The 113,830-nt window shown below is 63.2% G+C and carries 103 protein-coding genes and 3 pseudogenes (2 of these 106 cut by a window edge); 37 read left to right on the forward strand and 69 right to left on the reverse strand.

Translation table 11 applies throughout. The annotated features are described in order from the left end of the window. Positions 1 to 655, forward strand: the 3' portion of a protein-coding gene (locus NKI61_RS00275) for an O-succinylhomoserine sulfhydrylase (RefSeq protein ID WP_023669633.1). It extends 536 nt beyond the left edge of the window; only the last 655 of its 1,191 coding nucleotides appear in the window; its start codon lies off the left edge, out of view; it ends in the stop codon at positions 653 to 655. An 11-nt stretch (positions 656 to 666) separates the two neighbouring features. Here the strand turns inward: NKI61_RS00275 and NKI61_RS00280 are convergent, their stop codons facing one another. After that, positions 667 to 1,818, reverse strand: a complete 1,152-nt coding sequence (locus NKI61_RS00280; protein WP_352838637.1) for a ceramide glucosyltransferase — start codon at positions 1,816 to 1,818, stop codon at positions 667 to 669. Positions 1,819 to 2,039: 221 nt separating this feature from the next. Between NKI61_RS00280 and apaG the strand changes: the two genes are divergently transcribed. Further along, a complete protein-coding gene (gene apaG / locus NKI61_RS00285) occupies positions 2,040 to 2,432 on the forward strand; it encodes a Co2+/Mg2+ efflux facilitator ApaG/CorD (RefSeq protein ID WP_023818784.1) in 393 nt (130 codons plus the stop codon). Positions 2,433 to 2,618: 186 nt separating this feature from the next. Here the strand turns inward: apaG and NKI61_RS00290 are convergent, their stop codons facing one another. The 3 genes from NKI61_RS00290 to NKI61_RS00300 all read right to left on the reverse strand — a co-directional run bounded on the left by NKI61_RS00290 (position 2,619) and on the right by NKI61_RS00300 (position 5,888). Further along, the gene (locus NKI61_RS00290; RefSeq protein ID WP_031198187.1) at positions 2,619 to 3,650 is read right to left on the reverse strand and encodes an Hsp33 family molecular chaperone; all 1,032 of its coding nucleotides are present in this window, start codon (positions 3,648 to 3,650) and stop codon (positions 2,619 to 2,621) included. Between the two features lie 108 nt (positions 3,651 to 3,758). Continuing rightward, positions 3,759 to 4,670, reverse strand: coding sequence for an ornithine carbamoyltransferase (gene argF / locus NKI61_RS00295; protein WP_023669629.1), 912 nt, complete (start codon positions 4,668 to 4,670; stop codon positions 3,759 to 3,761). A gap of 18 nt (positions 4,671 to 4,688) precedes the next feature. Further along, entirely contained in the window at positions 4,689 to 5,888 is a 1,200-nt protein-coding gene (locus NKI61_RS00300; protein ID WP_023823724.1) for an aspartate aminotransferase family protein, read from the reverse strand. A 358-nt stretch (positions 5,889 to 6,246) separates the two neighbouring features. Here NKI61_RS00300 and NKI61_RS00305 point away from each other — a divergent pair, with 358 nt between their 5' ends. Further along, positions 6,247 to 6,765, forward strand: coding sequence for a GcrA family cell cycle regulator (locus tag NKI61_RS00305; RefSeq protein WP_023669627.1), 519 nt, complete (start codon positions 6,247 to 6,249; stop codon positions 6,763 to 6,765). A 111-nt stretch (positions 6,766 to 6,876) separates the two neighbouring features. Here NKI61_RS00305 and NKI61_RS00310 read toward each other — a convergent pair whose 3' ends face one another. The 3 genes from NKI61_RS00310 to NKI61_RS00320 form a co-directional block, all read right to left on the reverse strand. Further along, entirely contained in the window at positions 6,877 to 7,884 is a 1,008-nt protein-coding gene (locus tag NKI61_RS00310) for a magnesium and cobalt transport protein CorA (RefSeq protein WP_023692534.1), read from the reverse strand. Between the two features lie 95 nt (positions 7,885 to 7,979). After that, positions 7,980 to 8,702 (reverse strand): phosphate signaling complex protein PhoU, encoded by a 723-nt coding sequence (gene phoU / locus NKI61_RS00315; RefSeq protein WP_023681951.1) that lies wholly within the window; start codon positions 8,700 to 8,702, stop codon positions 7,980 to 7,982. Positions 8,703 to 8,817: 115 nt separating this feature from the next. Further along, on the reverse strand, positions 8,818 to 10,083 hold the full coding sequence (locus NKI61_RS00320; protein WP_352838638.1) for an ATP-binding protein: 1,266 nt from the start codon (positions 10,081 to 10,083) through the stop codon (positions 8,818 to 8,820). 102 nt (positions 10,084 to 10,185) lie between these two features. Here NKI61_RS00320 and ppk2 point away from each other — a divergent pair, with 102 nt between their 5' ends. After that, positions 10,186 to 11,091 carry a polyphosphate kinase 2 gene (ppk2, locus tag NKI61_RS00325; RefSeq protein ID WP_352768390.1) on the forward strand — a complete coding sequence of 302 codons (906 nt, stop codon included), beginning with the start codon at positions 10,186 to 10,188 and terminating at the stop codon, positions 11,089 to 11,091. A 200-nt stretch (positions 11,092 to 11,291) separates the two neighbouring features. Here ppk2 and NKI61_RS00330 read toward each other — a convergent pair whose 3' ends face one another. Continuing rightward, positions 11,292 to 11,930, reverse strand: a complete 639-nt coding sequence (locus NKI61_RS00330) for an acyl-homoserine-lactone synthase (RefSeq protein WP_023681954.1) — start codon at positions 11,928 to 11,930, stop codon at positions 11,292 to 11,294. 275 nt (positions 11,931 to 12,205) lie between these two features. Next, positions 12,206 to 12,937, reverse strand: coding sequence for a helix-turn-helix transcriptional regulator (locus NKI61_RS00335; RefSeq protein WP_023669621.1), 732 nt, complete (start codon positions 12,935 to 12,937; stop codon positions 12,206 to 12,208). A 296-nt stretch (positions 12,938 to 13,233) separates the two neighbouring features. Here NKI61_RS00335 and NKI61_RS00340 point away from each other — a divergent pair, with 296 nt between their 5' ends. Next, positions 13,234 to 14,049, forward strand: a complete 816-nt coding sequence (locus NKI61_RS00340; protein WP_050588532.1) for an ABC transporter substrate-binding protein — start codon at positions 13,234 to 13,236, stop codon at positions 14,047 to 14,049. A gap of 85 nt (positions 14,050 to 14,134) precedes the next feature. Here the strand turns inward: NKI61_RS00340 and NKI61_RS00345 are convergent, their stop codons facing one another. Then, on the reverse strand, positions 14,135 to 14,548 hold the full coding sequence (locus tag NKI61_RS00345; protein ID WP_352838640.1) for a tellurite resistance TerB family protein: 414 nt from the start codon (positions 14,546 to 14,548) through the stop codon (positions 14,135 to 14,137). Positions 14,549 to 14,704: 156 nt separating this feature from the next. Between NKI61_RS00345 and NKI61_RS00350 the strand changes: the two genes are divergently transcribed. Then, positions 14,705 to 16,354: a lysine--tRNA ligase gene (locus NKI61_RS00350; protein WP_352838641.1), complete on the forward strand. Its 1,650-nt coding sequence runs from the start codon at positions 14,705 to 14,707 to the stop codon at positions 16,352 to 16,354. Here NKI61_RS00350 and NKI61_RS00355 read toward each other — a convergent pair. The 8 genes and pseudogenes from NKI61_RS00355 to NKI61_RS00390 form a co-directional block, all read right to left on the reverse strand. Then, positions 16,317 to 17,189 carry a thermonuclease family protein gene (locus tag NKI61_RS00355; RefSeq protein ID WP_352838642.1) on the reverse strand — a complete coding sequence of 291 codons (873 nt, stop codon included), beginning with the start codon at positions 17,187 to 17,189 and terminating at the stop codon, positions 16,317 to 16,319. The genes NKI61_RS00350 and NKI61_RS00355 overlap by 38 nt on opposite strands. A gap of 8 nt (positions 17,190 to 17,197) precedes the next feature. Next, positions 17,198 to 17,848, reverse strand: a complete 651-nt coding sequence (locus tag NKI61_RS00360) for a S24 family peptidase (protein ID WP_352500236.1) — start codon at positions 17,846 to 17,848, stop codon at positions 17,198 to 17,200. Between the two features lie 305 nt (positions 17,849 to 18,153). After that, positions 18,154 to 18,284 (reverse strand): annotated as a pseudogene (locus tag NKI61_RS32880) (thioesterase family protein); the annotation flags it as partial. A 38-nt stretch (positions 18,285 to 18,322) separates the two neighbouring features. Further along, positions 18,323 to 20,542, reverse strand: coding sequence for a 3-hydroxyacyl-CoA dehydrogenase NAD-binding domain-containing protein (locus NKI61_RS00370; protein WP_352459180.1), 2,220 nt, complete (start codon positions 20,540 to 20,542; stop codon positions 18,323 to 18,325). A 23-nt stretch (positions 20,543 to 20,565) separates the two neighbouring features. Beyond that, a complete protein-coding gene (locus NKI61_RS00375) occupies positions 20,566 to 21,774 on the reverse strand; it encodes an acetyl-CoA C-acetyltransferase (RefSeq protein ID WP_023669613.1) in 1,209 nt (402 codons plus the stop codon). A gap of 31 nt (positions 21,775 to 21,805) precedes the next feature. After that, positions 21,806 to 22,975, reverse strand: coding sequence for an acyl-CoA dehydrogenase family protein (locus NKI61_RS00380; protein WP_352838643.1), 1,170 nt, complete (start codon positions 22,973 to 22,975; stop codon positions 21,806 to 21,808). Between the two features lie 232 nt (positions 22,976 to 23,207). Continuing rightward, positions 23,208 to 25,016: an acyl-CoA dehydrogenase gene (locus tag NKI61_RS00385; RefSeq protein ID WP_023740745.1), complete on the reverse strand. Its 1,809-nt coding sequence runs from the start codon at positions 25,014 to 25,016 to the stop codon at positions 23,208 to 23,210. Positions 25,017 to 25,292: 276 nt separating this feature from the next. Continuing rightward, positions 25,293 to 25,751 carry a MerR family transcriptional regulator gene (locus NKI61_RS00390; RefSeq protein ID WP_023740746.1) on the reverse strand — a complete coding sequence of 153 codons (459 nt, stop codon included), beginning with the start codon at positions 25,749 to 25,751 and terminating at the stop codon, positions 25,293 to 25,295. Between the two features lie 481 nt (positions 25,752 to 26,232). Between NKI61_RS00390 and NKI61_RS00395 the strand changes: the two genes are divergently transcribed. From NKI61_RS00395 to NKI61_RS00410, 4 genes are all read left to right on the forward strand, one after another. Further along, positions 26,233 to 30,225, forward strand: coding sequence for a peptidoglycan-binding protein (locus NKI61_RS00395; protein WP_352838644.1), 3,993 nt, complete (start codon positions 26,233 to 26,235; stop codon positions 30,223 to 30,225). Positions 30,226 to 30,417: 192 nt separating this feature from the next. After that, positions 30,418 to 31,341 (forward strand): sulfite exporter TauE/SafE family protein, encoded by a 924-nt coding sequence (locus NKI61_RS00400; RefSeq protein WP_023669608.1) that lies wholly within the window; start codon positions 30,418 to 30,420, stop codon positions 31,339 to 31,341. Continuing rightward, positions 31,341 to 32,132 (forward strand): TIGR02186 family protein, encoded by a 792-nt coding sequence (locus tag NKI61_RS00405; RefSeq protein ID WP_023740748.1) that lies wholly within the window; start codon positions 31,341 to 31,343, stop codon positions 32,130 to 32,132. Before NKI61_RS00400 ends, NKI61_RS00405 begins: the two co-directional genes overlap by 1 nt. Positions 32,133 to 32,308: 176 nt before the next feature. Beyond that, the gene (locus tag NKI61_RS00410) at positions 32,309 to 33,565 is read left to right on the forward strand and encodes an Hsp70 family protein (RefSeq protein ID WP_352838645.1); all 1,257 of its coding nucleotides are present in this window, start codon (positions 32,309 to 32,311) and stop codon (positions 33,563 to 33,565) included. Between the two features lie 99 nt (positions 33,566 to 33,664). On the opposite strand, the gene NKI61_RS00415 is transcribed toward NKI61_RS00410, so the two are convergent. Further along, complete coding sequence (locus NKI61_RS00415; protein WP_352838646.1) at positions 33,665 to 34,567, reverse strand: LysR substrate-binding domain-containing protein; 903 nt, start codon at positions 34,565 to 34,567, stop codon at positions 33,665 to 33,667. 278 nt (positions 34,568 to 34,845) lie between these two features. Between NKI61_RS00415 and NKI61_RS00420 the strand changes: the two genes are divergently transcribed. The 3 genes from NKI61_RS00420 to NKI61_RS00430 are packed head-to-tail and all read left to right on the forward strand — an operon-like array spanning position 34,846 to position 39,443. Next, entirely contained in the window at positions 34,846 to 37,776 is a 2,931-nt protein-coding gene (locus tag NKI61_RS00420; RefSeq protein ID WP_023740751.1) for a molybdopterin oxidoreductase family protein, read from the forward strand. Further along, positions 37,773 to 38,501 carry a 4Fe-4S dicluster domain-containing protein gene (locus NKI61_RS00425; protein WP_352838647.1) on the forward strand — a complete coding sequence of 243 codons (729 nt, stop codon included), beginning with the start codon at positions 37,773 to 37,775 and terminating at the stop codon, positions 38,499 to 38,501. Before NKI61_RS00420 ends, NKI61_RS00425 begins: the two co-directional genes overlap by 4 nt. A gap of 3 nt (positions 38,502 to 38,504) precedes the next feature. Next, complete coding sequence (locus tag NKI61_RS00430) at positions 38,505 to 39,443, forward strand: dimethyl sulfoxide reductase anchor subunit family protein (protein ID WP_352838648.1); 939 nt, start codon at positions 38,505 to 38,507, stop codon at positions 39,441 to 39,443. Positions 39,444 to 39,455: 12 nt separating this feature from the next. Here the strand turns inward: NKI61_RS00430 and NKI61_RS00435 are convergent, their stop codons facing one another. Next, entirely contained in the window at positions 39,456 to 39,812 is a 357-nt protein-coding gene (locus NKI61_RS00435) for a LysR substrate-binding domain-containing protein (protein WP_352838649.1), read from the reverse strand. Beyond that, complete coding sequence (locus NKI61_RS00440) at positions 39,799 to 40,326, reverse strand: LysR family transcriptional regulator (RefSeq protein WP_352838650.1); 528 nt, start codon at positions 40,324 to 40,326, stop codon at positions 39,799 to 39,801. The genes NKI61_RS00435 and NKI61_RS00440 overlap by 14 nt, the downstream gene beginning before the upstream one ends. 94 nt (positions 40,327 to 40,420) lie before the next feature. On the opposite strand from NKI61_RS00440, the pseudogene NKI61_RS00445 reads away from it, so the two are divergent. Next, positions 40,421 to 41,391: pseudogene (locus NKI61_RS00445) on the forward strand (quinone oxidoreductase family protein). Positions 41,392 to 41,395: 4 nt separating this feature from the next. Here the strand turns inward: NKI61_RS00445 and pdeM are convergent. From pdeM to NKI61_RS00470, 5 genes are all read right to left on the reverse strand, one after another. Continuing rightward, a complete protein-coding gene (pdeM, locus tag NKI61_RS00450) occupies positions 41,396 to 42,112 on the reverse strand; it encodes a ligase-associated DNA damage response endonuclease PdeM (RefSeq protein WP_023688711.1) in 717 nt (238 codons plus the stop codon). After that, on the reverse strand, positions 42,109 to 44,658 hold the full coding sequence (locus NKI61_RS00455; protein ID WP_352838651.1) for a ligase-associated DNA damage response DEXH box helicase: 2,550 nt from the start codon (positions 44,656 to 44,658) through the stop codon (positions 42,109 to 42,111). The genes pdeM and NKI61_RS00455 overlap by 4 nt, the downstream gene beginning before the upstream one ends. 197 nt (positions 44,659 to 44,855) lie before the next feature. Further along, positions 44,856 to 45,716, reverse strand: coding sequence for a C40 family peptidase (locus tag NKI61_RS00460; RefSeq protein WP_023730950.1), 861 nt, complete (start codon positions 45,714 to 45,716; stop codon positions 44,856 to 44,858). A 28-nt stretch (positions 45,717 to 45,744) separates the two neighbouring features. Next, positions 45,745 to 46,095, reverse strand: coding sequence for a MarR family winged helix-turn-helix transcriptional regulator (locus tag NKI61_RS00465; protein WP_023669596.1), 351 nt, complete (start codon positions 46,093 to 46,095; stop codon positions 45,745 to 45,747). Between the two features lie 69 nt (positions 46,096 to 46,164). Further along, the gene (locus NKI61_RS00470) at positions 46,165 to 47,526 is read right to left on the reverse strand and encodes a leucyl aminopeptidase family protein (protein ID WP_023746685.1); all 1,362 of its coding nucleotides are present in this window, start codon (positions 47,524 to 47,526) and stop codon (positions 46,165 to 46,167) included. A gap of 237 nt (positions 47,527 to 47,763) precedes the next feature. Here NKI61_RS00470 and NKI61_RS00475 point away from each other — a divergent pair, with 237 nt between their 5' ends. Continuing rightward, positions 47,764 to 48,585, forward strand: a complete 822-nt coding sequence (locus tag NKI61_RS00475) for a tetratricopeptide repeat protein (RefSeq protein ID WP_023669594.1) — start codon at positions 47,764 to 47,766, stop codon at positions 48,583 to 48,585. A gap of 113 nt (positions 48,586 to 48,698) precedes the next feature. On the opposite strand, the gene NKI61_RS00480 is transcribed toward NKI61_RS00475, so the two are convergent. The 9 genes from NKI61_RS00480 to NKI61_RS00520 form a co-directional block, all read right to left on the reverse strand. Further along, positions 48,699 to 49,715 carry a type II secretion system F family protein gene (locus tag NKI61_RS00480; RefSeq protein ID WP_023738192.1) on the reverse strand — a complete coding sequence of 339 codons (1,017 nt, stop codon included), beginning with the start codon at positions 49,713 to 49,715 and terminating at the stop codon, positions 48,699 to 48,701. A gap of 39 nt (positions 49,716 to 49,754) precedes the next feature. Continuing rightward, positions 49,755 to 50,768, reverse strand: a complete 1,014-nt coding sequence (locus NKI61_RS00485) for a type II secretion system F family protein (RefSeq protein ID WP_023703461.1) — start codon at positions 50,766 to 50,768, stop codon at positions 49,755 to 49,757. A gap of 29 nt (positions 50,769 to 50,797) precedes the next feature. After that, positions 50,798 to 52,303 (reverse strand): TadA family conjugal transfer-associated ATPase, encoded by a 1,506-nt coding sequence (locus NKI61_RS00490; RefSeq protein WP_023703462.1) that lies wholly within the window; start codon positions 52,301 to 52,303, stop codon positions 50,798 to 50,800. Between the two features lie 29 nt (positions 52,304 to 52,332). Next, positions 52,333 to 53,616, reverse strand: a complete 1,284-nt coding sequence (locus NKI61_RS00495) for a CpaE/TadZ family protein (protein WP_023681982.1) — start codon at positions 53,614 to 53,616, stop codon at positions 52,333 to 52,335. A 54-nt stretch (positions 53,617 to 53,670) separates the two neighbouring features. After that, positions 53,671 to 54,408, reverse strand: a complete 738-nt coding sequence (locus NKI61_RS00500; protein ID WP_023703463.1) for a CpaD family pilus assembly protein — start codon at positions 54,406 to 54,408, stop codon at positions 53,671 to 53,673. A 14-nt stretch (positions 54,409 to 54,422) separates the two neighbouring features. Further along, a complete protein-coding gene (locus NKI61_RS00505; RefSeq protein WP_023681984.1) occupies positions 54,423 to 55,955 on the reverse strand; it encodes a type II and III secretion system protein family protein in 1,533 nt (510 codons plus the stop codon). Beyond that, positions 55,952 to 56,764: a Flp pilus assembly protein CpaB gene (cpaB, locus tag NKI61_RS00510; RefSeq protein WP_023681985.1), complete on the reverse strand. Its 813-nt coding sequence runs from the start codon at positions 56,762 to 56,764 to the stop codon at positions 55,952 to 55,954. The genes NKI61_RS00505 and cpaB overlap by 4 nt, the downstream gene beginning before the upstream one ends. A gap of 205 nt (positions 56,765 to 56,969) precedes the next feature. Then, a complete protein-coding gene (locus NKI61_RS00515) occupies positions 56,970 to 57,488 on the reverse strand; it encodes an A24 family peptidase (protein WP_023703464.1) in 519 nt (172 codons plus the stop codon). Positions 57,489 to 57,637: 149 nt separating this feature from the next. Then, positions 57,638 to 57,808 (reverse strand): Flp family type IVb pilin, encoded by a 171-nt coding sequence (locus NKI61_RS00520; protein ID WP_023681987.1) that lies wholly within the window; start codon positions 57,806 to 57,808, stop codon positions 57,638 to 57,640. A gap of 345 nt (positions 57,809 to 58,153) precedes the next feature. Here NKI61_RS00520 and NKI61_RS00525 point away from each other — a divergent pair, with 345 nt between their 5' ends. The 3 genes from NKI61_RS00525 (at position 58,154) to NKI61_RS00535 (ending at position 60,008) form a co-directional block, all read left to right on the forward strand. Then, a complete protein-coding gene (locus NKI61_RS00525) occupies positions 58,154 to 58,576 on the forward strand; it encodes a pilus assembly protein N-terminal domain-containing protein (protein WP_023681988.1) in 423 nt (140 codons plus the stop codon). Between the two features lie 153 nt (positions 58,577 to 58,729). After that, the gene (locus NKI61_RS00530) at positions 58,730 to 59,347 is read left to right on the forward strand and encodes a TadE/TadG family type IV pilus assembly protein (RefSeq protein ID WP_352838652.1); all 618 of its coding nucleotides are present in this window, start codon (positions 58,730 to 58,732) and stop codon (positions 59,345 to 59,347) included. 25 nt (positions 59,348 to 59,372) lie between these two features. Beyond that, entirely contained in the window at positions 59,373 to 60,008 is a 636-nt protein-coding gene (locus NKI61_RS00535) for a TadE/TadG family type IV pilus assembly protein (protein ID WP_352838653.1), read from the forward strand. Between the two features lie 25 nt (positions 60,009 to 60,033). Here NKI61_RS00535 and NKI61_RS00540 read toward each other — a convergent pair whose 3' ends face one another. Next, positions 60,034 to 60,987: a PhnD/SsuA/transferrin family substrate-binding protein gene (locus NKI61_RS00540; RefSeq protein WP_352537301.1), complete on the reverse strand. Its 954-nt coding sequence runs from the start codon at positions 60,985 to 60,987 to the stop codon at positions 60,034 to 60,036. Between the two features lie 175 nt (positions 60,988 to 61,162). On the opposite strand from NKI61_RS00540, the gene NKI61_RS00545 reads away from it, so the two are divergent. The 5 genes from NKI61_RS00545 (at position 61,163) to dnaA (ending at position 66,915) form a co-directional block, all read left to right on the forward strand. After that, the gene (locus NKI61_RS00545) at positions 61,163 to 62,401 is read left to right on the forward strand and encodes a phosphopentomutase (protein WP_352459187.1); all 1,239 of its coding nucleotides are present in this window, start codon (positions 61,163 to 61,165) and stop codon (positions 62,399 to 62,401) included. Next, positions 62,394 to 63,284, forward strand: coding sequence for a bifunctional DNA-formamidopyrimidine glycosylase/DNA-(apurinic or apyrimidinic site) lyase (gene mutM, locus NKI61_RS00550; protein WP_023831948.1), 891 nt, complete (start codon positions 62,394 to 62,396; stop codon positions 63,282 to 63,284). Before NKI61_RS00545 ends, mutM begins: the two co-directional genes overlap by 8 nt. Positions 63,285 to 63,324: 40 nt before the next feature. Continuing rightward, positions 63,325 to 64,098 (forward strand): enoyl-CoA hydratase, encoded by a 774-nt coding sequence (locus NKI61_RS00555; protein ID WP_352537300.1) that lies wholly within the window; start codon positions 63,325 to 63,327, stop codon positions 64,096 to 64,098. 159 nt (positions 64,099 to 64,257) lie between these two features. Next, a complete protein-coding gene (gene rpsT / locus NKI61_RS00560) occupies positions 64,258 to 64,524 on the forward strand; it encodes a 30S ribosomal protein S20 (RefSeq protein ID WP_023681995.1) in 267 nt (88 codons plus the stop codon). An 846-nt stretch (positions 64,525 to 65,370) separates the two neighbouring features. Then, positions 65,371 to 66,915 (forward strand): chromosomal replication initiator protein DnaA, encoded by a 1,545-nt coding sequence (gene dnaA, locus NKI61_RS00565; protein ID WP_031199295.1) that lies wholly within the window; start codon positions 65,371 to 65,373, stop codon positions 66,913 to 66,915. A gap of 27 nt (positions 66,916 to 66,942) precedes the next feature. On the opposite strand, the gene NKI61_RS00570 is transcribed toward dnaA, so the two are convergent. Further along, entirely contained in the window at positions 66,943 to 67,218 is a 276-nt protein-coding gene (locus NKI61_RS00570; RefSeq protein ID WP_155922476.1) for a hypothetical protein, read from the reverse strand. Between NKI61_RS00570 and dnaN the strand changes: the two genes are divergently transcribed. Genes dnaN through NKI61_RS00600 form a run of 6 tightly spaced genes read left to right on the forward strand, consistent with a single transcriptional unit; the run spans position 67,217 to position 72,479 of the window. Then, entirely contained in the window at positions 67,217 to 68,335 is a 1,119-nt protein-coding gene (gene dnaN, locus NKI61_RS00575) for a DNA polymerase III subunit beta (RefSeq protein ID WP_023669575.1), read from the forward strand. The two genes, NKI61_RS00570 and dnaN, sit on opposite strands and share 2 nt — an antisense overlap. A 58-nt stretch (positions 68,336 to 68,393) precedes the next feature. After that, positions 68,394 to 69,539: a DNA replication/repair protein RecF gene (recF, locus tag NKI61_RS00580; RefSeq protein WP_023669574.1), complete on the forward strand. Its 1,146-nt coding sequence runs from the start codon at positions 68,394 to 68,396 to the stop codon at positions 69,537 to 69,539. A gap of 31 nt (positions 69,540 to 69,570) precedes the next feature. After that, complete coding sequence (locus tag NKI61_RS00585) at positions 69,571 to 70,326, forward strand: molybdopterin-synthase adenylyltransferase MoeB (protein WP_352537298.1); 756 nt, start codon at positions 69,571 to 69,573, stop codon at positions 70,324 to 70,326. A gap of 4 nt (positions 70,327 to 70,330) precedes the next feature. After that, positions 70,331 to 70,819 carry a GNAT family N-acetyltransferase gene (locus tag NKI61_RS00590; RefSeq protein ID WP_352537297.1) on the forward strand — a complete coding sequence of 163 codons (489 nt, stop codon included), beginning with the start codon at positions 70,331 to 70,333 and terminating at the stop codon, positions 70,817 to 70,819. After that, positions 70,816 to 72,069, forward strand: a complete 1,254-nt coding sequence (locus NKI61_RS00595) for an aconitase X (protein WP_352537296.1) — start codon at positions 70,816 to 70,818, stop codon at positions 72,067 to 72,069. Before NKI61_RS00590 ends, NKI61_RS00595 begins: the two co-directional genes overlap by 4 nt. Then, the gene (locus tag NKI61_RS00600) at positions 72,066 to 72,479 is read left to right on the forward strand and encodes an aconitase X swivel domain-containing protein (protein ID WP_352537295.1); all 414 of its coding nucleotides are present in this window, start codon (positions 72,066 to 72,068) and stop codon (positions 72,477 to 72,479) included. The genes NKI61_RS00595 and NKI61_RS00600 overlap by 4 nt, the downstream gene beginning before the upstream one ends. A gap of 12 nt (positions 72,480 to 72,491) precedes the next feature. Here the strand turns inward: NKI61_RS00600 and NKI61_RS00605 are convergent, their stop codons facing one another. Then, complete coding sequence (locus NKI61_RS00605; protein WP_352537294.1) at positions 72,492 to 73,493, reverse strand: 2-hydroxyacid dehydrogenase; 1,002 nt, start codon at positions 73,491 to 73,493, stop codon at positions 72,492 to 72,494. A 157-nt stretch (positions 73,494 to 73,650) separates the two neighbouring features. Between NKI61_RS00605 and NKI61_RS00610 the strand changes: the two genes are divergently transcribed. Further along, positions 73,651 to 74,208: an SH3 domain-containing protein gene (locus NKI61_RS00610; protein ID WP_023669569.1), complete on the forward strand. Its 558-nt coding sequence runs from the start codon at positions 73,651 to 73,653 to the stop codon at positions 74,206 to 74,208. A gap of 13 nt (positions 74,209 to 74,221) precedes the next feature. Here the strand turns inward: NKI61_RS00610 and NKI61_RS00615 are convergent, their stop codons facing one another. Both NKI61_RS00615 and irrA read right to left on the reverse strand, forming a co-directional pair. Then, positions 74,222 to 74,581 (reverse strand): DUF4260 domain-containing protein, encoded by a 360-nt coding sequence (locus tag NKI61_RS00615; RefSeq protein WP_352537293.1) that lies wholly within the window; start codon positions 74,579 to 74,581, stop codon positions 74,222 to 74,224. Positions 74,582 to 74,591: 10 nt separating this feature from the next. Further along, complete coding sequence (gene irrA / locus NKI61_RS00620; protein ID WP_031193300.1) at positions 74,592 to 75,023, reverse strand: iron response transcriptional regulator IrrA; 432 nt, start codon at positions 75,021 to 75,023, stop codon at positions 74,592 to 74,594. A gap of 346 nt (positions 75,024 to 75,369) precedes the next feature. On the opposite strand from irrA, the gene fabA reads away from it, so the two are divergent. From fabA to NKI61_RS00640, 4 genes are all read left to right on the forward strand, one after another. After that, positions 75,370 to 75,885: a 3-hydroxyacyl-[acyl-carrier-protein] dehydratase FabA gene (fabA, locus tag NKI61_RS00625; protein ID WP_352838654.1), complete on the forward strand. Its 516-nt coding sequence runs from the start codon at positions 75,370 to 75,372 to the stop codon at positions 75,883 to 75,885. Positions 75,886 to 76,008: 123 nt separating this feature from the next. Next, the gene (gene fabB, locus NKI61_RS00630; protein ID WP_352838655.1) at positions 76,009 to 77,229 is read left to right on the forward strand and encodes a beta-ketoacyl-ACP synthase I; all 1,221 of its coding nucleotides are present in this window, start codon (positions 76,009 to 76,011) and stop codon (positions 77,227 to 77,229) included. A 33-nt stretch (positions 77,230 to 77,262) separates the two neighbouring features. Then, complete coding sequence (gene fabI / locus NKI61_RS00635; protein WP_023669564.1) at positions 77,263 to 78,075, forward strand: enoyl-ACP reductase FabI; 813 nt, start codon at positions 77,263 to 77,265, stop codon at positions 78,073 to 78,075. 184 nt (positions 78,076 to 78,259) lie between these two features. Continuing rightward, positions 78,260 to 79,813: a putative bifunctional diguanylate cyclase/phosphodiesterase gene (locus tag NKI61_RS00640; protein ID WP_352838656.1), complete on the forward strand. Its 1,554-nt coding sequence runs from the start codon at positions 78,260 to 78,262 to the stop codon at positions 79,811 to 79,813. Between the two features lie 16 nt (positions 79,814 to 79,829). Here NKI61_RS00640 and NKI61_RS00645 read toward each other — a convergent pair whose 3' ends face one another. From NKI61_RS00645 to rimP, 10 genes are all read right to left on the reverse strand, one after another. Next, complete coding sequence (locus tag NKI61_RS00645) at positions 79,830 to 80,843, reverse strand: class I SAM-dependent methyltransferase (RefSeq protein ID WP_023732439.1); 1,014 nt, start codon at positions 80,841 to 80,843, stop codon at positions 79,830 to 79,832. Between the two features lie 85 nt (positions 80,844 to 80,928). Then, complete coding sequence (gene pnp, locus NKI61_RS00650; RefSeq protein ID WP_023732440.1) at positions 80,929 to 83,076, reverse strand: polyribonucleotide nucleotidyltransferase; 2,148 nt, start codon at positions 83,074 to 83,076, stop codon at positions 80,929 to 80,931. Between the two features lie 277 nt (positions 83,077 to 83,353). Continuing rightward, on the reverse strand, positions 83,354 to 83,728 hold the full coding sequence (rpsO, locus tag NKI61_RS00655) for a 30S ribosomal protein S15 (RefSeq protein ID WP_280790898.1): 375 nt from the start codon (positions 83,726 to 83,728) through the stop codon (positions 83,354 to 83,356). A gap of 95 nt (positions 83,729 to 83,823) precedes the next feature. Then, positions 83,824 to 84,918: a magnesium/cobalt transporter CorA gene (gene corA, locus NKI61_RS00660; RefSeq protein WP_023688739.1), complete on the reverse strand. Its 1,095-nt coding sequence runs from the start codon at positions 84,916 to 84,918 to the stop codon at positions 83,824 to 83,826. Between the two features lie 44 nt (positions 84,919 to 84,962). Further along, positions 84,963 to 85,934, reverse strand: coding sequence for a tRNA pseudouridine(55) synthase TruB (gene truB, locus NKI61_RS00665; RefSeq protein WP_023703480.1), 972 nt, complete (start codon positions 85,932 to 85,934; stop codon positions 84,963 to 84,965). Beyond that, positions 85,934 to 86,353, reverse strand: a complete 420-nt coding sequence (rbfA, locus tag NKI61_RS00670; RefSeq protein WP_023692585.1) for a 30S ribosome-binding factor RbfA — start codon at positions 86,351 to 86,353, stop codon at positions 85,934 to 85,936. The genes truB and rbfA overlap by 1 nt, the downstream gene beginning before the upstream one ends. Before the next feature lie 161 nt (positions 86,354 to 86,514). Beyond that, positions 86,515 to 89,079, reverse strand: coding sequence for a translation initiation factor IF-2 (infB, locus tag NKI61_RS00675; protein ID WP_023669557.1), 2,565 nt, complete (start codon positions 89,077 to 89,079; stop codon positions 86,515 to 86,517). Further along, a complete protein-coding gene (locus tag NKI61_RS00680; protein ID WP_023823755.1) occupies positions 89,076 to 89,726 on the reverse strand; it encodes an RNA-binding protein in 651 nt (216 codons plus the stop codon). The genes infB and NKI61_RS00680 overlap by 4 nt, the downstream gene beginning before the upstream one ends. Before the next feature lie 38 nt (positions 89,727 to 89,764). Next, on the reverse strand, positions 89,765 to 91,360 hold the full coding sequence (nusA, locus tag NKI61_RS00685) for a transcription termination factor NusA (protein ID WP_023669555.1): 1,596 nt from the start codon (positions 91,358 to 91,360) through the stop codon (positions 89,765 to 89,767). A gap of 47 nt (positions 91,361 to 91,407) precedes the next feature. After that, on the reverse strand, positions 91,408 to 92,052 hold the full coding sequence (rimP, locus tag NKI61_RS00690) for a ribosome maturation factor RimP (RefSeq protein ID WP_023669554.1): 645 nt from the start codon (positions 92,050 to 92,052) through the stop codon (positions 91,408 to 91,410). Between the two features lie 334 nt (positions 92,053 to 92,386). On the opposite strand from rimP, the gene NKI61_RS00695 reads away from it, so the two are divergent. Then, entirely contained in the window at positions 92,387 to 92,551 is a 165-nt protein-coding gene (locus NKI61_RS00695; protein WP_023669553.1) for a hypothetical protein, read from the forward strand. 42 nt (positions 92,552 to 92,593) lie between these two features. Here NKI61_RS00695 and trmB read toward each other — a convergent pair whose 3' ends face one another. The 18 genes from trmB to NKI61_RS00785 form a co-directional block, all read right to left on the reverse strand. After that, positions 92,594 to 93,295 carry a tRNA (guanine(46)-N(7))-methyltransferase TrmB gene (gene trmB, locus NKI61_RS00700; protein WP_352838657.1) on the reverse strand — a complete coding sequence of 234 codons (702 nt, stop codon included), beginning with the start codon at positions 93,293 to 93,295 and terminating at the stop codon, positions 92,594 to 92,596. Positions 93,296 to 93,433: 138 nt separating this feature from the next. After that, the gene (gene metK / locus NKI61_RS00705; protein ID WP_023669551.1) at positions 93,434 to 94,699 is read right to left on the reverse strand and encodes a methionine adenosyltransferase; all 1,266 of its coding nucleotides are present in this window, start codon (positions 94,697 to 94,699) and stop codon (positions 93,434 to 93,436) included. Between the two features lie 221 nt (positions 94,700 to 94,920). Next, the gene (locus NKI61_RS00710; protein ID WP_352838658.1) at positions 94,921 to 95,337 is read right to left on the reverse strand and encodes a helix-turn-helix domain-containing protein; all 417 of its coding nucleotides are present in this window, start codon (positions 95,335 to 95,337) and stop codon (positions 94,921 to 94,923) included. Between the two features lie 137 nt (positions 95,338 to 95,474). Continuing rightward, a complete protein-coding gene (gene lnt / locus NKI61_RS00715) occupies positions 95,475 to 97,067 on the reverse strand; it encodes an apolipoprotein N-acyltransferase (RefSeq protein ID WP_352838659.1) in 1,593 nt (530 codons plus the stop codon). A gap of 77 nt (positions 97,068 to 97,144) precedes the next feature. Further along, the gene (locus NKI61_RS00720; protein WP_352838660.1) at positions 97,145 to 97,615 is read right to left on the reverse strand and encodes a VOC family protein; all 471 of its coding nucleotides are present in this window, start codon (positions 97,613 to 97,615) and stop codon (positions 97,145 to 97,147) included. Positions 97,616 to 97,635: 20 nt separating this feature from the next. After that, the gene (locus NKI61_RS00725; protein WP_023682011.1) at positions 97,636 to 98,730 is read right to left on the reverse strand and encodes a hemolysin family protein; all 1,095 of its coding nucleotides are present in this window, start codon (positions 98,728 to 98,730) and stop codon (positions 97,636 to 97,638) included. A gap of 28 nt (positions 98,731 to 98,758) precedes the next feature. Beyond that, positions 98,759 to 99,265 (reverse strand): rRNA maturation RNase YbeY, encoded by a 507-nt coding sequence (ybeY, locus tag NKI61_RS00730; RefSeq protein ID WP_023703484.1) that lies wholly within the window; start codon positions 99,263 to 99,265, stop codon positions 98,759 to 98,761. A gap of 17 nt (positions 99,266 to 99,282) precedes the next feature. Then, a complete protein-coding gene (locus NKI61_RS00735) occupies positions 99,283 to 100,275 on the reverse strand; it encodes a PhoH family protein (protein ID WP_027049340.1) in 993 nt (330 codons plus the stop codon). 83 nt (positions 100,276 to 100,358) lie between these two features. Continuing rightward, the gene (gene miaB / locus NKI61_RS00740; protein WP_023688746.1) at positions 100,359 to 101,768 is read right to left on the reverse strand and encodes a tRNA (N6-isopentenyl adenosine(37)-C2)-methylthiotransferase MiaB; all 1,410 of its coding nucleotides are present in this window, start codon (positions 101,766 to 101,768) and stop codon (positions 100,359 to 100,361) included. 53 nt (positions 101,769 to 101,821) lie between these two features. Then, positions 101,822 to 102,622 (reverse strand): lyso-ornithine lipid O-acyltransferase, encoded by an 801-nt coding sequence (gene olsA, locus NKI61_RS00745; protein WP_023696735.1) that lies wholly within the window; start codon positions 102,620 to 102,622, stop codon positions 101,822 to 101,824. A 28-nt stretch (positions 102,623 to 102,650) separates the two neighbouring features. Continuing rightward, positions 102,651 to 103,145 (reverse strand): ribosomal protein S18-alanine N-acetyltransferase, encoded by a 495-nt coding sequence (rimI, locus tag NKI61_RS00750; protein ID WP_023669542.1) that lies wholly within the window; start codon positions 103,143 to 103,145, stop codon positions 102,651 to 102,653. Continuing rightward, entirely contained in the window at positions 103,145 to 103,822 is a 678-nt protein-coding gene (gene tsaB / locus NKI61_RS00755; RefSeq protein WP_023711441.1) for a tRNA (adenosine(37)-N6)-threonylcarbamoyltransferase complex dimerization subunit type 1 TsaB, read from the reverse strand. The genes rimI and tsaB overlap by 1 nt, the downstream gene beginning before the upstream one ends. A 107-nt stretch (positions 103,823 to 103,929) precedes the next feature. Continuing rightward, complete coding sequence (locus tag NKI61_RS00760; RefSeq protein WP_023726870.1) at positions 103,930 to 105,045, reverse strand: DUF1513 domain-containing protein; 1,116 nt, start codon at positions 105,043 to 105,045, stop codon at positions 103,930 to 103,932. Positions 105,046 to 105,048: 3 nt separating this feature from the next. Beyond that, complete coding sequence (locus NKI61_RS00765; RefSeq protein ID WP_023682016.1) at positions 105,049 to 106,128, reverse strand: imelysin family protein; 1,080 nt, start codon at positions 106,126 to 106,128, stop codon at positions 105,049 to 105,051. After that, positions 106,128 to 107,717, reverse strand: coding sequence for a di-heme oxidoreductase family protein (locus tag NKI61_RS00770; RefSeq protein ID WP_023745262.1), 1,590 nt, complete (start codon positions 107,715 to 107,717; stop codon positions 106,128 to 106,130). The genes NKI61_RS00765 and NKI61_RS00770 overlap by 1 nt, the downstream gene beginning before the upstream one ends. A gap of 12 nt (positions 107,718 to 107,729) precedes the next feature. After that, positions 107,730 to 108,215, reverse strand: coding sequence for a bacterioferritin (gene bfr, locus NKI61_RS00775; protein ID WP_023669537.1), 486 nt, complete (start codon positions 108,213 to 108,215; stop codon positions 107,730 to 107,732). Then, on the reverse strand, positions 108,181 to 108,492 hold the full coding sequence (locus NKI61_RS00780; RefSeq protein ID WP_023669536.1) for a (2Fe-2S)-binding protein: 312 nt from the start codon (positions 108,490 to 108,492) through the stop codon (positions 108,181 to 108,183). The genes bfr and NKI61_RS00780 overlap by 35 nt, the downstream gene beginning before the upstream one ends. Before the next feature lie 59 nt (positions 108,493 to 108,551). Next, a complete protein-coding gene (locus tag NKI61_RS00785; RefSeq protein ID WP_352838663.1) occupies positions 108,552 to 109,844 on the reverse strand; it encodes an imelysin family protein in 1,293 nt (430 codons plus the stop codon). A 490-nt stretch (positions 109,845 to 110,334) separates the two neighbouring features. On the opposite strand from NKI61_RS00785, the gene NKI61_RS00790 reads away from it, so the two are divergent. Then, on the forward strand, positions 110,335 to 111,588 hold the full coding sequence (locus NKI61_RS00790; protein WP_352838661.1) for an NAD(P)/FAD-dependent oxidoreductase: 1,254 nt from the start codon (positions 110,335 to 110,337) through the stop codon (positions 111,586 to 111,588). Between the two features lie 122 nt (positions 111,589 to 111,710). Here the strand turns inward: NKI61_RS00790 and NKI61_RS00795 are convergent, their stop codons facing one another. Further along, positions 111,711 to 112,988 carry a 4-aminobutyrate--2-oxoglutarate transaminase gene (locus NKI61_RS00795; RefSeq protein ID WP_023818836.1) on the reverse strand — a complete coding sequence of 426 codons (1,278 nt, stop codon included), beginning with the start codon at positions 112,986 to 112,988 and terminating at the stop codon, positions 111,711 to 111,713. A 195-nt stretch (positions 112,989 to 113,183) separates the two neighbouring features. Between NKI61_RS00795 and NKI61_RS00800 the strand changes: the two are divergent. Next, positions 113,184 to 113,830 (forward strand): annotated as a pseudogene (locus tag NKI61_RS00800) (efflux RND transporter permease subunit); its annotated part runs 134 nt beyond the window's last position; the annotation flags it as partial.

The raw sequence follows: 113,830 nt of genomic DNA on the forward strand, positions 1-113,830 counted from the left end.
CGCCAGGCTGATCGTCGACAATGTCTTTGCCACGCCCTTGCAGCAGAAGCCCTTGCAGCTCGGCGCCCATATCGTCGTCTACTCCGCGACCAAGCACATTGACGGCCAGGGACGCTGTCTCGGCGGCATCATCCTGTCGGACAAGAAATGGATCGACGAGAATTTGCACGACTATTTCCGCCACACCGGCCCGAGCCTGTCGCCGTTCAACGCCTGGACGCTGCTCAAGGGCCTGGAGACGCTGCCGGTTCGGGTGCGCCAGCAGACGGAAAGCGCGGCCAAGATCGCGGATTTCCTGGCAGGACGGCCGGAAATCGCCCGCGTCATCTATCCCGGCCGCGCCGACCACCCGCAGGCCGACATCGTCAAGAAGCAGATGACAGGCGGATCGACGCTGATCTGCCTCGACGTCAAGGGCGGCAAGCAGGCGGCCTTCGCCTTGCAGAACGCGCTCGACATCGTGCTGATCTCCAACAATCTCGGCGACGCCAAGAGCCTGATCACCCATCCGGCGACCACCACGCACAAGAACCTCAGCGACGAAGCTCGCGCCGAGCTTGGCATCGGGCCGGGAACGCTCAGGCTGTCGGTCGGTCTTGAGGATACGGACGATCTGCTGGAGGACGTTGCGCAGGCGCTGAAGGCAGCCGGATAGGCCGCGAGGCGTCACGCTCCCGACGAAACCTCTTCCAGTTCGGCCGTCTTGGTGCCGATGGTCATGATGTTGCCGCGCCAGTCGACGGCGCCGCTCAGCCAGCCGCGCGCCCAGATGGCGGGAAGCATCATGTCGCGCACCATCATCGCCGGGACCATGCGCAGCGACAGGTGCCAGCCCTTGGCCGCGGCCAGCGCGCATTCGGGAATGTAGGCCGCCGTCAGCACGGCCAACACCGTGGCCGGCAGGCTGATGCCGGCACTTGCGGCCGCCACCAGCGCCAACGCCAACGGCACGGCGACGCCGGTCAGGATCTCGGGTGCGAAAAACAGCGGGAAAGTGACGCGGCGCAACCGCGCCCAGCGCGCCTGACGCGACCAGATGTCGGCAAGTCGGCGCTGCCCCAGTAGTTGCTCGAAAGGCGAGGCAACGAGATTGACGCGCAGGCCCAGTCCGTTGACCAGCTTGGTTGCAGCAGCATCCTCGGCGATCTCGGCGGCCAGCGCGCGGATACCGCCATTGGTATCGAGCATCGGCTTGTTCCACAGCATGCTCTTGCCCTGGGCAAAGCCGAGGCCAAGCGCCTCGCCGGCATATTGCCAGCGCGCCTGCAGCGTGTTGAGGAACGCGCATTCGACCTCGGCCCAGAAGCCTTCCGGCCGCGAGCCGATCGGCGTCGAGCAGATAAGCCCGGTATTGGTACGCCAGGCCGCCATCAGGTGCTGGACGTAATCCCTAGGCATCAGCACGTTGGAATCCGCCAGAATAACCCAATGATTGCGCGCCGCTTCCCAGCCCTTGACGCAGTTGTTGAGCTTCGGGTTGCTGCTGACGCGGTCGTCGCCGATCAGCAGCCGGGCCGGCACGTTGGGAAACAGGACGATCGCCCTGTTTATCAGTTTGACGACGGGATCGTCGGCGTGAGCGACGCAGAAGATCAGTTCGTAGCGCGGCCAGTCGAGCGAGAAGGCTCGCTGCAGCGTCTCTTGTGTGAACGGCTCCACGCCGCGCGACGGCACGACGATCGAGACCGGTGGCTGCTCGTCGGACGGCGGAGGGATAAGGCGACGCGCTTGCAGTTTCGACGAAGCAAGCAGGATGCTGGCGAGATTGGAATGAAGCAAAGCGGAGGAAGCGAAGGCGGCTGTGAGAGCTAGTTCCATGAGATCTGGTCACTCCGGAAAGGCCGCTCGCGGCTGCTTTGTCAGTCGACAGATGGGCCTTGAGTCGCCGGCAAGGTTTGCGCACACCAACACTGTCATGTGTCACTTAAATGACATTGTTTGTCGGCACCTCCGCTTTGAGGCTGGCAGGACATGCCGTTGTGCGCGTATCAAACCGCATAGCGCGACAAATGTTCCTTGCCGCGCAACCGGAGCAGCCCATGTATCGCGCCGTCACGCGCAACATCGAAGTGCAGGTCAGACCGTTCTACCTGGAGGACCGCTCGGACCCGGCGGAGAACCGTTATGTCTGGGGCTACCAGGTGACGATCGACAACCAGTCCGACGATTTCGTGCAGCTTATGTCGCGTTACTGGCACATCACCGACGGCAGCGGCCGGATCGAGGAAGTGCGCGGCGCCGGCGTGGTCGGCGACCAGCCTGAGCTCAATCCGGGCGACAGCTATCAATACACGTCAGGCTGCCCGCTCTCGACGCCCTCCGGCATCATGGTCGGCCACTACACCATGCGCAACAAAAAGGGCGAGACGTTCGACGTCGCTATTCCCGCGTTTTCGCTGGATCTGCCGGGGACGCGGCGGACGGTGAATTAGGGGTTTTCTCCCCATCTCTATACGGGGAGAAATGCCCGGCAGTGCAATGAGGGGCGACGCCGGACTCATGAGGTTATCTTCCACGCACATGACGTAGGCTATGCGCGGCCATTCACCAAAGTTCGCGCTGCCCCTCATCCGCCCTTCGGGCACCTTCTCCCCGTGAACGGGGAGAAGGAAGAGATGCTACTGAGTTGCAAACTCCGCCGGGTCGAAGTCGTACTGCTTCGAGCAGAACTCGCAGGCGACGTGGATGCCGCCATCTTCGGTGCTGTCCTTGATCTCCTGCGCGGAAAACCCCTCGAGGATGCCGCGTATCTTGTCCCTTGAGCAGGAACATTGGTCGGCAACCGGCACGCCGCCGAAGACGCGCACGCCATGTTCGTGGAACAGCCTGTAGAGCAGCCGCTCGGCGCCGATGGTCGGGTCGATCAGCTCGGTCGGCTCGATGGTGCCGAGCAGCGCCACCAGCTCGCGCCAAGAATTGTCGGCCGGCTCGTTCATCACGTCGCGCGGATCGCCGTCGCCCCCCGAAATGTCGGGCACGCGCATGCGCTCGGGCGACTGCGGCAGGAACTGCGCCAGGATACCGCCGGCGCGCCACTGCTCGCGCGCACCGCCGGGGCCGGGCGTCAGCAGCTTGGCCACCGACAGCCTGAGGTCGGTCGGGATCTGCTCCGACTGGCGGAAATAGGTGCGCGCGGCGTCTTCCAGCGTCTCGCCGTCGAGCTGGACGATGCCCTGATAGCGCTGCGTGTGCGCCCCCTGGTCGATGGTCAGCGCCAAAACGCCGCTGCCCAGCAGCGTCTGCTGCGAGGTCTGGCCTGCGGCCACCAGGGCCTCCAGCCGGTCGGCATCGAAGCGCGCATAGGCGCGCAATGCCGAGGGCGTGGAGAAATCCGCGACCAGCATGTCGACAGGCCCGTCGGTGCGGGTCTGCAGGATGAACTTGCCCTCGAATTTGAGCGAGGTGCCGAGCAGCACCGTCAGCACACAGGCTTCCGCCAGCAGGCGGGCGACCGGCTCGGGATAGTCATGACGGTTGAGGATGGCGTCGAGCATCGGCCCGAGCTGCACGGTGCGGCCGCGCACGTCGAGCGGGCCTACCTCGAAGGGCACGACATGATCGTCGCCGGCATAGCCGAACTCGCCGAGTTTGGGGTGATGTTCAGTCACTTGATGCGTTTCCAACATGACAAAGCTCCAGGGCGCGGCCATGCGGCCCGGAGGGGTGCATGCGTCCAAACGCGCTTGATTTGCGTGATGGGGCGCAAATAGGCATCGCGTCGCCCCGGATCAAGCGCTTGGAGATCAAGCGCCTGGAGATCAAGCGCCCAGACACCAGGCCAAAACCGCCTTCTGGGCGTGGAGCCGGTTCTCGGCTTCGTCGAAGACCACCGAATGCGGACCGTCGATGACCTCGTCGGTGACTTCCTCGCCGCGATGCGCCGGCAGGCAGTGCATGAACAGGGCGTCGGGCTTGGCCCTGGCCATCAGCGCCGCATTGACCTGATAGGGCGAGAAGACATTATGGCCGCGGGCGCGGTGTTCCTGGCCCATAGACACCCAGCAGTCGGTGACGATGCAGTCGGCTTGGTCGACGGCCTCTTCGGGCGAGCGGGTGAAGTGCAGCTTGCCGCCATTGGACTTCGACCAGTCGATGTGCTTTTGCGCCGGCTCGCTGCCTTCCGGCACTGCGACGTTCAGGTTGAAGCGGAACCGCGCCGAAGCTTCGAGCAGCGAATGCAGCACGTTGTTGCCGTCGCCGGTCCAGGCGATGGTCTTGCCGGCAACCGGACCGCGATGCTCCTCGAAGGTCATGATGTCGGCCATCAGCTGACAGGGATGGGTGTCGTCGGTCAGCCCGTTGATGACCGGAATCGTGGCATTCTCGGTCAGCTCGAGCAGCCGCTCATGCGACGTGGTGCGGATCATGATGGCGTCCACATAGCGCGACAGCACCTTGGCGGTGTCGGCAATGGTCTCGGAGCGGCCGAGCTGCATTTCGGTGCCGGTCAGCATGATGGTCTCGCCGCCGAGCTGTCGCATGCCGACGTCGAAGGACACGCGCGTGCGCGTCGACGGCTTGTCGAAGATCATGGCCAGCACCTTGCCTTCGAGCGGTTTGGTCCGTTCGCCGGCCTTGAGGCGCGCCTTGCGCACCACCGCATCGTCCAGCATCAGGCGCAGATCGCCTTCGGAAACGGCGGAAAGATCGGTGAAATGGCGAAGGCTCATCGGGAATGGTTCTCGGGATTACTTCGCGGCGGCCGCGGCGATGGCGTCGGTCAGGCCCTTGGCAGCGGCGCGGATGCGATCGAGCGCTTCGCCGATCTCGGCGTCGGTGACGGTCAGCGGCGGCAGCAGACGAATGACGTTGTCGCCGGCCGGCACCGCCAGCAGATGCTGGTCGCGCAGCGCCATGTTGACCTTGGTGTTTGGCATGGCGCATTTCAGGCCAAGCATCAGGCCGCTGCCCCTGATGCCTTCGATGACATCGGGAAATTCGTCGGCGACCGCCGCCAGGCCCTGCTTCATCAGCAATGCCTTGCGCTGGACGTCTTCGAGGAAGCCGTCTTCCAGCACGACGTCGAGCACAGCGTTGCCGACCGCCATGGCCAGCGGATTGCCGCCGAAAGTGGTGCCATGCACGCCTGCCGTCATGCCGACGACAGCGTCGTCGGTGGCGAGGCACGCGCCCATCGGAAAGCCGCCGCCAATGCCCTTGGCAATCGCCATGATGTCTGGCGTCACGCCGGTCCATTCATGCGCGAACAGCTTTCCGGTGCGACCGATACCGCACTGGACCTCATCGAAGATCAGCAGCAGGCCATGCTGGTCGCAGAGCTGCCGCAGCCGTTTCAAGGATTGCGTCGGCACCGGGCGGATGCCGCCCTCGCCCTGTACCGGTTCGATCAGGATCGCGGCGGTCTCTGGTGTGATCGCCTTCTCGGCGGCGTCGATGTCGTCGAAGCCGACCTGGTCGAAGCCTTCGACCTTGGGGCCGAAGCCTTCGAGATATTTGTACTGGCCGCCGGCGGCGATGGTCGCCAGCGTGCGGCCGTGGAAGGCGCCTTCGAAGGTAATGACCCGGAAGCGCTCGGGATGGCCCTTGACGAACTGGTAGCGCCGCGCCGTCTTGATCGCGCATTCGAGCGCCTCGGCGCCGGAATTGGTGAAGAACACCTTATCGGCGAAGGTGGCGTCAGCCAGCCGCTCGCCGAGCCGGGCCTGCCCCGGGATCTCGTAGAGATTGGAGACGTGCCAGAGCTTGGCCGCCTGTTCGGTCAGCGCCGAGACCAGATGCGGATGGCTGTGGCCCAACGAATTGACCGCGATGCCGCCAGCGAAATCGAGATATCGCTCGCCCTTGTCGGTAACCAGCCAGGTGCCTTCGCCATGGTCGAAGGCCAAAGGGGCGCGGGCAAAGGTCTCGTAAAGCGCCGAACCGCTCATTATATGCGTCTCCGGTACCGGAAAAATCAAAAAAGCCGCCAAAGCGGCGGCCTTTGCGGCTTATCGTGTTTTTCGGCCATGAAGTCAACGAAAACGTCGTGCAGAGGCGCGCGGCAAGCTCCCGACGAGACGCCGGCTCATAAGCGACCGGGCAAGTTGGGGAAAACCTAAAAAACCGATTCGTGTTGCACCTGGGACTCTTGTCACCGAGTCAACACATGAGGTAATTGTAGTCGGGAAATAACTAGATTTCGTGCGGCGGACCTAATCACCTAATATATGTGGTGTCTGCCCCGGCAAAGATTGCCGGGTCGGGAATGGATTCCGGCTGCCGCACACTTAGCAGGAGCGCGGTCTCATGAACTGGACTGACGAGCGGGTCGAACTTCTCAGGAAACTGTGGTCGGAGGGCTTGAGCGCAAGCCAGATCGCCGCACAACTCGGCGGGGTCAGCCGCAACGCGGTCATCGGCAAGGTGCACCGGCTGAAGCTGTCGGGCCGCGGACGCTCGACCGCGACGCCGGCGCGTCAGAAGAAGACAACGCAGGGATCTTCGATCCAGAAATCGGTGCCTCGCGCCGCAACCACGCAGCGCCATGTCACGACGTCGATCGGGGCGAACGCGCTGCAGGCGCAGTTCGACGCCGAGCCAGTGGCGCGCCACTACATCCGCCCGGTCGAAAACGTCGTCGTGCCGATCTCGCGGCATCTGCAGCTCACCGATCTCACCGAGCGCACCTGCAAATGGCCGAATGGCGACCCGCTGTCGGAAGACTTCAACTTCTGCGGCAACGAGGCGGCTGAAACCGGACCTTACTGCAAGTACCACGCAAGGGTGGCGTTCCAGCCGGCTTCAGAGCGGCGCAGGAGCCGGTAGTTAGGAATAGGGATTGGGGACTGGGCAGTAGGGAATGGGGTAGCGCTCGTGAGGCGCTACCTTATTCTGCCTACTGCCTACTGCCTACTGCCTACTGCCTACTGCCTACCATCACAGCCACCCACTCTTTCGAAATCGCCAATACAAAAACGAGCAGATCAGCGCAATCGAGACCAATACGACGGGATAGCCGTATTGCATCTTCAGTTCCGGCATGTCGTCGAAATTCATGCCGTAAATGCCGGCGAGCGCCGTCGGCACCGCCAGGATCGCCGCCCATGAGGCCAGCTTCTTGGTGTTCGCGGTTTCCTGGCTCTGGCCGACCAGCAGGCTGGCTTCGAAAGCGAACGCCAGAACCTCGCGCAGGCTGTCGATCTTTTCCTGCACGGTGCGGATATGGTCGGTGACATCGCGAAACAGCGGATGCATTGCGGTATGGATCTGCGGCAGTTCGGCGCTGGTCAGCCGGCGGCAGACCTCGACCAGCGGCAGCGCCGCATTGCGCAGGCGCAACAGATCGCGGCGCAGCATATAGAGCCGCTCGATGTCAGGACCGGTCATCGGCTTCAGCAGCACCCTGTCCTCGATCGCCTCGACCTCGTCCTCGATCTGCTCTAGCACCGGCATGTAGTTGTCGACGATGAAGTCGAGGATGGCGTAGAGGACGAAATCCTCGCCCTTGGCCAGTGAGTGCGGACAGCTTTCCCAGTGCTGGCGCACGGCGGCGTATGAGGTCGAGGGACCATGCCTGACGCTGACGATATAGCCTGAGCCGACGAACAGATGCGTCTCGCCGAAGGTGACGCGTCCGTCTATCAGTTGTGCAGTGCGGGCAACAATGAACAGCGCATCGCCATATTGCTCGATCTTCGGCCGCTGGTGCGGATGTTCGGCGTCTTCAATCGCCAGCTCATGCAAATGGAATTGCGCCTTGACGCGCAGCAGAAGCTCGCGGTCGGGTTCGAGCAGCCCGATCCAGACGACATGGCCCGACTTCTTGGCCCATTCACCGGCTTCCTCGATCGGAATGTCGGCGATGCGCTTGCCGGCGGTGTAGACGCTCGACGCGATGATGCCGGACGATGCCGGCGCCGGCTTGAACTCTCGGACATATTCCATCGCAGCCTCCTGAGCGCCTGGCCTTGGCCAGGAACCGAGACGCTAACATCCGGGCAGTTTAGCGCAATATGATTAAGCGTTCGAGGGGCGCGCGATCACTTCACCGGCAGCGCCGGAAGGGCAATCTTGTCGGTCTTGTCGCCCTTGGGACGCTCGGCCGGCAACTGCTCGCCGGTGACGATGTAGTAGATCGTTTCGGCAATGTTGGTGGCGTGGTCGCCGATGCGCTCGATGTTCTTGGCGCAAAACAGCAGATGCGTGCACGGCGTGATGTTGCGCGGATCTTCCATCATGTAGGTCAGCAATTCGCGAAACAGCGAGGTGTACATGGCATCGATCTGGTCGTCGCGGTCGCGAACGAAGCCTATTTTCTCGACCGAGCGCGAGGCATAGACGTCGAGCACTTCCTTGAGCTGGGTCAAAGCGAGTTCGGCCAGCGCCTCGAGGCCGCGAAACAGGCTGGTCGGCTGGCGGCCGTCAATGACGCTGACCACACGCTTGGCGACGTTCTTGGCGAGGTCACCGACCCGTTCGAGGTCGGCCGAAATGCGGATGGCGCCGACGATCTCGCGCAGATCCGTCGCCATGGGCTGGCGCTTGGCGATGATGACGATGGCTTTGTCGTCGATTTCGCGCTGGCCATCGTCAAGCACGATGTCGTCACGAATGACCTTCTGGGCGAGGCCGGGATCGGCATTGACCAGCGCCTGGATCGCCTGCTCGACCATGCGCTCGGCATGGCCGCCCATCGCAGCGATGCGCTTCGCCAGGTATTTCAGCTCTTCGTCATAGGCGCTGACAATGTGTACGGACTGCATGGGCGAAATGCCTTCCTCAAATCTTTGGCCTTTTGAGTCGTTTCCTCGACCCCTGTGCTGATACGCTAGCCGGATGACAGAAAGAAGAAACAGGCAGTTAGCAGATAGTACCGCCTCAGCCTGCCGGCAAATGGACCGTGAACGCCGCGCCCTTGCCAACCTCCGACTTGATCGAAAGCCGGGCGTTGTGGCGCGTCAGAATATGCTTGACGATGGACAGGCCAAGACCGGTGCCTTTCTGCGTGCGGCTGCTCTCCACGTCGACGCGATAGAAGCGCTCGGTAATGCGCGGTATGTGCTCTTCCGGGATGCCCGGGCCATAGTCCCTGATGGTTATATCGATGCCCGGTTCCGGGCCGGCCTCGCCCCGCGCGATCGACACCGTGACGCGTCCGCCAGGCTGGCCGTATTTGCAGGCGTTTTCCAAGAGATTCTCGAACACCTGGAACAGCTCGTCGCGGTCTCCGGGCACGTCGAGCGGCCCCTCGGCGTAGTCGCGTTCGATGACGACGCCGTTCTCGCTGGCGAGCGGGCCTAGTGAATCGATGACGCTGTCGATGGTCTGGCGCAGATCGACCTCGGTTCCCGGCCTCAGGTAAGGCTTCATTTCAAGCCTCGACAGCGACAGGAGATCGTCGATGAGGCGCGCCATGCGGCCGGTCTGGTTCTGCATGATCTCCAGGAACTGCTCGCGCGCCGCCTGATCGTTGCGGGCCGGGCCGCGCAACGTCTCGATGAAGCCCGAGATTGAAGCAAGCGGCGTGCGCAACTCGTGGCTGGCATTGGCTATGAAGTCAGCGCGCATGCGGTCGATGCGGCGCGTCTCACTCTGGTCCTTGAATACCAGCACATAGAGATCGGTGGCGTGGCCGACCGAGGACGCGCTGACCCGGTAGGCGCGTTCCACCGGCAGCTTCTCGGTGTAGTCGACGGCATCGGAGGCGACGGCTCCCGACAGTACGCCGTCCAGCAATGCCTGCATTTCCGGGGCGCGGAATTTCAGCGACAGCGACAGGCCGGGCGCGATGCCGCCAAAGGCGGCATAGGCGGCGGCATTGGCGTGGACGATGGTGGCGGTGCGGTCGAAGATGATCAGCGGATCGGCAACGGCAGCCGCAAGGTATTCGCCAGAAAGCCGCTGCAGCCCGCTCGCCTCGACCGTGGTAATGGTCTCAGCAGACCGGCTGGCGCCACCGGTTGGCAGAAGCGCGGCGGCCAGCAGCACCGTCAACGCAGCCAGGACGACATAGGCGGAGATACCGGCAAACCCATAAACGGCCATGATGGCGATCGCACCGGCGGCAAGCAGCCATCGGCTGTTCCACAGCCGGCCGGCGACGGCCTGCCCCGTGGTTGTCCGCTCTGCGCCGGTGTCAGCCATTCGTGCTTTCCGTGCTTCTGCGCCGGTCCCGCCGAAACTTCCGCTGGACCGGGTTTGAGGCCCCCCATAGCATGAGTCCGCAAGCTGGAAAGGTTCGTCTCGATGAAAAAAGCCAAGGAAAGTCCCGCCGCAGAGCCGGCAAAGGGGCCGCTGAAGATCAAGGTGGACGGCAAGGAGCGGGAGTTCGACATCGAAAACCCCGAGCTTCCCAGCTGGATCGAGGACCACAAACTGACCGCAGGCGACTACCCCTACGACAAGAAAATGAAGAGCGAGGAGTATGACGAGACGCTGGAGCGGCTGCAGATCGAACTGGTCAAGGCGCAGGCCTGGCTGCAGGCGACCGGCAGCAGAGTGATGTCGCTGTTCGAGGGGCGCGATGCCGCCGGCAAGGGCGGCACCATCTCGGTGCTGCGCCAGTATCTCAATCCTCGAACCGCGCGCAATGTGGCGCTGACCAAGCCGACCCCAACCGAAGTCGGGCAATGGTACTACCAGCGCTACGTCGCCCATTTCCCGACATCGGGCGAATTCGTCACCTTCGACCGGTCCTGGTACAACCGCGGCGGCGTGGAGCCGGTGATGGGCTTCTGCACACCGGAACAGCATGCAAAATTCCTCGACGAGACGCCGCATTTCGAGCGGATGATCTCCAACGACGGCATCTATTTCTTCAAATTCTGGCTCAACATCGGCCGCGAAACCCAGCTCGAACGGTTTCACGACCGCCGCTGGTCTCCGCTGAAGAACTGGAAGTTCTCGCCGATCGATATTGCCGGCATTACCAAATGGGACGACTACACCAAGGCGCGCGACCAGATGGTCGAGTGCACGCACAAGCAGTTCGCGCCCTGGATCATCGTGCGGGCCAATGACAAGCGACGCTCGCGGCTGGCCGTCATGCGGCGCATCCTGTTGTCGCTGCCCTATGATGGGCGCGATCTCGACGCCATCGGCAAGGAAGACAAAAAGATCGTCGGCGAAGGGCCGTCGTTTCTCGAGAAGTAGAGACTGGCCTCGATAGGCAGAGGCTGAAATACAGAGCCCACCCCCACACGGAGGTGGGCTCTGTGGCCATTGTCTAAAGCCCATCGCATTTGAACGGATTCACGCGACGCGCTTTAGGTCTTTGTTTCATGCATGTCGTTCTCTCAAAACCGGGGCCACTTTGAGCGACATGCATTAAAGCGCGTCGGGTGAAGACAGTCTCACGACGCCTGCCGCATGCCGAGCATGTGGGGGGTGCCCCTGGCCAACACCGGGGCGTGATGGTTGCGGCGCGAACGCACGACATCCAGCGTATGCTCGTTGAAGGTCAGCAGTGTGGCGACGACCTGCTGGTTGCCATAGGTGCGCTGGTAACCGAGCGGCGTCGCCAGGAAGTGCAACTGCAGCGTCCGCAGCACCCACACCGGCTCGACCTCGATAATGACCTGATCGACATTGCGAGCAAGGCCCCATTCGACGAAGCCGGCGATCAGTTCGGTGCCGACCGTAGACACGCCGCGCTTACCATCGCGAAAGCCTGGCGCCACCGCGTAGCGGGTTAGCTCCCAGACATTCGGTCCCGAAGGGCGCTTTCCCTCGCAGAGTTCCGGCATCACATCGCTAAGGAGATGCGGCCGTGTGGTCGGCAGCATCCGATGATAGCCTGCAAGCTCGCCATTGCGGATGACAAGGTGGTGTTCGGCCTCATCATGGTCGAATTGATCGATTTCGAGGCCGTCCGGGCGATCGAGATCGGTCCACCGCATCTCATCGACGAAGACCTTGTAACGCAGGCGATGGACGGCCTCCCATAGGTCGGGACGTTCCATCAGTTGTTGAGTGGTAAGGGAAAATAGCATTAGCCGTCTCCTGGGCTTAAGAGGAAGATACGGCCGGGCTTTCCCGAAAAAATTGCGCGAAGGTGTTGGCAAGGATTTCCAGGCTGCCACAGCCGACATGGCTAATATAGCTGCGCCTAAACGCCTCCGCGATGGCGTGCACCCTGTTGGCGACGCCGAGTCTGCTTTTGGCGTTAAGAAAGCATTAGCTGTCTCAAGAGGACGACAGGGGCCGGTCTTTTCTGAAGATATGACGCCGACAATGCGGCCATAAATTTCGGGCCGCCAGAACCGGCCTAGCTGATATAGCCGTGCCTGACTGCTTCGGCGACTGCCTGCACACGGTTGGCGGCGCCTAGTTTGCTCTTGGCGTTGAGAAGGTGTTTCTCAGAGGTATGCTCCGAGATGCCGAGGATCTGCGAAATCTCCCACTCGGATTTTCCGACCGCCGCCCATTGCAGGCATTCGCGCTCGCGCGGCGTCAATTCAATGTGATCGATAGATTTGCCGGCCGTCGTTTGAAGCTGCATGGCGCGGCCGATGGCATAGGTGGAGGCCAGCGAGACCATTGCGAATTCGGCTTCGGACAGTTCGACCGCCTCACCGCCCAGCGAAACCAGCGCGATCTGGCCTTCGAGCGTGATCAGCGGGAAGGCGAGGCCGTCACGCAGCTTGAACTGGCGGGCGTCGCGCATTACCTCGGCGCTGCTCTTGTCGGCGGGCATGCTTTGAACGGCATCGCGCCATTGGAATGGCGCCCGAAACTGCTTCAAATGGCTGACGACCGGATCGTGGTCGACGTAGTTGCGCGATAAGTAACGCTCCAGCCATTCGCTAGGCCAATCGCAGAGCAGCACATGGTCCTTCGTCTGGCTGCTTGGTGTACCGGGCTGCGGCACCGTTGCGGCTATCAGGGCCGTCAATCCGAAATTCGAGGTGACACTAAGTAGCTGCTCGCACACCGCAGCCGACGTGTCGGCACGCTGCACCCGGTCAATATATTCAAGTGTCCGGTCAAAATAACCCATCGCAACATCTACCCCATGTTGCCTACCGCTCTTGAGACCGATGCTACGTGCCTGACCCGCACTTAGCCATCAACCCCGGATTGCAAAGCCACATCCTTAGCTTTTCTAACGCCAGCGACCGCCAACCCCGGGCCGACTCTGTGCGGCTATTTGCAACCTCGCCAAAGCATAACCCGAAATTTGCCCTTTGAAATCAAAAACAATTGTGCCTGCGCCGTTTTCGTATCACAAGCCAACGGCCAAGACGGGCGGAGTTTTTTGTGACATCACGCTGGATAGCCATCGCCTTGCTGTCGATGCTGATCGGAGTGCAGCCGTTTGCCGGCGCTGTGCGGGCAGCGGAACCGCAGGTGCCGGTGCTTTGGGATGCCAAGGAGCGGCTGCCGAAGCCGGACCTTTCGGCGCTGCCGAGGCTCAGGTTCCTCACCACAACCGATTTCCCGCCCTTCAATTTTCTCGACGGCACGGGCCGACTGTCCGGCTTCCACATCGACCTGGCGCGGGCGATTTGCGCCGAACTCGACATCGCCGACAAATGTCAGATCCAGGCGCTGCCCTGGGCCGAACTCGACGACGCGTTGCAGAAGGGCGAAGGCGAGGCGATCATCGCCGGCATCGCCGCCACGCCGGAGACGCGGGCGAAGTACAGCTTTTCGCGCTCCTATCTACAGTTTCCGGCGCGCTTCATCATGCCGAAGACCAAGGCCTTCGCCGAGCCGATCCTCGACAAATTGCGCTCGAAGCGGGTCGGCGTGCTGGCCGGCTCGGCGCATGAAAAGATGCTGCGCGATTATTTCGGCACCGTGCAGATCATCCGCTTCGACCGGCCGGAAGACCTCTACAGCGACTTGAAGAGCGCCAAGATCGATGCCGCCTTCGGCGACGGCATGCGCTTTTCCTTCTGGCTGGGCGGCACGGACGCCGCCGGTTGCTGCCGCTTCGCCGGTGGACCCTACCTGGCGCCGGAATATCTGGGCTCCGGCATGACCATTGCCACCCGGGCCAGCGACCCGGCGCTGGCCGCAGCCATGGACTACGCGCTGCAGGAGATATCGGTGAAAGGCACCTTCGCCGAATTCTACCTCCGCTATTTCCCGGTCAGTTTCTTCTGATCCGGTTCCCGGTCAGTTTCTTCTGATCCGGTTCCCGGTCAGCTTTTTCTGATCCGGTCCCGGTCAGCTTCCTCTAGGGGCTGGATCAGGTCAGCGTGCGCAGGCGGGCCTTCGCCCCGCGCGCGATGGCCGCGGCGGTCAGCGTGTCGAGATCGAGCTCACGCCGGATCAACTGCAGCACTCGCAATTCCTCCATGCGCATTTCTAGATCGACGGCGGCAACCTCGAAGGCCGCGGCATAGGCGGTGTCGTGCAGCCGTTCGGGCAAAGTCTCGGCGACACGCTCGAGCACGCCTTCCAACCCATCCTTTTCATGCAGCATCTTCTGGCAGTCCTGCGCAATGGCGATCAGCCTGTCCTGCTTGAAATCCTCGAACACCGGCCAGCTGCGGACGACGTCGCCGATGCGCGCCAGTTCGATATCGGTCATGTCGCGATCGGAAGCCGAGGTGATGACCATCAGGTAGATCAGGGCTTCATGGGTGGACGGCAACGACATTCAAAACTCCTTGATAGTGAGGGTCGAAGGTAGGGACGCTACGGCGCCGTCGCAACGAAAACGCCTGATATCGTTGACGCTCCGCCCCGTCGCGCCTAGAGACCCGGTTGAAAAATCTTACCAGCCGCGAAAGCCGGCCATGACTGGAACTTTGACATGACGGGATCAAACATCGCCGATCTCAACCCCGAAATGCTTGCGGCAGCCGCCGAAAGCAAGGCTTGGCCGTTCGAGGAAGCCAAAAAGATCATCGAGCGCTACAAAGGCGCCGACTTTCCCGAGACCGTCCTGTTCGAGACCGGCTACGGTCCGTCGGGTCTGCCGCATATCGGCACGTTCGGCGAGGTCGCGCGCACCTCGATGGTGCGCCATGCCTTTCACGTGCTGACCGGGAACAAGGTCAAGACCAAGCTGCTCTGCTTCTCCGACGACATGGACGGCATGCGCAAGATCCCCGACAATGTGCCGGATCGCGCAGCCCTCGAGCCTTATCTTCATATGCCGCTTTCGTCGGTGTCCAATCCGTTCGGCGGCGACTATGCGAGCTTTGCCGACCACAACAACGCGATGCTGTGCCGCTTCCTCGACACGTTCGGCTTCGACTACGAATTCGCCAGCGCCACGCAGTACTACAAGGCCGGCCGCTTCGATGCGATGCTGGTGCGCGCCGCCGAGCGCTACGAGCAGATCATGGCGGTGATGCTGCCGACGCTGGGGCCGGAGCGGCAGGCAACCTACAGCCCGTTCCTGCCGATCTCGCCGAAGAGCGGGCGCGTGCTCTACGTGCCGATGAAGCATGTCGACGCCAAGGCCGGCACCATCACCTTCGACGATGAGGGCACCGAGACCACGCTTTCGGTGACCGGCGGGAAGGTCAAGCTGCAGTGGAAGCCGGATTTCGGCATGCGCTGGGCAGCGCTCGGCGTCGATTTCGAAATGTTCGGCAAGGACCACCAGACGAACGCGGTGATCTACGACCGCATCTGCAACATTCTCGGCGGGCGCGCGCCCGAGCATTTCGTCTACGAACTGTTCCTGGACGAGAACGGCCAGAAGATCTCGAAGTCGAAGGGCAACGGGCTGACCATCGACGAATGGCTGCGCTACGCGCCGACCGAAAGCCTCGGCCTCTATATGTATCAGCGGCCAAGGCAGGCGAAAAAGCTCTATTTCGACGTCATCCCACGCGCCGTCGACGAGTACTACACCTTCCTCAACGCCTATCCGCGCCAGGACTGGAAGGAGCGGCTGGGCAATCCGGTCTGGCACATGCATGACGGCAAGCCGCCTTCCATCGACATGCCGGTGCCGTTCTCGCTGCTGCTCAACCTGGTCAGCGCCTCCAACGCGCAAAACAAGGATGTGCTGTGGGGCTTCATCTCGCGCCATGCATCTGGCGTGACGCCGGCGACGCATCCCGAACTCGACCAGTTGGTCGGTTTCGCCATCCGCTACTTCGACGATTTCGTGAAGCCGACGAAGACCTTCCGGCCGGCCGACGATGTCGAACGCGTGGCGCTGGAAGCGCTTGGCAACGCGCTTGCTGGCCTGCCGGCCGGCGCCGACGGCGAAGCGATCCAGAACGCTTCGCTCAACGTGGCGCGCAAGATCGAACGCTATCAGGACCATTCGAAGAAGAGCCCGGACGGCGGCCCTGGTGTCTCGGGCGCTTTCTTCCAGATGATCTACCAGGTGCTGATCGGCCAGGAACGCGGACCGCGCTTCGGTTCGTTCGCAGCCCTCTACGGCATCGCCGAAACCCGCGCGCTCATTGAGCGGGCGCTGGCTGGTCAGTTGGCGGCGTAATTTCCGTCCCGGCCGGCGGCGTGTCTATCGCCGGGGCATCGAGGATCGGTTGCGACGCCGTCGGTGCCGCAACAGGCGTTGGCGCCGGTGGCAGGCCGCCAAGATCGGGCGCGGCGCCGAAGACGCCCTTCTTGGCGGCGCGCGCCTTGTCGCCCGCTTCGACATAGGGGCCGCCTGCCGTGGCGCGCGCCCAGCCGTTTTCGACCAGCCACTGGCCGACATCCAGCTTGCCGATGCGGCATTCGGCGGCGATCAGCGCACGGTCGGCCTCCGGCGGCACCTTGCAGGCAACGGCCCGGCCGCGCAGGAAAGACCGGAACGCCGTGCGCGCCCTGATACCGCAAGCCCAGGACTTGCCGTCCTCGGTGCAGGTCTCGTCTTGCCTGACGATGTCGATGCCGGAGACCGTCACGGAATAACCATTGGCTTCGATCAGGCCGGCGGCGGCCGCGACCGGCTGGAACAGCTTTGTTCCTCCCCAGTCGTCGACCGCTCTGCGCCCACGCGGCTTGGGCGGTCCGGCCAGCGCCAGGTCGCTCAGCGGCGCGCGTGGCTCAACCCGTTCAAGTTCTTCTACCGGCAGCGGCGGCGGTGCGATGGCCTCGGGATCGATCGCCCTCGAATGCACCTGAGACGAGTGCATCGGAGGCTTGACTGGCTGGACCTCGGGGATCGCTGACGTCGCCGGCTCCTCGGGCACGGCCTCGGTGTCCGGGTCGATCTGGTCGACGGTGATGGCGGTGCTTTCGTGATGCAGCGCGCGACCGCCGGCGACGACAATGGCGACCATCACCGGGATCGCCAGGAGGGCTATGAGGATTTGAAGCAGACGCACCGCGAGACCTACTGGCTTGCCCAGACGATCCGCGCCACCCATTCGACATCGCGCATCGCGATGTCGCGGTCCGGGTGGTCGGGGTTGAGCGAGATCAGCACGATCGATTTCGTCGTCTGGCGCTCCAGCACCTTGGCCATGACTTCGCCGGCATTGGTCTTGACGACGACGCGGTCGCCCTTGCGGGTAGCGGCGCCCGGCTCGACGATCAGCACATCGCCATTGCGGTAGAGCGGCAGCATGGAATCGCCCTGCACCTTCAACGCATAGGAGGTTTCGGTCGCCCGTGCCGGAAGCTCGACAAGGTCCCAGCCCTGGCCTGAGGGATAGCCGGAATCGTCAAAGAAGCCGCCGGCGCCGGCCTGGGCAAAGCCGAGCAGCGGCACCGCCGAACGCTGCGAGGCTAACGGGCCCGAAGCTGTCTTGGCGCGGCCTTCGACCAGCCCGGTGAATTCGTCGAGCGAAGCGCCTGTCGCCTCGATGATCTTGGCCAGCGATTCGGTCGAGGGCCAGCGCGGCCGCCCATCCGAGGACAGCCGCTTCGACTTGTTGAAAGCGGTGGAGTCCAGACCGGCTCGCCGGGCCAGGCCGGAGGCCGACAACGAATAGCGCTCGGCGAGAGCGTCGATGGCGGCCCAAACTCGGTCATGCGAGAGCAATTCGCTCTCCTCAAAACAGGAAAAAATACCTTTCCTTCTAACGCGCGGTCATCCGATTGTCCACCGGCGCGCGGCCCGATCTCTCAAAAAGCTGCGTGCGGCGACGTTGTCATGGATGCCTCAAACTGCCTTGGGCAGGCTGCGCATCCCTGGTGGGAGGTCATGCAAACTCGCTCGGCCTCGGTCGGCGGCCGCGGTTGAACGGAGCGGGCAAGCGTCCTATCGGACGCGCCAAGGACGCAGTAGCATTTGATTTGGCGCATGATCCTTTCCGAAAATCGATTCCGATTTTCGGGGTCATGCGCGAGGTCGGCGAGCATCATGTAGCGGGCGTTGTTGAGATGGAGGTTGAAGTCGATGTCGGCAGGCAGTGAAAAGCCAGCCGACTTTCGCTGCCGACCGCGTAAGGGCCACGGCGCCTTGCCGTGGCCATCATGCGCGCAAGGCGCCCTCAGACGTACATGGGGCGCTAGCTCAAGCGGCCTTCTTCACCTCGCCTTTCGCATAGGGATCGAAGCGCTCGTAGAAGGTCTCGCCCTTCTCGGCCAGGTCGAGCAGCAACTTTGGCGCCTTGAACTCGGCGCCGTATTTCTTCTGCAGGCCCTTGGCTATTCTGACGAACTCCCTGGCGCCGATGCCGTCGATATAGGACAGCGCGCCGCCGGTGAATGGCGCGAAACCAAAGGCGAGGATCGAGCCGACATCGGCCTCGCGCGGATCGGTGACGATGCCTTCCTCCATCACCCGGGCCGCTTCCAGCGCAATGGTTACCAGCAGGCGCTGCTGCAGCTCCTCATAGTCGACCTGCTCGGCCTCCAGCTGCGGATAGAGATCCTTCAGGCCCGGCCACAGCTTCTTCTTGGCAGGCTTGGCCGGATAGTCGTAAAAACCCTTCCCGTTCTTGCGGCCGAAGCGGCCATGGGTGTCGACCAGCGTGTTGATCAGCGCCATCTGCCTGGGGTCGACAGACTTGTCTCCGATATCCCTGATGGTCTGCTTCATGATCTTCTGGGCAAGGTCGATCGCCGTCTCGTCGGTCAGCGCCAGCGGGCCGACCGGCATGCCGGCGGCCTTGGCGGCGTTCTCGATCATCGGCGCCGGAACGCCTTCGATGAGCATCTTGTAGGCTTCCGACATGTAGCGCAGCACGCAGCGGTTGACGTAGAAGCCGCGCGTGTCGTTGACGACGATCGGCGTCTTCTTGATGGCGCGCACGAAATCGATCGCGGTGGCCAGCGCCTTGTCGCCGGTCTTCTTGCCCAGAATGATCTCGACCAGCATCATCTTGTCGACCGGCGAGAAGAAGTGGATGCCGACGAAATTCTTCGGCCGCGCCGAATTCTTGGCCAGTGCAGTGATCGGGATGGTCGAGGTGTTGGAGGCGAAGACCGCTGACGATTTCAGCACGGCTTCGGCCTGCTCGGTGGCAGCCTTCTTGACGGCCGAATCCTCGAACACCGCCTCGACCACCAGATCGCAGCCGGCGAGATCGGCATAGTCGGCCGTCGGCGTGATCAGCGACAGAAGTCTGTCCTTCTCCTCGGGCTTGGCGCGGCCCTTCTTGACCTGATCGGAGATCAGGCTGTCGGAATGCGCCTTGCCCTTTTCGGCCGACGCCATGTCGCGGTCGAGCAGGACGACCGGGATGCCGGCCTTGGCGGTGACAAAGGCGATGCCGGCACCCATGAAGCCGGCGCCGAGAATACCGATCTTCTTGAACTTGGTCTCCGGCACGCCGGCCGGACGGCGGGCGCCCTTGTTGAGCTCCTGCAGCGACACGAACAGCGAGCGGATCATCGCTGCTGCTTCCTTCGACTGCATGATTTCGGTGAAATAGCGCTGTTCGATCCGCAGACCGGTGTCGAACGGCACCAGCAGGCCTTCATAGACGCATTTCAGGATCGCCGCGGCGGCCGGATAATTGCCGTAGGTCTCGCGGCGCAGGATGGCGATGGCCGGCGGCCACAGATTGAAGCCGGCCGGCGTATAGATTTGGCCGCCAGGCAGCTTGAAACCCTTTTCGTCCCAGGGCTGGACGGCTTTCAGGCCGTTCCTGATCATCGCTTTGGCGGTCTCGATCAGCTTGCCGGGTTCGGCGATCTCGTGGATCAGCCCCATCGCCTTGGCTTTCTGCGGCGACAGCGTCTGGCCGGTGGTCAGCATCTGCAACGCCTGCTGCTGGTCGGTCAGGCGCGGCACGCGTTGGGTGCCACCGGCGCCGGGGAAGATGCCGACCTTGACTTCCGGCAAGGCCATCTTGACCTTTTCGGAGTCAGCGGCAACGCGGCCATGACAGGCCAGCGACAGCTCGAACGCGCCGCCCATGCAGGTACCGTTGATCGCCGAGACCCAAGGTTTGCCCGACGTTTCGAGCTTGCGCCACAAGCCACCCATGCGGCCGGCATTGTCGAACAGGAGCTGTGCCGCCTTCTCCGGGTCCTTGGTCTTCTCCTTGGCAAATACGGCCAGCATCTTCTGCAGCATGGTCAGGTCGGCGCCGCCGGAGAAGCTGTCCTTTCCCGAGGTGATCACCGCGCCCTTGATGGCGGCGTCGGCCACCACCTGGTCGATGATCTTGTCGAACTCGTTCATCACCTCTTCGGTGAAGACGTTCATCGAGCGGTCCGGCATGTTCCAGGTGACCATCGCGATGCCGTCTGCGTCCGTGTCGACCGTGAAGTTTGTATAAGTCATGTCTCTCTCCTTCCGGCCGAAAATCAGACGCGTTCGATAATCGTTGCGGTGCCCATGCCGGCGCCGATGCAGAGCGTCACCAGAGCGGTGTTCAAATCGCGGCGCTCGAGCTCGTCCAGCACCGTGCCCAGGATCATCGCGCCGGTGGCACCGAGCGGATGGCCCATGGCGATGGCGCCGCCATTGACGTTGATCTTGTCGTGCGGGATTTCGAATGCCTGCATGTAGCGCAGCACCACCGAGGCGAAGGCCTCGTTAAGCTCGAACAGGTCGATATCCGACAGCTTCATCTTGGCGCGCTTCAGAAGCTTCTCGGTGACGTCGACCGGACCGGTAAGCATCAGCACCGGCTCGGAGCCGATGTTGGCAAAGGCGCGGATGCGGGCGCGTGGCTTCAGGCCCATCGTCTTGCCGGCCTTCTTCGAGCCGAGCAGTACGGCGGCCGCGCCATCGACGATGCCGGACGAGTTGCCGGCATGGTGGACGTGGTTGACCTCTTCCACCTCAGGGTGCTTCTGCACGGCGACCGCGTCGAAGCCGCCCATTTCACCAGGCATGACGAAGGACGGGTTGAGCGAGGCCAGCGACTGCATGTCGGTCGACGGCCGCATATGCTCGTCATGATCGAGGATGGTGAGGCCGTTCTGGTCCTTGATCGGTATGACGGAGTTCTTGAAACGGCCATCGGCCCAGGCCTTGCCCGCACGCTTCTGGCTCTCGACCGCATAGGCATCGACGTCGTCGCGCGAAAAACCGTATTTGGTGGCGATCAGGTCGGCCGAAATGCCTTGCGGCACGAACCAGCCGGGCAGGCCGACGGACGGGTCCATGAACCACGCGCCGCCCGAGGCGCCCATGCCGACGCGCGACATCGATTCCACGCCGCCTGCAATGACGATCTCGTCGGCGCCTTGAGCGATCTTGGCGGCGCCGAAATTGATGGCGTCGAGGCCTGAGGCGCAGAAGCGCGAGATCTGCATGCCCGGCGCCTTGTTATCGTAGCCGGCCTCGAAGGCGGCGGCACGCGGAATGACGGAGCCGGCTTCGCCGACCGGATCGACGCAGCCGAAGATGATGTCGTCGACGTTTGCAGTGTCGAGGCCGTTGCGGTCGCGCAACGCTTCAAGCGTCCTGGCCGCAAGCCGCACCGCCGGCACCTCGTGCAGCGAGCCATCCTTCTTGCCCTTGCCGCGCGGTGTGCGCACGGCGTCATAGACATAAGCTTCAGCCATTTGCTTGCTCCTTGCTTTGCCGACGTCGCTCTCAGAGAGAGCGGCCGATCAGCAATTTCATGATCTCGTTGGTGCCGCCGTAGATGCGCTGGACGCGGGCGTCGCGGAACATGCGGGCGATCGGATATTCATCCATGTAGCCATAGCCGCCATGCAATTGAAGGCATTCGTCGACGACTTTTCCCTGCAGGTCCGAGAGCCAGTATTTCGCCATCGACGCCGTCACCGGATCCAGCCCGCCATTGATGTGGCGGGTGACGCAATCATTGTAGAAGACGCGGCCGATGGTGGCCTCGGTCTTCAGTTCGGCGAGCTTGAACTGGGTGTTCTGGAACTCGATGATCGCTTTGCCGAAGGCCTTGCGACCCTTGACGTAGTCGATGGTCAGCGCCAGGGCGCGTTCGATCATGGCGATCGCGCCGGTGCCGATCTGCAGGCGCTCCTGCGGCAATTGCTGCATCAGCTGTATGAAGCCCTGTCCCTCTTCGTGGCCAAGCAGGTTCGAGGTCGGCACGCGCAGATCATTGAAGAACAGCTCCGACGTGTCGTTGGCCTTCAGGCCGATCTTGTCGAGGTTGCGTCCGCGTTCGAAGCCTTCGGCCTCGTCGGCCTCGACGACGATCAGCGAGGTGCCCTTGGCGCCTTTGGCCGGATCGGTCTTGGTGACGACGATGATGAAATTGGCCAGTTGGCCATTGGTGATGAAGGTTTTCGAACCGTTGATCTTGTACTGGTTGCCGTCCTTCTCGGCGCGCGTCTTGACGCCTTGCAGGTCGGAGCCGGCGCCCGGCTCGGTCATGGCGATGGCGCCGATCAGTTCGCCGGTCGCCAGTTTCGGCAGCCATTTCTTCTTCTGCTCTTCCGAGCCGTAGTGAAGGATGTAAGGAGCAACGATCGCGTTGTGGAGACCGATGCCGAAACCGTCGACGCCGACATGGCCGATCGCCTCGATGATGGCGCTCTCATGCGCGAAGGTGCCGCCGGAGCCGCCATATTCCTCCGGCATAGAGGCGCAGAGCAGGCCGGCGGCACCCGCCTTGCGCCAGCTCTCGCGGTCGACCATCTCGTTCTTCTCGAACTCGTCGTAGCGCGGCGCGATCTCTTCCGACATGAAGCGGTGCGCCATGTCGTAGAGCATGCCGACCTCGTCCGCCGCCCAGGCGGGCTTCGGCAAGGAGAGCACTTCGGCTGGATTTGTCATGCCGTTTCTCCCGCGCCAACGTCCCCCTCCCCCTCGAGGGGAGGGTGGCCGCGAAGCGGTCGGGTGGGGTCGCCGATGACGTGCTCGACCTTATCTTCGGAATTGACGCGGGTTTGGGGCATTGCGATCATCTCCTACCAAAGCGCCAACCAGCCGGCGCACTGCACGCAAGGACCCCTCCCGGCCCTTCGGGCCACCCTCCCCTCAAGGGGGAGGGGGACGCCAGCCATTTCTAGAACGCTTCCGCAGGCAGCGCCATTAGCGTGTCCGCACCACTGGAAATGCGGGCGAGATGTGCCGATGTCTCGGGCATGATCCGCTCCATGAAGAAGCGCGCCGTCACCACCTTGTTATCGTAAAAAGCCCCATTTTCGTGGACAGATTGGGAGCCATTGGCGCCGGTCTTGCCGAGCGCGGCCTTGGCCATCTGCGCCCACATGTAGCCCAGCGCCACCAGGCCGAAGAGATGCATGTAATCGGTCGACGCGGCGCCGGCATTGTCGGGCTTGGCCATGCCGTTCTGCACCAGCCACATGGTCGCCGCCTGCAGATCGTTGAGGCCCTTCTTCAGCGCCTTCGTGAAAGGCGCCAGCTTCTCGTCGGCGCGGTTCTCCTCGCAGAACTCGCCGACGTCCTTGAAGAAGGCCTGCACGGCGCGGCCGCCATTCAGGCCAAGCTTGCGGCCGACGAGGTCGAGCGCCTGGATGCCGTTGGCGCCTTCATAGATCATGGCGATGCGGGCATCGCGCACGAACTGGCTCATGCCGTGCTCTTCGATGTAGCCGTGGCCGCCGAACACCTGCTGCGCCATGACGGCATGGTCAAAACCCTTGTCGGTGAGCACGCCCTTGACCACCGGCGTCAGCAGGCCGGTATAGTCGTCGGCCGCCTGGCGATCCTTGTCGTCGGCGGAGCGGTGGGCGATGTCGGACTTGATCGCCGTCCACAGCGCCAGCGCGCGGCCGGCCTCGTTGAAGGCCTTCATGGTCATCAGCGAGCGGCGGATGTCGGGATGGACGATGATCGGATCGGCTTGTCTGTCCGGCGCCTTGGCGCCAGACAGCGAGCGGCCCTGCAGCCGGTCCTTGGCGTAGGAGACCGCGTTCTGGTAGGCGATCTCGGACAGCGACAGGCCCTGCAGGCCGACGCCGAGGCGGGCTTCGTTCATCATCGTGAACATCGCCTTCAGGCCGCCATTGGCCTCGCCGAGCAGCGTGCCTTCGGCCTCGTCATAATTCATGACGCAAGTCGAATTGCCGTGTATGCCCATCTTCTCCTCGATCGACCCGCAGGAGAGCGTGTTCTTCTCGCCCGGATTGCCCGAGGCATCGAGCTTCAGCTTTGGCACGATGAACAACGAGATGCCCTTCACGCCCGCCGGCGCGCCTTCGATGCGGGCCAACACGAGATGGACGATGTTTTCCGACATGTCGTGCTCGCCGGCCGAGATGAAGATCTTCTGGCCTGAGATCTTGTAGGTGCCGTTGCCGTTCGGCACCGCCTTGGTGCGCAGCAGGCCGAGATCGGTGCCGCAATGTGGCTCGGTCAGGTTCATGGTACCGGTCCAGGACCCCTCGACCAGCTTCGGCAGCCATGTCGCCTTCTGCTCGTCGGTGCCGTGTGTGATGATCGCAGCGATAGCGCCTTGAGTCAGGCCGGGATACATCATCAGCGCCATGTTGGCCGAAACCATGTATTCGGCAACCGCGGTGTGCACGGCATAGGGCAGCCCCTGGCCGCCGAACTCGACGGGCGCCGCCAGTCCCATCCAGCCGCCTTCGCGATACTGGTCGTAGGCTTCCTTGAAGCCCTTCGGCGTCATCACCGAGCCGTCCTCATGGCGCACGCAGCCTTCCATGTCGCCGACGCGGTTCAGAGGATGCATAACGTTTTCGGCAAGCTTGGCGCCTTCGGCGAGGATCGCCTCGACAACGTCGGGCGTCGCGTCGGCAAATCCGGGAAGGTTGGAGTAGCGCTGATAACCCAGCACCTCGTTGAGCACGAACAGCGTGTCCTGGACCGGCGCCCTGTAGATCGGCATGTGTTTCCTCCACCATGCGGGCCTTGGCCGCGAGATCGGGCCCCGAAACATGAGGTTGGGGGCGGCATGCGGGCCAATGTTGAAAGCGGGATAGCAAAAATTGACGTTTGCGTAAACGTCAATTTGGTCGCCGCTACAAAATTTACTTATGCCAGCCTATCGGCACGAGCGGTGCATGGCTTTGCGCAAAGCGAGGGTGGTCAAGCAAAAAGAGCCACGCAGGCGGGCCGCGCGGCTCTTACCTTCAAAGCTTTCGCCGGGAACTGCGGAGCGAAATCAGCTGGCGGCGCTGGCCGGGGCCGAACGCTCGGACAGCATCTGGCGCACGGCCGACATCGAGCCGCTCAACTCGTTGATGGCGTCGTCGATCAGCGCGCGCTGCTTCTGCAGGCGGGCAAGCTGCTTCTCCGACTTGTCGAGAGCCAGCCGCAATTGCTTGATGTTGGATCCCGTCGGATCGTAGAGATCCATCATCTGCTTGACGTCGCGTAGCGAGAACCCGACCTTGCGGCCGAGGAGGATCAGCTTCAGCCGCGCCTTGTCGCGACGCGTGTAGAGCCGCGTCGCCCCATCGCGCTTTGGATTGAGCAGGCCCTTGTCTTCATAGAACCGCAGCGTGCGCAGAGTCACGCCGTATTTCTTGGCCATCTCGCCGATGCGCACCAGCTCCTCGCCGGCTTCGGCAGACATATTGTTGGTGTTGGCCGCGGCTTCGCCGGGCGAAACAAGTTTCATAGTCACTGGCTTTCCCCTGTCGTGGCATCGCGGTCTCGGACCTTGCAACGCCTGAGTGGAAGCGGGGGCATGCTTCCAGTCGTGGTTTCAACTAATTCATCGCAAAAGGCACGAACGGCGCCCCTCTTACGTTTACGTCAATTCTATAACGATAGCCGCCGCATGACGCAAGGGCGTTCTGGGATTGCGAAACCTTATGCCGCACCCCCGGCGCCGGGTCCGAACGGGCACCGCCTGTATTTCCAGCAATGCCGTAACTTCTTAAGCTTGGTTAACGCCTTGTTTACCACGATGGGTGAAATGTGCGGATGTCGGTCACCCGTGTTTATCCTGTAGCGAATTTTTCACGGTTTTTCGGAGAGCGGGCCTGGCCCGGGAAGCTCGTCTTTCGCCGCAGCAGTGCCGCGCGGCCGCCTTCGTTCCCGACAAGGACCTGGGGAAACTGGCAGCAAGCCGGCCATTCTGAAAAACGGACGCATCGATGAACAGCAAGCGGTCCTATCTCGATACACTCAACGCCGGCAGGCCGCGCAGGCCGAACACTACGCTTGATGAATTGAACCGCTCGCTGGAAACGCTGGAGCAGCGGCTGGAGCGCAAGCGCGAGGACGCCGCCGAGCGCTTCGATCCGCGCCGGCCCGCTCCGGAGCCGCGCTACGCAAGTGCCCAGCCCTACGCCCCGCCGCCGCGCTGGTACGAGGACCCGCAGCCCGCGCCGCGGCCGAAAAGCCCTGTGACGGCCGGCTTCGACCAGAACTATCAGGCGATCGCGCGCGACATCGACCGCGTGCGCGGCCAGGAAGACAGCGTCGCCGTGGTCGGCAAGATCGCCGGCGAATTGCGCGGCCTGCGCGAGGAACTTCGCCATCAGATGACCGCCGGCCTGCAGCGCGAATTCGCCGCGCTGCGCAAGGACATCGAACGGGCGTTCCAGGCGAGCAACCAATCGGGTGGTCAGGCAAGCGGCTTGCCCGGCAAGGGCAGCGCCGAACTCGGCGTCGAATTCGAGCGGCTGTCCGGCGCCATCCAGACGCTGGCCGAGAAGAGCGACGACCGAAGCGTCAACATGCTGCGGCTCGAGCTTGAGCAGGTAAAGACGGCGCTCGACACATTGGCGCGCGAGGAAAGTGTGCTGAAGGTCGACCGCCGCTGGGACGATTTCGACCGCCGCTGGAGCGCGTTCGAGGACCGTGTCGACGCCGACCAGCGCAACCGTGCCGACGGCCCCGGATTTTCGGCCCTGACCGACCGGCTCGAACAGATCAGCAATGCGGTCCACAATCTGCCGGAATCGCTGTCGCTGCGCTCGATGGAAGAAAAGGTCCGCACGCTTGCCGGCGCCGTCGATCATTTCGTCAGCCAGCAGAGCAACCGCGGCGGCGACACGCTTGGCCTGATCGACGAACGGCTCGACGAGATTTCGCGCGCCATCGTCGCCTCGACCGTCGCCGCACAGGCCAATTCCTTCGACCCCGAACCCTTTGAACGCATCGAGAAGCGGATCGCCTCGCTGGCGCAGCAGATCGAGGAAGTCGTGCAGGTTCGTCCGAGCGGCGAGGTTCTCGACCGTCTCAGCACGCTGTCGAACAGGGTCGATGAGCTTGCCGGCCGCGCCAATCTGCCGGAACAGGCGATGGAGCGCCTCGGCAAGCAGATCGCGATGATCGCCGACAAGATCGATCGCGCCCCGGCCATGCCCGACGCCGACTATATCTTCCAGGGTCTGGAACAGCGCTTCGACGTGCTGTCGGGCATGATGGAACGTCGGCAGGGCGACGCCATCGAACAGGGCAACATGCTGTTTCGCGATCTCGAGCGGCGGCTGGACGAGGTTGCCGACCGGCTGGACCAGCGCCAGCCGCAGGCTGACAGCGCCGGCATCATGGACGCCATCGACGCACGCTTCACCGCGCTCGCCCAACGCATGGAGACGCGCATTCCCGATCCTGCCAACGAGGCGGCGATCCGCGGCCTGGAAAGCCGGCTCGAAGACATTTCAAGCCGGCTGGAATCGTCGGCCGCGCAGGTCGCCGGCATCGATCCGGCACTGATCCGCAGCCTTGAGGCGCAGGTCTCCAGCCTATCGGCGCATCTGTCGAAGCCCGGCACGCCGCTGCCGGAATTCGAGGACATCAGCCCGCGCCTCAACGAAATCGAGAAGTCGCTGGCCGGAACCCGCGAATCCATCATGGGCGCGGCACGCGAAGCAGCCGAGAGCGCCGTGCGCTCGCTGGCAGATTCCAACGCCAACACCGCGGCCGTTACCGGCCTTGCTCAGGATCTGAAGACGCTGGAAGCGCTGACGCGCCGTTCGGACGAGCGCAATTCACGGACATTCGAGGCTATCCACGACACGTTGCTCAAGATCGTCGATCGTCTGGGCTCGCTGGAGACCAGCGAACCGGCGGAGGCGGTGAGCGAGCTTCTGGATGCCCAGGCCGAGCCGGCGCGGCGGGCCCGCGCTGCACGCGCCTCCAAGATTTCGGTGCAGGACGCGCCGTCGATGGATATCGACCAGCCGCTGCCGCTGACCGGAGACATGGCCGATCTCGACGGCCGCGCCGCCGCCATCATGCGCAGCGAGCCGGATATGCGCGCCGACCCGGGTACGCGTAGCGACCCGGTCATGGGCAGCGAACCCGTGCGGCGCTCGCCAGCCGAGGCTGCCGCGGCCGCTGCCCAGGCAGCGCTCGGTTCCGACAGGATTGCCGAGAAAGGCGAAGCCACGGCCAAGACGTCGCTGTTCGGTGGATTGGCGCGCGCCTTCAGGGGCAAGAAGCCGGCTGACATGCCGCCGCTTGCCGGCTCGGGGCCCAATGTCGACATGCCGAGCGTCGATCTCGACGAGCCGCTCGATCCGAAGCTCGCCAACCGGCCGTTGGAGCCGGGCTCCGGCGCGCCCGACCTCAACGCCATCATGAAGCGCGTACGCGACGAACGTGGCCCACCGGTGCGCCAAAACTCCGGCGATGCATCGAAATCCGACTTCATTGCCGCTGCCAGGCGCGCGGCGCAGGCTGCGGCCGCCGAGGCCGACGCGCTGAAACGCCAGTCCACCATGAAGGGCCCGGTCAAGGCGCTTCGTATCGGCGACCTGCTCAAGGCGCGGCGCAAGCCGATACTGATGGGAGCGGTCGCGATCATGCTGGCGCTTGCCGGCCTGCAACTCGGCAAGGCCTTCTTCGCCGACCCGGTCGAGGTCGCAAGCAACGATACAGCGCCGATCGTCGCCTCGCAGCCGGTCGAGACTGCTTCGGTCAACGCTGCCAGCCAACCCAAGGCAGACGCGCAGGTGGCCGTGCAGGACGCGCCGGCCCGGACCGTCAGGCAGGCGGAGCCCACGGAACCGGCAGTTGGCAACGATGCGCCAATGAATGCGGCCTCGATCGCCGAGCCCGAAATGCCGGCCGTGGAACCCGCGCCAGCGCCGATGGCTCTGGCCGATCCGGCCCCCGCGCCAAATGCAATGCTGCCGACGACCGCCACTGCGGAACCGGCGGCTGCTGACGCGCAGCCTGCGGCCGCCGTCATGGCGCCCTCGGCCTCGGATACGACGGCCTCGGATACTACCGGCGCCATTCCGCCGGCTGATGCCGCGGTAGCACCTGCCGTGGCCAAGATAGACGTTCCGGCCGATGCCGGCCCGCAAGCCTTGCGCGACGCGGCTGCCGGCGGCGACGCCAAGGCGCTGTTCGAGCTCGGTTCGCGCTATGCTGAATCGCGCGGCGTCAAGGAAGACATGGCGGCAGCGGCCAAATGGTACGAAAAGTCGGCCGAGCTCGGCTTCGCACCGGCGGAATACCGCATCGGCAATTTCTACGAGAAGGGCATCGGCGTCACGCGCGACGTCAAGAAGGCAAAGACCTTCTACCAGCTCGCCGCCGCGCAGGGTAATGCCAGCGCCATGCACAATCTGGCCGTTCTGTTTGCCATGGCCGCCGACGGCGTGACCGACAATGAATCGGCCGCGCACTGGTTTCAGGCGGCGGCCGATGTCGGCGTCAAGGACAGCCAGTTCAATCTCGGCATCCTGGCGGCAAAGGGCGTCGGCATGAAGCAGAGCCTGGAGGAATCCTACAAATGGTTCGCGCTCGTCGCCAAGACCGGCGACAAGGATGCGGCTGCAAAGCGCGACGAAGTCGCCACTGCGCTGCGCCCCGAACAGCTGGAGCGGGCGCGCGCCGCCACGGAACTGTGGAAGCCGAAGCCGCTCGACCCGGCGTCCAACTCGGCCGACATTCCTGAATCCTGGCAGGAAGGCACGCCGCAGACCACCGCCAGCGTCGACATGAAGAAGGCGGTCAAGAACATCCAGCTCATCCTCAACAAGAACGGCTACGATGCCGGCGGCGCCGATGGCGTGATGGGCGGCAAGACCAAGACCGCAATCATGGCTTTCCAGACCGAAAACAAGATGCAGGCGACCGGCGAAATCGACGAAAAGCTGGTGAAGGCGCTGCTGGCGCACAAATAACGGCAGATGCGTCGCTAACGCGACGCCCTGCCATACATTTGCCTGCTAACTGCTTGAGATGTTTTTTGTTTCGGTAGGGCGGCGGGGTTTGATCCCACTGCCCCGGCGGTGCAAGAAAGAATTGGCTTTTCGGTGCGACAATGCCCTGGAATGGCTGCAATCGCCGACAGGCAAACTGATCGAGACTGACGGGTGGGCATCTATCTCCCGATCGCGGAAATTTCCGTCAACGTCTTCGTGCTGCTGGCAATGGGCGCGGCGGTGGGTTTCCTGTCGGGCATGTTCGGGGTCGGTGGCGGCTTTCTGATCACGCCGCTCTTGATCTTCTACAACATCCCGCCGGCAATCGCCGTTGCTACCGGCGCCAACCAGGTTATCGCCTCCTCCTTCTCCGGCGCGCTGTCGCACATGAAGCGCGGCACGCTCGACTTCAAGCTCGGCGGGGTGCTGCTGGCCGGCGGCATTGTCGGCTCGACCGGCGGTATCTTTGTCTTTGCCTTCCTGCGTCGGCTCGGCCAGCTCGATTTGTTCATTTCGCTGCTCTACGTCGTGCTGCTTGGCACCGTCGGCGGGCTGATGCTGGTCGAGAGCGTCAATGCGCTGCGCGCGACGCGCAGCGGTGCGGCGCCGGTCTTGAAGAAATCCGGCCAGCACAACTGGATCCACCGGCTGCCGCTGAAGATGCGCTTCAGGGCCTCGAAGCTGTTCGTCAGCGTCATTCCGGTGCTGGGGCTCGGCGCCGGCATCGGCTTCCTGTCGTCGATCATGGGTGTCGGCGGCGGCTTCATCATGGTGCCGGCGCTGATCTATCTCTTGAAGGTGCCGACCAACGTCGTCATCGGCACCTCGCTGTTCCAGATCATTTTCACCTCGGCCTACACCACGCTTGTCCACGCCACCACCAACCAGACGGTCGACGTCATGCTTGCCTTCCTGCTGATGGCGGGCGGCGTTGCCGGCGCGCAATATGGCGCCAAGGCAGGACAGAAGCTGCGCGGCGAACAGCTCAGGGCACTGCTGGCGCTGCTGGTGCTGGCGGTCGCGATCCGGCTTGCCATCGATCTCTTCGTCACGCCGCCAAACCTCTATTCGCTGACCGCCGCGGGCCTGAACTGATGCTGCGGTGGGGGATTTTTTCGGCCGCCGTTTTGCTTTTCGCCCTCGCTCTGCCGGCGGCAGCGCAATCGCCGAACCCCTTGCCGGAAGGCATCCAGATCGGTCTCTCCACCGACGCGGTGTCGATCACCGCCGGCTTTTCCGGCGCCGACCTGACCATTTTCGGTTCGCTGGAAAATCCCGACCCGCTGGTCGCGCGACAGGGGCGCTACGACGTCATCGTCGTGCTCGAAGGCCCGCCGCGGCCGGTGGTGGTGCGCCGCAAGGACCGCGTGCTCGGCGTCTGGGTCAATCTGGAATCCGAGACCTTCGAGAACGTGCCGGTATCCTACTCCGTCGCCACGACGCGGCCGCTGCAGGACATCACCGAACCCAACAGCTACAAGCAGCTGTCGCTCGGCGCCTCCAACCTTTACATGCAGCCGGCCGAGGTAACCGACAGTCCGGCGACGATCGAGGAATTCACCGTGGCGCTGCGCGAGCGCAAGGCGGCGACCGGCCTCTATAGCGAGAATGTCGGCGGCGTGCAGTTCTTGTCGCAGAACCTGTTTCGCGCCACGGTTCGGCTGGCGCCCAACGTCCCGGTTGGAACCCATAAAGCCCGCGCGTTCCTGTTCAAGAGCGGTCTGTTCCTCAAGGAAAGCTCGGCCCAGCTCGAAATCCGCAAATCGGGCTTCGAACAGTCGATCTTCCGCGTCGCGCATGATTACTCGTTTCTCTACGGCGTCTTCTCCGTGTCGCTGGCCATGATCACCGGCTGGCTGGGCAGGCTGATTTTCCGCAGGGATTGACGCGCAGGACCCATTTCCGGGGAAAAGGGGTTCCCCTTTTCTCAGTCTTGCGATAGACCGCCGCCTCCCAACCCTCGGGTTACACGCACAATCATTCGGCAGAACGGTCAGGCCTCTGGACGGCGCGCGCCTTGCGGACGCCCGCCACAGCGACGACCCAATGACAGGAGGCTGCAATGCACCAGGCATTTGGCGGCATCGATTTCGGCACGTCCAATTCTACGGTGGGCGTGATCCGCAACGGCCAGGCACGGCTGGTGGCGCTGGAAGGTGAACAGCCGACATTGCCAAGCGCGGTTTTCTTCAACTTCGAGGACGGTCACACCTATTTCGGCCGCCGCGCCATTGCCGACTACACCGATGCCATCGAAGGCCGGCTGATGCGGTCGCTGAAGAGCGTGCTCGGCAGTTCGCTGGCGCATGAGAAGACGCGGATCAAGGCCCGGCAGATCGGTTTCATCGACATTGTCGGCATGTTCGTCGGCCATTTGAAGAAGCGGCTTGAGGAAGATGCCGGCGCTCCGGTGGAGAACGTTGTGCTCGGCCGGCCGGTGCAATTTGTCGACGAAGATGTGGAAGCCGATGCCAAGGCGCAAAGCGAGCTTGAAAAGGCGGCGCGCGCGCAAGGCTTCAAGCACATCGCCTTCCAGTTCGAACCGATCGCGGCAGCGCTCGACTATGAGCAGGACGTGAAGCGCGAGGAACTGGCCTTGATCGTCGACATGGGCGGCGGCACGTCCGACTTCTCGATCGTGCGGGTTTCGCCGCAACGCGCCCGCTCACGCGACCGCAAGGACGATATCCTGGCCAACCGCGGCATCCATATCGGCGGCACCGATTTCGACCGGCTGCTCAGCATTGCCCATGTCATGCCCAAGCTCGGCTACCTGACGCCCACAAAAGACGGCAAGCGCAACCTGCCGGCGAGCTATTTCATTGATCTCGCGACGTGGCAGCGCATCAACCTCGTCTATACTGCCAAGGCGATGACGCATCTGAGGCAAATCCGCTTCGAGGCCGTCCGCGCCGACCTTGTCGACCGCTTCATCCATATTGTCGAGCACCGTTACGGCCATGCGCTGGCCGGCCTCGTCGAACGAGCCAAGATCGCGCTGACGGATCAGGCTTCGGCCGATGTAACGGTGGCGCTGCCCGGCGCGCATTTCGCCGCCGAGATCTCGCGGACCGGCCTGGAAGAGACCATCGCCGCCGACATCGAGCGGGTATCCGCTACGGTGCGGCAGACGATTGCCGATGCCGGCATAACGGCGTCTGCGATCACCGCCGTATTCCTCACCGGCGGTTCGACCGCGATCCCGCTGGCACGGCGTGAAATCCTGTCGCTGGTGCCGCAAGCGGCTGTGATCGAGGGCGACATGTTCGGTTCGGTCGGCCTTGGCCTGGCGCTGGATGCGCAGCGGAAGTTCTCCTGAACACATAACTGCGGCTACCCCATAATGACCATAAATACCCAAACGAGGCCGCACCATTTCACCCCGACCCTAGACCGATATCAGATGCCCTGAGGACGGCTATGCCGGGATGCCGTTCCCCGCTTCAGCGCCGAGATGCGCCTTGAGCGCCATCTGGGCCAAGCTTGCCCGGCGGTCACGATGGGTGATCATGGCGAAGTCGCGCTTCGGCAGTTCGAGCGGCACCGACCGGAGACTGCCCTCGGCGACGGCGCGTCCGACGACGAGGTCCGAGATGATGGTGGCGCCGGCGCCGGCCTCGACCGCCTGGCGAACCGCCTCGTTGCTCGGCAGCACCAGAAATATCTGCAGGTCGCCAAGCGATATCCCCTCGCGGCGGGCCAGGTCCTCCAGCACCTCGCGCGTGCCCGAACCACCCTCACGGATGATCCAGCGCAGCCCTCTGATATCCGGGCGGCCCGGCGCGATCTCGGCGATTTCGGGATGCGAGGCGGCCACGACCAGCATCAACCTGTCGACGTCGACCTTGGTGCGGCGGAGGATGTCTGACTCGGTGCGCCCCTCGACCAGACCGAGATCGGCGGTGCCATCGAGCACGTTGGCCTCGACCTGCCTGGTGTTGCCGATGCTGACGTTCAAGCGCACCGCCGGGTAGGCCTCGTGGAAAGAGGCCAGCCGGCGCGGCAGCCAGTAGCTGGCAATGGTCAGGCTGGCGGCGATGGACAGGCTGCCGGCGACCGTCTGCGAGACATGCTCCAGCACATTTCGGGCGGCGGCGGCGCGTTCCAGCACCGCCTTGGCCTCAGGCAGGAAACGGTGGCCGGTCTGAGCCAGCTCGATGTTGCGGCCGACACGGTTGAACAGATGAACGCCATGCTGCTCTTCCAAAGCGCGGATGGCGGCCGACGCCGCCGACTGGGAGATGCCCAAAAGCTCTGCCGCCTTGGTCATATGGCCGCGTTCGGCAACGGCAACGAAAATGCGCAACTGGTCCAGCGTCATGTGTGCATTAAGAACCAATTCCGATCGAATTTACAAGAACAACTGATTAGACGGATCGATAGCTCTATTCTACTTTTTCAGTCGAAGTTAGAATAAATTCGCCAACAAATCGCGGCCAACAAAATGATCGGGCGGTTCAGATCCCTTTTTGCGCATTGGACCCGTGGCCTCAGGCGGCGGCTGGCCGGCGATCGATATCATCCTGAAGAACACTATATGCGTGGCCCCGGACCGAAGACGCGGGCCAAATTCGCAGGTAGCAAAAGCACGCCGGCATCATGAACCCAGCTGCGCCGCGCGGAGCCAATTCCGCACCGTCGCAACGGCCGCTTGGCGATACACGCGCGCCTGATGAAGGCGACGGCGTCGACACCTCGCCCGCTATCTCCGACAGCATCGCCAAGACCACCTGTTATATGTGCGCCTGCCGGTGCGGCATCGACGTCCACATCAAGGACGGCAAGGTGCGCTACATCAACGGCAACAAGGACCATCCGGTTAACCGCGGCGTGATCTGCGGCAAGGGCAGCTCCGGCATCATGCAGCACTACAGCCCGGCGCGGCTGAAGAAGCCGCTGTTGCGCAGCGGCCTGCGCGGCTCGGGCGAATTCCGCGAGATCGAGTGGGAGGAAGCGTTTTCGATTGCGACCGGGCGGCTATCGAATATCCGCCGGGCCGATCCGAAAAAGCTCGCCTTCTTCACCGGGCGCGACCAGTCGCAGTCGCTGACCGGCTGGTGGGCGAGCCAGTTCGGCACGCCGAACTTCGCCGCCCATGGCGGCTTCTGCTCGGTCAACATGGCGGCCGGCGGGCTCTACACGATCGGCGGCTCGTTCTGGGAGTTCGGCGAGCCGGACTGGGACAATACGAAATACTTCATGCTGTTCGGCGTCGCCGAGGACCATGATTCCAACCCGATCAAGATCGGCTTGGGTAAACTCAAGGCGCGCGGCGCCAAGGTGGTGTCGATCAACCCCTGCCGCACCGGCTACAACGCCATTGCCGACGACTGGATCGGGATCCGGCCCGGCACCGACGGCCTCTTCGTCTTCGCCCTAATCCATGAACTGCTGAAGGCAGGCCGCATCGATCTCGATTATCTGCTCCGCTACACCAACGCCCATGTGCTGGTCATCCAGGAGCCGGGCGCGGTCGATGACGGGCTATTCCTGCGCGACAGCGACAACAATCTTCTCGCGTGGGACAGAGTGGCGAAGACAACCGTCAACGCAGCCGATGCCGATGCGAAGCCGGCGCTGACCGGCAGCTTCACGTTCGCCGGTCGCCGCTGCGTGCCGGTGTTCCAGCTTATCGCCGACCGTTACATGGACTACAGCTACGCACCCGATGTGGTCGCGGCACGATGCGGCATTCCGGCCGACACCATCCGGCGGATCGCTGCCGAACTCGCCCACGTCGCCTTCGAACAGACGATCGAACTGCCGGTTGCGTGGACCGACTGGGCCGGACGGCGGCACGAGACGATCAAGGGACGGCCGGTGTCGATGCATGCCATGCGCGGCATCTCGGCCCACTCCAACGGCTTTCACTCCTGCCGTGCCATCCACCTGCTGCAGGTGCTGCTCGGCACGGTGGACGTGCCCGGCGGCTTCCGTTTCAAGCCCCCCTACCCGCGCTCGGCGCCCCCGGGACCGAAGCCGGCCGGCAAGGTGGTCAGGCCGATGACGCCGCTCGACGGCATGCCGCTCGGCTTCGTCTGCGGGCCGGACGATCTCCTGGTCGACGAGGCCGGCACGCCTTTGCGCATCGACAAGGCTTATTCCTGGGATGCGCCGCTCGCCGCGCATGGGCTGATGCATACGGTCATCCGCAATGCGTGGGCCGGTGACCCGTACCCAATCGACACGCTGATGATGTACATGTCGAACATGGCGTGGAATTCCTCGATGAACACCGTCGAGACCATTGCCATGCTCACCGACCATGACGAAGCGGGTAACTACAAGATCCCCTTCATCATCTATTCCGACGCCTATTATTCCGAGACGGTGCCGTTCGCCGACCTGGTGCTGCCCGACACCACCTATCTCGAACGTCACGACTGCATCAGCCTGCTCGACCGGCCGATCAGCCATGCCGACGGGCCGGGCGACGCGATCCGCCATCCGGTGGTCGAACCGGACCGAGATGTCAGGCCGTTCCAATCGGTGCTGATCGAACTTGGCGCTCGGCTTGGCCTGCCCGGCTTCGTCGAGGACGATGGCTCGGCCAGATATGCCGACTATGCCGACTACATCGTCAATCACGAACGCACGCCGGGCATCGGCCCGCTGGCCGGCTGGCGCGGCAAGGACGGCACTTCCGTCGGCAAGGGCGAAGTCAATCCCGACCAGTTGCAGCGCTACATCGGCAATGGCGGCTTCTGGCACCAGGATTTTGCTGAGGACCAGCGCTATTACAAGATGGCCAACCGCTCCTATCTCGACTTCGCAGAGCAGATGGGGTTCATCCCCAAGGCCGAGCCGATCGTGTTCCAGCTCTATTGCGAACCGATGCAGCGCTTTCGCCTCGCCGCGCGCGGTCATGGTCGCGTCCAGCCGCCCGAGAGCGAACGCCGGCGCATCGAGACCTATATGGATCCGCTGCCGTTCTGGTTTACCCCGTTCGAAGAGGCCGCCGTCGATCCGCATAAATACCCGCTGCATGCGCTGACGCAGCGGCCTATGCACATGTATCATTCCTGGGGCTCGCAGAATGCGTGGCTGCGGCAAATCACCAGTCAGAACCGCCTGTTCGTGCACCACAGGACCGCGGCAGATCTCAGTCTTGTCGACGACGACTGGGTGTGGATCGAAGGCATCAACGGTAGGGTTAAGGGGCAGATCAAGCTGGTCGACGGCGTCAATGCGGATACGGTCTGGACCTGGAACGCCATCGGCAAAAGGCGCGGCGCCTGGGGTCTGAAGGACAACGCTGCCGAGAGCAATCGCGGCTTCCTGCTCAACCATATTATCGGCGACCAGACATCGGCTGACGCGAACGGCAAACGCTATTCGAATTCCGATCCGGTGACCGGTCAGGCGGCGTGGTTCGACCTCAGGGTGCGCATCGTCAAATGCTCTGATGAGGAAGCCGGCTTCACCGAACCGCAATTCGAGCGTTTCAGCCAGCCGCCAAATGTCGAGCCTTCGCCCGACATCCTTCGCTTCGGCGCCGAGTTCCGCGTCCATAGGGAAGCCGTGGAATGACCTGCCTTCCCGCCCATGCAGACAAGAAGCTTGGCCTGGTCATCGACCTCGACACCTGCGTCGGCTGCCAGGCCTGCGTCACCGCCTGCAAGGAGTGGAACACCGGCGGCCACATGGCGCCGCTGACCGACATCGACCCCTATGGCGGCCATGTCGACGGCGTCTGGTTCAACCGCGTGCACAGCTACGAGCACACGACCGAGGCGGGCGGGCGCACGGTCAACTTTCCGCGCTCCTGCCTGCATTGCGAGACGCCTGCCTGCGTCACTGTCTGCCCGACCGGCGCGTCCTACAAGCGGGCGTCGGACGGCATCGTGCTGATCGACGAAAGCAAATGCATCGGCTGCAAACTGTGCAGCTGGGCCTGCCCCTATGGCGCGCGCGAATTCGATACCGACGTCGGCGTGATGAAGAAATGCACGCTGTGCGTCGACCGCATCTACAACGACAATCTGGCCGAGGAAGACCGCGTGCCGGCCTGCGTTGCCGCCTGCCCGACCAGCGCCCGGCATTTCGGCGACCTCGGCGATCCCACCTCGGCGGTATCGCAACTGGTGGCGGAGCGTGGCGGCGTCGACCTGATGCCGGAGATGGGTTACAAGCCGACCAACAAATATCTGCCGCCGCGCGCCCAGCGCGCCGCATCGGTGCCGGCGCCAAGGCTCGAGCCAGTCACGGTCGAAGGCGGTTTTCTTGGCTGGATCGACCGCATGCTTTCGAGCTGACCAATGCATCCAGCCTTTTCCGTCGTTTTCTTCACCACTGCCACAGGAGCGGGCTACGGACTGCTGGCGCTGCTCGGCGTGCTTGGCGGACTGGGTTTTATCGTGGCCCATTTCTGGCTCGGCCTTATCGGCATGGGGCTGGCGCTTGGCCTGATTGCCGCAGGCCTTTTGTTGTCGACCGGCCATCTCGGCCGGCCCGAACGCGCCTGGCGCGCCTTTTCGCAATGGCGTAGCTCCTGGCTCTCACGCGAGGGTGTATCGTCGGTAGCAACCTTCATTCCCGCCGGGCTGTTCGGCATCGGCTGGGTGTTTTTTGGCCGCACCGGAGGCTGGATGGCCATCGCCGGGCTTCTCGCAACTATCGGCGCAATCGTCACCGTCTGCACCACCGGCATGATCTATGCCTCGCTGAAGCCGATCGCGCAGTGGCATAGCCCGTATACGCTGCCGGGCTATCTCATCTTTTCGGCGATGACCGGCAGCGTGCTGTTGAACGCGCTGCTGCAGGCTTTCGCCATCAGCCCGACCGCCGTTGCGGTAGCCGCCTTGCTGCTGACCTTGCTCGGCTGGGGCTGGAAGCTGGCGACGTGGCGATACAATGACGCGCTGGAGATCGCGACCACCGCCAACACGGCGACAGGGCTCACTGGCGGCACAGTGCGCTCGCTCGAATGGCCGCACACCGAGGAGAACTACCTGCTCAAGGAAATGGGTTTTCGGATCGCGCGCAAACATGGCGCAAAGCTGCGGCTGATCACGCAGTTGCTGGCTTTCGCCTTGCCTGCCCTGCTGCTGCTTTCTGTCTTATTCGCTTTGCCCTGGCCATTCGCAGCGGTGCTGTCGGTGCTTGCGGCAATCGTCCAGTTCGCCGGCATGCTGGTCGAGCGCTGGCTGTTCTTCGCCGAGGCCAAGCACACCGTCACCCTCTATTACGGCCGGTAGAGCGTCCCGCCGTCAGGCGGCCCGTGCTCGTGGCGCCGCCGGCAAATCCTTAAGCAGGATTTCGATCGCGGCATCGATTACAGCTGTCCTGCGGTCGTGCGCGTAAAGGCCGTATTGGACCGTGAGCGGCTCGGGCAGGCCGGCTGACGTCTTCAGCACCCGCATCGAAGCGGTGCGCACGGATTCGGGCGGAAGCAGTCCAACGCCCAGTCCGTTCTCGATCGCGGCCTGAAGGCCGGTGACGCTCTGGCACGACAGGACGATCCGGTGCTCCCGGCCGGCGGCGACCAGCGCCTCGATCATCCGCCTGCGCCAAGGGCAGGTTGCGCCGAAGGCGGCGAGATCGAGCGGCCGGTCATGGTCCAGCACATAGTCCTGGGCGCAGACCCACTGCAGTTCGACGTTCCATGTCGTCGGCCGCGACGACGGATGTCGGCGCGATCATGACATCCAACGCGTCCTCGCTCCACAGCCGTCCCAGCGCGACGCTGTGCTCGACCATCGCGTCGAGGCTGATATCGGGATAGGTGCGATGAAGCCGCCCGAGTGCGGCCCAAAGCGCGGCCGTGGTGACCTCTTCGGCAAGACCAATACGCACGCCGCCCCCATTGCTAGCCTGCTGCAGACGCGCCACCGCTTCATCGCCGAGAGCGAGGATGCGGGTCGCGTATCCCAGAAAGAGCTCGCCTTCCGCAGTCGGCACAACGCCGCGGCCGGTGCGCTGGAACAGATGCCGCTGGAGCAGGCCCTCCAGCCGACGCATCTGCATGCTAAGCGCCGATTGGGTCTTGCCGGTCTGCGCGGCGACCCTGCTCAGGTTACCTTGCCGGCAGACCGCGACATAGGTGCGGAGAAGGTCGAGGCCGATCTGTTCAGATATCATTTTGTTTGAACTCTGATGTCATCGGTATCAGCCTACAATGATATCCCGCCACGCGCTATCTCACACTCAAGAGAACAGCGCAGGGAAGAAAACCATGAAAGCGATCCGTGTTCACCGCCATGGCGGGCCAGATGTGCTCGCCTACGAAGATGTCGACATCGGCCAGCCCGGACCGGGCGAGGTGCGCGTGCGCAACCGGGCGGTCGGTCTCACTTCGTCGACATCTATTTTCGCACCGGCGAATACGCGCCGCCCGCTCTGCCATTCATTCCCGGCAATGAAGGCGCCGGCGAAATCGTCGCCGTCGGTGAAGGCGTCAGCGGCTTCGCGCCTGGCGACCGAGTCGCCTATGTCGAGACGCTCGGCGCCTATGCCGAAGAACGCATCGTGCCGGCGCATTTCGTCGTGCATCTGCCCGACGCCATCGATTTCGAGACAGGTGCGGCGATGATGCTGAAAGGGCTGACGGCGCAATATCTGCTGCGCCGCACGTTTCGCGTCGAGGCGGGCCATACCATCCTGGTGCATGCCGCGGCGGGCGGCGTCGGCCTCATCCTGACGCAATGGGCCAAACATCTCGGCGCGACCGTCATCGGCACGGTCGGTTCACCCGAAAAGGCCGAACTTGCGCGCGCCAATGGCTGCGACCATGTCATCGACTACAGCAAAGAGAATTTCGCCGCACGGGTGAAAGAGGTCACCAACGGCGAAGGCTGCCACGCCGTCTATGACGGCGTCGGCAACGCGACCTTCCCCGCCTCGCTCGACTGCCTGCGGCCGTTCGGCACCTTCGTCAGCTACGGCACAGCGTCGGGGTCGATCCCGCCATTCGACATCATGCTTTTGATGCAAAAGGGTTCGCTGTTCGCCACCTGGCAGTTGCTGTTCCATCATCTCGCCAGGCGTGAGGACGTTGTCGCCATGAGCGAGGATCTGTTCAGCGTCGTCCTCAGCGGCGCAGTGAAAATCCCGGTGCACACAAGCATGCCGCTTGCCGAAGTGGCGGAGGCGCATCGCCGGCTCGGGGCACGGCAGACGACAGGCGCAACCGTGCTTATACCGTAGAAACTTAGCCCGGCCGCAGCATCGAACCGGAAATGGCGAAGATGCGCGCGGCGCCCATCATATAGGCCATCAACGTCTCGCGGCGGAACAGGCCGGCATAGGCGCGGTCGAGCACGTTGAGCGAGCCGGTATAAGCGCCGAAGGCCGGCATGATCATGCGGCCGCCATCGCCGGCAAAGCAGCGCCGCCGCACCGAGCGGCCCTGCTGGACGATGCGGGCGCAAGGGTGAAGATGGCCGGCAACTTCGCCCTCGGTTCTTATCTTCGACGGCTCGTGGCGGAACAGCAGCGAGCCGATGGCGAGTTCGCGCACCGTCTCGCCGGGCAAATCCGCCGGCGCTTCCGGGTCATGGTTGCCGGCGACCCAGAACCAGTCGCGGCCGGCCATCAATGCTTCCAGCCGATCGCGGAAGGTTTGATGCATGCGCTCGGCGCCGCCGCCGTCGTGGAAGGAGTCGCCCAGGCTGATGACGATGGCCGGCTGGTAGTCCGCGATTACCGCCTGCAGCCGGAGCAGAGTGGCGCCGGTATCGTAGGGCGGGATCAGTGCGCCGCGCCTGGCAAAGGACGAGCCCTTTTCCAGATGCAGGTCGGAGACCGCGAGCAGCCTCAGATCGGGGAAATAAAGCACGCCGCGCGAATCACAGACCGCGCGCTCGCCCGCGATGCCGACAAAATCGGCCTCGGCGATCAGCGATGCCCGCGCCAGCGAAAAATTCATTCCTCAACCATCCCCGGACCCATGGCTTCCTCGACCAAAGTCGCGGCATCCATCAGCAGCGTTTCGTCGGCCTCGCCATTCACCGGCATCTTGCCGATTTCGAGCATGATCGGCACGGCCAGCGGCGATATCTGTTCGAGTGCCTTATGCACGATTCGACCCTGGATACGCGAGAGCATGTCGGCAAGTCTGCTGACATCGAGCAGACCGGTCGCCGCGTCGGCGCGCGTCGCCTGCAGCAGGATGTGGTCGGGCTCATGGCTGCGCAGCACGTCATAGATCAGATCGGTCGAGACGGTGACCTGACGGCCGCTTTTCTCCTGTCCCGGGTGGCGCTTCTCGATCAGGCCTGAAATCAGCGCGCAGTTGCGGAAGGTGCGCTTGAGCAGCCAGCTGTCGGCCAGCCAAGCCTCGAGGTCGTCGCCCAGCATGTCCTGGTCGAACAGAGCGCCAAGCGAAGGTTTCCGCGATTTGAACATCGCGCCCATATCGCCCAGCGACCAGATGGCCAATGCGTAGTCGGTGGCGACGAAGCCAAGCGGCCTGGCGCCGGCCCTGTCCAGCCGGCGGGTGAGCAGCATGCCGAGCGTCTGGTGCGCCAGCCTGCCCTCGAAAGGATAAGCGACGAGATAGTGACGGTTGCCGCGCGGAAAGGTCTCGATCAAGAGGTCGTCGCGTTTGGGCAATACCGATTTGTCGGCCTGGTAACGCAGCCAATCCGACACCTGCTCGGGCAGCTTCTTCCAGCGCTGCGGGTCGTCCAGCATGGCGCGCACCTGCTCGGCGAGGTAGGTCGAGAGCGGAAATTTGCCGCCGCCATAATAAGGCACCTTGGCGTCGCTTCCCGGCGCATTCGAGACGAAGCATTCGTTCTCGCGGATGCCTTCGAAGCGCAGGACTTTGCCGGCAAACATGAAGGTGTCGCCATGCGTCAGCGTTTCGAGGAAGGCCTCCTCGATCTTGCCCAGAGCCCGGCCGCCGTGCGAAGCCGAGCCTTTGCTGCCGGCCTTGACGTAACGCACATTGAGCGCCGGCACCTCGATGATGGTGCCGACGTTCAGCCGATATTGCTGCGCGACGCGGGGATTGGAGACCCGCCACATGCCGTCCTTGTTGAGGCGGATGCGGGCGTAGCGCTCGTAGTTCTTCAGTGCGTAGCCGCCGGTGGCGACGAAATCGATGACGCGGTCGAATGTCGGCCGGTCGAGGCTGGCATAGGGCGCTGCTGTCAGCACTTCCTCGTAGAGATCGTCGGCGCGAAACGGCGCTCCGCAGGCGCAGCCCAGCACATGCTGGGCCAGCACATCGAGCCCGCCATTGACCAGCGGCGGCGTATCCTGGGCGCCCAGATAGTTGGCGTCCAGCGCTGCCCGGCACTCCAGCACCTCGAAACGATTGGCCGGGATCAGGATCGCCTTCGACGGCTCGTCCATGCGGTGATTGGCGCGGCCGATGCGCTGCGCCAGCCGGCTGGCGCCCTTGGGCGCGCCGACATGGACGACCAGATCGACATCGCCCCAATCGATGCCAAGGTCGAGCGTCGAGGTGGCGACGATGGCACGGAGCGCGTTTTCCCCCATCGCCTTCTCGACGCGTCGGCGCTGGGCGACATCGAGCGAGCCGTGATGCAGCGCGATCGGCAAGGTATCCTCGTTGACCCGCCACAATTCCTGAAACAGCAGCTCGGCCTGGCTGCGGGTGTTGACGAACAGCAGGGTGGTCTTGTGGCGCTTGATCTCGCGATAGATTTCCGGCGTCGCATAGCGCGCCGAATGGCCGGCCCATGGCACGCGCTCTTCCGAATCGAGGATCGAGATTTCGGGCTTCGCGCCGCCGGTTACGACGATGAGTTCAGACATATCGGGACTTGCCAGGCCTTTGGGCGGATTCTGGCTCACCAGCCAGCGCCGCAACTCGTCGGGGTCGGCCACCGTTGCCGACAGACCGATCGTCTGCAGGCCGGGCACGATGCTGCGCAGCCGCGCCAGCCCGAGCGCCAGCAGATGGCCGCGTTTCGATGTCACCAGCGAATGCAACTCGTCGAGCACGACATAGCGCAGATCCTCGAAGAAGCGCCCGGCATCGCCGGCCGCGATCAGCAGCGCCAATTGCTCGGGCGTGGTCAAAAGGATGTCGGGCGGCGCCAGTTTCTGGCGCTGCCGCTTGTGCGAAGGGGTGTCGCCGGTGCGCGTCTCGATGGTGACGGGCAGGCCGATCTCCTCCACCGGCTTGCCGAGATTGCGCTCGATGTCGACGGCCAGCGCCTTCAGCGGCGAGATGTAGAGCGTATGGATGCCGCGCCGTGCCATACCGGCTTTGCGTCTGGGGCGGTTGGCCAGTTCGGTCAACGATGGCAAGAAGCCGGCCAGCGTCTTGCCGGCGCCGGTCGGTGCGATCAAGAGCATCGATTGCCCCGCTTGAGCCTTCGCCAGCAGCTCGATCTGATGAGCGCGCGGCGACCAGCCTTTTTCGCCGAACCATCTGATGAATGGTTCGGGCAGAAGGACGGCGGCATTCTGTTTGGCAAGGCGCGGCTGCTCGGTCACGCGAAAGAGGTAGCGCGATGGCGCGCGATCGCCAAGGAAAATCGGAACAAAAGGTGATCGGGTGAGCTATCCCTCGCCGCGTTTACGGGGAGAGGATGCCGGCAGGCAGGTGAGGCGCAGCGCGACCTTTCAGTCGCTGGCGTCGCCCCTCATCCGTCTTCGGGCACCTTTCCCCGTGAACGGGCGAGGAAGAGGCGCTAGGGCCGCCGAAACCCAGTCGGCCCGCCATACAGATACCCAATCCGATCAACCGCATCCTTCAGCCCTTCGCGCGAGACCAGCATGGTGTGGCCGTTGGCGTGGATCATTGTCTCGGCGTCGGTCATGATCGCGACATGGCCCTTCCAGAACACCAGGTCGCCGCGTTTCAGTCCGGCATAATCGAATCCCGGATCGAGCGGCTCGCCGAGGCCTGCCGCTTGCATGTCGGAATCACGCAGCACATTGCGGCCGGCCATGCGCATGGCCAGTTGCACAAGGCCCGAACAGTCGATGCCGAAGCCGGAGGTGCCGCCCCAGAGATAGGGCGTGCCGAGAAACATCTCGGCGACCGAGACATAGTCGGCGGCGATGTCACTGACCGGGCAAATATGGCCGGCGATCAGCGCCTCGCTGGAGGGCAACAGCGCATAGTGCGTGCCGCGCGTTTCGGCGGCACCGGTTACCGTCACCGTCGAGCCCATCGACAATTGGCCGCTGATCGGGAAGCGCAGATCCGGGCCAGGATAGAGGAAGGTGCGCGGCGCCGTGACGATGTGGGTTGGCGCATGCTCGCGTGCGCCCAGCATGGTGGCGCCGACGTAGCCGACATAGCCGTCGCGTTCGGCCTGGACCCAGGCCCATCCCTCGGCTTCCTCGAAGACAAGCACATCGTCGCCGAACAGTACCTGCGTGTTGACGCCGGCATCCGGGCGCGGTGCCTTGCGCACGTCAGCCACGGAGGCCGTGATCCGAGCCGGACGGCCGGTGACGAAGCGATCGGCCGAAACCTTCCCTTTCAGCCTTGCATCGGCGAGGTCGGAACGGAAGGCGTGGAGGCGGGCATCCCTGGCAGTCAAATCGGTACTCGTTCAATTCATGGATTGATCAGATGGGCAGTTCATGAGCCCTGGCAACGATACCATCCCCGAAGCGCTCGACAAAGAGCGCGCCTTCGACCGTGCGCCGGATCAGCACATTGCGCTTGTCGAGCTCGTCGCGATGGCGTGACACCAGTTTCAGCGCACCCATAGTATCGAGGGCGCGGGTGATGACCGGCTTGGTGACATTGAGGCGGGCTGCCAGGCCGCGCACCGTGTGCGGCGGCGGGTCGAGATAGATGGTGAACAGGATCGCCGTCTGGCGCATGGTGAGATCTGGCGCGCCGGCGCGCACCTGGGACAACATCACCTGCTGCCATAGTCGCATCGCCTGGCTCGGACGCATCGAAATCGACATCGCGCGAGCATGACGGCAAATTGTTTCGGTTCCGTTTCAGTTTAGAGGCAGTGTGCTTTGCTCACGACCCTAGGCATAGCGCCTCGAAATGACCCGCTCCAGTGCACGGATGCCTTGCGCCTCGCCGCCGGCGGGTCCATAGGGGCGATCGGACGGGTTCCAGGCGAAGATGTCGAAATGCGCCCAGCCCGTTGTCCGTTCGACAAAGCGCTTGAGGAACAGCGCCGCGGTGACCGAGCCGGCGAAACCGTCCGTGGTGACGTTGTTGATGTCGGCGATCTTCGACGCCAGCCTGCCGTCATAGGGCCGCCACAACGGCATGCGCCACAACGGATCCTCGACGGCCACCGAGGCCGCAGCCAGTTCGGACGCCAGCGCTTCGTCGCCAGTGTAGAAAGGCGGCAGATCGGGACCGAGCGCGACACGCGCTGCCCCGGTCAGCGTCGCCATGTCGATCAGCAGTTCCGGCTCCTCGTCATCGGCCAGCGCCAGCGCATCGGCCAGCACCAGCCGCCCTTCGGCGTCGGTGTTGCCGATCTCGACGGTGAGGCCCTTGCGGCTGGTCAGTACATCTCCAGGCCGGAAGGCGTTGCCGGCAATCGAATTCTCGACCGCCGGGATCAGGACGCGCAGCCGGATCTTCAGCCCGGCAGCCATGATCATCGAGGCCAGGCCCAGCACATTGGCGGCGCCGCCCATATCCTTCTTCATCAAGAGCATGCCCGACGACGGTTTGATGTCGAGGCCGCCAGTGTCGAAACAGACACCCTTGCCGACCAGCGTCACCTTCGGCGCGCCTTCCGGTCCCCAAACCATGTCGATCAGTCGCGGCGCTCCGACCGAGGCCCGGCCGACCGCATGGATCATCGGGAAATTCTGCTTCAGGAGATCATCCCCCTTGATCACCGACACCTCGGCCTTGTGAGTGGCCGCCAGGGTCCGCACGGCCTTCTCCAACTCGTCCGGTCCCATGTCGCTGGTCGGCGTGTTGACGAGGTCGCGCGCCAGGAAGACGCCGTCGGCGATGCGCCGGACGCGTCCTGCATCTACGCCGAGCGGCAGCGCAAAACGCAGCGTCTTGCCTGATTTCTTTCCGTAGCGAGTGAAGACGTAACCGCCGAGCACCAAGGCTATGGCCGCGAGTTCCGGCTCGGCTGGAGCGGCGGCAAAATGCCAGTCGCCTTCCGGCAAGGCTCTCGCCAGCATGCCGACCGCCAGCGCGCCCTCGCCATCACCGACGCCGAACAAGGCGCCGGCAAGGGAACCGTTGTCGCCGGGGACGGCGAGCGTCCTACCGGCTTCGCCGGAAAAGCCGTTGGCGGCCGCCCATGCGGTCATGGAAGGCGAAAGCCCCAAGGCCTCCAGTCCATCGCTCGCGACCAGATGGACCGGCAGGGCAGTGTTTAGTGTCTCGACGAGTTCGACGGGCATTCGATGGTCTCCGGGAGGCTTGCAGGTCGTCCTCAGTCAAGTGACAGGGACGTCGGATGATTTCAACATCTATGCACAGGGGCCGGCATGGGACTGCCAGGCCAAAGGCTTCCGGCGGGCCGTTCACCGATCCGACGGCTCACTTTTTAACTGTCCGTTAGGGTTAACAGAATATTTCTGCGGGGATGAAGATGGCCACGTGAATGGCCACGCGCAGGAATGGAGAGCCCCGTGCCGATGCCCACCAACCGCAGGATGAACGTCACGGGCAAACGGTTGGTCACCACGGCACTGCTGATGGCGCTGGCGGCCGGTGTTGCCGGGTGCGGAACCAGCAAGCTCACGACCGGCTCGATCGGGCGCACCAGCGGCAAACCGCTGGAAACCATGTCGGCCAGCGAGTTGCACGGGGCGACCGGGCGGCTGGGCGAATCCTACGCAAAGAACCCCAACGACAAGCGGCTGGCGACAAATTTTGCGGCGGCGCTCCAGATGGACGGCGATGCCGACCAGTCGCTTGCCGTGATGCGCAAGCTGGCGATCGCCTACCCCAAGGATCGCGACGTGCTTGCCGCCTACGGCAAGGCGCTGGCCGCCAACGGCCAGTTCGAGCCGGCGCTCGACGCCGTGCGCCGGGCGCAGACGCCGGAATATCCGGACTGGCGGCTGATGTCGGCCGAGGCCGCCATTCTCGACCAGCTTGGCCAGAAGGATGAAGCGCGCCAGAACTACCGCAAGGCGCTGGACCTAAAGCCGAACGAACCCTCGATCCTTTCCAATCTCGGTATGTCCTATGTGCTGGAAGGCGATCTGCGCACCGCCGAGACCTATATGCGCTCGGCAGCCCAGCAACCGAATGCCGACAGCCGGGTGCGCCAGAACCTTGCGCTGGTCGTGGGACTGCAGGGCCGCTTCGACGAGGCCGAGAAGATCGCGTCGCAGGAGCTTTCACCCGAACAGGCGCAAGCCAATGTAGCCTATCTTCGCCAGATGCTTGCCCAGCAGAACGCCTGGAGTCAGCTCAAGGATCAGGACAAGGCAAAGCCGGCGACCAACTGAGCGCCGCATGGGCGCCGGCTCCGCACAGCGCAAAATCCGTCCACATCTCAAAGCTGAAAACAAGAGCCGCACTGCATTGGCAGTGCGGCTCTTTTGTATGGCTGCAACGAGGCCTACTGGCTTGAGGAATTGTGCTGGTCGCCGAAGATGCCGCGCTGACTGACCTGAATGCCGGCTGGGCCCAGAATGATAGCGAACAAAACCGGCAGGAAGAACAGGATCATCGGCACGGTAAGCTTCGGCGGCAGGGCGGCGGCCTTCTTCTCGGCGGCATTCATGCGCATGTCACGGCTTTCCGAGGCCAGCACGCGCAATGCGTGCGCCACGGGTGTGCCGTAGCGTTCGGCCTGGACCAGCGCCTGGGACACTGACTTCACCGACTCCAGGCCGGTACGAGCCGAGAGGTTTTCATAAGCCTGCTTGCGCTCCTGCAGATAAGAGAGTTCGGCGTTGGTCAGCACGAATTCCTCCGCCAGCGCCACCGACTGCGAACCGATCTCCTCGGAGACCTTGCGCAAGGCGGCCTCGACCGACATGCCCGATTCGACGCAGATCAGCATCAGGTCGAGCGCATCCGGCCACGCCGCCTGGATCGACTGCTTGCGCTTGGCGGCACGATTGTTGACGTAAAGGATCGGCGCGTAGAAACCGGCGTAGGCGACAAGGATGCAGACGAACAGTTTCACGAAGGCCGGCCGGTCAGGCAGTCCGCCGAGCACGAACAGATAGATCGCTGCCAGCGCGAAACCGACAAAAGGCAGGATCAGGCGGAAGAACAGGAAGCGGGTCAGCGGGTTCTGGCCACGAAAGCCCGCCACCTTGAGCTTCTGCAACGTGCCTTCATCGGCCAACGCACGCCGCAGGTCCAGCCTATCGACGATGTTGCGCATGCCGATCGACTGCTCTTCGCGCAGCCCCTTGCGGCGACGATCGGCTTCGTTGGCAAGCCGCGAGCGCTGCTTGGCGCGCAATTCGTCACGCTCCAGCGCCACCGATTTCATGCGCGCCTTGAGCTGATTGCCGCCAAGCGCCGGCAGCAACGTGAAGACGGTCGCGAACACCGCAACGCCGACCAGCAATGCGATCAGGAAGGCAGGATCGGTCAGCGATTTTACGACTTGGTCGGTCATCCGTTTTCAGTCTTTTCGTTCGAGCTTTCCAAGGTGGGCCTAAACTTCAAAGTTCATCATCTTGCGCATCACCAGAATGCCGATCGACATCCACACGCCGGAACAGCCAAGGATCAGATTGCCGGTGCTGGTGGTGAACAGCGGCATGATGTAGTTCGGGCTCGACAGATAGACGAGAAGGGCGACGACAATAGGCAGCGCGCCGATGATGACGGCCGACGCCTTCGCTTCCATGGACAGCGCCTGGACCTTGGCCTTCATTTTCTTGCGATCGCGAAGCACGCGCGAAAGGTTGCCTAGCGCCTCGGAGAGATTACCGCCGGCCTGTGACTGGATCTGGATAACGATTCCGAAGAAACTTGCCTCGCTGCACGGCATGGTCTCAGCCATGCGCAAGGTGGCGTCGGGGATGGACATGCCAACCTGCTGCGAATCGACGATCCGGCGGAACTCGGTCTTGACCGGCTCCGGCGATTCATTGGCGATCAGGCGAATGGCGTCGTTGAGCGGCAGGCCGGATTTGACGGCGCGCACGATGATGTCGAGGGAGTTGGGAAATTCGTTGAGGAACGCCTTGACCCGGCGCGCGCGGCGAAACGAGACGAACCAGCGCGGCAGGCCGAGCGCGCCGGCCAGAAGCGTACCCGGCAGGACAAGTAGCGGCGCGCCGGCGAGATAGGCGAGCACCGTCAGCGCGATGCCGCAAATGACGGAGTAGATATAGAAACGCTCGATCGAGACCTGCATGCCGGCCTGACGAATCTGGGCCTTCAACGGCGGCTTCTTGACGGCGAGTTCGTTGGTTTTCTGCTTTTCGTCGAGCTGTTTCAGCGTGTCCTGGACAGATTTACGCCGCTTGACCGCCTCCGCGACACGGTCGCGCGAAGCCTTGACGACCGAACGATCGGTCTCGGCGGCCTTGATCGTCTCGAGCCGCTTGCCGGCCTGCTTCTCGTTGCTCATCTTGGTGAACAGGAAGGCATAGGCGACCGCACCGGCGCTGAAGCCGGCGAGCACGATGAACGCCAGTACGGTGGTATCAATTCCGAACATCGACCTCAGTCCCCACGCCTCGATATGCGTTAGTCAGCGCGTTTCTCCATCGATTCCAGAGCATTGGCGAGGCGCTGTTCCTCGCCATAGTAGCGGGCGCGATCCCAGAAATGCGGACGGCCGATGCCGGTCGACACATGCTCGCCAAGCAGCCTTCCGTTCGAGTCCTCGCCCTTGATGTTGTAGAGCACGATGTCCTGCGTGATGATGACGTCACCTTCCATGCCGATCACCTCGGTGATGTGGGTGATGCGGCGCGAGCCGTCGCGAAGGCGTGCTGCCTGGATGATGACATCGACGGAGCCGACGACGATTTCACGCACGGTCTTCTGCGGCAGCGAATAGCCGCCCATGGCGATCATCGATTCGATACGGTTCAGGCATTCGCGCGGGCTGTTGGAGTGGATCGTTCCCATCGACCCGTCATGGCCGGTGTTCATCGCCTGCAGCAGGTCGAAAACCTCCGGTCCGCGCACTTCGCCGACGATGATGCGTTCGGGCCGCATGCGCAAGCAGTTCTTGACCAGGTCGCGCATGGTCACCTCGCCTTCGCCCTCGAGATTGGGCGGGCGGGTTTCGAGACGTACCACGTGCGGCTGCTGCAGTTGCAGTTCGGCCGAGTCCTCGCAGGTGATGACGCGTTCCTCGCGGTCGATATAGTTGGTCAAGCAGTTGAGCAGCGTCGTCTTGCCGGAGCCGGTACCGCCGGAGATGACGATGTTGCAGCGGACGCGGCCGATAATCTTGAGTATCTCGGCGCCCTGCGGCGAGATGGCGCCGAACTTGACCAGCTGATCGAGCGTCAGCTTGTCCTTCTTGAACTTGCGGATGGTGAGCGCGGTGCCGTCGATGGAGAGCGGCGGCGCGATCACGTTGACGCGAGACCCGTCAGGAAGACGGGCGTCACAGATCGGGCTCGATTCGTCGACGCGGCGGCCAACCTGGCTGACGATGCGCTGGCAGATGTTGAGCAGCTGCTGATTGTCGCGGAAGCGGATGCCGGTCTGTTCGACCTTGCCGTTGACTTCGATGTAGACGTTCTTGGAGCCGTTGACCATGATGTCGGCGATATCGTCGCGGGCGAGCAGCGGCTCCAGCGGCCCGTAGCCTAGCACATCGTTGCAGATGTCGTCGAGCAACTCTTCCTGCTCGGCGATCGACATTGCGAAATTTTTGATGGCGATGATGTCGTTGACGATATCGCGGATTTCCTCGCGCGCGCTCTCGGGATCGAGTTTCGCAAGTTGCGACAGGTCAATGGTGTCGATGAGCGCGGAGAAGACCTGGGTCTTGGTGTCGTAGTAGGTTTCGCTTTTTTCGCGCTGGATCTTTTTTGGCGGCTCCGGCGCCATCGACGGCGCCTCAACGGCACGGCGAGTTGGCGGCGTTGCCAGCGCTCCCGGCGGCGGCGCTGCCGGGGGTCGGGCAAGTACCGCCATGTCCGCAGGCGTTGCAGCAGCCGGCGCCGCTGACGCTGGCTGACGGAACTCCGGGGTGAACCGGCCGCCGTCGTCGGAGCCTCTTTTTCCAAACATGATCGACTACCAATTTCGCTTGAGAAGCGTCATTTCTTGTTACGCGAGAGCTTGCCGAGGAGGCCGCCAAGGCCTGCCTTCTTCCTGGCCTTGATTTCGCTGCGACCGGTCAGCACGTGCGCGATTTCGTTGATCATGCCGACGACCGGGCTCTTGGGATCCATCTCGCCCAGCATGCGGCCGTTGTTCGCGGCATTTCCAAACAACAACGGGTCGAAGGCGATGACCGACATCGGCGTGAGGCTGAGCGGCTCGGCGAAGTCGGACGCGGAAATCTCGGGCCGTTTCGGCACGCCGGCCTGATTGATGATCAGTTTCGGCGGCGGATCGTTCGGGCGAAGCCGCGTCAGCATATCGACCAGATTCTTGGTGTTGCGCAGATTGGCCAATTCCGGCGTCGCAGTGATGACGATCTCGTCGGCCTTGATCAGTGTGTTCTTGGTCCAGCCCGTCCAGATATGGGGGACGTCGAGCACCAGCAGCGGCACGCTGCGCTGGGCGGTATCGATGAGTTGCGTGAAGGCATCGGGATCGAAATCATAGACACGTTCGAGGGTGGAGGGCGCGGCGAGCAGCGACAGATGTTCGGCGCACTGGGCAAGCAGACGGTCGAGATAAACCTCGTCGACGCGTTCGGGCGAAAACACGGCCTCGGCGATGCCTTGCGCAGGGTCCTGGTCGAAGTTTATGTTGGCCGTCCCGAAAGCCAGGTCGAGATCGGCGACGACCACTTCCGATTTGAACAGCGATGACATCGCCCACGCCACATTGTGGGCGATGGTCGAGGAGCCGACGCCACCCTTGGCGCCGACGAAGGCGATCGAGCGGCCGATCGGCTCGGCTTCCGGATCGACGAAGATCGACGAAACCACCGAGACAATATCGGCCATCGACACGGGCGCGATGACGTATTCGGAAATACCGAAGCGGATGAGTTCGCGGTAAAGACCGACATCGTTGTAGTGGCCGATCACCACGACTTTAGAGGAGGGATCGCAATATTCTGAAAGCTGGGCAAGCTGCTCCAGCAACTGCTTCGGTTCGCTGCGCGACTCCAGAAGGATGAGGTTCGGCGTCGGCGCGGATTGGTAGAATTCGATCGCCGTGGCGATGCCGCCCATATGCACTTTCAGATGCGCCTTGGCCATGCGGCGATCCTCGCCGGCCCGCTCTACCGGATGCGCGACACCTTCCGTCTCGCAAAATGCCTGGATGGAAATACGCGGAACCGGCCGCAGCGCCTGCATCGCGGCAATATCCAATTGCGAGCTGTCGCCGCCGTCTACGGGCGTATCGTAGGCAAGATTGCTCATTGTCATGCTCTTTTCCGTGACTTCTCTTCCGGTCTCTACGCGGGACCGGCGCTCCTAGTACGTCACTTCCGAATTGCCGAGGAACTCGTCCGAAATACCTCTGCCGCGGTAGACGTCGATCACCGCGCCGCGGTTCTCGGCGTCGATGTCGGACGACTTTCTTGGCCCGAGCAGATCGGTCGGATTGGCGAGTTGCGCGGCGAGGTTGTTTTGAGACGAGCAGCCGTAATCGGCGTAGTGCTTGTTTTCGGAGGTTTCGAGGATGTCTTCGGGCCAGCGCCCGCATTTGTCGGTCTGGGCTCTCACCGAAATATAGGAAACGCGGATAGGCGCCGACGCTTCCGGGGAAACCGACTGGTAGGAGGTCACCACGATCCGGTTTAGCTTGATGCCGCTGGCAACCGCCAGCCTTGCGAAATCGCGCGCCGCGGCAGTCGCCGCGACCTCATTAGCCGAGCCGATCGGGGTTGCGATCGTCAGCGCCGGGGCAGCGCTCTTGTCGTAACCGTCTAGGAAGCCCAGAAGCGTGTCGCGCTGCGAGCCGGTCATGCCGCGATCGTCGGCGCCGACCGGGAGGTCGAGCTTCTGGTTCTTCTCAGCAATTACGATCGGATGCGTGGTGCGATAATCATCGGGAATCGCCCCAACCGTGATGCTGTCGCGCTTAGCGCAACCGGCAAGCGAGGCGGCGATCGCGACCGCCAGGATCGGCATTGCCGATCGGCGGATCCGGCCACGGCCAGACCATGCCGTTGCGGCAATCGCCAGTACCTTTGATGCTGACTGAGACATGTCCGCTTCCCCGCTTACTTGTAGATGAAGCCGACAACGCCGTGGTAGCGGCCGTTGGGCTTGTCGGTCTGCATGGTGCCGTAGACGCGGTTGACGCGGCCAAGGAACATGGCCGGACCATCGCCGGCGGCATTGAAATTGTCGTCCGGCTTAGCCAGGTCGTTGCGCGCCACCGGCCGAGCCAGATAAGGCGTGATGATGATGACCAGTTCAGTTTCATTGCGGACGAAATCGCGGCTGCGGAATAGCGTGCCGAGCACCGGGATCTTGGTCAGGCCGGGCAAGCCCGATACAGCCTGGCGGACGTCGTCGCGAACGAGGCCGGCAATCATCATCGAACCGCCCGACGGCAATTCGACGGTGGTGTCGGCAAGTCTCTTGCGGATCGACAGAAGCGTCAGGCCGGGCAAGCTGCCGCCGCCTTCCAGGGTGGTAGCACCTTCCGAGGTCGGCTCCGAAACCGATGTTCTGACCTTGAGGCTGATCCGGCCCGCCGACAGCACAACGGGCTGGAACTCGAGACCTATGCCGTATTCCAGCTTTTCGTTGGTGTAGGTGACCTGGCCGGTCTGGTTGTCGGTCGAAACGTTGTTCGTACGTGCCGTGATGAGATTGAATTCGCCGCCGACCCTGAACGTTGCCTTCTCGCCCGAAACCGCGGTGAGGGTCGGTTCTGCAAGCGTCTTCATGACGCCGCTTTGCTCCATGGCATTGATGTAGGCTTTGAGGCCACTGCCGCCCAAGTTAAAGCCTGAATTCTGCGAAAGCGGCTTTCCCAAACCGTAGTTGGGCGAACTCAGCGCACCGTAAGCGATGCCGTCCATGCTGCCGCTGCCAACCATGTTGACGCCGAGCTGCTTCATCACCGAGCGGCTGACTTCGGCCACGGTCACCTTCAGCGTCACCTGGTCGTCGCCGATGATCTGTAGCAGGTTGACGATCTTCGAGACCCGGCGTTCGGCATCCGGGTTGTTGATGTCGACGCCCCCATTGGCATTGCCGCCGGCCGCGGTCTGCGAATACTGGCCCGTCGTCGCTTCACCTCCGGACACGAAGATGGTTGCCAGATCGACGGCGCGCTTGGCATCGAGCGGCGTATCCACCGTCCCGGTCAGGACGACGTTGTCGTTCAGCAATTCGACCTTGATCTCGGCATTCGGAAGGAAGCGCTTGAGGTAGTCTTCCAATCCGGCGACGTCGCGTTCGACGGCCAGATCCAGGCTGGCAATCTGCTCGCCATTGGGACCGAAGACGAAGATGTTGGTTTCGCCCACCGACTTGCCGAACAGATAGATGCGCCTTGCGGTGCGGGTCACCGCATCGGCGACCGCGGGATTGGCGACAAGGATGTCGTAGGCGTCGCTCGGCAGATCGATGACGACCGATTTGTTGAGGCCGAGCTTGACACGTTGCGTGGCGGTCGAGGCCGTGACCCCGACGCTCTTTCCGGCGGCCTTGGCGTCGCCGAGGCCACTTGCATGGGCTCCGAGGAAAAGCAGGCCGACGGCTGCAGCCATGGTGACCGGCAGTTTAGCGACTAACCTCATTTCCTTGCCCCTACTTCGGAAACTTCGCCCGATTTGATCAACCGCACCGTTCCGCGCCGCCCACTGCCGGAAACGAGGTAGTCGGCTTCATCGGTACCCTTTTCCTTGTTGTCGGTGATCGAGCGCAGCGCCAGCGTCAGGCGATCGGCCATCTGCTGGGCGACGGTTATTATCTCGGCCTGCTGCGGCGTCAGCTCCAGCGTCGCCGTCTGTCCGACCCTGGTCTTCTTGCCTTCCTCGTCCTCCTGGATGGTCTGATCGATCGCCAGGACGCGGATGTTCTTGAGGATGGTCTCGGTGGTGAATCCGCTGCCGCCGTTGCCGGTGTCGGATCTGCGGGTCATGATGACGTCGACAAAATCGTTGGGCAGGATGAACCCGCCTGCCGACGTGTCAGCCGAGATCGCGGTGGCGACGGCACGCATGCCGGTGGGCAGGATCGAAGACATGAAGCTTTGCCCCTCGCCGATCAGCTTGGAGCGCCGCAGCGGCTCACCGGTGTACATCGCCATGCGGGCGACGGAGCCCTTCAGTTTCTCCCGCGCTTCGGGTTCGGCGGCACGGGTGATGAAATTCGCATTGATGCCATCGGACGGCCAGGACTCCCAGCTGAGATTGTTCTCAAGTGGGCTGCCCATCGGCACGTCGCCGGAAAGCACGAGCACATCCTGCAAGGCAATGGCCGGCGCCTGCGGGGCATCGGCGACGACCTGCTGGGGCGGGACCGCCACCATATTCTTGGCGACATAACCTGCACCACCCGCCGCAGCCACCGCCACGCCCAGAATAATCAGTCGGGATGCTGGCATCTGTCCGAACCCTCGCCTTTAGGCAACCAACTAGCCAGGCCGGACTTTGCAGCGGCAATCGTCAAAACAAGGTTAATGCAATGCTTACGATCGTGATTAATTTAAGGTTTACATAAATTGGACGGACCCGTGCTCCGACGACAGAAAGGGCGACCAGCGGCATCTTTTCAGACCGATGTCGGAGCGGCAAAGGTTGCTTGCTGTTTCAGTTCGCCAGCTTTGCCAGTGCCCAAACCATCAGGGGTGAATCCGGATAGGTCAGCAGCCCGCCAATGCCGAGTGCAATGCCGTAGGGAACGCCAGTCGTGTCGTCGGCGAAATGGCGCAGGAATAGATTGTGGCTGGTGTAAATCGCCAGCGGCGATTTCCGGTAGAGAAGGATGGCGAGCGTCAGCAGTCCGCCGATGAACGTCGATATCACGAGATACTCGACAAGGTGAATGTTGAACCCCATCCAGACGGCGGTGCCGGCGAGCAGCTTGGCGTCGCCGCCACCCATGCCGCCGAGTGCAAACAGACCGAACGTCACGGCCAGCACCAGGCCGCCGGCGGCGAAATGCCAGCCATAGGTTGCCCAGTCCATGGCCGTCAGCGGCGCAACCAGCGCAAACACCGCCAGCAGCAGCACCGGTACGCGGTTGGCGATCGTCATCGACAGCATGTCGGAGATCGCGGCGAAGAGCATGCAAAAAGGAAAGATGACGAAGATCAACGCTTCGAGCATGGGCGCGACACCCTGTTGCCAACTGTGTCCAGCCTCAGCCTAGACATATATGATTAACGATCGATGAGACTGGGTTACTCAAAACCGCCCGACGCGATGAAATAAGGGCCGCCAGTCAGGCGGCCCCTATCTCTAAGGCAACCAGGGTATTACGAACCACTCACCTTACCGGCGATGGCGATGAACTTGTTGTTCAGGGCGTTGCCGAGCTGACCAGCGCCAAAAATGATGGCAAGCGCGATGAGAGCGGCGATCAGACCGTATTCGATAGCGGTCGCGCCGGATTCGTCCTTCGCGAAACGTGCGATGAGATTAGACATTCGAGAGCTCCTACTCCACGTGTTACAGCACTTCCGTCAACTTCTGTGGTGGTTGATCGGATGCTGCCAATCTACGGAGAAGCTCTTTCAATCGGCTTAATAAACAGCCTTACCGATTCCTTTCCCGCTTCGAACAGCTTGCGTGGTTAACCGTAAACTAAACGCTGGACAGTAGCTCGCCTGCCCGTGAAAAGCTGTAATTTCACGGCTATCGGCAGGACGCATTGTTATATCAGCTGGCAGCAAGATTGGAGCGAATACCCGGCGCCGGTCAAGGGTTTAACCGTTGGTTCACCAATCTCCTTCATGTTCCGTGAACAAGTTTTGCCGCTGTGGAGCGCCTTGATGACCGCCATGAAATCGTCATTCCTGCTTGTCGCGCTTCTCGCCGTCCCGGCTTTCGTGCTGCCGGCCAAGGCCGGAGCCGGCATCGAAGTGACGATGAACCAGGCCAAGATCGTCAAACTGACACGCCCCGCCGACACCATCGTCGTCGGCAATCCGGCGATCGCCGACGCCTCCGTCCAGGATGCATCAACGATCGTGCTGACGGGCAAGGGGTTCGGCGTGACCAATCTGGTTGTCCTCGACCACGATGGCAGCCCGATCGTCGACGAGCAGGTGACCGTAGTGCGCCAGGACGCGTCGTCGGTGCGTATCTACAGGCGCGCCTCGGTCCAGACCATGTCCTGCACGCCATATTGCGAAAGCTCGTACAAGAGCGACTCGGAAAAGTCGTCCGAGGCCGAGATGAGCGCTGGGCAGTAAGCGCCTCAGTTGGCTCGATTGTCTCGGGAAAGCCGCGTCGGTTAGCGGCCGGTTAATGTCGCCTGGTCGAATTTAACGGTCATTCAAACCGGAGCTAAATGGGTTCTTGATAGTGGTGCTGACGGTACCGCATCAGGATCGCAGGAACGGGATATGGGCGACGTTTTGGACGAGGATTCAGAACGCGAGATCTGCAAGGCCAAGGCAGGGCGCGTGACGTTTGCCCGTCGTTTCCTTCGTGATCGGCGCGGCAGCACGGCGATAGAATTCGCGATGCTTGCGCTACCGTTTGCGGCTCTCGTCTTCGCCATCCTCGAGAGCTGCGTTTCATTTGCCGGACAGGAGGTGATGGCCAACATCACCGATGATATCGCCCGTCAGTTGCGTACTGGCCAGTTGAGGCAAGCGGATGTGACGGAAGAGAAGCTGAAGGGCTTGGTCTGCGCCAGACTCGAGATCATTGTCGCCAAGGGTTGCCCCGGTTTGCTGGTTGATCTGCGCCCGTTCAAGACCTTTGCCGGGGCAGCCAGTGCGGGTTTCAAGATTTCCGGCTCGACCATCACGCTGACGGGCAAGGATCCGGATACAGGCAAGGACCCGGCTTTCGGGACCCCCACAATAGGTCCGGCAGAATCAAAGAACATGCTGCGGGTTTTCTACCCTTGGCCGGTCATGACCGATTTCATGGCTCAATACATGTCGAATATGGATGGCGGCAAGACGCTGCATTACGCAACGGCAACGTGGCAAAACGAGCCATTCGACAACTGAGGCGCGAGTAGCAAAGGAAAAGGGCATGTTTCGTGCGGGGGCACATCCGGCGATATCGGTTATCTGGAAGAGAGCGGCGCGGTTTTGTGCCGATCGTCGGGGCATAGCGGCGGTCGAGTTTGCCCTCATCGTGCCCGTCCTGCTGATCATGTATTTCGTTACCATGGAGGCCTCGCAAGCCATCGAGGCCAGCAAGAAGGTCAGCCGCATCAGCTCCATGGTTGCCGACCTCGTCACGCAGCAAACGTCGGTGGTCAATGCAGATCTCACCGACATTATGAAGATCGGAAACTCCAGCCTTCAGCCTTATAACCGCTCAGTCGCCGATATCTTCATCACAGCAATCGACATCGAAGCCGATCCGGGCAACCCGACACCGAAGGCGAAGGTGGCGTGGTCCTGGCGCGTGCTGAATGGGGTCACGAGCCGCGACTCCAACCCGACAAGCTCCACAACTGTTCCGGCGACGCTCAACGTTGCGGGGACTTTCCTTATTCGTGTCAAAACCACTCTCAAATATGAACCGATCATCTCCTGGTCGGAAAGCGCCGAAAAGCCGCTCGGATTTATCTCGGCCTTCAACGAAGGCAAAATAACGATGAGCGAAACCTACTATCTCAGGCCGCGCCGGGCCACCTCGATCCCCTGCAGCAATTGCTGAAGCAGTTCTACCCATTCAACCCGGGTCATTGCGCGCTGCTGTCCGTGCTGCCCGACACCAGGCGCACGATGGAAGCGGCCATCGCATAGTCACTCGCAGCGGCGAGCGTGAACCCTCCCGAATGTTTCGATTCCACGAAATCGTAGATTTCCGGCGACTGCGATCTGAGATTGGTGAGGAAGACCGTCAGTCGGCGTTTGGCTTCGGGGTCGAGATCGCTGCGGACGGCGTGAGGGCCGTATCTGAGCACGCCGGAGGTCCAGATGATCTGGAGCGCGGCTTCTGGAATGCCCGCCGCCTCCAGTCGCGCCGTCGTGCCGTCCGGATCAGCCGGCTGATCGCCAGCAATCGCCGTCCAGTTTTCCGCCGTGGCCCGCTCCCAGCCGAACACGGCATCGGCCTGGCCATCGACCAGCATCGTTTCTGCGGCGGCAGCCGAGCCGGCATGAGCGAGGAATGGCGCATCCTGGCTGATCTTGATGCCGTCGGCCGCCAGCCCGGCGAGCGGTAGAAGCGAACCGCCGACATTGTCGGAAGGCGCCATGGCGATGCGGTGCGTTTCCAGGGCCGCGAGACCGGAAAGCCTGCCGTCGCGCGTCAAAAGCACGGAGCGGATCCCCGTGGCACCGTCGGCATCGACCGGCGCCACAAGAGGTTCGACGCAGCCGCAGCGCTCCGAGGCGGTGGCGTAGGCGGTCGCCGAATAGACCGCGTACTGAATCCGGCCATTGGCCTGTGCCTCGATCAGCGCCGCATAGTCATGCGCGACGACGAATTCCACCTTCATGCCGAGCGCCTTGCCGTAGGCGTCAGTCAGCAAGGCCAGACCCGGAACCGTGTTGCCGGCGCCCGGCTCGGCAACGATGCCGATCCGAAACGTGCCGATCTGGTCGCGCCAGTCGGCGTGCGCGGCGAACTGCGAGGCCAGCAGCGCTACGGTGGTCGCCAGTGCACTCCAACCGAGGTCAGCCCGTCTCATCGATCCATGCCCCGCACGCCGTTCCTTGAAGCGCATCGCATGTCTCAAGGATGCGTACACCACGCCTGCCCGACTTCGCGACTATCGCGCCAGGCCGTTGCCGCCTGGTTTACGATTTGCCAATGCCGCGACGGGACCTTATGTCTGGTCAACCAGACTGGCAATGACGGCATCGATGGCACGCGCTTTCCTCTTCGTTCTCGATTCTTTCGGCATTGGCGGCGCCGCCGATGCCGAACGCTATGGCGACGCCGGCTCGAACACATTCGGACATATCGCGCTGGCCTGCGCGGAAGCCCGCGCCGATCGCGAGGGCCTGCGCGAGGGACCGCTGAAGGTGCCCACCATGGTTTCGCTCGGTCTCGGCCGCGCAGCAGAAACCGCAACCGGCTTCCAATTCGACAGCAAAGCCGCCGTTTCAGCCTCCGCCTTCCACGGCGCCGCGCAGGAGATTTCGAGCGGCAAGGATACGCCGTCGGGTCACTGGGAAATCGCCGGGCTGCCCGTGCGGTTCGACTGGGGCTATTTCCCCGATAAGGTGCCCGCCTTCCCTGCCGAACTGACCGAAGCGATGATCCGCGAGGGCAAGGTCCCGGGCATTCTCGGCAACTGCCATGCACCCGGCACCGAGATCATCGAGCGCTTCGGCGAGGAGCATATCCGCACCGGCCAGCCGATCTGCTACACCTCGGTCGATTCCGTCCTGCAGATAGCAGCGCACGAAGTTCATTTCGGCCTGGAGCGGCTCTACGAGTTCTGCAAGACGGTACGCCGGCTGGTCGACCCGCTGAAGATCGGACGGGTGATCGCACGGCCTTTCCTGGGCGAAACATCAGCCACGTTCGAGCGCACCTACAACCGCCATGACTACGCCGTGCCGCCGCCTGAGCCGACGCTGCTCGACCGCTTGACCGGGCGCGGCAGCCGGGTGATCGCGGTCGGCAAGATCGGCGACATCTTCGCCCACCGCGGTATCTCGGAAGTACGCAAGGCGCCCGGCAACATGGCAATGTTCGACAAGGCGCTGGGCGCGATGGACGATGCCGGCGACGGCGACCTGGTGTTCGCCAATTTCGTCGACTTCGACACCGAGTTCGGCCATCGCCGCGACGTCGCCGGCTATGCTGCGGCGCTCGAAGCCTTCGACCGCCGGCTGCCCGAGGCACTGGCAAAGCTGAAGCCGGGCGATCTGCTCATCCTCACCGCCGACCATGGCAACGATCCGACATGGCGTGGCACCGACCACACGCGCGAACGCATCCCGGTCATCGGCATCGCACCGGGTCTCACGGGCGGCGACATCGGGCTCAGGACCACCTTCGCCGATATCGGCGAGACGGTCGCCGAACACCTCAAGCTGGCGCGCGGCCGCCACGGCGCTTCCTTCCATGCGGCGATAGGCGGCCATGCCTGAACTGCCCGAGGTCGAAACCGTCCGGCGCGGCCTGCAGCCGGTTCTGGAAAGCGCGCGGATCGTACGCGTCGAGGCGCGCCGGCCCGATCTCAGATTTCCGTTTCCGGCGAAATTTGCGCAGCGGCTGACCGGCAAGACGGTCATCGCGCTTGGCCGCCGCGCCAAATATCTCACCATACACCTGGACGATGGCCCGGTGCTGATCTGCCATCTCGGCATGTCGGGCTCGTTCCGCATTGAGATCGCTGATGACAAAGAGACGCCCGGCACGTTCCATCAAGAGCGCTCGAAGAATGCCAAGCACGACCATGTGGTGTTCCATGTCGTGTCGCCTGTCGGCGTCCAGTCTCGCGTGGTCTTCAACGACCCGCGTCGCTTCGGCTTCATGCTGTTTGCGGAAGGCCTGGCCGAGGCGCATCCGATGCTGGCGGGACTGGGCGTCGAGCCGACCGGCAATGCGCTGGAAGGCGCCCTGCTCGCCTCTCTGCTGAAGGGCCGCAGATCGCCGTTGAAGGCGGCGCTGCTCGACCAGAAGCTGATTGCCGGGCTCGGCAATATCTATGTGTCGGAAGCGCTGTGGCGCGCTGGCCTTTCGCCATTGCGCGAGGCAGGCACCATCGCCGGGACCGGCAAGAAGGCCAAGGAACAAAGCGAACGACTGGCCGAGGCAATCCGTTCGGTGATCGCCGATGCGATCGCCGCCGGCGGGTCTTCGCTGCGCGACTATGTGCACACAGACGGATCGTTGGGCTATTTCCAGCATTCCTTCGCAGTCTACGATCGCGAAGGCGAGCCCTGTCCGACGCCCGGCTGTCGCGGCCACATCGCGCGCATCGTGCAAAGCGGCCGCTCGACCTTTTATTGCCGGACCTGCCAGCGGTAAGCTGCACGGTCCTTCAGTGCCGCAACCAGGAGGCCAGCCCATGAGCTATGAAACCATCATCGTCGAGACGCGCGGCAAGGTCGGCCTGATCACGCTGAACCGGCCCAAGGCGCTCAACGCGCTGAACGCGCAGGTGCTGGAGGATTTGCTGACGGCGGCAAAGGGGTTCGACGCCGATCCCGGCATCGGCGCCATGGTCATCACCGGTTCCGAGAAGGCTTTTGCGGCGGGCGCCGACATCAAGGAAATGCAGGCCGTCACCTACGCCGAGGCCTATGTGCAGGATTTCTTCGTCGGCTGGGAAGAGTTTACCCGCACCCGCAAGCCGATGATCGCGGCGGTCGCCGGCTATGCACTGGGCGGCGGCTGCGAACTGGCGATGATGTGCGATTTCATCATTGCCGCCGACACGGCGAAATTCGGCCAGCCCGAAATCACGCTCGGCGTCATTCCCGGCATGGGCGGGTCGCAACGGCTGACCCGCTTTGTCGGCAAGTCGAAGGCCATGGACATGTGCCTGACCGGTCGGATGATGGATGCCGCCGAAGCTGAGCGCAGCGGCCTGGCGTCGCGCGTCGTGCCGGCCGGCGAGTTGATCGAGGAGGCGATGAAGGCCGCGGCCAGGATATCAGAGTTTTCACTGCCATCGGTGATGATGGCCAAGGAGGCAGTCAACCGCGCCTACGAGACGACGCTGGCGGAGGGACTGCGCTTCGAACGCCGGCTGTTCCACTCGCTGTTTGCGCTCGACGACCAGAAGGAAGGGATGGCAGCCTTTGCCGAGAAGCGGAAGCCGAATTTCACCAATCGCTAGAGTGGCGGCGGCGAGGACCAAAAAGAAGCCAAAGCGGCGTTGACGCGCCGGAAAAGCTGAACTATAAGCCGCTCCAACCGAGGCGGCCGTTGGCTGCCCGATTGTTTTTTGCGCCCTGCGGCATCCCGCATGCGCCCACCAGATCAGAAGAGAGGCATCATGGCCAATACCTCCTCGGCCAAAAAGGCAACGCGCAAGATCGCCCGCCGCGCAGCGATCAACAAGAACCGCCGCTCGCGCGTGCGTACATATGTCCGCCAGGTCGAAGAGGCACTGGCTGCCGGCGACAAGGCAGCCGCGCTGGAAGCCTTCAAGACCGCAGAGCCGGAATTGATGCGCGCCGCGACCAAGGGCGTGATCCATAAGAATACGGCATCGCGCAAGGTGTCGCGTCTGGCTCACCGCCTCAAGGTGCTGTCGGCCTGATTGACCGTTCCTGAACTGTCGTTCTTTCAAACCCGGCCAATCGCGCCGGGTTTTTTCGTTTGCCGGCAAGCACTTAAAAAGAACGGCCGCAAAGCATGCGGAGCCGCATTCCAGAGTCCGGAATGCTTTGCCGGCACATACACTCCCACTGATATTCCAATCCGCCGAAACGGCCCACGCCAATAAATTTGGCTGTCACAAATTGCTGATATTTTTCAGTGGCTTGCTGGAAGTGATCCACAGCTTGTTCACATCGCCTGTGGGCGACAGGCAGCAAGTTGGTGTCAAGCGAATTATTTCAGAAAATTTCAAACCGCACAGCCATTTTCATATTCGCGGCAAAAGGGTTTGAATCCCAATGGCTTTGTCAAAATATGCGCTTCCAGCACGGAGCCCGAACCGTTGTTCACTAACCAGATTCCTTAAAAATCCGTTAGAGGTGGCCTTGCCCTATCCACAGCGATTTCGGTAATGTCGATCTATCGAAAGGGACGGGCCATTAGCCCTTAACCCAGCCTGAATCGGCCAGCTTAACAGTGGCAGAATTCATGACGTGGATCAATTCCGCGACGGGTATGGCTTGCCTTTTCGATACGATAGGGGACTGGCGTAATTGTACATGGCAGCTTGATGGCGCACCGGCGTTTTCGCCGGGCAGCACCGCTTTGCCCGAACATGTCAGACGGACTGGCTTTAAGCAGCCGGGACCGATCCCTTTTTGACGAGGCAACGTCATCCGCCGGCGGCGGCGGTGGTGTTGTAGCGAAGATACGGTCGCCGGAAACATGGGTGCAGGAGGCGCACTCCCGGCGGAAAAAAGGTACAAAGGAAAAGGGACGCACAATCATGCAGAGCGGCATCGAGCGGGAGCTTACGGGCGACCTGCCATTTCCCGGAACATTGGTCGGAGCGCACGATATGGCGGCTTCCAACGACGCGGAACAGAAGTTCGACCGGGTCAAGGCCCAGTTGAAGGCGCGCCTGGGAACCGAGGTCTATTCGAGCTGGTTCGGCCGTATGAAGGTGGCTGAGGCTTCCCGGGGCATTGTACGCATCTCGGTGCCCACGGCCTTCCTGCGCTCGTGGATCAATGGCCATTATCTCGATCTCATCGCCGATCTGTGGAAGCACGAGGATCCCGAAATCCTCAAGATCGAGATGGTCGTGCGCACCGCGACCCGTCCTGCCCGCAATGGCGTCGAACCCGAGGTCGTGCCGGCGCGCAAGATGACCAAGCATACGCAGACCGCATTGGCGGCCGGCACGGTCGGCCCCGGCAGGGTGGATCGGGCGCCCGCCCCTCGTCCCGGCACGCCCATCGAGAGCGAATTCCGGCACAATGTGCTGGGGTCGCCGCTCGACCCGCGCTACACGTTCGGCTCCTTTATCGAAGGCCCGTCGAACCGGGTGGCTTTCGCCGCAGCCAAAGCCGTGGCGGAATCGCAGTCGAGCGCGGTGCGCTTCAACCCGCTGTTCCTTCATGCGACCGTCGGGCTCGGCAAGACGCACCTTCTGCAGGCGATCGCGGCCGAGTCCTTGAAGCAGAACCCGAAATCGCGCGTCGTCTACCTGACGGCCGAATATTTCATGTGGCGCTTCGCCACCGCGATCCGCGACAACAACGCGCTGACGCTGAAGGAACAGCTGCGCGACATCGACCTCTTGATCATCGACGACATGCAGTTCCTGCAGGGCAAGTCGATCCAGCACGAATTCTGTCATCTCATCAACATGCTGCTCGACAGCGCCAAGCAAGTGGTGGTTGCCGCCGACAGGCCGCCGTCGGAACTGGAATCGCTGGAACCGCGGGTGCGCTCGCGCCTCAATGGCGGTGTCGCGCTGGAAATGTCGGCGCCAGACTTCGCCATGCGCATCGGCATGCTCAAACTTCGGCTTGCCACCGCCAAGGTTGACGATGCATCGCTCAATATTTCGGAGGAGATCCTCAACCATGTCGCCCGCACGGTGACCGGCAGCGGTCGTGAGCTGGAGGGCGCGTTCAACCAGCTGCTGTTTCGTCAGTCGTTCGAGCCGGCGATCACCATCGACCGCATCGACGAAATCCTCGGCCACATCTATCGCTCTGGCGAGCCGAAGCGGGTGCGCATCGAGGACATCCAGCGCATCGTGGCGCGCCACTACAATGTGTCGAAGACCGAGTTGCTGTCCAACCGGCGCACGCGCACCATCGTGAAGCCCAGGCAGGTCGCCATGTACCTGTCGAAGGTATTGACGCCGCGCTCGCTGCCGGAGATCGGCCGGCGGTTCGGCGGGCGCGACCACACCACGGTGCTGCATGCGGTGCGCAAGATCGAGGACCTTTCCGGCGTCGACAACACGCTGGCGCAGGAACTGGAACTGTTGCGCAGGCTGATCAACGACCAAGCCTGATCGGCGCGGCAAACGGAGCGCGCCGGGTTAGAGTATTCGGTCGTCGCGCTTTAAATTTTCTTGTTTTGATGCATGTCGTTGTCCCAAAACCGCTGCGCAGTTTTCGGCGACATGCATCGGTTGCCGGCCAACGTCCGCTTTATCCCCAGAAAGCCCGCTTAACCGGCGCGAACCGGTGGCCCGGACTTGCGTTTGCTGGCTTTTTCCTGTCAGTTTGCATAGATTCTGAGCCTGTTCAGACCTTTCGCGGGGCGCCGCCCACTGGTGACCCGTCCATTCATTCAAGCGAGCCTGTTTCGTCATGCGTGTTATCCTGGAACGGTCCAATCTCCTGAAGTCGCTCAACCACGTTCATCGCGTGGTCGAGCGGCGCAATACCATACCGATCCTGTCGAACGTGCTGCTCAGCGCCGAGGGCGCCAGCCTTGAAATGAAAGCCACCGACCTCGACCTCGAAGTGACCGAAGCGACGCCGGCAAAGGTCGAGCGCGGCGGGGCGACGACGGTTCCGGCGCACCTGCTCTACGACATCGTGCGCAAGCTGGCCGACGGCGCCGAAGTGATGCTGAAGACCGACGAGGACGGCAACGCCATGACGGTAACGTCGGGCCGCTCGAGCTTTCGCCTGCAATGCCTGCCGCAGTCCGATTTCCCGGAGCTTTCGGCGGGATCCTTCTCACACATCTTCCGGCTCGATTCCGTCGCCCTGAGAGGCCTTATCGAAAAGACCCAGTTCGCCATCTCCACCGAAGAGACGCGCTACTATCTCAACGGCATCTACCTGCACACGCATGAAACTGGCGGCAAGCTGAAGCTGCGTTCGGTGGCGACCGACGGCCACCGGCTGGCGCGCGCCGAGATCGACGCTCCGGCCGGGTCCGAAGGCATGCCGGGCATCATCATTCCGCGCAAGACGGTCAGCGAGTTGCAGAAGCTGGTCGACGATCCCGATGTCGCGGTGACCACCGAATTGTCCGACACCAAGATCCGCTTCACCATCGGCAGCGTGGTTCTGACCTCGAAGCTGATCGACGGCACTTTCCCGGACTACCAGCGCGTCATTCCGACCGGCAACGACAAGAAGCTGATCATCGACCGCCAGAGCTTCGCCGCCGCCGTCGATCGCGTCTCGACCATTTCCTCCGAGCGCGGCCGCGCGGTGAAGCTTTCGATCACCGAAGGCCAGGTGACGCTTGCCGTCAACAATCCGGATTCGGGCAGCGCCACCGAGGAACTGGCGGCCGACTATTCGTCCGACCCGATCGAGATTGGCTTCAACGCCAAATATCTGCTCGACGTCGCTGCTCAACTCACCGGCACGGAAGCCAAGTTCATGCTGGCCGATGCCGGCTCGCCGACGCTGATCCACGACATGGCCGATGAGACCGCGCTCTACGTGCTGATGCCGATGCGGGTGTAGCCGCACTGCGGCACACTGCAGCATAGTGATTGCGGCGACTTCTATAGGCGGATAGCGGTTGCCGGAACAAAATCACATAAGTAAGCTCACACTTACGAATTTCCGCAATTATGCGGCGTTGTCGATCGGCTTTTCACCCGGCGCGGTGGTGTTTTCCGGCGACAATGGCGCCGGCAAGACCAATCTCCTGGAAGCCATCTCGCTGCTGACGCCTGGCCGCGGCCTGCGCCGGGCGCCCTATGTCGACGTGGCCCGCGAAGGCGGCGATGGCGGCTTTGCGCTGCACGCAAGGCTCGACGGGCCGGAGGGGCAGGTCGAGATCGGCACCGGCATCACCGGGGGTGAAGCGGCCGGCGAGGGCGGTCGCAAGGTGCGCATTAATGGCGCGCCGGCACGGTCGGCCGACGCCATGCTGGAATGGCTGCGCGTGGTCTGGCTGACGCCGGCCATGGACGGCCTGTTCCCGGGGCCTGCCGCGGACCGGCGGCGCTTTCTCGACAGGCTGGTGCTTGCGATCGATCCCGGCCACGGCCAGCGCGCGCTCGACTATGAGAAGGCGATGCGCGGACGTAACCGATTGCTTACGGAAGGTTCGCGAGACGGCGCATGGTTCGACGCCATCGAGATGCAAATGGTCGAAACCGGCGTGGCGATTGCCGCGGCGCGCGCCGAGCTGGTGCGCCTGCTGGCCGCCATGATCGACAGGTTGCCGTCCAGCGGGCCGTTTCCGCAAGCCGACATCAGCCTCTTCGGCGACCTTGAAAGCCATGTCGCCTCAGCACCCGCTGTGGATGTCGAGCAACGCTATCGCGACGCCCTTGCCGACGGCCGCGAGCGCGACCGCGCCGCCGGACGCACGCTCGACGGCCCGCACCGTTCGGATCTACTGGTGCGCCACCGCCCCAAGGCGATGCCGGCCGAACTCTGCTCGACCGGAGAGCAGAAGGCGCTGCTGGTCGGCATCGTGTTGTCGCACGCAAGGCTGACCGGCGAGATGTCGGCGATGACGCCGATCCTGTTGCTCGACGAGATTGCCGCGCATCTCGATGCCGGCCGGCGCGCCGCGCTGTTCTCGATCCTGGAGGAGCTGAACTGCCAGGCCTTCATGACCGGAACCGACGCCGCGCTGTTTTCCAGCCTGAGGGGACGCGCGCAGTTCCTCACCGTCGACCACGGCACGGTTGGGCCAACCGAAGAGACCTGACAAGGTTTTTGCTCCGCTATATGGTCGGGCAATGACCCCTGCCGCCCTCACCGACGAAGAACTCGAACGCTATGCCCGCCACATCGTGCTGCCCGAGATCGGCGGCGCCGGCCAGCAGAGGCTGAAGCGGGCCCGGGTACTGGTCATCGGCGCCGGCGGGCTCGGCGCGCCGGTGCTGGAATATCTCGCTGCCGCGGGCGTCGGCACGCTTGGCATCGTTGATGACGACATTGTCTCGCTGTCCAATCTGCAGCGGCAAGTGATCCACGCCACCGATACGGTCGGTACGGCGAAGACCGAGAGCGCAAAAGCAGCGATCGCCCGGATCAATCCCCATGTCGCGGTGGAATTGCACGATTTCAGGCTGACGGCCGACAATGCTGCCGTCCTCGTCACGCGCTACGACGTGGTCGTCGACGGCTCCGACAATTTCGAGACGCGCTATGTGGTGGCTGATGCCTGCGCGGCGGAAAAGCGGCCGCTCGTGCATGCCGCCGTCGGCCGCTTCGACGGCTCGGTGACGGTGTTGATGCCGTTCGGCACCGGCGCCGACGGCAGACCGAACCCTGGATATCGCGACCTCTTTCCCGAAGCGCCGCCAGAGGGGCTGGTGCCGTCCTGCGCCGTGGCCGGGGTCGTCGGTGCGCTGACCGGCGTCGTCGGCACCTTGCAGGCAATGGAAGCCATCAAGCTGATCACCGGCATCGGCGAACCGCTGGTCGGCCGGCTGCTGCTCTACGATGCGCTGTCGGCGCGCTTCGACACGATCCGCTACAAGAGAAACTGAGCTTATGGATCAGTCCACCAGCGTCCTTGTTACGCAGCTCGCCTCCGATTTCGAGCGCTGGGATGAACTGCTCAGCCTAATCATGCATTCCTTTGCGCCGATGGACGGCGTCATCGATCCGCCCTCCTCTGCGCATCTGCTGAGCGTCGAAAGCCTGAGGGACAAGGCTGGGCGGGAAACGGTGTTCGTGGCTCTGCAGGGCGGCCAGATCGCAGGCTGCGTTTTTGCGCTGGAGAGACCCGATGATTTCTATGTCGGCAAGCTCGCCGTCGAACTCGGGCTTCAGGGCCGAGGCATCGGCAGACGATTGATGCAGGCTGTCGAGGATCTTGCCCGCAACCGCAACAAACCCGCCATCGAACTGCAGACGCGGGTCGAGCTCACGGCAAATCACGCAACCTTTGCGCGTCTCGGCTTCCGCGAAACCGCGCGCACGGCGCATGACGGTTATGACCGGCCGACCTCGATGACCATGCGCAAGGAGTTCGCGTGAGCCTCGCCCTCAGCGCACAGGAGCAGACAATCGCCTCCGGCCATGACGGGGCGGCGATGGCGATGCGCATCGTTGCCGAAAGCGCTGCGCTGCTCGGCGCGCCGCGACTTATCCCGATCGCCTCGACGCATATAGACGGCGCGCTCTATCACGGCGATTCCGGCACGCTGTTTGCCGAAAGGCTGGTCGATAGCGGCGCCAGGGTCGCGGTGCGCTCGACGCTCAATGTCGGCGCGCTCGACCTGATGGGCTGCTCGCGCGTGCGCCTCGAAGAGCCGGCGCGCGGCATGGCGCGACGAATGATGGAGGCCTACCGCAAACTGGGCTGCGAGCAGAGCTGGACCTGCGCGCCCTATCAGGCCGGCCACAGGCCGGCGCTTGGCAGCGATGTCGCCTGGGGTGAATCCAACGCGGTGGTGTTCTGCAATTCGGTTCTGGGGGCACGCACCAACCGCTATGGCGACTTCCTCGACATCGCCTGCGCCATATCGGGCCGCGCGCCGGATTACGGCCTGCATCGCCCCGAGAACCGGCAGGCACGGCTGTTGTTCGATGTGTCCGGCCTATCCGCCTCGTTCCTTGGCTCCGAGATCGCCTGGCCGGTGCTGGGCAACCTCTACGGCCGTGAGGTCGGCAATGCGATCGGCGTCGTCACCGGCATATTCAGCCATCCCGGCGAGGATGCGCTGAAGGCCTTCGGCGCGGCGGCGGCATCGTCGGGCGCCGTCGGCCTGTTCCACATTGCCGGCGTGACGCCCGAGGCGCCCGACGCCGAGACCATCCTGGTGGGCGGCAGGCCGGAAACGATGATCCGCGTAACGCCGGAGATGGCCATGAAGGCCCGCGCCGGCCTGTCCACCGCAGCCACGCAGACCGCCATCGATGCCGTGGCGATCGGCAGTCCGCATCTGTCTTTGGCCGAATTCGATGCACTTGAGCGGCTGATTGGCGGGCGGCGGCTCAGCGTGCCGATTTACGCCTGCACCGGCCGCCACGTGCTCACCAGGCTGGAGCAGAACGGCAAGCGCAAGATGCTCGAAGCCAGCGGCGTCATCATCGTCGCCGACACCTGCGTGGTGGTGACGCCGATCCTGCCGGATCTGGCCGGCGGCGTGCTGATGACCAATTCGGGAAAATTCGCGCACTACGCGCCGGGCAATACCGGTTACGCCGTGCTTTACGGCTCGCTGGCCGACTGCGTGGAAAGCGCGGTTGCCGGTAAGCCGAGGTTTACGGATATCGCCGCATGAATGCTGCAGCCGACATACTGGTGCCGGGCAGCGGAGGCGAAGGGCTGGCCTTGGTGCTGACGGCGCCGATCAGCTTCTGGGGCGGCGTCGACCCGAAGAGCGGCCGCATCGCCGATGTCCGTCACCCGCAGCATGGCGAGACCATTTCCGGGCGTGTGCTGTTCCTGCCCGGCACGATCGGCTCGTCCTCAGCGTCAGCCGTGCTGATGGAACTCGTCCACAATGGCCATGCGCCGACGGCACTCGTGCTGCACGAGCCGGACGCGATCCTGCTGCTTGGCTTGATTGTGGCCAGGGAAATGGGCTGGCGGACGCCGGTAGCGCTCAGGCTCAGGCGCGACGCTTTTGAGGCCTATCGCGGCAAGCGTGTGAGTGCCGCGGCGGATGGGGCCCTCACAACCGCAGCCTGAACGCGGCCCGCTTCAAGTCCGTAGCGGCAGCACGCGGTCCGGCGGTCGGTGGCCGTCGAAGAAGGCGCGGATGTTGATGATCACCTTCTCGCCCATGTCGATGCGGCCCTCGATCGTCGCCGAGCCCATATGCGGCAAAAGCACGACCTTGTTCTTGGCGGCAAGCTTCAGCAGTTTCGAGTTCAGCGCCGGTTCGTGCTCGTAGACGTCGAGGCCGGCACCGGCGATCTTGCCGTCCTGGATAAGCTTGACCAGCGCTTCCTCGTCGATAATGTCGCCGCGCGCGGTGTTGACCACATAGGCGGTGGGCTGAAGCAGAGCCAGGCGCCGCGCCGAAAGCAGATGAAAGGTCGCCGGCGTCGACGGGCAATTGACCGAGATGATGTCCATGCGGGCAAGCATCTGGTCGAGGCTTTCCCAATAGGTCGCCTCCAGCCCTTCCTCGACCGCCGGCAGCACGCGATGGCGGTTATGGTAGTGGATGGACAGGCCGAAAGCCTTTGCGCGCCTGGCAACAGCGGTGCCGATGCGGCCCATGCCGACAATGCCGAGGCGCTTGCCCCAGATGCGCCGGCCGAGCATCCAGGTCGGCGACCAACCGGCCCATTTCTTGTCGCTGGTGAGCACATTGGCGCCTTCGGCCAGCCGCCGCGGGCCGGCCAGCATCAGCGCCATGGTCATGTCGGCCGTATCCTCGGTCAGCACGTTCGGCGTGTTGGTGACGGTAATGCCTTTCTTGGCCGCCGCAGCGACGTCGATCTTGTCGACGCCATTGCCGAAATTGGCGATCAGCTTGAGATTGTCGCCGGCCTGGGCAATCAGCGCCGCATCGATCTGGTCGGTGATGGTCGGCACCAGCACATCGGCTTCCTTGATCGCCGCGACCAGCTCCGGCTGCGTCATCGGGCGGTCCTCGACAATCAGCCTGGCGTCGAAGAGTTCGCGCATGCGGGTCTCGACCGGATCGGGCAGCTTGCGCGTGATGACGACGAGAGGCCGTTTTTTGCCTGCCATTGTTTCCTCGAACCCGATCTCGTTGAGACCTCTTTAACCAAGACAGGCGAAACTGAATACCGGTCGCGGTGCCTGCCACTCCTGTAACAAGCGGTGCCGCCGAAGACAAAGAAAAAGGGGCGCCCGGACCAAAGGGCACGCGCCGAAAGGAATGAAAGTGTCTGGTTTCGCGTCGCTTCGCCTGATCCTCAGCGCAGCGCTTCTCGGCGCTCTCCTGCATTCCCCGCAAGCCGCGGCGCAAGGTGCCGCCGCACCTGTGCAGACGGTCACGCTCGGGCCGAGCGGCCTGCCGCTGCCGCGTTTCGTCAGCCTGAAATCGGCTCGCGTCAACTCGCGCGTTGGCCCCGGCGCCAACTATTCCGTCGACTGGATGTACACAAAGGCCGGCCTGCCGATGGAAATCATCCAGGAATTCGATACCTGGCGGCGGGTGCGCGATGCCGATGGCTCGGAGGGTTGGATCAACCAGTCGCTGCTGTCGGGCCGACGGACCGCGATCGTCGCCCCTTGGCAACGCACCAAAGGTGGCCGAATCAATCTGCTCGACGATGCCGATAAGGACGCCAGCGTCATCGCCATCATCGAGCCGGGCGTTACGGGCACGATCAAAACCTGCGATGGCCAGTGGTGCGAAATGACCTTCGACGGCCACACCGGCTGGATCGCCCAGTCGCAGGTGTGGGGCGCCTATCCCGGCGAGCACGTCAAGAATTGAAATTGCTGGAGGCCTAACGGCCGATACGGCCGAGATGGGTGTCCTGAAAACCGGTCGACAGTTTGAGACCGTAGCCGAGCGCGCGGTCGACGGCGATGTGGATGATCCAGATCAGACCAATCGCGGTCGCCGTCGAATTGGCCAGAACATATCCGGCGAGGGCCAGCAACAGCGGGACGATCAATATGTGCAACGCGTTGTAAGCGACAGCGCCGATCCGTGCCCCGGCGAGATAGCCCAGCATCGCCAGGTCGGGCGCCAGAATAAGCAGGGCGAACAGCCACCAGGAAACGCCTGACGCGGCATAGGCGACTATAGCCACGACCGCGACCGCAACCCATTCGAGCCGGATTGCAAAATCGACAGGTTTCACGGGTTGGGGCTTAAACGCTGCGCTTCGGGCGCAGCCTCACCACGATGTCGACATTGGCGATCTCCATGCCTGCGGGTGGCTCCGGCAGGTTGGAGACGGTCACCGGACCGCTTTCTATATCGAAGATCCTGTTTTCGCCTTCGATGTAAAAATGATGGTGATCGGAGGTGTTGGTGTCGAAATAGGTCTTGGACCCCTCGACTGCCAGGATGCGCAGCAGGCCGGCCTGGGTGAACTGGTGAAGCGCGTTGTAGACGGTGGCGAGCGAGACCGGCACGCCGGCGGCGACCGCCTCTTCATGCAGTTCCTCGGCCGAAAGGTGGCGGTCGCCCTTGGCAAACAGCAGATCGGCCAGCGCAATGCGTTGGCGTGTCGGCCTAAGGCCGGCTTCGCGAACCCGCTTGTCCACAGCGACATTTTCCTTCCGGCCGCCCAGATCCATCTATCCGTCCAAGCCCACAGTTCTGCCTCAAGACACGCCCAGAGTGGCGAAAAAACGTCATTCGCCGAAACTGGATACCTCCCGACATATATTCTGTTGGCCGAATACGATCAATAGAGCGACGTGCGTCCAGTTGGACGCACTAAGTGCGCTCTATAGCTGTTTTGGCGTCGCATCGTGCTTTCCGGAAATCGAAATCGATTTCGGACCGATGCGAGAGCGCGCATTGACCCGGGCAGACGGGCGGGTTAAGCGCAAACGCCGGTTTCCGGCCCGAATGGGATTGTGTTAGGAAACCAACGACAAGGGCGCCCCACCGCCCGGGACGATTATGGGGACGAGACATATGGCGGGTTCGAAATCCAGCTACGGTTATGAGGAATTGCTCGCCTGCGCCCGCGGCGAGCTGTTCGGGCCCGGCAACGCCCAGTTGCCCTACCCGCCCATGCTGATGTTCGACCGCATCACCGAGATCAGCGAGACCGGCGGCGCCCACGACAAGGGCTTCATCCGTGCCGAATTCGACATCAAGCCGGACCTGTGGTTCTTCGCCTGCCATTTCATCGGCAATCCGATCATGCCGGGGTGCCTGGGCCTTGACGCCATGTGGCAATTGACGGGTTTTTACCTCGGCTGGCTCGGCGAGCCGGGCAAGGGCATGGCGCTGTCGACCGGCGAGGTCAAGTTCAAGGGCATGGTGACGCCTTCGGTCAAGAAGGTGGAATACGGCATCGATTTCAAGCGCGTCATGCGTGGACGCCTGGTGCTCGGTATCGCCGATGGCTGGCTTAAGGCCGACGGCGAACCCATATACGCTGCGACAGACCTCAAGGTGGGGCTGTCCAAGCAATCGGTCGCCTGACCGGCGCCACTACAGCGGCGCGTTCTTCCGAGACGCAACGCCGCTGCGGCATTTTGATTTTGCGTATGATCGCCGGCGAAAACCGACTAGGGTTTCGGGATCATCCGCTGGAAGGAGTTGCGAATGAGAAGGGTCGTCGTCACAGGCCTCGGCATCGTATCGTCGATCGGCAACAACGCCAACGAGGTGCAATCCTCGCTCCATGATGTCAAATCAGGCATCAGCTTCTCAGATTCCTTCGCCGAACACGGCTTCCGCTGCCAGGTCTGGGGTGCGCCGACGCTCGACCCGACCCCTATGATCGACCGGCGCGCCATGCGCTTCCTGAGCCAGGGCGCGGCCTGGAACCATGTCGCGATGGACCAGGCGATCGCCGACGCCGGGCTTGGCGAAAGCGACATCACCAATGAGCGCACCGGCATCGTCATGGGCTCGGGTGGCCCCTCGACCCGCACCATCGTCGAGGCGGCCGAGACCACGCTCAAGAACAACAGCCCCAAGCGCATCGGTCCGTTCGCGGTGCCGAAGGCGATGTCGTCGACCGCGTCGGCGACGCTCGCCACCTGGTTCAAGATCCACGGCGTCAACTATTCGATCTCGTCGGCCTGCTCGACCTCGGCGCATTGCATCGGCAACGCCTACGAACTGATCCAGTGGGGCAAGCAGGATGTGATGTTTGCCGGCGGCCATGAGGACCTCGACTGGACGATGTCGGACCTGTTCGATGCCATGGGGGCGATGTCGTCGAAGTATAACGACAAGGCGTCAACAGCGTCACGCGCGTATGACGCCAATCGTGATGGCTTCGTCATCGCGGGTGGCGCGGGCGTCCTCATCCTGGAGGAGCTCGAACACGCCAAGGCGCGCGGGGCCAAGATCTACGCTGAGATCGTCGGCTATGGCGCGACGTCGGACGGTTACGACATGGTGGCGCCGTCGGGCGAAGGCGCGGTGCGCTGCATGCGCCAGGCTCTGGCGACGGTGTCCACGCCCGTCGACTACATCAACACCCACGGCACCTCGACGCCGGTCGGCGATTCCCGGGAAATGGGCGCCATCCGAGAGGTGTTCGGCGACAAGATGCCGTTCATCACCTCGACCAAGTCGCTGACCGGCCATTCGCTGGGTGCCGCCGGCGTCCAGGAATCGATCTACTCGATCCTGATGATGCAAGGCGGCTTCATCGGCGAGAGCGCCCATATCGAAAACCTCGATCCCGAATTCGAGGGCATGCCGATCGTGCGCAAGCGCATCGACGACGCCAGGATCGACACGGTTTTGTCCAACTCGTTCGGCTTCGGTGGCACCAACGCAACGCTGATTTTCCAGCGCTATTCCGCATAAGGCCAGCGTTTTTTTGTAGGGGGATTGCCGGCCATGGACGGACTGATGAAGGGCAAGCGTGGGCTTGTCATGGGCGTCGCCAACGATCATTCGATCGCCTGGGGCATCGCCAGGAAATTGTCCGAACACGGAGCGGAGCTTGCCTTCACCTATCAGGGCGACGCATTCGGGCGCCGCGTCAAGCCGCTTGCCGAGAAGCTTGGCGCGTCTCTGGTGGTGCCCTGTGACGTCGAGGACAGCGCATCGGTCGCCGCCACTTTCGAGACGCTCGGCAAGGAATGGGGCGGGCTCGACTTCGTCGTCCACGCCATCGGCTTTTCCGACAAGAACGAGCTCAAAGGGCTCTACGCCGACACCAGCCGCGATAATTTCGTCCGCACCATGGTCATCTCCTGCTACTCCTTCACCGAGGTCGCCCGCCATGCCGCCCCGCTGATGAGCGAAGGCGGCGCGATGATCACGCTGACCTATGCCGGCTCTGTCCGCGTCATGCCGAACTACAACGTCATGGGCGTCGCCAAGGCCGGGCTGGAAGCCAGCGTGCGCTATCTCGCCAACGATTATGGCCCGCGCGGCATCCGGGTGAACGGCATATCGGCGGGACCGGTGCGTACTTTGGCCGGCGCCGGAATCTCGGACGCCCGCCACATGTACTCCTACCAGCAGCGCAACTCGCCGCTGCGCCGCACGGTGACCATCGACGAGGTCGGCGGCTCGGCGCTCTATCTTTTGTCCGACCTCTCGTCAGGCGTCACCGGCGAAATCCATTATGTGGATTCCGGCTATCACATCGTGTCGATGCCAACCCTGGATGAGTTGAAGCAGACCGACAGCGTACGCGATTAACTCACCAGTAAAATTAGATGCATCGGCGGAAACTCATTTTAAGGAGATATCCGCTAGAAGTCCTATGGGCTTGGGCTCTGCGCGTTCTTGCTGGGCGCAAAGGATGCTTTAGCCTTTATGAATTTGCGCTTGATATTTCCCGAAAGTCGAGTTGATTTCGGGGTCATGCGACAGGGACTGAGCAATGCCTGCTGTCAGCAACCCGAAGCGAACACCTGTGTTCCGGCTGCTCACCGTCGCCAGTTCGGGCCTTGGCAGTTTCATCCTTGGGCTTTGGGGCCTCCGGCATGGTTTCGGGGACGGCTTTGCCGGCATGCAGGCGGAAACCATGATCGGCATCGCGTCGGCGCTATGCGCGCTGGCCGCCGCCGGTGCTGCCTTGTCCTTCTTCGCCGGCGTCGATGAATCGGTGGACTACGTTTTCAACGAAACCCATTTCGACAAGCTGACCGGGCTTTTGGCGCGGCCGGCGATGGTCGGCAGGATTGCCGACGCGGCGTCCGCGACGATCAGGACCGGTGAGCCGGTATTCCTCATCGACATCGACATCGACCGCTTCAAGCAGATCAACGACGCCATCGGCTACAGCCATGGCGACGAACTGATCCGCGGCTTCACCAAGCGGTTGAAGGCCTGCATGCCCGAAGGCGCGGTGATGGGGCGCATCGGCGCCGGCGAGTTCGCTATCATTGTCTGGGAACACCAACTCCAAAGCTCGATGGAAAGCACCGTCGAAACCACGATCGAGGAGATGCTGAAGCCGTACCAGCTCGATTCCCACCTGCAGTCGGTCGGCCTGTCGGTCGGCATCGTGGCGATGCCAAAGGATGGCGTCGATCCGGTCCTCATCCTGCGCCGCTCCAACCTGGCGCTGCAGAATGCCCGCGCCGGCGGCGTGGGCAACTGGTCGGTCTTCCATTCCGACATGGGCCAGGTCGCCGACTACCGCCACTGGATCGAATCCGAACTGCACATCGCCTTCGTCCGTGGCGATTTCGACCTTCACTACCAGCCGCAGCTCGACCTGCCGACCGGCGGTATCGTCGGCTACGAGGCGCTGATCCGCTGGAAGCACCCGGAACGCGGCATGATCCCGCCGATGGAATTCATTCCGATCGCCGAAGAGACCGGCATGATCCACCCGATCGGCAATTGGGTGCTGAACAAGGCCTGCAGCGATGCCCGTCATTTGCCCGAGGACTGCTTCGTTGCCGTCAACATCTCGCCGGTCCAGTTCATGACCAAGGATTTCGTCGGCATCGTGCGCGATACGATGGCCAGCACCGGCATCAAGCCGTCGCGGCTGGAGCTCGAAGTGACCGAGACGGCGATGATGCAGGACCGCGACCGCGCCGCCATCATCCTGCAGCAGCTTGCCGACATGGGCATTTCGGTGGCCGTCGACGATTTCGGCACCGGCTATTCCAATCTCAGCTACCTGATCGACTTCGCCTTCGGCAAGCTGAAGATCGACCGCTCCTTCGTCAGCCGCATCGACACCGATTCGAATTCGGGCGCCGTCGTCTCTACCATCGTCGGCCTGTCGCGGGCGCTCGGCGTCGGCATCATCGCCGAAGGCGTCGAGACCGAGAACCAGGCGACGCTTTTGCGAGCAGCTGGTTGCGAGATGGTGCAGGGCTATCTGTTCGGCAGGCCGGCGCCGCTCAAGATCAAGCCCGGCGATATCAGAGCGACCATTCCCGTCCACGAGCCGGCGCGCATCGTCAGCATGCATTGAGGCGACCGGCACCGTCCTATCGGCGCGCGGAGAAAACCTTGAACATGCCGTCGCGGGCGAGCTCGGCATGGCTGGAGAAGACGGCCTTCAGAACCGGTTCGTAAGGCAGCTGACGGTTCGCCACCATGAACAGCCGCCCGCCCGGCTTCAGCGCCTTGCCCGCCGCCTGGATCATGCCGGCGCCGATTTCCGGCTCGGCCGCCCGGCTGCGATGGAAGGGCGGGTTCATGACGATGGCATCATAGCGCCGCTCGACCGGCTCGCTCAGCAGATCGGTCCAGAAGAAGCCGGGCTCGAAGCCTGTCTGGCCGATATTGCCCTTGGCCGCCTCAAGCGCGTCGAAATCCGCTTCGTAAAGGTCGAGCCCCGTTATGCCGGATGAACGTGCCGCGACCTCGGCGGCGACATAACCCCAGCCGGCGCAGAAATCAGCAATGTTGCCGCGCAGGTCTTTGGGCAGGTTGTCGACCAGAAGTTTCGAGCCGGCGTCGATCCGGTCGAAGGAGAACATGCCAGGCGCGGTACGGAAGCGGTCCTCTACGACCAAGGCGGGATTGGCGACGCGCAGTTTTTCCGCAGGCGCCAGATCGGCCGGACGGCGAAGCCAGAAGGCGATGCCGTGATATTTCGGCAGATGCCCTTCGATCGGAACAAGCTCGTCGATGCGCTTGCGCAGGCTGGCGATGCCTTCGTCCTTGCCGCCGGCGACGACGATCAGACCGCCAGGCGTGACGCGTTCGATCGCCTCGGCAATACGCATCTCGTTTAGCCCACGATGGCGGCCGGCAAGCACGAGCGCTGCATCGAATGCATCGCCTTCCGCGCGCGGCGCTACCTTGTGACCGGCACGCTCCAGCGCTCGGAGATGCGGCCGGAAACCCTGTGCAAGATGGAGCTCTGCCTCGAAGCCTTCCGGCAAGCGGAAGCCGGGCTCCGCACCCAGGAACAACACACGCTCGCCCTTTTGCGGCAGAGGGAGCCCCTCGGCCTCGAAGGGATGGAACAGTGTCTTCAGCGGCTCAGCGGCCATTCTTCGATTCTCATGTCGTAGACGGGTATTAAACGAAAACGGGCGCGACATAAGCCGCGCCCGTTCAACTCTATTGTCAGACCACTCAGGCGGCGTTTTCTTCGCCTTCGGCCTTCTTGTCGCGGGCGATTTCCTTGCCGGTGGCCTGGTCGACGACCTTCATCGACAGGCGGACCTTGCCGCGCTCGTCGAAGCCCATCAGCTTGACCCAGACCTTGTCGCCTTCCTTGACGACGTCCGAGGTCTTGGCGACCCGGTCGTTGGCAAGCTGCGAGATGTGGACGAGGCCGTCACGCGGACCGAAGAAGTTGACGAAAGCGCCGAAGTCGGCGGTCTTGACGACCGTGCCTTCGTAGATTTCGCCGACTTCCGGCTCGGCGACGATGGTATGGATCCACTTCTTGGCCGCCTCGATCTCCTTGGCGTTCGACGAAGCGATCTTGACCGTGCCGTCGTCCTCGATGTTGATCTTGGCGCCGGTCTTCTCGACGATCTCACGGATAACCTTGCCGCCGGAGCCGATCACGTCGCGGATCTTGTCGGTCGGGATGTGCATGACCTCGATGCGCGGTGCGAACTCACCGAGTTCGGGGCGGGCGCCGGTCAGAGCATGCGCCATCTCGCTGAGGATATGCTGGCGGCCATCCTTGGCCTGGTCCAGCGCGATCTTCATGATCTCCTCGGTGATGCCCTCGATCTTGATGTCCATCTGCAGCGAGGTGATGCCGCTTTCGGTACCGGCGACCTTGAAGTCCATGTCGCCGAGGTGATCTTCGTCACCCAGGATGTCGGACAGAACCGCGAAGCGCTCGCCTTCCTTGATCAGGCCCATCGCGATACCAGCAACCGGCTTGGCCAGCGGAACGCCGGCATCCATCAGCGCCAGCGATGTGCCGCAGACGGTGGCCATCGACGACGAACCGTTGGACTCGGTGATCTCCGAGACGACGCGCAGCGTGTAGGGGAACTGGTCCGCGCTCGGCAGCATCGGACGGATAGCGCGCCAGGCGAGCTTGCCGTGGCCGATTTCGCGGCGGCCCGGCGAACCCATGCGGCCGGTCTCGCCGACGGAGTAGGGAGGGAAGTTGTAGTGAAGGAGGAACTTCTCCTTGTACATGCCGGTCAGCGAATCGACATACTGCTCGTCCTCGCCGGTACCCAGCGTGGCAACGACCAGCGCCTGGGTCTCGCCGCGGGTGAACAGCGCCGAACCGTGCGTGCGCGGCAGGACGCCGACTTCCGAGACGATCTTGCGGACAGTCTTGAGGTCACGGCCATCGATGCGCGAACCGGTGTCGAGGATGTTCCAGCGCACGACCTTGGCCTGGAGTTCCTTGAACACCGAACCGATCTGCTCGGAGGTGTACTTGGCGTCTTCGCCTTCGGCCGGAGCGAACGCTGCCTTGACCTTCGCCTTGACGGCGTCGACGGCGGCGTAACGCTTCTGCTTATCGACGTTCTTGTAGGCATTGCTGAGCTCGTCGCCGACGATCTTCAGCATTTCGGCTTCAAGCGCGGAGTAGTCCGGCGCTGTGAAATCGCGCGGCTCCTTGGCGGCAACTTCGGCCAGCTTGATGATGGCGTCGATCACCGGCTGGAAGCCCCTGTGGCCGAACATGACGGCGCCGAGCATCAGCTCTTCGCCGAGTTCCTTGGCTTCGGACTCGACCATCAGCACGGCGTCGGCGGTGCCGGCGACAATGAGGTCGAGCCTGGATTCCTGCATCTCGTCGACATGCGGGTTGAGCACGTATTCGCCGTTGATGTAGCCGACGCGAGCGCCGCCGATCGGGCCCATGAAGGGAACGCCCGACAGCGTCAAAGCGGCCGAGGTGGCGACGATCGACAGGATATCGGGATCGTTCTCGAGGTCATGCTGGACGACGGTGACGACGATCTGGGTGTCGTTCTTGTAGCCGTCGGCGAAGAGCGGGCGGATCGGGCGGTCGATCAGGCGGGAAACCAGCGTTTCCTTTTCGCTCGGACGTCCCTCGCGCTTGAAGTAGCCGCCCGGGATCTTGCCGGCGGCGTAGGTCTTTTCCTGGTAGTTGACGGTCAGCGGGAAGAAATCGAGGCCTGGCTTCGGCTCCTTCATCGAAACGACGGTGGCGAGAACCTTGGTTTCGCCATAGGTCGCAAGCACCGCGCCGTCAGCCTGACGTGCGATCTTGCCGGTTTCCAGGATGAGCGGACGGCCGCCCCATTCGATTTCCACTTTGTGGTAGTTGAACATATCTTGTCCTTAGTAAGCGGAAAGGGCCGCGCCGTTTCACGGTGCGCGGATGCCCTTTCCCTGGCTTCCTTTCTCGGGCAGCCACGGGCAAGACAACGGGAAGCTCGGGTAGATTCGGCGCTGGTTAGCGCACGAGCGTCCTGCAATCCTGCCCCATGACCGTCCATGGGCGGTTTCGAGTGGCCTCTGCACGCTCGAAACCGGGTCTGGCCAATCGATGCGACTGGCAGAATGCGCGACCGGCGGGCTCTCCTTCGAAAGCCCGCCGGTCAATTCGTCAACGGCGCAGACCGAGCTTCTCGATCAACGTCTGATAGCGCGCGTCATCCTTGCGCTTGAGATAATCAAGCAGGCTGCGGCGCTGGGAGACGAGAGCGAGCAGACCACGGCGGGAATGGTTATCCTTCTTGTGGTCCTTGAAGTGGTCGGTCAGGTTCTTGATGCGCTCGGAAAGGATGGCCACCTGGACTTCCGGAGACCCGGTATCGCCCTTGGCGGTTGCGAATTCACCCATCAATTCCTGTTTGCGCTCGGCAGTAATCGACATCGTGTTTTTCCTTATCTGTTTGAGGAAACGGGTCGCCCTCAGCCGGGATGTCGTCCAGCAGGGGCCGGTGCAAGCAAAGCGACATGGCGCGATGCTGCGGCGCATATAAGGCAATTCCCTGGAAAACACCAGCCCATTCATAAAGCCGGCTCGTCGCAGCCCTTTGCTCAGGAATCCAGGATCCCCCTGATACCTGAAGCTTACAGCCACTTCTTGCTTTTGAAGAAGACGATCAGCCCGACAGCAACGGCCAGCATGAACAGCAGCGAAGCCGGGTAGCCATAGTAGGCTTTCAGTTCCGGCATGTTCCACGGCGAGCTCTCGGGATCGAAATTCATCCCCCAGATACCGACCAGGAAGGTTAGCGGCATGAAAATCACCGAGACGATGGTGAGATAAGAGATCACATCGTTGGTGCGCGCCTGGCTCAGCGACAAATGCATTTCGATCAAGCCGGTCAGCATATCACGCTGGTTCTCGACCAGCTCGATCAGCCGCAATGCGTGGTCGAGCGTGTCGTTGAAGAAGATTTTCGTCTCCGGCTTCACATAGGGCACGTCGTTGCGGATCAGCGTCGCCAGCGTGTCGCGCATCGGCCACAGCACGCCCTTGAGCACATTGGCGTCGCGCCGCAATTCGTGCAGCTGGCGCATCTGATGCTTGTGAGGCGTGTTGAGCATCTCGTCCTCGATGCCATCGACCTCCTCGCTAGCGGCCTCAATCGGCGGGAAATAGCTGTCGACGATGGAATCGATGAGCGCATAGGCCAGATAGTCGGCGCCGCGCATCCGCAAGCGGTTGGGCAACGCTGCGGCGATGCGCTTGCGCACGGGGTCGAAAGGATCGCCTTCGCGCTCCTGGAAGGTGACGACGAATTTCTTGCCGAAGAACACCGCGATCTGCTCATAGCGATGCACCTTGACGTCGTCGATCATGCGCATGACGACGAAGGCGTGGTCCTCGAAGAAGTCGACCTTCGGCCGCTGGCCGGTGTTGACGACATCTTCCAGAGCCAGTGGATGCAGGTTGAAGATCCGGCCGATCTCCTCGATCAGCTGGATGTTGGCGAGACCGGTGCAGTCCAACCAGACGACCGGCCAGTTGTCGCAATGGGTGTTGAGATCGTCGATGCTGGCATCGTTGATGGTCTTGAATTTTTCAGGCGAAATCAGCGTCAGCCGCAGCTCGGACCGTCGCGCCGCCGGATCGGCGATCAGCGTGCCGGGCGAGGCTCCAACCGGCGGCCGGCGCGTTGTCACCGGCGCCCGCTTCTTCACCGCCTCAGCCTTTGCCATGTGCCCCTCGGATGTGACGTCGACGTAAAACTAGACGGGAGTGGTCAGCCGGCAAAGACCCGCTTCGGCTTGAACATGCCTTGCTCGATGGCGCCGATGGCGACAAGCTTGCCGCGCGCGGTGGCGCAGGCTTCCTCGGCTTCCACGGGCGCGTCGCGGCCGCGGATGATGACGGGATTGCCAAGGCGGATCTTGGTCGCCGCTTCGTCGCTGATGGCAATCTGCGGCAGGCAGTCGAGCGCGGCGGCCGTGTCGACGAGCAGCGCATCGATTGCGCCAAAGTCGATCGGCGCGTCGGCAACATCGGCGTCGCCCTCTTCGTCAGCTTCGCGCTGTTCGCCGAAACGGGCGGCCTCCAGTTCGGCGACGGTGACGAAATCCTCCTGGGTGAACGGCTCGACCTCGACCCTGCGCAATTCGGCGATGTGGCCGAAGCAGCCGAGGTCGCGGCCCATGTCGCGGGCCAGCGAGCGCACATAGGTGCCTTTGCCGCATTCGACCTCGAACGAAGTGTGGTCGGCAGCGTGCTCGACGATGTCCAGACGGCCGATCTCGATCTCGCGCGCGGGGATGTCGACTGTCTCGCCCCCACGGGCGAGATCGTAGGCGCGTTCGCCTGATATCTTGATGGCCGAGAATTGCGGCGGTGTCTGCATGATGACGCCGGTGTAGTTCGGCAGCAGCGCCCTGACATCTTCTTCCGCCGGACGGCGGTCGGAACTTTGCGTCACCGGGCCTTCGAGATCGTCGGTCGAACGCTCCTCGCCCCAAGCGACGGTGAACCGGTAGATTTTGGCGCCGTCCTGCACATAAGGCACGGTCTTGGTTGCCTCGCCCAGCGCGATCGGCAGCATGCCAGAGGCCAGCGGGTCGAGCGTGCCGGCATGGCCGGCCTTTTCGGCCTGGAAAAGCCATTTGATCTTGGAGACGGCTTCGGTCGAACCCATGCCAACCGGCTTGTCCAGCACCACCCAGCCGGAGATCGGCCGGCCCTTCTTCTTGCCGCGGCGCCCCACTATTTCTCGTCCTTGTCGTTGTCTTCGCCATCGGTACCCAAGTCTCGCGCGACTTCCGGCGATTTCAGCAAATCGTTGATCCTGGCGAAATTGTCGAAGGACGTATCGAGCTTGAAGCGGAACTCCGGCATGAACTTCATCTGGCGGAGCGCGCCGGAGACGCGGCCACGGACGAACTTCGCATGCTTGTTGAGCGCGTCGATGACCGCACCCGTGTCCTTGGCGCCGAGCGGCGAAACGAAGGCCGTTGCGACCCTCAGATCAGTGGACATGCGCACTTCCGAGACCGAAACCACGGTGTTCTCGATCAGCGGGTCGATAATCTCGCCGCGCTGCAAGGTTTCCGACAGCGCATGGCGCACCTGTTCGGCGACGCGAAGCATGCGCTGGGATGGGCTGGAGGCGGTTGGACGGGGCATTTTTCTCAATCCGGAAAGCGTGAGGCGCGGGATGGGACCGTGCCGCCATGTCTCATATGTGTTCTATGCATGTCGTTTATCCCGCACTTTTGGGCGACAGGCATTAAAGTTAGGGCGGCGGTCTTTCGACCACCGCCCGGTCGTATCGACAGTATACGAACTCAGAGCGTCCGGGTCACCATCTCGACGCGGAAGCACTCGATGATGTCGCCGACGCGCATGTCCTCGTAGTTCTGGAAGGCCATGCCGCACTCCTGGCCGCCCGGAACTTCCGCGACTTCATCCTTGAAGCGCTTGAGGGTCTTCAGCGTACCTTCGTGGATGACGACGTTGTCGCGGATCAGGCGCACGCCCGCTCCACGCTCGACCTTGCCTTCGGTGACACGGCAGCCGGCGATCTTGCCGACCTTGGTGATGTCAAAGATCTCGAGGATCTCGGCATTGCCGATGAAGGTCTCGCGGCGTTCCGGCGACAGCAGGCCGGAAAGTGCTGCCTTCACATCGTCGACGAGGTTGTAGATGATCGAGTAGTAGCGGATTTCGATGCCCGCGGCCGCCGCGGCCGCACGTGCCTGCACGTTGGCACGGACGTTGAAGCCGATGATCGCGGCCCCCGAGGTCTCCGCCAGCGACACGTCGCTTTCGGTGATGGCGCCGGCGCCGGCATGAACGATGCGCGCACGCACCTCGTCGGTGCCAAGCTTGTCGAGAGCGGCGTTGATCGCCTCGATCGAACCCTGCACGTCGCCCTTGATGACCAGCGGGAATTCCTTCAACCCGCTCGTCTGCAGCTGCGACATCATCTGTTCGAGCGAGCCGCGCTGGCCGGCATGGCGAGCCACTGCCTTCTCGCGCGCCAGACGCTGGCGATATTCGGTGATCTCGCGGGCGCGGGCCTCGTTGTTGACGACAGCGAAGCGGTCGCCGGCTTGCGGCGTGCCCTGCAGGCCGAGCACCTCGACCGGCATTGCCGGCGGCGCCTCCTTGATCTGCTCGCCACGGTCGTTGACCAGCGCGCGCACCCGGCCCCATTCGTTGCCGGCGACGAGGATGTCGCCCGGCATCAAAGTGCCGGTCTGCACCAGTACGGTGGCGACGGGGCCACGGCCCTTGTCCAGCTGGGCTTCGATGACCACGCCCTCGGCGGTACGGTCCGGATTGGCCTTGAGGTCGAGGATTTCGGCCTGCAGCAGGATCGCTTCCAACAGCTTGTCGAGGTTGGTGCCCTTGGTCGCCGACACTTCGACGTCCAGCACTTCACCGCCCATCGATTCGACGAACACCTCATGGCGCAGCAGTTCGGACCGCACCTTCTGCGGATCGGCATCATGCTTGTCGATCTTGTTGATCGCCACGATAATCGGAACGCCGGCGGCCTTGGCATGGCTGATCGATTCGATGGTCTGCGGCATGACGCTGTCGTCGGCCGCCACCACCAGGATGGCGATGTCGGTTGCCTGAGCGCCACGGGCGCGCATCGCCGTGAAGGCGGCGTGACCGGGCGTGTCGATGAAGGTGATCTTCTGCCCGTTCTTCTCGACCTGGTAGGCGCCGATATGCTGGGTGATGCCGCCGGCTTCGCCGGAGACGACATTGGCATTGCGGATGGCGTCGAGCAGCGAGGTCTTGCCGTGGTCGACATGGCCCATGATGGTCACGACAGGCGGCCGCGACACCAGGTCCTCGGCATTGTCGGCAATGTTGAACAGGCCTTCCTCGATGTCGGACTCGGCGACGCGGCGGACCGTGTGGCCGAATTCGGTGGCGACCAGCTCGGCCGTGTCGGCGTCGATGATGTCGCCCGGCTTCAGGATCTGGCCCTGCTTCATGAAGTACTTAACCACATCGACGGCGCGCTCGGACATGCGCTGCGCCAGTTCCTGGATGGTGATGGTTTCAGGCAGGATCACTTCGCGCATAACCTTCTCGCGCGGCTCATTGTGCATCGCGCGCTTGAATTTTTCCTGGCGGCGACGCATCGACGACAGCGAGCGGGCGCGCGCGTCCTCGTCGGAAAGAGCCGTGTTGAGGGTCAGCTTGCCGCGACGACGGTCTTCCTCGGCCTTGGTCGGCTTGGCCGGGCGCGCCACTTCGGGCGTAACCGGACGGCGTACCGGGGCGCCGGCGGCGGTGCGCTTCGGCTTGACCTCTTCCTCATCGTCCGACGCCACAAGCTCGGCAGCCTGCGGCGCGCGGCGGCGCGCTTCTTCCTCGGCGCGGCGGCGGGACTCGGCCTCGGTCTGCAGGCGGGCTTCTTCCTCGGCCTGACGGCGCGCGGATTCCTCGCGCTCGCGCTTGCGGCGTTCCTCATCCTCGTTGCGGCGCTTGGCCTCTTCGATGGCGCGTTGGCGGTCCTCGACGTCGCGAACCTTGGAGCCTTCGAGCGCCCTGCGGCGCGCTTCCATTTCATTGCGCGACAGTTCGTTCAGCACCATGCCGCCGCGTTCGGCCGGCGGCGGCGGAGGCGGCGCCTTGGGCGCTTCCTGCACGACGGGGGCTGCCACTACCGCGGGCTTGGGCGTAAATACGGGTGCAGCCACCGGCTCCGGCTTGTCGCCGGGCATGGAGAATTTGCGCTTCTTGATCTCGACCTGGACCTGCTTGGTGCGGCCATGCGAGAAATTCTGTCGCACGACGCTCTGCTCGGTACCGGGGCGCTTCAGCGTCAAGGTCTTCTTCGGTGTAACACTCAACGTCTTGTCGTCGCCCGATTTCGTATCGCTCATTCCATATCCTCTGCAGCATCATCTTCGTCAGCAACGGCCGCAAGCATTGCCAGATCGTCGGGGGTTCCGCCCCGATATCGGTCGAGCGCAACCATGCGCCTCTCAACCGCCTTGCCCGCGTCTCCCGCGAGAACGGCAGCATGTATCACATTTGTACCCCCCAATGCCAAGCTCAACTCGGCCTCGGAGAAAAGTTTGTAGGCAAGGACTGCAGGCCCGCCGAGGTGGACAGTTGCCCGCCGCGCCTGACTGATCTTGCGCACGCCATCGTCGGATGCTTCGATCGCGTGGAGCACGAAAAGCGCCGACCCCGAGCGCACCGCGCTCTCGACCTTGGTTGCGCCGAGTGCGATCGAGCCAGCCTTGCGGGCAAGGCCAAGCATACCCAAAGCGGATCGTGCAAGCAGTCCGTCGACCATGCCGCCGAGATCGGGCGGCACGACGACCTGCGCCTTGAAGGCGCGGGCAAACAGGTTCTTCGCCGCCGCCTTGTCGATATGTAGGCGGTCGGCGCTCACCCAACAACCACGGCCGGGCAGATTTCTCTTCAGGTCAGGAACGACGGCCGAATCCGGGCCGACGACGAAACGGATCAGCTCATCCGGCTCGGCTTGCTTGCGCGTGACGATGCAGGTGCGATCGTTCATCTCGTCCTGGGGCGGGTTGTGTGCGATGCGGTTTCACCTCACGCACCAACGGCTTCGTCAGCCGGGACCTGTTCGGCTGCAAGCTCGTCTTCGGTGATCCAGCCGGCCTTGAGGCGGGCTGCCAGAACCATCTGCTCGGCGTCGGCGCGCGACACGCCGTGATTGGCGAGCACACCCGGGAATACCTTGGTCTCGCCGTCCTTGCGTTCCTTCCAGCCGGTCAGGTCGTCGGCGGCATAGCCGGCGAAATCCTCGATCGTCTTCACGCCATCCTCGCCGAGCGTCACCATCATGGCGGTGGTGACGCCAGGGATCTCGCGCAGTTCGTCGGTGACGCCCAGCGCCTTGCGCTTGTCGTCATGCTCGGCTTCGATCTTCTCCAGATATTCGCGGGCGCGGGTCTGGATCTCCGAAGCGGTGTCTTCGTCGAAACCGTCGATCGAGGCGATCTCGCCCGAATCGACATAGGCAACTTCCTCGACGCTGGTGAAGCCTTCGGAGGCCAACACCTGGCCGACCATCTCGTCGACATCAAGGGCTTCCATGAACAGCGACGAGCGTTCGACGAATTCCTTCTGGCGGCGCTCGGATTCCTCGGCCTCGGTCAGGATGTCGATGTCCCAGCCGGTGAGCTGCGAGGCAAGACGCACGTTCTGGCCACGACGACCGATGGCAAGCGACAGCTGGTCATCGGGAACCACCACTTCGATGCGCTCGGCATCCTCGTCGAGCACGACCTTGGCGACTTCCGCCGGCTGCAGCGCGTTGACGATGAAGGAGGCAGCCGAAGGCGACCACGGGATGATGTCGATCTTTTCGCCCTGCAATTCGCCGACCACGGCCTGGACGCGGCTGCCGCGCATACCGACGCAGGCGCCGACCGGATCGATCGACGAGTCACGCGAAATGACGGCGATCTTGGCGCGCGAGCCTGGATCGCGGGCGACCGACTTGATCTCGATGATGCCGTCATAGATTTCCGGCACTTCCATGGTGAAGAGCTTGGCCATGAACTGCGGATGGGTGCGCGACAGGAATATCTGCGGGCCGCGCTGTTCGCGGCGCACGTCGTAGACATAGGCGCGGACGCGGTCGCCGTACTTGTAGTTTTCACGCGGGATCAGCTCGTCGCGGCGGATAATCGCCTCGCCACGGCCGAGATCGACGATGACGTTGCCATATTCGACGCGCTTGACGGTGCCGTTGACTATCTCGCCGATGCGGTCCTTGTATTCGTCATACTGGCGGTCGCGCTCGGCCTCGCGCACTTTCTGCACGATGACCTGCTTGGCTGACTGGGCGGCGATGCGGCCGAAATCCATTGGCGGCAGCTGTTCGGCGATGAAGTCGCCAAGCTGGGCGTCCGGATTGCGCTCGCGGGCCGAGGAAATGGCGATCTGGGTGGCGTAGTCGTCGACCTTCTCGACCACTTCCATCAGCCGCTGCAGCTTCATCTCGCCGGTGTTGGCGTTGATGTCGGCGCGGATGTTGGTTTCCTGGCCGTAGCGCGAGCGCGCGGCCTTCTGGATCGCATCAGCCATGGCGGCAATGACGATCGACTTGTCGATCGACTTTTCACGCGCCACCGCGTCGGCGATCTGCAGCAGTTCAAGTCTGTTGGCGCTTACAACCATCTTATTTCTCCCGAGCTTGTTGCCGAGCTTTTAGGCCCGGCCGCTCATCATAGTTCCTGTTCGATTTCGTCTTCCGCGCCGCCTTCAGCACCTTCGGGTGCATCATCAGCTTCGCCGCGGCGTTTCTTGGCTTCCTTGCGTTCCCGGTTGTCCTTCGAAAGGGCATCGCGAATAAGGTCGTCGGTGAGGATCAGCCGCACATCGGCGATCGCGTCATAAGGAATGCGAACCGTCGGCTCTTCGCCGTAGGCGGCCTTGTCGCGCTCGAGCAGCATGTCGTCTTCGCCGGCTTCGGCGATCTTGCCCTTGAAGCGCTTGCGGTCGGCGACCGGCACCGAGGTTTCCATCTTCACCAGATGGCCGGTCCAGGTGACGAAATCCGACTTGCGTACCAGCGGCCGGTCGATGCCCGGCGACGACACTTCGAGATGATAGGCCTTCTCGATCGGGTCATCGACGTCGAGCGCCGGCGACACAGCGCGGCTGACCTCTTCGCAATCCTCGACGGTCATGGTGCCGTCCTCGCGTTCGGCCATGATCTGCAGCGTCAGGCCGTTCTGGCCCGACAGATGCACCCGCACGAGGCGGAAGCCAATGCCTCGCAACACCGGCTGAACGATCAGCGCGATGCGCGCATCGATACCGCTTTCGCGGATGATGCGGTCGTCGGCTTCGCTTGCCGTTGCAGTCATGCGGTTCCTGTCGTTCTCTGGATCAGGATGATCGTCGTCCCGAACCATCTCTTTGCTGATGGCTGACCGGCAGGTAATAAAAAAGAGCGGGACCGGGTGGACCCACTCTTCGTCATACCGACCAAGAATTTGAGGCTGATATAAACGATCCCGGCCAGTGTTTCAAGTCTGTTGACGGGCCGGGCAGAGCTGCAGCCGGCGACGGCTGGCAGGATTGCGCGGGGCGCATGCCGGCCATGCGGTAACGGCCCTGTGATCCCGGATGTCACTTGCTATCTATGCTGCACTGCACAAATTAAGATGAGCGCGCGGTGGCGCGCGAAAGGTCAAGACAATGAGCAACCGTACCGTGTTTTCCGCCATAGGCGACGCCTTTGCCCTTTTCGGCAGCGCCGTTGCCGCCTCGCGGGCCGTCGAAGCCGGCCGCAAGCCGCGCGCCAACGATCTGCGCCGGCTCGGCATGGACCCGACCGCTTTCGGCAAGATCGGCCGTTTCTGAAGCCAGACCGGCTGTCGATGCGGGACACTTTCCCGCATCGAACTATTTTCTTATGAAGGTGAGATAGGCCGGCCGTCGGCCCTCGCGAATGGCTTTTGCCTCGTAGCGTGTGCCCGGCCAGCCTTCATAGGGCCGATGCCAGTCGGCCCCATCTTGCACCTGCCAGAGGAGCCCGCCATGCGCCCGACAGTGCAACAAGGTCCAGTTCACATAGGTGTCGATGTCGGATGCGAAGCGGAATTTTCCGCCCGGCTTCAGCACGCGCGCGAACCGATCGAGGTTGAGCGGGCTGACAAAACGCCGCTTCCAGTGCTTTTTCTTCGGCCAGGGATCGGGGTAGAGCAGATCGATGCCGTCGAGCGACGCCTGCGGCAACCAATCGAGCAGGCGCGTGGCGTCGTCGTCATAAACGCGAAGATTGGCAAGCGGCCTTTCCCGCACCGCCATCATCAACTTGGCCATGCCGTTGACGAACGGCTCGACACCGATGAAGCCGGTCGCCGGTGCCTCCCTGGCACGGTGCAGCAGATGCTCACCGCCGCCGAAGCCGATTTCCAGCCGAACCGTTGAAACATCCGCTGAGAATAGCGCGCGCAATTCTGCCGGTGCCTGGACGGAGAGGTCGAGGCCATACGCTCCAAGACCGCTTTCCAGCGCCGCGGCCTGCTGCGGGCGAATGGTCTTGCCGTGCCGGCGGCCGAAGAACCCTTCGGTCGCGCGGCTCCGCCTGTCCTGTGGATCCATGGCCTGGTCGCGCGCCGCGCTTAGATTGAGATGAGATTTGGGATTGAGATGAGATTTGGCTGAAATCTCATCTCAATCTAATCCTTTGTTGGAGCATGATCTTTTCCAAAAAACCGGTACCACTTTTTGGAATCATGCCTAAGCAGCGATCGCGTCCTTGAGCGCCTTGGCCAGATCGGTCTTTTCCCAGGAGAAGGACCCGTCTCGGCCGGCCTTGCGGCCGAAATGGCCGTAAGACGAGGTCTTTGCGTAGATCGGCTTGTTGAGGTCGAGATGCCTGCGGATGCCGGATGGCGACAAATCCATCACCGTGCGCAGCGCTTCCTCGAGCTTGGCCTCGTCGACCTTGCCGGTGCCGTGCAGGTCGACATAGACCGACAGCGGCTGGGCAACGCCGATGGCGTAGGACAGCTGGATGGTGCAGCGGTCGGCGAGCTTGGCCGCCACTACATTTTTGGCGAGATAGCGCGCCGCATAGGCGGCGGAGCGGTCGACCTTGGTGGTGTCCTTGCCGGAGAAGGCGCCGCCGCCGTGCGGGGCAGCACCACCGTAGGTGTCGACGATGATCTTGCGGCCGGTCAGGCCGGCGTCGCCGTCCGGTCCACCGATGACGAACTTGCCCGTCGGGTTGATGTACCACATGCAATCGTCGGCGATCTTGAGGTCGCCGAGCGCCTCACGGATGTAAGGCTCAACGACCTTGCGGACCTTCTTGGAATCCCAGGTCGCGTCGAGATGCTGCGTCGACAGCACGATCTGCGTCGCTTCGGCGGCTTTGCCATCGACATAGCGAACGGTGACCTGGCTCTTGGCGTCGGGTCCGAGCTTGCCGGCTTCGCCGTTGTTTTCGTGACGGGCAGCGGCGAGCAGTTCGAGAATCTTGTGGCTGTAATAGATCGGCGCCGGCATCAGGTCCGGGGTCTCGCGGCAGGCATAGCCGAACATGATGCCCTGGTCGCCGGCACCCTCTTCGCCCTGGCGGTCGGCGGCGTTGTCGACGCCCTGGCCGATGTCGGGCGACTGGCCGTGCAGCAGAACCTCGATCTTTGCCGTCTTCCAGTGGAAGCCGGCCTGCTCGTAGCCGATTTCGCGGATCGCCTTGCGGGCGACCGACTTGAACTTGGCCGGGTTGACGACCGAATGCCCGGCGGCGTCCTTGAGGATGTTGCCGGCTTTGTCCCGCTTCAGCAGAGTATCGGGAACCCTTACTTCGCCGGCGATGACGACGCGGTTGGTGGTGGCGAGCGTCTCGCAGGCGACGCGGACTTTCCACGGGTCCATGCCGGTCTTCTTGGCCTCGCGATAGACCAGATCGACGATCTCGTCCGAGATGCGGTCACAGACTTTATCGGGATGACCCTCGGCCACGGATTCCGAGGTGAAGAAGTAGTTCTGCCGCGTCACGGGTGTCCCCTCTTGAAAAAACGATCGGCAGGGCTGCCGATTTTGGCGCGCCACGTGTTAACGGTGCCGGGCGCCGCTCGTCAAGCGGTGCCGCGGTTCTGGCATGAGTGCCGAAGCAATATATCTTGTACCACCGGCGGCTGGCACCGCCGGCAGTCGAGCCTCTGGGCTACTCGGGCCCGGGGGATTACTGGGGCCAATGGGTCAATCGACCCACCGAATCACTCGGCATCTTCGGCAGAAAGGGACTTCACAAGGTCGATAATCCGGCGGCGCACCTTCACATCCGCGATCTTGACGAACGCGCGGTTGAGCTGAAGCCCTTCCGGACTGCCGCAGAATTCGACGGCGAAAGCCATCGAAGTGTCCTCGGCAAATCCTCTACCCACCGGCTCCTGCCCTGGCGCATCCTCGAAAAAGAAGGCGACAGGCACGCTGAGTATCGAGGCTATTGCCTGCAGACGGCTGGCGCCGACGCGGTTCGTTCCTTTTTCATACTTTTGGATCTGCTGAAACGTAATACCGAGATTTTCACCAAGCTTTTCCTGGCTCATTCCAAGCATATTGCGCCGAAGGCGGACGCGACTTCCGACATGGATGTCGATCGGATTCGGTTTCTTCTTGTTTTCTTCTGTCATTTTTTCCTCGCCGAATTTTTCCGGCCTTTTCTATTTTTCTCGCCCAAACGATGCCGGAGCCAACTGCCCCAACAGAAACACCAACCGACTTCGAGAAAATTAGGCGGCAACAGTATGAGTTTCTAATGTGTCGACTGTCAATTCACCCGTAGCCGTTGCCTTACGTTCAAGCTGAGGGCGATTGCGGCAAACACCAACATGATCAGCATTCCGTTAATGCGCCGCCCCGCGGCGGAGATGAAGGCTTGGCCGGAGATCGGCACCCGCACGTCGATGGCGCCACGTGCATCGACCGCCAATGCGTCGACGATGCGTCCCCGCGTATCGACAACGGCGGAAATGCCGTTGTTGGCGGCGCGCAACAGCGGCAATCCGTTTTCCACCGCGCGAATCTGAGCCTGCCTGAAATGCTGGTACGGCCCAGGCGTGTCGCCGAACCATGCGTCGTTGGTGACGTTTACAATAAGCTGGGATGACGTTGCGTCAACAGCCACAAGATCAGGAAAGATCACCTCGTAGCAAATAAACGGCAAGGCGCTGATGCCGCCGGGCAGAGCGATCGGATGGCGCTCGTTGCCGGCGGCGAAGTTCATCGGCCCGGCGACGAGCTGTCCGATGCCGAAGCGGCTGAGCAGACCGGAAAACGGCAGATACTCGCCGAACGGCACCAGATGGACCTTGTCGACGGCATCAGCGATTTCGCCCTTGTCATCGATCGCCACCACCGAATTGTAGTAGCGGCTGTCGGCGTCCGCCCCGGATCCGCGCTCCTCGCGCACGACGCCGGCAATCAGCATCTGACCAGGCTGCAGCATGTCGCCGAGCGCGGTCAGCGCGTCCGGACGCTCAGTGAACAGGAAGGGTACCGAGGTCTCCGGCCACAGGATCAACTGCGGTTTGTCATGACCGGGATCGAGCGCTGCGGCCGACAGGCCCATCATCGTGGCGAAGATGCGGTCGCGCACCGAGGCGTCCCATTTTTCGCTGAGGTCGACATCCGGTTGCACGATACGGACATCGAGAGTGCGGGTTGTCGGCTTGTCGGGGGTCGCGAGCCTGACATAGCCGAAGCCGGCATGGGCGGCGACGAGAATGGCAAGCAGGACCACACCGAGACGGACATGCCGGCGTGCTGCAAGCAAGGCCGGGATGGCGAAGACAAAGACCGCCAGCGCATTCATGCCGACCATGCCGGTCACCGACACGCTTTGCATCAACAGCGGCACGGGCATCGCCGCATAACCGACGGCGTTCCAGGGAAAGCCGGTGAACAGGAAGCCGCGCAGCCATTCCGTCAGGCCAAAAGCAAAGGCAAGGGCGGCAATGCGGCCAATGTCGTTGGTCCATAACAGCCGCGCGACGACGGTGGCGAAGCCGTAGAAAAATGCCAGCGCCAAAGGAATGCCGACGACCGCGAAGGGTAAGGCCCAGGCGAAACTGTCGGCCTCGACCAGAAGCGCCTCGCCGATCCACCACAGGCCGGCGAGGAAATTGCCGAAGCCGAACCACCAGCCGATGGCAAAAGCCGGCCGCAGGCGCCTGAGCCAGCCGTCGGAAGCCTCGCCGGTGGCGCCGTCGAGCAGCCAGACCAGCAGTGGAAACGAGACGAAACAGACGGCGAAGAAATCGTAAGGCGCCTGGGCGAGCACCGCCAGCGCCCCGGCAAGAAACGCCACCAGCGCGCGCCGCCAGCCCCAAAGCAGAATTATCCGGCCGGCAAGGCGCTCCATACAGACTTCCCAGGTCGCGCGAATCAAGAGCCAAGATTTATCAGATTTATTGAAACGCGAACCGGCCGATCGCTGCGCTATCGGTGCCATCCCTCGATGGTTAGCCCGCTCAGTTGCTCGGCCTCCTCGCGCGGCACGGTGCGCAAGGTCTGGGAGAAGGTCCAGACATGGCCTTCGGGGTCGCGCGCCCGATACTGCCGTTCGCCGTAGAAATGGTCGGCAGGCTCCTCGACGATTTGGGCTCCAGCCGCCATTGCCCGCTCACAATGCACGTCCAGGCCGTCTTTCAGACGCACACAGACCGACTGAGTGTTCTTGCCGCCGACGCTTACCGGACTGGCAATATGATCGGCCCATTCGGAATCGACGATGATGTAGCCGTCGCCAAAACGCATTTCGGCATGGACCAGCCGTCCGTCGGCATCGCTGACCACCATGCTCGGCTCGAAGCCGAAGGCCGTTTCGAGCCATTTCAATGCGGCTCGCGGGTCCTTGTAGAAGACACCCGAGCCAAAGGTTGAGTGCTTGAAGGGATCGTCGATCGTCATCGGCCGGGCGACGTTCTGTCCTAGGCCTGCTCGGTGCGGGGGGCGGTCACGCGGCGGCGACGCTCGCCCTTCTGGTTCTGGACGATGCGCACCCGCTTGACGCGGCGCGGATCGGCGTCGAGCACGTGGAATTCGAAGCCGGGGATGGCTTGCACAACCTCACCACGCGCGGGCACGCGACCGAGCGTGTTGAAAATCATGCCGCCGATCGTGTCGACATATTCACCATGCTCACCGGCGGTAAAGTCCTCGCCGATCATCTTGGCGACCTCGTCGATCTCGGCCTTGCCGTCGACGACGAACACGCCCTCGCCGGTCTGGGTGATCAGCGGCTCGTCCTCGTCATGCTCGTCCTCGATATCGCCGACGACCATCTCGACGATGTCTTCCAGCGAGGCGAGACCATCGGTGCCGCCATATTCGTCGATGACCAGCGCCATCTGGGTTCGCGTCGTCTGCATATGGCCCATCAGGTCGGAGGCAAGCATCGAGGGCGGCACGAACAGCACCGGGCGGATCAGATTGAGGTCGCCGATGGTGCGGCCGAGATCGACCTGGGCGAGGTCGAGAAGCGTCGTTGCCGGCGTCTTCCTGGATGTTCTGCCCTTCTTGACCCGGGCGACCTTGGTGATGTGGGCCAGCACGTCGCGGATGTGAACCATGCCGCGCGGATCGTCGAGCGTCTCGGAATAGACCGGCATGCGGGAATGGCCGGACTGCTCGAACAGACCGAGCAGATCGCCCAACGTCGTGGTGATCTCGACGGCCTCAATATCGGCGCGCGGCACCATGACGTCCTCGACGCGTACCTCGCGCAGGCGCAATATGTTGTTGAGCATGGCGCGTTCGCCAGGCGAGAAAGACCCGGCATCGCTGGTCGTTTCGGCAAGCGCGCCGGCGATTTCCTCGCGCAGGCTGGTGCCGTTCCGCTGCCTGAAAAGGCCCAAGACGCGGTCGAACAGGGACGGACCGGCAGGCGATGGCTCGCTGGCAATACTACCAGAAGCGGGGCTGCCGGAACTGGGACTCGGACTCGATCCCTCTTCCGTCGTATCGGAAGGCTTTGTCGCACTGCCAGCCTCGGGGCGGGCGGCAGTTTCTGGTTTGTCGTTCATCGTCGTCCGGTCAATTGGTCTTTTGTCATTACGTGTAGGGATCGGGAATGGCAAGCCTTGCGAGCGTTGAGCGCTCGATGGCTTCCATCTCCTCGGCCTCTGCATCGGTCTCGTGATCGTAGCCCAGTAAATGCAGCAGGCCGTGGATGACGAGATGGGTGATATGGTTCTCGAAGGGCTTGTCTTCCAGGGCTGCTTCGCGCGCCACCGTCTCGGCGGCGAGCACGATGTCACCCAGCATCGGCGGCAGCTTGCCACCCCTGGGGAACGGAAAAGCCGGGAAAGACAAGACGTTGGTCGCCTTGTCCTTGCCGCGCCAGCCGGCATTGAGGGTACGGATATGGGCATCGTCGGAAAAGACGATGCTGAGTTCGGAAGGACCGGCAGCAGCGGTTTCGGCAAAGGCGGCCGACACGGCGCGATCGACCAGACGCGTCAGCGCCGCCTCATCGGGCCAGTCGCCGGCCTCGACCGACATATCGATCTCGACGGGAACCGAACTATCCCCGCCGCCAGGTCTTATGTCTTCAGGCATGAGCCCGCATCGTCACATCAGCTCTCGGCGCCGAGGCCGCGCGCCAGCTTGGCGTCGCGGTCATAGGCCCTGACGATTTCGGCCACCAGCGGGTGGCGCACAACGTCGACATCGTTGAAGCGCACGGTTACCGCGCCCGCCACGCCGTCAAGGACACGCAAGGCTTCGACGAGGCCCGACTTGGTGCTTGGAGGCAGATCGATCTGCGTCGGATCGCCGGTGACGATCATGCGCGAATTCTCGCCGAGGCGGGTCAAAAACATCTTCATCTGCATCGGCGTGGTGTTCTGCGCCTCGTCGAGGATGACGGCGGCATGCGCCAGCGTGCGGCCGCGCATGAAGGCCAGCGGCGCGATCTCGATGACCTCGGCGGCAATGGCGCGCTCGACCTTGTCGGCCGGCATCATGTCGTAAAGCGCGTCATAGAGCGGCCGCAGATACGGATCGACCTTTTCCTTCATATCGCCGGGCAGAAAACCCAGCCGCTCGCCGGCCTCGACCGCCGGCCGTGACAGGATGATGCGCTCGACCATGCCGCGTTCGAGCAGCATCGCCGCATGCGCCACCGCCAGATAGGTCTTGCCGGTGCCGGCGGGGCCAATGCCGAAGACAAGTTCCGAACGCTCCAGCGCCCGCATATAGGCGTCCTGGTTGAGCGAACGGGCATAGATCGTCTTCTTGCGGGTGGAGATCTGGGCGGCCGAAACCTTGCCCTTGCGTTCCAGCGTCGGCAGCGTCAGCTGGTCGTCGGCGGCAATGGCCATGCGCACGGCGCCATCGACGTCGGACTGGCCAATGTCGGTGCCCTTCTGGAGAATGCCGTAGAGATTGTCGAGTGCGCGGCGCGCCTGTTCGGCCGCCGAGGCCGAGCCCTTGATGGTCAACTGGTTGCCGCGCGAGCGGATGTCGACGCCGAGCTTCTGCTCGAGCCGGGCCAGGTTCTCGTCGAACTGGCCGTACAGGGCGCTGGCAAGCTTGTTGTTGTCGAAAGTCAGAACGATGTGCGCCATGTCAGAGGCCCCGGATGTCTGGTTCTGGGGCAGAGTCTTCACTTCAGCAGCGCTCAACCGTCTCTCCTCATCTGCCGAGGCCATCAAGCCAACTCGGCGAACAGGCTATTGTAGCCCGTCTTCGTGATTCGCACCCGGATAATGTCACCGATTTCGCCGGCCTTTTCATCAACAATAACCGGCTGCAGCCAAGGCGAGCGGCCGACCTTCTGGCCGGCCTGACGGCCGGGCTTCTCGATCAGCGTGTCGATGGTGCTGCCGACCAGGCCCAGGCCGAAATCCTGCTGCTGCTTGAGCAACAATGCCTGCAGCTGTTGCAAGCGTTCATCCTTGACCGCTTCCGGCACGTGATCGGGCATATCGGCGCCCGGCGTGCCGGGACGCGGCGAATATTTGAACGAGAAGGCCGAGGCGTAGTTCACCTGGCGCACCAGACCCATCGTCGCCTCGAAATCGGCCTCGGTTTCGCCGGGGAAGCCGACGATGAAGTCACCGGACAGCGCGATGTCGCCGCGTGCAGCGCGGATGCGCTCGAGCAGCGCCAGATAGTCCTTGGCCGTGTGCCTGCGGTTCATCGCCTTGAGGATGCGGTCTGACCCGGATTGCACCGGCAGGTGCAGATAAGGCATCAAAGCCGGGAGGTCACGATGGGCAGCGATCAATTCGTCGTCCATGTCGCGCGGATGGCTGGTGGTGTAGCGCAGCCGCGCCAAGCCGGGAATCTCGGCTAGCCGGAACAGCAGGCGACCAAGCCCCCATTCCATGCCATCCTCACCCTTGCCGTGCCATGCATTGACGTTCTGCCCCAGCAGGGTCACCTCGCGCACACCGGCATCGGCCAGCCGCTCGGCTTCGGCGACGATCTGCGCCACCGGCCGCGACACTTCCGAGCCCCTGGTATAGGGCACGACGCAGAAGGTGCAGAATTTGTCGCAGCCTTCCTGCACCGTGAGGAAGGCGGTGACGCCGCGCTTGATCATTTCGGCACGCTTCGGCTGCGGCAGATGCTCGAACTTGTCCTCGATGGCGTATTCGGTCTCGACGATCTTCTCGCCGCCACGCACCCGGGCCAGCACATCGGGCAGCCGGTGATAGGTCTGCGGGCCGATGACCAGATCGACAGCAGGCGAACGGCGGATGATTTCCGCGCCTTCGGCCTGCGCGACGCAACCGGCGACGCCGATCAGCATTTCGCGCCCAACTGCTGCGCGTTCAGCCTTCATGTCGCGGATGCGGCCGAGCTCAGAATAGACCTTTTCCGCCGCCTTCTCCCTGATATGGCAGGTGTTGAGCAGCACCAGGTCGGCGTCGGCGATGACATCGGTCGCGGTGTAGCCGTCGGCTGCCAGCGCATCGGTCATGCGCTGTGAGTCATAGACATTCATCTGGCAGCCATAGGTCTTGACGAAGACCTTTTTGGCCGAGGCGGACGCCACAGCAGCGCTTTGCAAGGCGCTGTCGGTTTCGTTCCGCTCTATCGTGTTCAAATCCATCCGGCGGCTTCTAACGCCTTTCCGTGACAAAAAACAGACGATTCTAGGTTGCGCTACCGACTCTGGCGCGGGTCGGCGAGCGCGGCCTGCATCATGGCGCGCACCTGGCTTTCCATCAGCCTCGACGTTTCCTTGCGGTTCGAGCCCTTGGAAAAGGCGATGGGCTCGCCGAAATGCACCTCGACGTCAATGGCGCCTTCGGCCATCAGCACCTTGAGATGCGGCATCAGGTCCTGATCGCCGATCCAGGCAGCGAGCGGCCGGTGGCGACGGCCGAGAGGCACGCCGTGCACCCGCGTGTAGGCAATCGCCAGCGGCTGGATGAAGACCTGCTCGGCCGCGCCTTCCGAAATCGCCATCGAGGCGGCGCCGAACAAGGTGCTCTTGAACGGCAGGATGGTGTTGCCGTCGCCGGTAGAGCCCTCGGCAAACAGCACCATGGCGTCGCCCTTGGCCATGCGGCTGGCGATCTCGCTGGCCTGGTCGCCAGCTGTCCGCTTGCGCTCGCGTTCGATGAAGACCGTACGCTGCAGTTTCGACAGCCAGCCGATCAGCGGCCATCCCTCCATGTCCGCCCGAGCGATGAAGGTCACATCGGCAAAGGAGCCCAGCACCATGATGTCGGTCCAGGAGATATGGTTCGAGGCGACCAGCAGCGGGCGCTGGCTGGACAGCGCACCTTTGACATGGATGCGCAGGCCGAGCGTCCGGACGATGAGGCTGTGCCAGGCCTTCAGAATGACCGTCTCGCGCCAGATTCCGGTCTTCATCGACAGCAGCTGCAAAGGCACAAGGACCAGCGAACCGATGACAACGAGGCTCAGCGCCAGGAAAATCCTGATTTTTCCGATCATGCAGCTTGGCCCTGCCCCAAAACTTTGGCTAGCGAAGATCGCGGCGCATGACAAGCGCGCCGGTAGGACCATGTTCGGTCGAGCGGTAATAATTGGCGCGGTGGCCGACCTGGCGGAAACCCAGCCGCCGGTAGAGGGCGATGGCAGCGACATTGGTCTCGTCGACCTCAAGGAACAGCGCCTCGGCCCGCTGCGCATGCAATTCGCGCAGTACCGCGTCCATCAACTGCCAGCCGAGCCCCTGGCGGCGATGCGAGCGCGCCACCGCCACGGTCAGAATCTCGCCCTCGCCGGCTGCAAGCCTGGCCAGCACGAAGCCGACCGGCGGCTTGGCGCCCTGGCCGATTTCGCGCGCGGCATAGCCGAACACGGTTTCCTGTTCGAGCAACGCGGCGAACTCGCCATCGGTCCAGGGCCGGACGAAATCCTCGCGGTGCAGCACCGACGCTGCCGGGCTGTCGGCGATGGTCAGCGGCTCGAGCGCATAGTCCCTGCGGCGCGGCTGGAGGAAAGGGATGCGCATCACTTTTCCTGCCTCAACAGGATGAACCCGGCCTGCGCCTTGGCATCGGCGCCGCGCAGATAGAGTGGCTTCGGCTTGTCGCCCTCACCTTTTGCAGCGGCGAGCCGGGCGTAGACGGCAATGTCGGCGGTGGCAGCCGTCGGGCCGATATCGAAATCGCGACCGGCCGCGGCTGCGATCTGCACGGCGGCCGTGCCGGCAAGCACCGGACGATTGTCCGCCGCCATTCCCGCGGCTTGGGCAAGTGTGGTCACAGCCGGACCATAGCGCAAAATCGCTTCCGCATCGTAAAACGCCGCATGGATCTCCTCGCGGCCTGCATCGAGAGCCGCCAGGATCGGGCGGCCGGGAAATGCCGCCCTCGCCTCGGCCGCCAGCGCCTCCAGTGTCGTTACCCCGATCGCCGGGATCTTCAGCGCCAGCGCCAGGCCGCGCGCCGCCGAGACGCCCACCCGCAGGCCGGTGAAGGAACCCGGACCGATGGAGACCGCAACGGCGCCAAGGCCGGCATAATCGGTGCCGTCCGCTTTCAACGCTTCGTCAATGACAGCCATCAGGTGTTCGGCGTGGCCTTTGCCGAGATCGAGTACCGAGCGGCCGAGCTCTCTGTCGCCCGATGCGTCATAGACGCAAGCGGCGCAGAGATTGGCGGCACAGTCGATGGCGAGCAGTTTCATGGGCGACCGGTTCGAAAAACAGTCTCCCTCTGCCCGCCACGGCGCGCCGCCGCAAGAGCCAGCGCGTAAATTGTTAAGCGGCTTCGCTTCGGTGCAGGCCGGACGGCTTACGCCGCCGGCGCGATGCGCAGCATGTGGTTGTCCCAGACATAGTCGGGCTCGGAGCGCGTCGCGCCGCTGCCTTCGATGATTTCGCCGGCACCCGTGGTTGCCATGAAGCCCGGGCCGTCGGGCGCCAGGCCGCAGACCTCGACCAGCGCCTTGGTGGCGACGATCTTGCCGCTGGCGGCGTCGATGACGGCCAGCGAATTGCCTTCCGGCGAAGACACCGCGACCGTGCCGGCAATCGGGTTGGCGGCGACCGAGCCGATGTAATTCCGGAAGCCGGATAGCACGTCCTGCGGCATGTCGAGCAGCTGCAGCCCCTTGCCGCGCGTGGCGCGGCCGACCAGCGGTGGCCGCTCGGTGCCCGGCCCGCGGTACTGGCAGCCGAACCAGATGGTGCCTGTGGGGTCGGCATCCATGTGGCGAATCGACAGCTGGTGCAGAGCCGGCGGCAGTTCGTGCTTTTCGATGAGATCGCCGGTTGTGCGATCGACCAGCACATAGGACGGCTTCATGGTGGCGATGTTGAGCTCGGCGCGGCCATAGTCGGGATGGGTCTCGATGCCGCCATTGGCGATGGCGATCGTCCGGCCGTCTCCGAGCAGCAAGAGCTCATGCGGCCCCATGCCATAGGTCGGAAACTCGCCGATGCGGCTGAACTTGGCCCGTGCGTCGTAGATCCCGACGACGCCGGCGGCATTGTCGAAATTGTTTTCGGTGACGTAAAGCAGCGCGCCGTCGGTGGAAAACACACCGTGGCCGAAGAAATGCCGACCGGTGATGCTGACGATGGTCAGCGGCGGCTCGCGGCCGGCATGGTCGAAGACCACGGCGAAGGTGCCGGGTTGCCGGGCGAAGACCACGGAGCGCTTCGAGACCGGATCGAAGGTGACGTCGTGGCCACGGTCGGGCAGGTCGATCGCATGCAATACTTTTCCGGCTTCCGACAACACAGCGGCGCCAAAGCTGCCGTCGCGCTTGACGAAGGCGGTGGCAAAGACGGCATCGGCGGCAAGCGTGTCCGCCCAGGCCCGCGGCGCCATTGACGCGACGAAGCCGGCGCCGGCAGCTCTGAGAAAATCGCGGCGGTCCATCAGCGGCGTGCGTGTCGCAACCATTGGTCAGTCCCCGTCCAGTGACGAAAAGCCGGCGGTCAGGCCGAACTCGGCGGTTAGCCGGGTGCCGATCAAGCCCGACAGGCTGGAGGTGATCAGCGCGAAATGTTCGAGTTTTCCGCGCTCCGCGGGATCGGCGAGCGTCTTGTCGATCCGACCCTGGATGGATTTGGCAGTGGCAACGCCATTGATGAGCTGGATATGGATGGATTCCGCCATCCATCTGCTATCCTCGGGCAGCGCGTCGCCGAGCTTCGAGGCCTGGAACAGCGCATCAATGCCGGAGAGGTTGCCGGCTAATGAAAGGCCGGTGTTTTGCGAGCGCCAGTAGATCGCTTGCCTCGGCTTGTCACCCTGCGGTTTGGCGCCGAGAAAACCTTTGAGGCGCACGTCGCGCACCATTTCGAGTTCATTGATGAACACGCCGACCAATTCGGTCACCGCTTCAGTGCCGTCGCGGTAAAGCGCATTGTCGGGTCCGGGATTGGCCCACAGGCCTGCAAAACCGTCCGGTTTTTTCCAGGCGGCGTCGACATCGGCCGCCATGGTCTCGATATTCTTGGCGATCGCCGCGCCATAGGCGCAGCGATAGGGCTCGTCCTTGCCGACGAGCGTCTCGGCGCCGTCGCCGTAAAGCACGAACTCAAGCGCCCCTAATCCCTGCATCGCGACACTCTTGCCCGCCAGCTGCGCCGGATCGGTGGCGGTCGGATCCTTGCCGGCCAGCGCCGCCTGCACCTGCTTCAGGCCGATGCTCTTTCGGTCCGGCCAGTAGAGCATGCGCTCCAGCCGGTTGTTCTCCTTGATTGGCCCGAAGCCGATGATTTCAGCCGACGACCAGGCTGCGACCGTGGCCGAGAATCCGGCATGCGCGGCATCGAGGTTACCCTGCGACGGCGCCTGGCAGAGCGCGTCCATGGCCTTCGCCAAGGTGCCGGCATGGCCATGCAGGCTGGCATAGGCGGGGCGGACAAAGCCGTCGATCGCTCTTTGGATCACGTCGGAGGCTTTCACCGAGGCCGATGCCGGGGACGCACCGAACAGAGCCAATGGGAGGAGTAGAACAGGCAAAACCCGCTTGAGCATCAGAATGACTCCAGGAATTTGATGAGAGCATCGCGGTCGGCCGTATTGGCGGCGGCGAAGCGATCGCGCGCTTTCTGCCCCTCGCCACCATGCCACAGGATCGCTTCGGCAAGCGTGCGCGCACGCCCGTCATGCAGGAAGAAAGCGTTGCCGTTGACGGTCTTTGTCAGGCCGATGCCCCATAGCGGCGGGGTGCGCCATTCACTGCCCGTGGCATCGCCCACCGCCTGGCCGTCGGCAAGGCCAGGCCCCATGTCGTGCAGCAGAAAGTCGGAATAGGGCCAGATCAGTTGGAACGCCTGCGCCTTGTTCCCGCGCATGGTGACGAATTTCGGCGTATGACAGGCAATGCAGCCCATCTCGTAGAACAGCTTCTTGCCGGCGAGCACGGCGGGTGCGCCGACATCGCGCCGCGCCGGCACCGCAAGGTTCTGCGAATAGAAGGTGACGAGGTCCATCACCGGTGGTGGCGCCTCGACCGGGCCGAGCCGCTTCTGCACGCCATTGGGCATGGCCAAACAGGCCTCTTCGGCTGCGGTGCAATCGCCCCAGTGACTGGGCTCTTCCGGCGTCGAAATGCCGATGTCGCCGGCAAAGGCGTCCGCCGCCTGCTGGCGGATCGACGCGGTCTGGGCCTTCCAACCGAAGCGGCCAAGCGTCAGTTGCCCACTGCTGAGGTCACGCACCATGTTGGGCTTGCCGGAAATGCCGTCGCGGTCGTCGGGATCGGCATGGGCAAGGAGGTCGGCCGGCGCGATCTGCTCGATCAGGCCAAGGCCGATCATTGGCGGCGTCAGGCGCGGCGACAGCGTGGTGCGCGGGTCAAGCGGGCCGTAGCCAAGCCCGTCGACCGAATAGCTCGGCTTGCGCAGCCAAACCACGCTGCCGTCGCCGAGCGTGACCTTTTCCTCGCGATAGTCGACATACATGCGGCCTTCGCCCTTGAGGCCGGGCACCGCCAGTCCCTGCAACTGCGCGCCGTAGACCGGATCGGGGAAGTTCAGCACCTTGTGCGCGGCGATCTCGGTCTTTTCCTCGGCCGTGCTCGCATCGCGCGCTAGCCGCAGGAACATCGACGTGGTGCGGCTGTCGGCGGCCGGCGGGCGGCCGCGGCCATCCTTCAAATGGCAATTCTGGCAGGCGCGCTCGTTGAACAGGGGTCCGAGACCGTCCGAGGCCTGGGTCGAGGATGGCGACGACACCCAGTTCTTGCGGAAAAGCGCATTGCCGAGCTTGAAATTGCCCTGTTCCTCGAAGGTAATGTTTTCAGAGGGTTGCGAGAAGGCGTCGCGGTCGACCTGCTTGCGCGACGTGCCGGCGCCGCCTTGCATCGTTTCGAAGGATTCGGGCTTGGAGAAATCCTGGGTTGGCCTGGTAACTGCAAGGACGCGGGCCTGGTCCTTCGGCGTCAGGTCGGTGCGGCTCGTGGCGAGGCCGACCGGTTCCGACGATCCGGCCAGGGCCGGGGCCAAAATTGCCGCCAGGGTTACAACCGAAAGCCCGCGAAAGGCCTGATATCGCGGGTTTTTGAGGAGCAGCGGGCCGGCGGCCCGCCGCAAGCGGCGCAGAATATCTATGGGGCGCCGCATTCCTGCATGGTCCTATTCCGCCTCGTCCGCCGATGCGGCGTTGAGCTGGCCGTATTTTTCCTCGCCGATCGAGGCAAGGAGGTCGAGCTGCGTCTCGAGGAAGTCGATGTGACCTTCCTCATCCGCCAGCAATTCCTCGAACAGCTTCATCGTCACGTAGTCGCCGGCTTCGTTGCAGATCTCGCGCGAACGCTTGTAGGCGGTGCGTGCGTCATATTCGCCGGCGAGATCGGATTCGAGCACTTCCTTGACGTTCTGGCCGATGCGCAACGGCGCCACGGACTGCAAATTGGGATGCCCTTCGAGGAAGATGATACGGGCCACCAGCCGGTCGGCATGGTGCATCTCCTCGATCGATTCGGCGCGTTCCTTCTTTGCCAGCTTGGCATATCCCCAATCTTCGAGCAGGCGGAAATGCACCCAGTATTGATTGACGGCGCCAAGCTCCAGGAACAGAGCCTCGTTAAGCCGCTCGATGATCTGCGGTTCGCCTTTCATGGATTCTGCTCCCATATTGGACGCGCAGGCCTCTGACGCGATCCAGGTGTGAAACGATGTCCACGCCGCTCGCCTCCGAACGGGTGTGGTAATTTTCGGTGACCCGAATGATCGTTTCGACCACATTTGGGAAGCAGCCGCAACAGCGACCGCGCTTTTGCATCGTGTGATAGACCTTCGCCGGCACGATCAGTTGCCAGGGGTCCTGATCCAGCAGATCGACGATCGTCTGCTCAATCTCCTTTTCGGTGATGATGTTGCAATGGCAGATCAGCATGGATTGGCTCTGGCTGACGGCGCCCCTCCGCGCCGTTTGGCTGGTAGTTGGTTGGGGTGCTACTTGAACACCTTGTCCGGTGCGTCGAGGCTGTCGGACCCCTCGAAGGCTATGTTGTTCAGGTTCAGCGCGCCGACGGCGCGTTCGATCGACTTGGTCTGGTCGACCAGCGCGTCGATTGCCGCCTGCACGGTAGCATTGCCTTCGGTGTTGCCCTCGGCGATCTGCTGGTCGTAGGCCTCGCCGGCCACTTCCCGCGCCTTGATCGCCTCCATCTTGGCGACCGAGACATCGAGCTTGTCGGACAGTTCCTTGTCGATCGCCGGATCGGCCGCCTTGACCATATCGTGCACCGACGGGCCTGAAACGACGGTGCCGTCGATGCGCGTGTAGCTGGCGAGATAGGCGGCGCGGATGCCGATGGCGTCATAGAGATGCGAGTTGTAGGTATTATCCGAGAAGCAGTCGTGCTCCTCTTCGGGATCGTGCAGCAGCAGGCCGAGTTTCATGCGCTCCCCGGCCAGTTCGCCGTAGGACAGCGAGCCCATGCCGTTGAAGATCACCGAGATAGCGGTGTTCGGCTGGCCATCGACGAGGTTCTTGCGGGCGGCGCCGTCATCCTTCCAGTTGCCGACCATCTCCTGCAGGTCGGAGACCAGAAGATCGCTGGCCGACTTCAGATACTCGGCCCGGCGATCGCAATTGCCGCCGGTGCAGTTCTTGAGGTCGTAGTCGGTGTACGGACGCTCGCCGGCGCCCGGGCCGGTGCCGTGCAAATCCTGGCCCCAGAGCAGGAATTCGATGGCGTGATAACCGGTGGCGACATTGGCCTCGATGCCGCCGGCCTCCTGCAGCGTGCCGGCGAGGAACTCCGGCGAAAGCTTCGAGGCGTCGACCTTCTTGCCGTCGATCTCGATGTCCTTGTTGGCGATGACATTGGCGGTGTAGAGCGCGTTGGCGTCGGACTCGGTGCCGTAGCTCTTGGCGACGTAGTCGATCAGGCCTTCGTCGAGCGGCCAGGAGTTCACCTTGCCTTCCCAGTCGTCGACGATCTTGTTGCCGAAGCGGTAGACCTCGGTCTGCTGGTAGGGCACGCGCGACGCCTTCCAGGCATCGCGGGCGGCATTCAGCGTGTCCGCCGACGGGTTGGCAAGCAGCGCGTCGACAGCCTTGTCGAGCGCCTGCGCCGTGGTCAGCGAATCCTCGTACTTGGCCAGCGCGATGTCGGAATAGGTCTTGATGACCGCCTTGGCATCGATCTCCGCCGCCTTGGCCGGCAGGATGAAAACCGCCGCCGTCAACATAGCCGTGGCACCGATCGCAGCCAGTCTGCCGCCATATCGCGCTGTCATCATCAGTCTCCAGTTCAAAGGGGATTCGGTAAAAGGCGCGCGTGCCAAACGGTGCCGGGACATAGGCATGCCGTAGGACACCACAGATGCCGCGCCGCTCTGCGGCTCACGGGAGAAAGACACCAAATGCCTCCAATCGAACGGGTTCAAGGCCCAAACATCAAAGGGATGCGCTGACGCGCGAGCCTCCATAAAACGATGGCGAGGCCGGAAGTCAACTGGTGAACCCTAGAAAATTCAATTGAAACAACAGTTTAGAATTATTCTAAACTAGCACTATCAACTTTAAATCGTAGCCAGCAGCCAAGGTGAGAGACGCCGCGATTGACAAGCGACCGTTCCGGGTGCGACCCGGACCGGGGCTCTTGCGACGGCGGCAGACAATCGCCATCTGGCGGAACGGCTCACAATCAAAGCATGATGTCGTCCGAAAACCGCTTCACACTTTTCGGCATCATGCTCCAGATTTGAAACAGGAATTCGGGTTGCGATGAAGAACGGGGTCGTCATTGTCGGTGCGGGTCATGCGGGCGTGCAAGCGGCCGCCAGCCTGCGCGAGGAAGGCTATGACGGGCCTGTCATACTGATCGGCGACGAAACCGATCTGCCCTATCACAAGCCGCCGCTGTCGAAGACCTTCATCAAGGACGCCGATGCCAAGCCGCAACCCTTGCGCGGCGAGGCCTTTTACACCGGCAGCGCCATCGACTTCAGGCCGGGCGTCCGAATCGACAGCATCGATACGGCAGGCCGCAAGCTGGACATAGCGGGCGGCGGCGTGCTGCCGTTCGACCGGCTCATCCTGGCCACCGGTTCGCGGCCGCGGCTTCTGCCGCTGCCGGGCGCCGACCTCTCGGGCGTGCTGTCGCTGCGCTCGATCGCCGATGCGCGGCTGATCCGCGCGCTCAGCGCCCAAAGCGAAGACGTGGTCATCCTCGGCGGCGGCTTCATCGGGCTGGAGATCGCGGCAACGCTGAGGGCCGCCGACCGCAACGTCACCCTGGTCGAGGCTGTCGACCGGCTGCTTGGCCGCGCCGTGGCGCCGGTGGTGGCGAGCCATGTCCGCCAACGGCTGGAGGCGATCGGCGTGCGTATCCTCACCGGCACCACCATTGCCAGGCTGGAAGGGGAAAACCGCCATGTCTGCGCTGCCATCACCTCCACCGGCGAAAGGCTGCCCGCGCGCATGGTCATCGTCGGCATCGGCGCCGTGCCGAATGTCGAACTTGCGCAGGCTGCCGGACTGACTGTCGCCAATGGCATCCGCGTCGACCAACAGATGCGCACCTCAGTGCCTGATATTCTGGCCATCGGCGACGCCGCTTCCTACCGCCACTGGTCGACCGGCGGCGACGTGCGGCTGGAATCGGTGCAGAACGCCACCGACCAGGCGCGGCTTGCCGCACGCACGATCACCGGCCATACGGACGCCTATGCGGCGGTGCCGTGGTTCTGGTCTGACATCGGCGACATGAAACTGCAGATGGTCGGGCTGACCTCGGGCGGCGACAGCCATGTCGTGCTGGGCGACCTCGCTGAGAACAAGTTCTCGATCTACCACTATGCTGGAAGCCGGCTGCTCGGCATCGAATCCGTCAACAGGCCGGGCGACCATATGCTGGGCCGCAAGATGCTCGGGGCCGGGTTTTCGCCGATGGCGCAGACGATTGCTGAGGGACCTGACGGGCTGAAGGCTGCACTGGCAGCGTTCCAGCAGGATGAGCCGGCACGGGCTGCGGGCTAGACGCACTTACCCTCCCCCTTGTGGGGAGGGTCGCTGCGAAGCAGCGGGGTTGGGGTCGGCGCGAGGCCCCCCACCCGGACCTGCGGTCCGACCTCCCCACAAGGGGGAGGTAGGGTTTTGCGCTAGGCAGCGCAGACTTCGCGGATCGAGCTTTCCAGAATGTCGAGCGCCTCGTTCATGACATTGTCCTGGATGGTGATCGGAGCCAGGAAACGGATGACGTTGCCGTAGACGCCGCAGGTCAGCAGGATCAGCCCCTTGTCGAGCGCCTTCAGCCGGATCGCATTGGCGATCTCGGCCGACGGCAGGCCCTTCTTGACGTCGTTGAACTCGACCGCGTTCATGAAGCCGAGACCCCTGATGTCGACAATCTCGGGCACATCGTCGCGGATCGACTGCAGCCGCTGTTTCAGCCGGGCGCCCAGCGTATTGGCGCGGTCGCACAGCTTTTCTTCCTCGATTACGTCGAGCACGGCGTGTGCTGCGGCGACACCGATCGGGCTGCCGCCATAGGTGCCGCCGAGCCCGCCAGGACCGGGCGCATCCATGATCTCGGCGCGGCCGGTGACCGCCGCCAGCGGGAAGCCGCCGGCCAGGCTTTTCGCCATGGTGGTAATGTCGGCCGCGACCTCATGATGATCCATGGCGAACATCTTGCCGGTGCGGGCAAAGCCGGTCTGCACCTCATCGGCGATCAGCAGCATGCCGTGCTGGTCGCAGAGCTTGCGCAGCGCCGTCAGGAATTCGCGCGGCGCGTCGTAGAAGCCGCCCTCGCCCTGGACCGGCTCGATGATGATGGCGGCAACGCGAGCCGGATCGACATCGGCCTTGAAAAGTCTGTCGAGCGCGGCCAGCGAATCGGCTGTAGACACGCCGTGCAGCGGCACCGGAAATGGCGCGTGGTAGACGTCGCCCGGCATGGCGCCGAAGCCTACCTTGTAGGGCACGACCTTGCCGGTCAGCGCCATGCCCATGAAGGTGCGGCCGTGGAAGCCGCCGGCAAAGGCGATGACGGCTTGGCGGCCAGTGGCGTTGCGGGCGATCTTGATGGCGTTCTCGACGGCTTCAGCGCCCGTGGTGACGAAGATGGTCTTCTTCTCGAACTTGCCGGGCAGCATGCCGTTCAGCCGTTCGGCCAGCCGCACATAGCTCTCATAGGGTACGACCTGGTGGCAGGTATGGGTGAAGCGGTCGAGCTGTGCCTTGACCGCCTCGATCACCCTGGGATGGCGGTGGCCGGTGTTGACGACGGCGATACCGGAGGAGAAATCGATGTATCGGCGGCCTTCTACATCCCAGATCTCCGAATTCTCGGCGCGGTCGGCATAGATCTGCGTCGTCATGCCGACGCCGCGCGAGATCGACTGGTTCTTGCGCTCAGAAATGGCTGCGTTCTTCATTTCGTCCCTCATCGGGCCGACGCCCGTTCTCGTTAGATGAATGCCAAGGCCTCTTCTGACCTTATTTCACGTTTTCCTCAAGTTGGCACCGCCGCCGGGCGATTGGGCCTGTCGTCGATGCGGACCACTTCGACAGACCGGTCTTAACCAGCCGACCGATACACGTACGGGGCAGTCCGTGACAGCTCACCCGTCACCGGGAACGGCGAAGCGATCCCGCTCGCTGCGGTCGCGAACTTCCGCTACGACCTCGAACGCCGACGATGTGGCGGCGCAACCGCATCCCGACGATCACCGTTCGCGCCGGCCTGGTCGGCGACGTGCTGCCGGCCACCGTCGTCAACGAATTGAAGCCGTCGGTCGACGCCTTCATCGCCAAACTGCCGACCGGCTATTCCGTTGCAACCGCCGGCTCGGTCGAGGAAAGCGCCAAAGCCAGGGACCGATCGCAGCGGTGGTGCCGCTGATGCTGTTCGTGATGGCGACCATCCTGATGATCCAGTTGCAAAGTTTTCAGCGCCTGTTCCTGGTGGTGGCGGTGGCGCCGCTCGGCCTGATCGGCGTGGTCGCGGCCCTGGTGCCGAGCGGCGCACCGCTCGGCTTCGTCGCCATTCTGGGCGTCCTGGCGCTGATCGGCATCCTGATCCGCAACTCGGTTATCCTGATCGTGCAGATCGAGGATCTGGTGGCCGAGGGCCAAGACCGCTGGGAAGCCGTGATCGAAGCGACCGAGCACCGCATGCGGCCGATCGCGCTGACGGCCGCGGCCGCCAGCCTAGCGCTGATCCCGATCGAGCGCGAAGTGTTCTGGGGCCCGATGGCCTACGCCATGACGGGCGGCA

This window comes from Mesorhizobium sp. M0514, from assembly GCF_040321145.1.
In the GTDB taxonomy this organism is placed as follows: Bacteria; Pseudomonadota; Alphaproteobacteria; order Rhizobiales; family Rhizobiaceae; genus Mesorhizobium.

Bases quoted from the DNA above. Each gene is read 5' to 3' on its own strand.
- NKI61_RS00280 (WP_352838637.1), bottom strand. From the start codon at position 1,818: ATGGAACTAGCTCTCACAGCCGCCTTCGCTTCCTCCGCTTTGCTTCAT.
- apaG (WP_023818784.1), top strand. From the start codon at position 2,040: ATGTATCGCGCCGTCACGCGCAACATCGAAGTGCAGGTCAGACCGTTC.
- NKI61_RS00290 (WP_031198187.1), bottom strand. From the start codon at position 3,650: ATGGCCGCGCCCTGGAGCTTTGTCATGTTGGAAACGCATCAAGTGACT.
- argF (WP_023669629.1), bottom strand. From the start codon at position 4,670: ATGAGCCTTCGCCATTTCACCGATCTTTCCGCCGTTTCCGAAGGCGAT.
- NKI61_RS00300 (WP_023823724.1), bottom strand. From the start codon at position 5,888: ATGAGCGGTTCGGCGCTTTACGAGACCTTTGCCCGCGCCCCTTTGGCC.
- NKI61_RS00305 (WP_023669627.1), top strand. From the start codon at position 6,247: ATGAACTGGACTGACGAGCGGGTCGAACTTCTCAGGAAACTGTGGTCG.
- NKI61_RS00310 (WP_023692534.1), bottom strand. From the start codon at position 7,884: ATGGAATATGTCCGAGAGTTCAAGCCGGCGCCGGCATCGTCCGGCATC.
- phoU (WP_023681951.1), bottom strand. From the start codon at position 8,702: ATGCAGTCCGTACACATTGTCAGCGCCTATGACGAAGAGCTGAAATAC.
- NKI61_RS00320 (WP_352838638.1), bottom strand. From the start codon at position 10,083: ATGGCTGACACCGGCGCAGAGCGGACAACCACGGGGCAGGCCGTCGCC.
- ppk2 (WP_352768390.1), top strand. From the start codon at position 10,186: ATGAAAAAAGCCAAGGAAAGTCCCGCCGCAGAGCCGGCAAAGGGGCCG.
- NKI61_RS00330 (WP_023681954.1), bottom strand. From the start codon at position 11,930: ATGCTATTTTCCCTTACCACTCAACAACTGATGGAACGTCCCGACCTA.
- NKI61_RS00335 (WP_023669621.1), bottom strand. From the start codon at position 12,937: ATGGGTTATTTTGACCGGACACTTGAATATATTGACCGGGTGCAGCGT.
- NKI61_RS00340 (WP_050588532.1), top strand. From the start codon at position 13,234: ATGCTGATCGGAGTGCAGCCGTTTGCCGGCGCTGTGCGGGCAGCGGAA.
- NKI61_RS00345 (WP_352838640.1), bottom strand. From the start codon at position 14,548: ATGTCGTTGCCGTCCACCCATGAAGCCCTGATCTACCTGATGGTCATC.
- NKI61_RS00350 (WP_352838641.1), top strand. From the start codon at position 14,705: ATGACGGGATCAAACATCGCCGATCTCAACCCCGAAATGCTTGCGGCA.
- NKI61_RS00370 (WP_352459180.1), bottom strand. From the start codon at position 20,542: ATGACTTATACAAACTTCACGGTCGACACGGACGCAGACGGCATCGCG.
- NKI61_RS00375 (WP_023669613.1), bottom strand. From the start codon at position 21,774: ATGGCTGAAGCTTATGTCTATGACGCCGTGCGCACACCGCGCGGCAAG.
- NKI61_RS00380 (WP_352838643.1), bottom strand. From the start codon at position 22,975: ATGACAAATCCAGCCGAAGTGCTCTCCTTGCCGAAGCCCGCCTGGGCG.
- NKI61_RS00385 (WP_023740745.1), bottom strand. From the start codon at position 25,016: ATGCCGATCTACAGGGCGCCGGTCCAGGACACGCTGTTCGTGCTCAAC.
- NKI61_RS00390 (WP_023740746.1), bottom strand. From the start codon at position 25,751: ATGAAACTTGTTTCGCCCGGCGAAGCCGCGGCCAACACCAACAATATG.
- NKI61_RS00395 (WP_352838644.1), top strand. From the start codon at position 26,233: ATGAACAGCAAGCGGTCCTATCTCGATACACTCAACGCCGGCAGGCCG.
- NKI61_RS00405 (WP_023740748.1), top strand. From the start codon at position 31,341: ATGCTGCGGTGGGGGATTTTTTCGGCCGCCGTTTTGCTTTTCGCCCTC.
- NKI61_RS00410 (WP_352838645.1), top strand. From the start codon at position 32,309: ATGCACCAGGCATTTGGCGGCATCGATTTCGGCACGTCCAATTCTACG.
- NKI61_RS00415 (WP_352838646.1), bottom strand. From the start codon at position 34,567: ATGACGCTGGACCAGTTGCGCATTTTCGTTGCCGTTGCCGAACGCGGC.
- NKI61_RS00420 (WP_023740751.1), top strand. From the start codon at position 34,846: ATGAACCCAGCTGCGCCGCGCGGAGCCAATTCCGCACCGTCGCAACGG.
- NKI61_RS00425 (WP_352838647.1), top strand. From the start codon at position 37,773: ATGACCTGCCTTCCCGCCCATGCAGACAAGAAGCTTGGCCTGGTCATC.
- NKI61_RS00430 (WP_352838648.1), top strand. From the start codon at position 38,505: ATGCATCCAGCCTTTTCCGTCGTTTTCTTCACCACTGCCACAGGAGCG.
- NKI61_RS00440 (WP_352838650.1), bottom strand. From the start codon at position 40,326: ATGATATCTGAACAGATCGGCCTCGACCTTCTCCGCACCTATGTCGCG.
- pdeM (WP_023688711.1), bottom strand. From the start codon at position 42,112: ATGAATTTTTCGCTGGCGCGGGCATCGCTGATCGCCGAGGCCGATTTT.
- NKI61_RS00465 (WP_023669596.1), bottom strand. From the start codon at position 46,095: ATGTCGATTTCGATGCGTCCGAGCCAGGCGATGCGACTATGGCAGCAG.
- NKI61_RS00470 (WP_023746685.1), bottom strand. From the start codon at position 47,526: ATGCCCGTCGAACTCGTCGAGACACTAAACACTGCCCTGCCGGTCCAT.
- NKI61_RS00475 (WP_023669594.1), top strand. From the start codon at position 47,764: ATGCCCACCAACCGCAGGATGAACGTCACGGGCAAACGGTTGGTCACC.
- NKI61_RS00480 (WP_023738192.1), bottom strand. From the start codon at position 49,715: ATGACCGACCAAGTCGTAAAATCGCTGACCGATCCTGCCTTCCTGATC.
- NKI61_RS00485 (WP_023703461.1), bottom strand. From the start codon at position 50,768: ATGTTCGGAATTGATACCACCGTACTGGCGTTCATCGTGCTCGCCGGC.
- NKI61_RS00490 (WP_023703462.1), bottom strand. From the start codon at position 52,303: ATGTTTGGAAAAAGAGGCTCCGACGACGGCGGCCGGTTCACCCCGGAG.
- NKI61_RS00495 (WP_023681982.1), bottom strand. From the start codon at position 53,616: ATGAGCAATCTTGCCTACGATACGCCCGTAGACGGCGGCGACAGCTCG.
- NKI61_RS00500 (WP_023703463.1), bottom strand. From the start codon at position 54,408: ATGTCTCAGTCAGCATCAAAGGTACTGGCGATTGCCGCAACGGCATGG.
- NKI61_RS00505 (WP_023681984.1), bottom strand. From the start codon at position 55,955: ATGAGGTTAGTCGCTAAACTGCCGGTCACCATGGCTGCAGCCGTCGGC.
- cpaB (WP_023681985.1), bottom strand. From the start codon at position 56,764: ATGCCAGCATCCCGACTGATTATTCTGGGCGTGGCGGTGGCTGCGGCG.
- NKI61_RS00515 (WP_023703464.1), bottom strand. From the start codon at position 57,488: ATGCTCGAAGCGTTGATCTTCGTCATCTTTCCTTTTTGCATGCTCTTC.
- NKI61_RS00520 (WP_023681987.1), bottom strand. From the start codon at position 57,808: ATGTCTAATCTCATCGCACGTTTCGCGAAGGACGAATCCGGCGCGACC.
- NKI61_RS00525 (WP_023681988.1), top strand. From the start codon at position 58,154: ATGACCGCCATGAAATCGTCATTCCTGCTTGTCGCGCTTCTCGCCGTC.
- NKI61_RS00530 (WP_352838652.1), top strand. From the start codon at position 58,730: ATGGGCGACGTTTTGGACGAGGATTCAGAACGCGAGATCTGCAAGGCC.
- NKI61_RS00535 (WP_352838653.1), top strand. From the start codon at position 59,373: ATGTTTCGTGCGGGGGCACATCCGGCGATATCGGTTATCTGGAAGAGA.
- NKI61_RS00540 (WP_352537301.1), bottom strand. From the start codon at position 60,987: ATGAGACGGGCTGACCTCGGTTGGAGTGCACTGGCGACCACCGTAGCG.
- NKI61_RS00545 (WP_352459187.1), top strand. From the start codon at position 61,163: ATGGCACGCGCTTTCCTCTTCGTTCTCGATTCTTTCGGCATTGGCGGC.
- mutM (WP_023831948.1), top strand. From the start codon at position 62,394: ATGCCTGAACTGCCCGAGGTCGAAACCGTCCGGCGCGGCCTGCAGCCG.
- NKI61_RS00555 (WP_352537300.1), top strand. From the start codon at position 63,325: ATGAGCTATGAAACCATCATCGTCGAGACGCGCGGCAAGGTCGGCCTG.
- rpsT (WP_023681995.1), top strand. From the start codon at position 64,258: ATGGCCAATACCTCCTCGGCCAAAAAGGCAACGCGCAAGATCGCCCGC.
- dnaA (WP_031199295.1), top strand. From the start codon at position 65,371: ATGCAGAGCGGCATCGAGCGGGAGCTTACGGGCGACCTGCCATTTCCC.
- dnaN (WP_023669575.1), top strand. From the start codon at position 67,217: ATGCGTGTTATCCTGGAACGGTCCAATCTCCTGAAGTCGCTCAACCAC.
- NKI61_RS00570 (WP_155922476.1), bottom strand. From the start codon at position 67,218: ATGACGAAACAGGCTCGCTTGAATGAATGGACGGGTCACCAGTGGGCG.
- NKI61_RS00585 (WP_352537298.1), top strand. From the start codon at position 69,571: ATGACCCCTGCCGCCCTCACCGACGAAGAACTCGAACGCTATGCCCGC.
- NKI61_RS00590 (WP_352537297.1), top strand. From the start codon at position 70,331: ATGGATCAGTCCACCAGCGTCCTTGTTACGCAGCTCGCCTCCGATTTC.
- NKI61_RS00600 (WP_352537295.1), top strand. From the start codon at position 72,066: ATGAATGCTGCAGCCGACATACTGGTGCCGGGCAGCGGAGGCGAAGGG.
- NKI61_RS00605 (WP_352537294.1), bottom strand. From the start codon at position 73,493: ATGGCAGGCAAAAAACGGCCTCTCGTCGTCATCACGCGCAAGCTGCCC.
- irrA (WP_031193300.1), bottom strand. From the start codon at position 75,023: ATGGATCTGGGCGGCCGGAAGGAAAATGTCGCTGTGGACAAGCGGGTT.
- fabA (WP_352838654.1), top strand. From the start codon at position 75,370: ATGGCGGGTTCGAAATCCAGCTACGGTTATGAGGAATTGCTCGCCTGC.
- fabB (WP_352838655.1), top strand. From the start codon at position 76,009: ATGAGAAGGGTCGTCGTCACAGGCCTCGGCATCGTATCGTCGATCGGC.
- fabI (WP_023669564.1), top strand. From the start codon at position 77,263: ATGGACGGACTGATGAAGGGCAAGCGTGGGCTTGTCATGGGCGTCGCC.
- NKI61_RS00640 (WP_352838656.1), top strand. From the start codon at position 78,260: ATGCCTGCTGTCAGCAACCCGAAGCGAACACCTGTGTTCCGGCTGCTC.
- NKI61_RS00645 (WP_023732439.1), bottom strand. From the start codon at position 80,843: ATGGCCGCTGAGCCGCTGAAGACACTGTTCCATCCCTTCGAGGCCGAG.
- pnp (WP_023732440.1), bottom strand. From the start codon at position 83,076: ATGTTCAACTACCACAAAGTGGAAATCGAATGGGGCGGCCGTCCGCTC.
- rpsO (WP_280790898.1), bottom strand. From the start codon at position 83,728: ATGCGCCGCAGCATCGCGCCATGTCGCTTTGCTTGCACCGGCCCCTGC.
- corA (WP_023688739.1), bottom strand. From the start codon at position 84,918: ATGGCAAAGGCTGAGGCGGTGAAGAAGCGGGCGCCGGTGACAACGCGC.
- rbfA (WP_023692585.1), bottom strand. From the start codon at position 86,353: ATGCCCCGTCCAACCGCCTCCAGCCCATCCCAGCGCATGCTTCGCGTC.
- infB (WP_023669557.1), bottom strand. From the start codon at position 89,079: ATGAGCGATACGAAATCGGGCGACGACAAGACGTTGAGTGTTACACCG.
- NKI61_RS00680 (WP_023823755.1), bottom strand. From the start codon at position 89,726: ATGAACGATCGCACCTGCATCGTCACGCGCAAGCAAGCCGAGCCGGAT.
- nusA (WP_023669555.1), bottom strand. From the start codon at position 91,360: ATGGTTGTAAGCGCCAACAGACTTGAACTGCTGCAGATCGCCGACGCG.
- rimP (WP_023669554.1), bottom strand. From the start codon at position 92,052: ATGACTGCAACGGCAAGCGAAGCCGACGACCGCATCATCCGCGAAAGC.
- NKI61_RS00695 (WP_023669553.1), top strand. From the start codon at position 92,387: ATGAGCAACCGTACCGTGTTTTCCGCCATAGGCGACGCCTTTGCCCTT.
- trmB (WP_352838657.1), bottom strand. From the start codon at position 93,295: ATGGATCCACAGGACAGGCGGAGCCGCGCGACCGAAGGGTTCTTCGGC.
- NKI61_RS00710 (WP_352838658.1), bottom strand. From the start codon at position 95,337: ATGACAGAAGAAAACAAGAAGAAACCGAATCCGATCGACATCCATGTC.
- lnt (WP_352838659.1), bottom strand. From the start codon at position 97,067: ATGGAGCGCCTTGCCGGCCGGATAATTCTGCTTTGGGGCTGGCGGCGC.
- NKI61_RS00720 (WP_352838660.1), bottom strand. From the start codon at position 97,615: ATGACGATCGACGATCCCTTCAAGCACTCAACCTTTGGCTCGGGTGTC.
- NKI61_RS00725 (WP_023682011.1), bottom strand. From the start codon at position 98,730: ATGAACGACAAACCAGAAACTGCCGCCCGCCCCGAGGCTGGCAGTGCG.
- ybeY (WP_023703484.1), bottom strand. From the start codon at position 99,265: ATGCCTGAAGACATAAGACCTGGCGGCGGGGATAGTTCGGTTCCCGTC.
- NKI61_RS00735 (WP_027049340.1), bottom strand. From the start codon at position 100,275: ATGGCGCACATCGTTCTGACTTTCGACAACAACAAGCTTGCCAGCGCC.
- miaB (WP_023688746.1), bottom strand. From the start codon at position 101,768: ATGGATTTGAACACGATAGAGCGGAACGAAACCGACAGCGCCTTGCAA.
- olsA (WP_023696735.1), bottom strand. From the start codon at position 102,622: ATGATCGGAAAAATCAGGATTTTCCTGGCGCTGAGCCTCGTTGTCATC.
- rimI (WP_023669542.1), bottom strand. From the start codon at position 103,145: ATGCGCATCCCTTTCCTCCAGCCGCGCCGCAGGGACTATGCGCTCGAG.
- tsaB (WP_023711441.1), bottom strand. From the start codon at position 103,822: ATGAAACTGCTCGCCATCGACTGTGCCGCCAATCTCTGCGCCGCTTGC.
- NKI61_RS00760 (WP_023726870.1), bottom strand. From the start codon at position 105,045: ATGGTTGCGACACGCACGCCGCTGATGGACCGCCGCGATTTTCTCAGA.
- NKI61_RS00765 (WP_023682016.1), bottom strand. From the start codon at position 106,128: ATGCTCAAGCGGGTTTTGCCTGTTCTACTCCTCCCATTGGCTCTGTTC.
- NKI61_RS00770 (WP_023745262.1), bottom strand. From the start codon at position 107,717: ATGCGGCGCCCCATAGATATTCTGCGCCGCTTGCGGCGGGCCGCCGGC.
- bfr (WP_023669537.1), bottom strand. From the start codon at position 108,215: ATGAAAGGCGAACCGCAGATCATCGAGCGGCTTAACGAGGCTCTGTTC.
- NKI61_RS00780 (WP_023669536.1), bottom strand. From the start codon at position 108,492: ATGCTGATCTGCCATTGCAACATCATCACCGAAAAGGAGATTGAGCAG.
- NKI61_RS00785 (WP_352838663.1), bottom strand. From the start codon at position 109,844: ATGACAGCGCGATATGGCGGCAGACTGGCTGCGATCGGTGCCACGGCT.
- NKI61_RS00790 (WP_352838661.1), top strand. From the start codon at position 110,335: ATGAAGAACGGGGTCGTCATTGTCGGTGCGGGTCATGCGGGCGTGCAA.
- NKI61_RS00795 (WP_023818836.1), bottom strand. From the start codon at position 112,988: ATGAAGAACGCAGCCATTTCTGAGCGCAAGAACCAGTCGATCTCGCGC.